Here is a 112,540-nt window from a genome sequence, read left to right on the forward strand (position 1 = left end):
CAGGCCCTGCGTGCGGCCGGCGATGCCCGGGCCCTGCGCGAGGCGCTGGACATGACCCCACCTGCGAGCGCCGCATGAATACCAGCATCACCGCCCGTGAACTGTTCGAACAGCAGCGCGAGCGGCTGGGGCTGCGCTGGGCCGCCGGCAAATCCGGTGAGAAGCGCGAGCTGGAGGCCGGCAACACGGTCTCGCGGCGTCCCTCGCTGGCCGGCTACCTCAACGCCATCTATCCCAACAAGGTGCAGATTCTGGGCACCGAGGAACTGTCCTGGCTGGATGCGCTGGAACCGCGCCAGCGCTGGGAGACCATCGAAAAGATCATGCAGTCGCACCCGCTTGCGCTGGTGCTGACCCGCAACCAGGCCTGCCCCGAAGACCTGCGCGCCGCCGCCGATGAATCCGGCACGCCGCTGTGGTTGTCGCCCAAGCGCGGCCACGAACTGCTGAACCACCTGTCCTACCACCTGGCGCGCACGCTCGCGCCGAGGGTGATCCTGCACGGCGTGTTCATGGAGATCTATTCCATTGGCGTGCTGATCACCGGTGAGGCCGGGTCGGGCAAGAGCGAGCTGGCACTGGAACTGCTCAGCCGTGGTCACCGCCTGGTCGCCGACGACGCCCCCGAGTTCACCCAGATCGCCCCGGACGTGCTCGACGGCACCTGCCCCGAACTGCTGCAGGACCTGCTGGAAGTGCGCGGCCTGGGCGTGCTGAACGTGCGCGAGATGTTCGGCGACACGGCTGTAAAGAAGAACAAGTACCTTCGGCTGATCGTCCACCTGACCAAGCCGATGACCGAACCCACCCCGCATGGCTACGAGCGCCTGACCGGCGACTCGGGCACCCGCCATGTGCTGGATCTGGACGTTCCGCTGATCACCCTGCCGGTGATGCCCGGCCGCAACCTGGCCGTGCTGACCGAAGCCGCCACCCGCCTGCACATCCTGCGCACCAAGGGCATTGACCCGGCGGCCATGTTCATCGCCCGCCACAGCAACCTGTTGGAACGGCGAACTCCCTGATCCTCCTGCCCCTCGAAGAGCCTGTCCATGAGCACCGCAATCCCCACCGCCCCGACCCTGATCATCGTCAGCGGCCTGTCCGGCTCGGGTAAATCCGTCGCCCTGAAGACCTTCGAGGACCAGGACTACTACTGCTCGGACAACCTGCCGATCCACCTGCTGCCGGATTTCGTGCGCAGCCTGCTGGCCAACCACGACGGCAGCGCACCGCGCCGCTTGGCCGTAGGCATCGATGTCCGCGGCCAGGCTGACCTGAGCCAGCTGGGCGACTGGCGGCAGCTGGCCACCGACGCCGGCGTGGAAGTGAAGGTACTGTTCTTCGAGGCCAGCGACGAAACGGTGCTCAAGCGCTACGCCGACACCCGTCGTCGCCATCCGCTGAGCCAGCTGGGCCTGTCGCTGCCCGAAGCGATCGCCCGCGAGCGCGAGCTGACCGCACCGTTGCGCCGCGAGGCCGATGCGGTGATCGATACCAGCACCCTCAACGTGCACCAGCTTCGGCGGCGGATCATCACCGAGTTCGCGATGGACCATGCCACTGGCCTGTCGCTGCTGTTCGAATCATTCGCCTACAAGCGCGGCGTACCGGCCGAGGCGGACTTCGTGTTCGATGCGCGGGTGCTGCCCAATCCACACTGGGACCCGGACCTGCGCGCGCTGAGCGGCCGCGAACCCGGCGTGCGCGACTACCTGGAAGCGCAGCCGGACGTGCAGCGCTACCTGGCCCAGCTGATGGATTTCCTCGATACGTGGCTGCCGAAACTGGGGGATGGCACCCGCAGCTACGTGACCGTGGCGTTCGGCTGCACCGGCGGCAAGCACCGCTCGGTGTTCCTGGCCGAGCGCATGGCCCGGCACGCCCGCGAGATGGGCTGGCAGGACGTGGCCACCTACCACCGCGAACAGGATTGAGGGTGGTCGGCCGGGCTGCGCCCGGCACCCACCGGTAGTGCCGGCCGCTGGCCGGCAACAGCAACAGCAACAGCAACAGCAAAAGCGGCATTCCGTGGGATGGCGGGGCGGTGTGGGTAGGCAGGACACGCCGTGAACCCGTCCATGGGGGCTCGATGGCGCCATCCATGGCGCCAACGGTCCTGCCTACCCACACCGCCCCGCCTCTGACAGATTCCGTGCGCTGTTGGTAGGTGTCGACCTTGGTCGACACGGTAGATCCACGCCATGCGTGGATGAATCGCTGCCAGGCATCGAAGAACGCATGGGGTCGGATCCCTTTTTCAATGAAAAAGGGCCCCGACCCGAGCAACACTGAATACGGGACACAGTACCCCTCATCTGCTGCTATCGCCGATTCACCTTGACCTGTTAACGTGCAGTAATGACCTGTGGCATTCTCCTCGTAACACATCCCGGGGTCGGGACCGCCCTGCTTGACGTGGCGACCCGGCTCCTGCGGCAGTTGCCGCTGAAAACCGAAGCTTTCGAAGTACCGTTCGACGCAGACCTGGACGCCCTGCTCCCGCTCGCCTCGGCCGCTTTGCGGCGGGTCGATGGAGGTGACGGCGTGCTGATCCTGACCGACCTGTACGGCGCCAGCCCCGCCAACCTTGCCGGGCAGCTGGCCCGGCTGGGGACCCCGGTTCGCCGGGTATCGGCGCTGAGCCTGCCGATGTTGCTGCGGGTGATGAATTATCCGGAACAGGGACTGGATCAACTGCCCGCCACAGCCGCGGCGGGTACCCGTAATGGAGCGATAGTCGACGATGCTTGAACGAGAACTCACCGTCAGCAACCGCCTGGGCCTGCATGCCCGGGCCACCGCCAAGCTGGTGCAGACCCTGGCGCCGTTCCGCTGCAACGTGACCATGGCCGCCAAGGGCCGTGAGATCAACGCCAAGAGCATCATGGGCGTGATGCTGCTGGCCGCCGGCCAGGGCACCCCGGTCACCGTGCGCATCAACGGCGAGGACGAAGCCGCCGCGATGGAAGCGGTGGTCGGCCTGTTCGAACGCCGCTTCGACGAGGACAGCTGAGCGTGCCGCGCGCACGCGCCAGCCAGGTCCCTTCCGGCCAACGGCCGGTACAGCTGCTGGCCGGCCACGGCGCCGCGCGCGGAACGGCGATGGGCCGGGCACGCGTGCGACTGCCGCATGCGCTGGAGGTGGCCGAGCAGCGCGTGGCCGCCCACCAGGTCGAGGCCGAACTGGCGCGCCTGCACCGGGCGCTGGATGCCGCGCGTACGGAAATGCACGAGCTGCGCCAGCGCCTGCATGGCGCCCTGAACCAGGAAGTGGGCGAGTTCCTCGACCTGCACGCGCTGCTGCTGGACGACCCCGAGCTGCTGTACGGCCTGGACGAGCTGATCCGCAGTGGCCCGTACAGCGCCGGCTATGCCTTGCGCCTGCAGCGCGACCGCCTGGCCAAGGTCTTCGATGGCATGGACGATGCCTATCTGAAGAGCCGCATGGACGATCTCGACCATGTGATCGGGCGCATCCACGCCTTCCTGCAACCCGAACGGCCGTCGGCGGTGAAAGGCCTGGCCGGCGAGATCCTGGTCTGCGACAACATCGCGCCCTCCGAGCTGGCGCAGCTGCAGGCACAGGGCGTAGTCGGCATCGTCACGGCCGCCGGCAGCGCGCTGTCGCACAGCGCGATCCTGGCGCGCAGCCTGCACCTGCCCCTGATCGTCAACGTGCCGCAGCTGCTCAGCCGCATCGCCGATGGCGATGTGCTGATCATCGATGGCGCCGACGGCAGCATCACCGTCAACCCGCAGGCCGACAACCTGCGGGACTACCGCGTCCGGCTGAAGGAACATGCGCGCGAGCAGCGCGAGCTCGGCCGCCTGCGCAGCAAGCCCAGCCGTACCCGCGACCAGGTCGACATTGCCCTGCTGGCCAATGCCGAATCGCTGGAAGACGTGACCCAGGCGCATGCACTGGGCGCGCAGGGGCTCGGCCTGTACCGCACCGAATTCCTGTTCCTGCAGCGCAATGAGCTGCCGGACGAAGAAGAGCAGTTCCAGACCTACCGCGATGCCGCGCTGGGCATGAGCGGGCGGCCGGTCACCATACGCACGCTGGACCTGGGCGCGGACAAGGCCGACCGTACCGGCCTGACCCTGAGCAACGAAGAGAACCCTGCACTCGGCCTGCGCGGGGTGCGCCTGTCGCTGGCACGGCCGAAAGTGGCCGACACCCAGCTGCGCGCGATCCTGCGCGCGTCTGCATACGGCAAGCTGCGCGTACTGGTGCCGATGGTCAGCACCCGCGAGGAGCTGCTGGCCGTGCGCCGGCGCATGCTCAAACTGACCGAACAGCTGCGCGGCGAAGGGCACATGGTGTCCGACCACGTACCGCTGGGCGCGATGATCGAAGTCCCCGCCGCTGCGCTGGCGCTGGAGAGCTTCATCGACCTGGTCGATTTCCTGTCGATCGGCACCAACGATCTGGTGCAGTACCTGCTGGCTGCCGACCGCAACAACGAGGCGCTGGGCGAGTTGTATTCACCGCTGCACCCGGCCGTGCTGCGGCTGCTGCAGATGGTGATCGAGACCGGCGCGCGTCACCGCATCCCGGTGGCGGTCTGCGGCGAGATGGCCGGTGATGCCCGGATGACCCCGCTGCTGCTGGCGCTGGGCCTGAGCGAGTTCAGCCTGCACCCGGGTACGTTGCTGGAGGTACGCCGCGCGATACGCGAAGCCGATCTGGGTGCGCTGCGCGCCCGTGCCCCAAAGTTGCTGGCCGCGCGCGACCGCCGCGCCATCGAACGCTGGCTGGCGCTGGTGGCGGATACGCCCTGATTTGCGCGCTACGCGCTCGCCTGGCATGGCCCGGCGGAACATGTGGAACCGCTGGCCGCTGGCCCGACCCAGATTCGATCCGCAGAAGCAGCCCCTTGTTGTTCAAGGGGCGCGCCGACAGGCGGGGGATAAGGTTGAATGCGTGGACCCCGGTGGCCGCAGGCCAGCGGGGTATCCGGTGAAACATCGCCTTGCGATAATGACGCGCTGAACACCCCTGTTGCCGCATCCTTGCCAGGATCGCGGCTTTTCTTATCCCGCGGGAGCTGCGATGGCTGAAGCTGTACGCCACGACAAGACTGCGCGCCAACTGCGGATGCTGTCCGATGCACTGGACAGCGGCCGGCTGGGCCCGGTACGTCGCCTGGTCAACACCCTGGCCCCGGCCGAGATCGGCAACCTGCTTGAATCACTGCCGCCGGGCAAGCGCGAGGTGGTGTGGGGCCTGGTCGATCCTGAAGACGACGGCGAGGTGCTGGTCCACGTCGGCGAGGACGTGCGCGAAAGCCTGCTCGCGGACATGGACCCGGACGAGATCATCGCCGCGGTCGAAGACCTGGACATCGACGATCTGGCCGACCTGGTCGAAGACCTGCCGGATACGGTCATCGATGAAGTCCTCAAGTCGATGGACCGCGAGAACCGCGAGCGGCTGGAACAGGTGCTGTCCTATCCCGAGGACAGCGCCGGCCGCCTGATGAACCCGGACGTGGTGACTGTGCGCGCCGACGTCAACGTCGACGTGGTGCTGCGCTACCTGCGCCTGCGCGGCGAATTGCCTGACCACACCGACCACCTGTTCGTGGTCAGCCGGCGGCACCAGTATCTCGGCCGGGTGTCGCTGGCGGCACTGGTGACCCACGAGGACACCACCCCGATCAACCGCCTGATCGACGACGAGCAGCCGGCCATCGACGTCGGCGAGAGCGACCAGGAAGTGGCACGGCAGTTCTCCGACCATGACTGGATCTCCGCACCGGTGGTGGACGAGAACAACATCCTCGTTGGCCGCATCACCATCGATGACGTGGTCGACATCATCCGCGGCCAGGCCGAGCACCAGGCGCTGGGCGCCGCCGGCCTGGACGAGGACGAGGACCTGTTCAGCCCGGTCTGGCGCGCCATGCGCCGCCGCCTGATGTGGCTGTCGGTGAACCTGTGCACCGCCTTCCTGGCCTCCAGCGTGGTCGGCCATTTCGAAGGCACCATCGACAAGCTGGTGGCGCTGGCGGTGCTGATGCCGATCGTCGCCGGCCTCGGCGGTAACGCCGGTACCCAGGTGCTGGCGCTGATGGTGCGCGGCCTGGCGTTGGGCCAGGTGGGCGCCTCCAACGCGCGCACGCTGCTGTGGAAGGAAGTGCGGGTGGCCGCACTCAACGGCCTGCTGCTCGGCTCGATCCTGGGGCTGATCGTGCTGGTCTGGTTCCACTCGCCCGGGCTGTCGGCGGTGATCGCCATCGCGCTGACCTGCAATCTGCTGTTTGCGGCGCTGGCCGGCGTGCTGGTGCCGCTGACCCTGAAACGCTTCGGCTTCGACCCGGCGCTGGCCAGTGGCATCTTCCTGACTGCCGTGACCGACTCGATGGGCTTCTTCACCTTCCTCGGCCTGGCCACGCTGGTGCTGCTGCACTGATCCCTGCCGGGCCGGATCTCCGCAACGCGGAGCTCCGACCCACGCCAAAACCCAGGGTCGGATCCCTGCGGCGCGGGGCTCTGACCCGATTCCAACTGGACCCTCATGGCCACCACGATCGAAAACTATTTCCAGCCCGGCTGGCGCGACCAGCAGCACACCTGCCCAGCCTGCGAATGGAAGGGCAGCTCGCGTGCCATGGAGATGGAGCTGGACGAGGACGCCACCGAGTACGCCTGTCCGGTCTGCGAAAACCCGTTGCTGGTGGTGCTGCATCCGGACATGGCACAGGTGCAGGCCGCGGCCGCCAGCGGCAATGCCGAAGCCCAGGAACAGCTGGACATCATCGCCAGCTTTCCGCGCCCGCAGTGATGCGGCGCATGATGCCGCGTTGACCTGCGGCGGACTAGGATGCGGCTGAACCCACCGCTCCTGGAACGTCGATGGTCCGTACGATGATGCGCTGGCTGCCGATGCTGGCGATCCTGATGATGGCCGGCTGCGCCTCGCAGCCGGACAGCGCGCGCGGCCACTTCGAATCGCGTGCGGTGAAAGTGGATGGCCGTACCGCCTATTACCAGGTGTTCATTCCGGCAACCGCGGCGCGCACGCCTGGCGCACTGCCGGTGGTGCTGTTCCTGCATGGATCCGGCGAGCGCGGCGGCGACGGCGTCAAGCAGACCCATGCCGGGCTGGGGCCGCACCTGCGCAGGCACGCGGCCGACTTCCCCGCGTTGGCCGTATTCCCGCAGGTGCCGGGCCGCCAGGAATGGAGCGGGCGCAACAACCGCGTTGCGCTGGCGGCCCTGGACGCCACCATCGCCGAGTTCGGTGCCGATCCCTCGCGGCAGTACCTGACCGGGATGTCGATGGGCGGCTATGGCAGCTGGAACATCGCGCTGGATGACCCCGGGCGCTTCGCCGCGATCGTGCCGGTATGCGGTGCGGTGCTGGCGCCGCGCGCGGTGCGTCCGACGCTGTTCGTCGAACAGGTGGCCCAGGAATCCGATCCGTATGCCGCGATCGCCAAGCGGCTTCGGCACACACCGATCTGGATCTTCCATGGTGCGCTGGATGACGTGGTGCCGCCGGACGACGACCGCAGGCTGCACGCCGCCTTCCAAAGCGCCGCTGCACGCGACGTGCGCTACACCGAGTACCCGGAGGGCAACCACAATGCCTGGGACGCCACCTACGCGGACCCGGCAATGTGGGCATGGCTGTTCGCGCAGAAGCGCTGAGCCACGACGTCCGGTGGTTGCCCACCAAGGTTGGAGCCTGGTTTGGGTAGTTACCCACTAAGGTTGGAACCTGCTTTCGGTGGGTGCCAACCTTGGTTGGCACTATCTGTCCGCCCCATGAACTCCGTCTTGGCATAGGAACCTTCGAGTTCCCACTCACACCACGCATGCGGGTACTCGCCAAGCTGCGTTGCCAGCCCCGCCCTGATCGGATTCGCCATCACATACATTGCGTGCCGGAACAGCGATTCATCAGAGCGGATCGCGTGATCGTGATAGCAGGACTGCCAGAAGCGCCCTACTCTGACCAGTACCCTGTTTGCGTACACCGCCGTACGCGACTTGAAGCGCTTCATGACAACGTCGAGCGATGCCGCGCGCAGCTGCATCAACCAGTGAATGTGATCCGGCATGACCACGTAGGCGATCGAATGGGTCAGACCTTCCAGATCCAGACGCTGGAACTCCTGCATGGCGGTAACCGCAACGGCGTCATTGGCGAACAGAGCCGCCCGGCCATGCACGTTCGTGGTGAGGATGTAGCTCTGGCCAATACTGGAATGACGGCCTAGCAGGAGACGGGTGCTGTTCATGCAGAAGAGCATGGGCGGGCGCAGGTTCCCTGAACATCGGGAAATCACCTTCGCCCGGGTAGGCCAGTGCCAACCAAGGTTGGCACCCACCACACCAGCAGTACCAACCAAGGTTGGCACCCATCACACCAGCAGTACCAACCTAGGCTGGTACCCACCACACCAGCAGTGCCAACCTAGGCTGGTACCCACCACACCAGCAGTGCCAACCTAGGCTGGTACCCACCACACCAGCAGTGCCAACCAAGGTTGGCACCCACCGGATCGGCTGAGAACAGATCAGCCGTGCCGACCAACGGTCGGCACCCACCGGGTCGGATAAGGACAGATCAGCCGTGCCGACCAACGGTCGGTACCCACCGGGTCGGATGAGGACAGATCAGCCGTGCCGACCAACGGTCGGCACCCACCAAAGTGGTCAGCCCAGCAAGGTTTCCAGCACGGCCATGCGCACGGCGACGCCGTTGGCGACCTGGCGCAGCACCCACGATTGCGGGCCGTCGGCCACGTCGTCGGTCACTTCCACGCCGCGGTTGATCGGGCCCGGGTGCAGTACCGCAGCGTCCTTGCCGGCACGCGCCAGGCGCTCGCGGGTCAGGCCGTACTGCGCGTGGTACTGCTCCAGCGACGGCACCAGGCCTTCTTCCATGCGCTCGCGCTGCAGGCGCAGCATCATCAGCGCGTCGACACCTTCCAGCATCGCGTCGAAATCATCGCCGACCACGCAGCCCTTCAGGGTCTCATCATCCGGCAGCAGCGACTGCGGGCCGCACACGCGGATCTCGCCCACGCCCAGCGTGCGCAGCGCATGCAGGTCGGTGCGGGCCACGCGCGAGTGCTTCACGTCGCCGACGATCACCACTTTGAGCTTCGAGAAATCCGGGCCCTTGGCCTGGCGCAGGGTCAACATGTCGAGCAGGCCCTGGGTCGGGTGCGAGCTGCGGCCGTCGCCGGCATTGATCAGCGCGGTGCCCTCGCCCGCAGCGTCGGCAAGCGCGGCCACGGCGCCGTCATCGGGGTGGCGCACCACGAAGCCGCGCACGCCCATCGCTTCCAGGTTGCGCAGCGTGTCGCAGGCGGTTTCGCCCTTGCGCGTGGACGAGGTCGAGGCATCGAAGTTCAGCACATCGGCCCCGAGGCGCTGCGCGGCCAGCTGGAACGAGCTGCGGGTGCGCGTGGACGGCTCGAAGAACAGCGTGCACACCGCCGAACCAGCCAGCACGTGGCGCTTGTTGCCGACACGGCCGACTGCGGCGTCGCGGATCTGCCCTGCCCGATCGAGCAACTGCAGCAGGGTTTCGCGCGGCAGGCCCTCCAGGGTCAGCAGGTGGCGCAGGCGTCCGGAGGCATCGATTTGCTGGGCAGTCATGGCGGGAGTCGTGCAGTCAGGGAATGGGGGTGGCGTCGTCGGGGGACGACAGCCAGCGGTCGATGATCACCGCCGCGGCCACGGCGTCGAGGGCGGCCGCATCACGGCGACGCTTGCGCCCTTCGGCGCGCTCGACGGCGAAACGGCGGGCAGCCTCGACCGAGCTGGAACGCTCGTCGATCATCACCACCGGCAGCTTGAAGCGCTCCCGCAGCTGGCGGGCGAAGCCCTGCGCACGCTTGCGGTTGGGCTGGTCCTGGCCGTCCAGGGTCAGCGGGTCGCCGACCACCAGGCCGTCGGGCTTCCATTCCTTGAGCAGGCGCTCGATCGCGGTCCAGTCCGGGCCGTTGCCGTGCACATCGACCACCGCCACCGCGCGCGCATGCGCGGCAAAGGCACTGCCGATGGCCACGCCGATCCGCCGCGAGCCGACATCAAAACCCAGGACCGTGCCGTCACGACGGATGGCCGGGGCAGCAGAATCCGGTGCGGGCGTGATGGGCTCAGACATGGCCGCTGTAGTCAGTCAGCCGGAACAGGTCGACACCGATACGCGAAGCCGCACCCTGCCAGCGCTGCTCCAGCGGCAGCTGGAACACCAGCTCGGCATCGGCCGGCACGGTCAGCCAGCTGTTCTCGGACAGCTCGCTTTCCAGCTGCCCTGCGCCCCAACCGGCACAGCCGAGGGTGACCACCGCATTGGCCGGGCCTTCGCCGCGCGCCATCGCTTCGAGGATGTCGCGCGAGGTGGTCAGGTACAGGCCGTGGCCCACGGTCAGGCTGGAATCCCACGCGCGCGCGTCGTCATGGATGACGAAGCCGCGCTCGGGATGCACCGGGCCGCCATTGAGCACCATGCGCGCCTGCAGGTCGCCATCACCGGTGGTGATGTCCATCTGCGCGAGCACTTCACCCAGCGTGTATTCGGAAGGCTGGTTGACCAGCACGCCCATCGCCCCGTTCTCGTCGTGCTGGCAGATCAGCGCGACGCTGCGGGCAAAGGTCGCGTCGAGCAGCGACGGCAGCGCGACGAGCAGGTGATCGGCAAGGGAGGTCGGCATTACAGGCATGGGCCCATTCTACCTGCTGGGGGCCGGATGGTCGCGCGATGGCGCCGAACCACGATGGGCTAGGATGGTGCTTTGCCACGGAAGGTCATTGATGCCGTCTTCTTCGCCCCTGACCCTGCCGGCACGCAGCGCCATCGTCCTGCTTGCCCTGCTGCAGGGCCTGATGCTGTATGCCGCGCAGGAGCTGTCCGATGCGTGGCCGTTCCGCGATATCGGCTGGCGCTATTGCTGGTACGCCTGGGTGCTGGCCATTCCCAGCGCAGTGGCGCTGAGCCTGGTGGAACTGGGCCAGCGCCGCCTGTGGCTGCAGGCCGTGCTTGGCTCGACGGTGGTGCTGGCGCTGGCCGGCTGGATCGGCTGGAACCTCAATGGCGAAACCGCACTGGAATCGGGCGCGCTGCAGTTTCCGTTGACCCTGGGCATGGCCGTGGCGGTGTTCGTGGCCCTGCCCTGGTGGCAGTTCCAGCTGCAGCATGGGCACTGGCGCGCCAGCTACCCCGAGTTGTTCGAGCGCGCCTGGCAGAACGGTTTGACCCTGGCCCTGGCGGCGCTGTTCACCGGGCTGACCTGGCTGCTGCTGTGGCTGTGGGCAGCGCTGTTCCAACTGCTGGACGTGAATGTCTTCCGCGACCTGTTCCGGCAGGACGCTTTCATCGCACTGGCCACCGGCAGCCTGGCCGGGTTCGGCGTGCTGATCGGGCGCACCCAGCACCGCGCGATCCAGATCACCCGCCAGGTGCTGTTCGCGATCTGCCGCGGGCTGCTGCCGCTGCTGTCGTTCATCGCCGTATTGTTCGTGCTGAGCCTGCCGCTTACCGGGCTGGAGCCGCTGTGGAAGACCCGTTCGGCCGCCAGCCTGCTGGTGGTGGTGTCGCTGCTGCTGGTGACGTTCACCAATGCGGTCTACCAGCAGGGGGAAGACAGTGCCCCCTACCCTCTCGTGCTGCGCAGGCTGGTCGAAGCCAGCCTGCTGACACTGCCGGTTTACGCCGCGCTGGCACTGTATGCATTGGGCCTGCGCGTGGCGCAGTACGGCTGGACCCTGGATCGCTTCTGGGCGGTGCTCGTCGCATTGGCCACGGCCGGCTATGCCGTGGGCTACGCGCTGGCGGTGCTGCGCCGGCAGCGCCGCTGGCTGCAGATGCTGGAGCCGGTCAACCGCTGGATGTGCTGGGCGGTGCTGGCACTGGCACTGCTGGGCAACTCGCCGCTGCTGGATCCGGTGCGGCTGACCCTGTCCAGCCAGCTGGCGCGCCTGCGTGCGGATCCGCCGGCGATCACCAGCAGCGACGTCAACGTGCTGCGCTTCGATCTGGGGCGCCGTGGCGTGCAGGCGCTGCGCGAACTGCAGCGCGATCCGGCCATCACCGCCGATGCCAACGCGCCACAGGTGATCGCTGCTGCACTGGCACGCACCTCACGCTGGGACGACGGCCACCGCCTCGACAAGGGGCCGCAGGACGTCGCCGCCCTGCAGCGCGCGCTGAAGCTGGCCAAGGGATCCAGTTCGCCACCGGACGACTGGTGGAAAGCTCTGGCCACCCGATCGATCAATGGCGAATCCTGCGCCCAGAGCGAGCGCGACTGCCTGATCGTGCATCGCGACCTGGACGGCGATGGTACCGGCGAGGTGCTGCTGTGCGAGCTGAACACCCACCGTGGACCGGACTGCGTTCTGTACGCACGTGGCAAGGATTCCCAGTGGCGCCGGGCCGGTGCGCTGTTCGGTACCGTCAGCGGCCAGGCCGAGACGATCAACCAGGCCCTGCGTGACGGCAGACTCACGCTCATTCCACCGCGCTGGCCGATGCTGTCCATCGGCGGGCACCCTGCGGTGGCCATCGATCCCGAATCCGAATCCGAATCCGATTCCAACGAGCCTTCCCCATGAGCGGCTACTGCCTCATCGCTCCGGGCCATCCGGTGCACGACCATTACCACGCCAACGAGTACGGCTTCCCGCAGCGTGACGAGCGCGAGCTGTTCGAGCGGCTGGTGCTGGAAATCAACCAGGCCGGCCTGAGCTGGGAAACGATCCTGAAGAAGCGCGAGGGCTTCCGCGCGGCCTACGACGGCTTCGATGTCGACCGCGTGGCGGCGTATGCCGAGCAGGACATCGAGCGCCTGCTGTCGGACGCAGGCATCATCCGCAACCGGCTGAAGGTACGGGCGGCGATCCACAACGCGCAGGTGATCCAGCAGTTGCGGGCCAGCCATGGCAGCTTCGCGGCGTGGCTGGATGCGCACCACCCGCGCAGCAAGGCCGACTGGGTGAAGCTGTTCAAGAAGACGTTCCGCTTCACCGGCGGCGAGATCACCGGCGAATTCCTGATGAGCCTGGGCTACCTGCCCGGTGCGCACGCCGAGGATTGCCCGGTGCATGCACGGCTGCTGATGCTGTCGCCGCCGTGGTTGAAGGCCGCCGCCCGCTGATGGATATCCGCCGGGCATGGCCCGGCGCTGCCATGCATGGGTTCCGGTAGTGCCGGCCGCTGGCCGGCAACACCGTTGAACGTCACACGCCCATGTAGCGGCCGGGGCGGTGGTTGAACATCAGCACCAGGCTGAGCACCACCGCGCCGATGGCCGAATACAGCACCTTCGACGGCGACAACACGAAGAACGCGGCCACCATCAGGCACGCGTCGTAGGACATCTGCACCTTGCCCGCGCTCCAGCCACGGGTGCGCTGCAGGTACACCGCCAGGATGCCGATGCCGCCAAGGCTTGCACGGTGGCGGATGAAGAACAGGATGCCCAGGCCGGACAACGCACCGCCGACAATCGCCGAGTACAGTGGGTTGATGTGCGAGAAGTCGATCCAGCGCGGCAGCAGGTCGGTCAGCACGCCACAGGCGGTGACCGCGGCGAAGGTCTTCAGGGTGAATTCCCAGCCCATGCGGCGCAGCGCCACCCAGTAGAACGGCAGGTTGACCAGCACGAACACCAGGCCGAAGTTCCAGCCCATCGCGTAGTGCAGCAGGAAGGCCATGCCCGCCATGCCGCCGATCATCAGCCCGCCCTTGGCGAAGATGGCCAGGCCCAGCGAGGCCACCATCGTGGCCAGCACCATGCCCTGCACGTCCTCGGCGATCGAGTGACGCAGCGCTTTGTCGTCGGCGGTGGTGCCGGCGCTGTCGGGCGGCGGGGTCAGCGGACCGGCGGTGACCAGGTGGCCGTCAGCGTCGTCGCACGGCGCGGGGCCATGGGAGGGAAGGGACATGCGGGTGGGGAACAGCAGGTGGGGAGCGGTATTAGACACGATCTGCATGACAGTTGCAGATGAAATCGTTCAGCTGAATGCGCCCCAGCCCGCCCTCCGCCGGCCGCCGGCCGCCGGTCACCCCTTGCCGGCGAGATGGTGCGCCACCAGCGCGTTGGCGTGCCCATGGCCCAGGCCGTGTTCGCTCTTCAGGAAGCTGACCAGTTCCATGTGCTTGAGGCCCTTCTTTTTCGACAGCAGGCCGAACCAGTGCGCCACCGGCTGCCCGTAGGTCTTCTCGATTGAGGGGAAGTACGAGGCCGGGCCTTTCGGATTGGTGTCAGTGCTCATCTGCAGCTCCCGTTGAAGTCATTCATTCGACGAACCACAGTCCCTGAAATCGACATCCCTACACGCCCGCCCCAGTGCCGACCAACGGTCGGCACCCACCAAAGCAGAATGCCGTTCCAACAGCTCGCGGGAAACTGTCGAAGGCGGGGTGGGTCCGGTTGAGGGGGCGTGAGCCGCATGGGCCCGAGGCATGCCTCGGGCGGGTTGGGCAGGACGCCCAACCCCGGTCTTGCCGCGTGCGCAGGACAGCGCACACGAGCAAGCGACGACCGCGCCACATGGACGTATTTACGGCGCCCCCCTCAACCGGGCCCACCACGCCATCCCACGGAATGCACGCATTTGACGTTGACGTTGCCTTGGCTTGAAGCAGGTGCCGGGCGCAGCCCGGCCGTATCATTCCCGCATGCCCCGCGAAAATCTCAACGATCTGCAGGCCTTTGTCCACGTTGCCCGCGAGGGCAGCTTCACCAAGGCTGCCGCCCAGCTGGGCGTGTCCCAGTCCGCGCTCAGCCATGCCATGCGCGGACTGGAGCAGCGCCTGGGCGTGCGCCTGCTGACCCGCACCACCCGCAGCGTCTCGACCACCGAAGCCGGTGCCCGCCTGCTCGATACCCTGGCCCCGCGGCTGGCCGAGATCGAGGACGGGCTGGCCGCGCTGGCCGAGTACCGTGAACGCCCGGCCGGCACCATCCGCATCAATGCCACCGGCCACGCCGCCGAGTACATCGCCTGGCCCAGGCTGGCGCCGTTGCTGCGGCAGTATCCGGATTTGAAGGTGGAACTGGCGGCCGACTACGGGTTGGCCGACATCGTGGCCGAGCGCTACGACATCGGCATCCGCCTGGGCGAGCGGCTGGCGCGCGACATGATCGGCGTACCGATCAGCCCGCCGCTGCGCATGCGCGTGGTCGGGGCGCCCAGCTACTTCCGCCAGCACGCGGTGCCGCGGCATCCGGACGACCTGGCCGGGCACAACTGCGTGACCCTGCGGCTGCCTACGCATGGTGGGCTGATGCCGTGGGATTTCGGCCAGGACGGCAATGAACTGAGCGTGCGCGTGAGCGGCCAGTGGACGTTCAACACCATGGGCATGACCCGCACCGCTGCGCTGGCCGGCAGCGGATTGGCCTGGCTGCCGCAAGACCAGGTGCAGCCGATGCTGGACGATGGACGGCTGCAATCAGTGCTGGACGACTGGTGCCCGCACTTCGATGGTTACTACGCGTATTACCCTTCGCGCCGCCACGTGACCGTGGCGATGCGGACGGTGCTTGATGCGCTGCGCGGGCCGATGGGGTGAGGGTTAAGGAGTGCGGACCAACGGTCCGCACCCACCACCAACGGTCCGCACTCACCGGCTGGTCAGCCCTTGGCCTGTGCCGCACGCTGCGGGTTGTAGCGCTCGCCAACGATCGACACTTCGTCCAGCGCCTGCGCGATGCGTTGCAGTTCTTCCGGCGCCAGCTGCAGGTCGGCCGCGCCCAGGTTTTCTTCCAGGCGATGAACCTTGGTGGTGCCCGGAATCGGCACGATCCACGGTGCCTGCGCGAGCAGCCAGGCCAGTGCGACCTGCGCAGGCGTCGCACCGCGCGCTGCCGCAATCGTGCTGATGCGATCCACCAACGCCTGGTTGGCGCGGCGCGCCTCCACTTCGAAACGCGGCACGGTATTGCGGAAGTCGTTGGCGTCGAAGGTGGTATCGGCGTTGATCGCACCGGTCAGGAAGCCGCGGCCCAGCGGGCTGAACGGCACAAAGCCGATGCCCAGCTCCTGCAGCGTCGGCAGCAGCTCACGCTCCGGCTCGCGCCACCACAGCGAATACTCACTCTGCACGGCGGCGACCGGCTGCACGGCATGCGCGCGACGCACGGTGGCAGCACTGGCCTCGGACAGGCCGAAGTGGCCGACCTTGCCCTCGGCGATCAGGTCGCGCACGGTGCCGGCCACATCCTCGATCGGCACGTTCGGGTCGACGCGGTGCTGGTAGAACAGATCGATATGGTCGGTACGCAGGCGCTTGAGGCTGGCTTCGGCCACGGCACGGATGTTCTCCGGGCGGCTGTCCAGGCCAGCATCGGTGCGCGCGTCCTTGAAACCAAACTTGGTGGCGATCACCAGCCTGTCGCGGTGGGGCGCCAAGGCCTGGCCGAGCAGGTCTTCGTTGGTGTACGGGCCGTACACTTCGGCGGTGTCGAAGAAGGTCACGCCGCGCTCGACGGCGGCGTGCAGCAGGGCGATGCCCTGACTCGGTTCGACCGGCTGGCCGTAGGCATGGGTCAGGCCCATGCAGCCCAGTCCCAGGGCGGAAACCTTCAGGCCACTGCGGCCGAGTTCACGTGTCTGCATCGTCGTACTCCAGAGGGGGAGTGCTGACGATACGCCTGCAGTGGCGATGGATTGAACCGGTTGGACGGCAGTCGGTCATGACTGGAATTCATCAATCCGGTCATGACCGATGCCGGCCGGGTCAGCGGATTTCGGAGATTTCCACTCCATCCAGCCCCTGCGACAGGGTGCGCGCGTCGCCGCCCTGGCTGAGTTTGATGCGCAGGCGCACCTCGTTCTGCGAATCGGCGTAGCGCAGCGCGTCCTCGTAGCTGATTTCGCCGGCCTGGTACAGCTCGAACAGGCTCTGGTCGAAGGTCTTCATGCCCAGCTGGACCGAGTCCTTCATCACTTCCTTCAACTTGTGGATCTCGCCGTCGCGGATGTAGTCCTGTACCAGTGGCGTGCCCAGCAGGATCTCCATCGCCACCTTGCGCGAGCGGCCATCGGGCGATGGCACCAGCTGCTGCGCGACCACGCCCTTGAGGTTCAGCGACAGGTCCATCAACAGCTGGTTGCGGCGGTCTTCCGGGAAGAAGTTGACGATGCGGTCCATCGCCTGGTTGGCATTGTTGGCATGCAGCGTGGCCAGCACCAGGTGGCCGGTTTCGGCGAACGCGATGGCGTGGTCCATGCCTTCGCGGGTACGCACCTCGCCGATCATGATCACGTCCGGCGCCTGGCGCAGGGTGTTCTTCAGCGCGGCTTCCCAGCTGTCGGTATCGATGCCGACTTCGCGCTGGGTGATGATGCAGCCCTCGTGCTTGTGCACGAATTCGATCGGGTCTTCGATGGTGATGATGTGGCCGGTCGAGTTCTGGTTGCGGTAACCGATCATCGCCGCCAGCGAAGTCGATTTACCGGTACCGGTAGCACCGACGAACAGGATGATGCCGCGCTTGGTCATCGCCAGCGTCTTGATGATCGGCGGCAGGCTCAGCTCTTCCACGGTCGGAATGCGCGTCTCGATGCGGCGCAGCACCATGCCGACCTGGTTGCGCTGGTAGAAGCAGCTCACGCGGAAACGGCCGACACCGGACAGGCCGATGGCGAAGTTGCATTCGTGGGTCTTCTCGAATTCCTCGCGCTGTGCCGGGGTCATCACGTTGAGGACCAGGTCGCGGCTCTGCTGCGGCGTCAGTGGCGTCTGCGTGATCGGCGAGATCTTGCCGTTGACCTTCATCGCCGGTGGCATGCCGGCGGTGATGAACAGGTCCGAGGCGCGCTGGTGCGCCATCAGCTTGAGGAACGAAGTGAAATCGATGGTGGTCGCGGTGGTGTTCACGGCGGGCTCCCGGAAAGCGGTTTACCAGGTAACGGTCGGTGGAGGAAACAACACGGAGCGGCCGCGCCATTGCGCGCGCCGCCCGTCGCTGTCCCGCCTTACTCGAACAGGCGCTTATCCTTGGCGTACTCGCGGGCCTGGTTGCGGGTGATCAGGCTGCGCTTGACCAGGTCCTGCAGATGCTGGTCCAGGGTCATCATGCCGTACTGCTGGCCAGTCTGGATGGCCGAGTACATCTGCGCCACCTTGTCCTCGCGGATCAGGTTGCGGATGGCCGGGGTGCCGACCATGATTTCCCACGCTGCGGTACGGCCGCCACCGACCTTCTTCAGCAGTGCCTGCGAGATCACCGCACGCAGCGACTCGGACAACATCGAACGCACCATCGGCTTTTCGCCGGCCGGGAACACGTCGATGATACGGTCGATGGTCTTGGCCGCCGAGCTGGTGTGCAGGGTGCCGAACACCAGGTGGCCGGTTTCCGCGGCGGTCAGTGCCAGGCGGATGGTTTCCAGGTCGCGGAGTTCGCCGACCAGGATGATGTCCGGGTCCTCACGCAGTGCCGAGCGCAGTGCTTCGTTGAAGCCATGCGTGTCACGGTGCACTTCGCGCTGGTTGATCAGGCACTTCTGCGAGGTGTGCACGAATTCGATCGGATCCTCGACGGTGAGGATGTGGCCGTATTCGTTCTTGTTGATGTAGTCGATCATCGCCGCCAGCGTGGTCGACTTGCCCGAGCCGGTCGGGCCGGTCACCAGGATCAGGCCCTGCGGCTGCTGGATCACTTCGCGGAACAACGGCGGGCAGGCCAGGTCCTCAAGGGTGAGCACCTCGGACGGAATGGTACGGAACACCGCACCGGCGCCGCGGTTCTGGTTGAACGCGTTCACACGGAAGCGCGCCAGCGACGGGATCTCGAAGGAGAAGTCCACTTCGAGGAATTCCTCGTAATCGCGGCGCTGCTTGTCGGACATGATGTCGTACACCAGCGCATGGACCTGCTTGTGGTCCAGGGCCGGGATGTTGATCCGGCGAACGTCGCCGTCCACGCGGATCATCGGCGGCAGGCCTGCAGACAGGTGCAGGTCGGACGCTTTGTTCTTTACGGAAAACGCCAGCAGTTCGGCGATATCCATGAGCGGCTACTCCCCAATAACGGCTTCGACTGGAAGGATCTTTCCCCGGGCGGCAGTATAGCCTCCTGATTCAACGGAACGCGTTACGTGGCCACTCCCCTGCCCCAGATCCTGAGCAACCTGCATGCCGCCGCCGAGGCGGCCGGCCGGCCCGATCCGCGCCTGCTGGCTGTTTCCAAGACCCAACCGGCCGAGGCCGTGGCTGCGCTGGCCGCACAGGGCCAGCAGGCCTTCGGCGAGAACTATGTGCAGGAAGCGCTGGCCAAGATGCAGGCGCTGCAGCACCTGGCGCTGGAGTGGCACCTGATCGGCCACCTGCAGTCGAACAAGGCCGAGGCGGTGGCCACCCATTTCGACTGGGTGCAGAGCGTGGACCGGCCCAAGCTGGTAGCGGCGCTGGCGCGCCATCGCCCGGCCGCACGCGGCCCGCTGAATGTGCTGATCCAGGTCAACATCGACGATGAATCCAGCAAGCACGGCTGTGCACCGGAGGATGTCGAGGGGCTGGCCGCTGCGATTGCCGCCGAGCCCTCGCTGTGCCTGCGTGGCCTGATGGCGATTCCCGCGCCATGGCCCGAGGCCGAGCGTCGCCGCGATGCATTCGTGCGCATGCGCACACTTTTCCAGTCGCTGGCCGCCCAGCGCGCGCAGGTCGACACGCTGTCGATGGGCATGAGCAGCGACTACGCCGAAGCCATCGCCGAGGGCGCCACCCTGGTGCGCATCGGCACCGCCCTGTTCGGCGCGCGCGCGCGACCGGCCTGATTTTCCAAGGAGACATCCATGGCAGCTGATTCCATCACCTTCATCGGCGGCGGCAACATGGCGCGCAGCCTGATCGCCGGCCTGATCCGCCAGGGCGTGCCGGCCGCGCACATCCATGTGGCCGAACCGGTTGCAGCGCTGCGCGAGTCGCTGGCTGCCGACTTCGGCGTGCAGGTGCACGACAACGCCACCGATGCCGGCGCACAGGGCGGCACCTGGCTGCTGGCGGTGAAGCCGCAGGTGCTGCGTGAGGTCTGCCAGTCGCTGCTGGCACTGGCCCAGGCAAACCGGCCGCTGGTGGTGTCGATCGCCGCCGGCATCACCAGCGCACAGCTGGAACGCTGGCTGGGTGGCAACCTGCCGGTGGTGCGTGCGATGCCCAATACCCCCGCTCTGCTCGGCGCCGGCGTGACCGGCCTGTATGCCACTGCATCGGTGGATGCGCAGCAGCACGCGCAGGCCGAACAGGTGCTGGCCAGTGCCGGGCGCACGGTGTGGATCGATAGTGAGGCGCTGATGGATTCGGTGACTGCCGTGTCCGGCAGTGGACCGGCCTATGTGTTCCTGCTGGCCGAAGCGATGGAAGCGGCGGGTATCGCCCAGGGCCTGCCGGCCGACGCCGCGCGCACGCTGGTGGTGCAGACCCTGCTGGGCGCCTCGCGCATGCTGGATGAGGCCGGTGAGAGCCCCGCAGAGCTGCGCCGACGCGTGACGTCACCCAACGGCACTACCCAGGCCGCGATCGAGAGCTTCCAGGCTGGCGGCTTCGAGGCACTGGTGGACAAGGCACTGCGCGCCGCGCAGGTGCGTGGACAGGAATTGTCTGCGGCGAATGATTGATCCCCTGGGGTCAGATCCCTTTGCCTCGGCAAAGGGATCGGACCCCATCTATCCCGATGATCATTGCCCCAATGTGGTCATGACGAAATCGACGAAGCACTGCAAACGCGGGCGCGGGCGTCGATCGGGCAGGTAGATCAGGTGCATCGGCCGCGGTTCGGGCAGGTAGTCGCGCAGCAGCGGCTTCAACCGCCCCGCTGCGATCTCCGCCGCCAGCAGTGCGGTGGGCTGCAGTACCAGCCCGGCCCCGGCCACGGCGGCTTCACGCAATGCGAAGCCATCGTTGCTGCTCAGCCGCGCCTCCCAGTCGACCTGTTCGCCGTTGGCCAACTGCCAGCCATGCCCGCCGCGCCAGGCCAGATGGCTCAGGCAGTCGTGCCCCTGCAGGTCGTCCGGTGTTCGCGGCGTGCCGCGCCTGCGCAGGTAAGACGGCGCCGCGCACAGGCTCATCGCATACGGCGGCAGCGGCCGCGCCACCACCTCCTGCGAAGGCAACGGCCCGACCCGGATCGCCGCGTCGAAGCCATCTTCGATCAGGTCCACGCGGCGGTTGCTCAGGTCCAGCTCGATGTTCAACTGCGGCTGCGCACGCAGCAGGCCAGCCAGCTGCGGCGCCAGCACGCAGCTGCCCCAGGTGGTGGGCGCGCTGACCCGCAACAGGCCACGCGGCTGTACCTGCAGGCCGGCCACATCGGCCTCGGCCTGCTGCACCTGCTCCAGCACCTGCCGGCACCCGGCCAGGTAGGCGCTGCCGGCTTCGGTCAAGCGCTGGCGGCGGGTGTTCCGTTGCAGCAACGCGGTGCCCAGATGTGCTTCCAACTGCTGGATGTACTTGCCCACCATCACCGCCGACACCTGCAGCTGTTCGGCGGCGCCGGCGAAGCTGCCGCGCTCGGCCACTGCCACAAAGGCCTGCATGCAGCGAAGGGTATCCATTGCTAATCCAGAGTTAGGAATCTGCGAATCATACGCCGCTTACCTAACCCCACTGTGACGGCGCAGACTGCGCTCACTCCCACACGCAAGGAACGGCCATGAAGATTCTCCTCGTCGGTGCCAGCGGCACCCTCGGCCAGGCAGTCGCCCGCCAGCTCGGCCAGCAGCACCAGATCATCGCCGCCGGTCGCCACAGTGGCGAACTGCGTGTGGACCTGACCGACGACGCCAGCGTTGCCGAACTGTTCGCGCGTACCGGCCCGGTCGATGCGGTGATCTCAACCGCTGGAAAGCTGTACTTCGGCCCGCTGCAGGAGATGACGCCCGAGCAGTTCAACATCGGCCTGCAGGACAAGCTGCTGGGCCAGGTGCGGCTGGCACTGGCCGCGCAGCACCAACTCAACAGCGGCGGCTCGATCACCCTGACCAGCGGCATCATCAGCGCGCAGCCGATCCGCGACGGCGTCAACGCCACCGCAGTGAATGCCGCACTGGAAGGCTTCGTGCGCGCTGCCGCACTGGAGCTGCTGCCGCGCGGCCTGCGCATCAACGTGGTCAGCCCGAACGTACTGATCGAATCGATGGCGGCCTACGGCCCCTACTTCCCGGGCTTCGAAGCGGTAAGCGCGCAACGCGCCGCACTGGCCTTCCAGCGTGCAGTGGAAGGCATCCAGAGCGGCGAGACGATCACGGTCTGGTAAGAAAAAGGGGACGGAGGGGATTAAGTCGTTTTCGTCCGCCGGGCATGGCCCGGCGCTACCGGGAGCGCGTCCCCTTTTTCATTCCCAGCGCATCGGGCCATCGCCGCGTTCGCCGAGAACGTCGCCAGGGTTGGCCAGGCGGCAATGCTGCAGTGACAGGCAGCCACAGCCGATGCAGCCGGTCAGTTCATCGCGCAGCAGCTGCAGCATGTGGATGCGCTGTTCCAGCTCGGTGCGCCAGCGCGCGGACAGCTTGGCCCAGTCAGCCTTGGTCGGTGCACGGCCTTCAGGCAGGCTCTCGAAGGCGCGGCCGACCGCTTCCAATGGCATGCCCACCCGCTGCGCAACGCGGATCACCGCCAGCCGGCGCAGCACGTCGCGGCTGTAACGGCGTTGGTTGCCCGAGGTGCGCAGGCTGCTGATCAGCCCCTTGCGCTCGTAGAAATGCAGTGCGGAAACGGCCACGCCACTGCGCTGGGAGACCTCGCCAACGCTGAGTTCCTGGGATGCCATTGCTTGACCTCAACTACAGTTGAGGTGGCATGCTGCTATCTTCGCCGCCCGTTGACAAGCGCGGCCCGCCCCCTGACCGGTATGACCCCGACCCTCTCTCCCGCCGACACCCGCCTGCCGGCTGACACATCGATCCTGTCCGCGCGCTACCGCGCCACCACCCTCGGCATGGTCGCGCTGGTCGCGCTGCACGCCTTCGAAGCATTGGCCGTCGCGGCCGCGATGCCCACCGTGGCCGAAGCACTCAGTGGCCTGCGCCTGTATGCGCTGGCCTTCGGCGGCACACTGGCCACCAGCGTGATCGGCATGACCCTGGCCGGACGCTGGGCCGACCGCCAGGGCCCGGCACGGCCGCTGTGGTACGGCCTGGCCTGCTTCGTGCTGGGCCTGCTGCTGGCCGGCTTCGCCGTGCGCATGGGCATGCTGGTGGCCGGGCGCCTGCTGCAGGGCCTGGGTGCGGGCGCGATTTCGGTCTCGCTGTACGTGATGGTCGGCCGCAGCTACCCCGAGCACCTGCGGCCGAAGGTGTTCGCGGCATTCTCGGCGGGCTGGGTGGTGCCCTCGATGGTCGGCCCGGCGCTGAGCGGCCTGATCGTCCAGCATCTCGGCTGGCGCTGGGTGTTCCTGGCGGTACCGCTGCTGGCAGTCCCTGCTGCCCTGTTGCTGCGGCCTGCGCTGGCGCGCACGCAGCCTTCCGCCGACAGCAGCAACGACGAGGGGCGCGGGAACATCGTGCGCTGGGCAAGTGGTGCATCGCTGGCGGCGCTGCTGCTGTACTTCGGCGGCCAGCAGCACGGTCCGACCGCCCTGCTCTGCATCGGCGTGGCGATGCTGGCGCTGCTGCTATGCGTGCATCGCCTGCTGCCGGCCGGAACACTGATCCTGCGCAGAGGCCTGCCCAGCGTGATCGCACTGCGCGGCGTCGCCGCTGCCGCATTCTTCGCCTGCGAAGCCTACCTGCCGCTGCTGCTGCAGCGCGAACGCGGACTCCCGCCCAGCTGGGCCGGCGCGGTGCTCAGCCTCGGCGCACTCGGTTGGTTCGCCGGCTCCTGGCTGCAGGGTCACCAGCAGCGCGGCTGGTCACGCCAGCAGCTGCTGCGCGTCGGCACGGCGATGATGACGGTGGGCATCGCCGCAACGCTTGCGGTGTTGTTCAATGCAGTGCCATTGCCGGTGGCCCTGGTGGGCTGGACGGTCACCGGTTTCGGCATGGGCATGATCTACGCCAGCCTCTCGGTACTCACGCTTTCGCTGTCAGCAGCGCATGAGCAGGGTGCCAACACGTCGGCCCTGCAGCTGAGCGAGGCCCTGTCGGTGACCACCGCGCTGGCGGTCTCCGGTGCGTTGTTCGCGCTGTTCGTGGAAAGCGCGCCGCACACCGGCTACCTGCTGTGCCTGGCGATCACTTTCGGCCTGGCGGTGCTGGCCGCGGCGATCGCACGGCGGGTGTAGGCAGCCACATTACGGTAGTGCCGGCCGCTGGCCGGCAACCTCCGCGCACACAGGAATGCCGTGATGATGCCGGCCAGCGGCCGGCACTACCTGGTAGCGGCGCCCACGTCATCTATATCCCGGTGCAGGATGCGCCGCACTTCCAGCACCGCTTGCGGGGTCTCCTGCACACTGTGGCCGGAAATGATGACCTTCTCCGACAGCGCCCCCGGCAGGTGCGCACTCCAGTACGGCACCAGTCCGTCATCGGACTTGTCCACTGGCAGCTCCGGCTTGCGCTGGGCGATGATCGAGTGGTACTTCAGTCCCGCTTCGATCGGCAGCTGCGCTGCGGCCTTGACGAACGGGTCGCTGGCCTTGAGGTTGTCGATGCTGTTGGGAATCTTCGGCTTGGCCGTGCCATCGACCTGCTGCTCGGCCTGCGCCAGCGCCATGAACACGTCCTCGAACTTGCCGAGGATGGTCAGTGGCAGGCGCACCAGCCGGCCCAGCAGGCGCCCGACCTTGTTGCCGGCAATATCGGTGCCCTGGTGCGGCGCAGCGATGAAGATCGCACGCTCCACGTTCGGCTGTGCCTTGAAATGCAGCAACGGCCCCAGCTTGTTCTGCACGCGCTTCAGACGTTCGCCCTTCAGGTCATAGTTGGCCAGCAGGTCGTTCCACAGCACGTCACCGGAATCGCTCACCAGCAGCCGCGCGAGCACGCCGCCCATGCTGTGGCCGATGTAGACCATGTCCTTCGATGCACGCGTGCTGCCATTGGGATCGAAGTGCTTCAGCGTGTCGTTGAACGCATTGGCGATCTCGTAGCGGTTCAACGCGATCGGTGCGTTGGTCGGGTAATAGACCTGCCACACCTGGAACTGCTGGCGCAGCTCGGGGTCGCCCATGATCTCATTGGCCAGGTTCACCCAGGCTTCCGGGCTGCTGGCCAGGCCGTGCAGCATGAAGATGATGCGGCGGTTCGGGTCCCACGGCTGCATCAGGTAGATGTGTGGCTCGCCGATGCCCTCGCTCATGCCGAACAGGGTGCGCAGTGACTGCCGGGCGAAACCGCTCTGGGCAAGCCACAGGCCGTAGGCCGCGGTGAAATTGCCGGCCAGCGGCACCTGTTCGCCGTGCAGGGTGATGCGCTCGGTGGCTTCCGGCGAATAGGCATCCAGTTCAACCCGGCGCGTCCGCATCACATCGTCCAGGCTGCTGCCTTCGAAGCGCAGCAACGCGGTGACGTTGATCGAGGACATCTCGCTGAACTCGGGCACCGAATCGTCATGCCGATGACGGCGGCCACGGCGTGCGCCCTCTTCGTCATCCTGCGGTGTCTCCGCCTTCGGGCCTTCAGGCGCGATCACCGGTGCGACCAGCTTCGGCGGGTCCATCACCATCACCAGCTCGGCACCGAAGCCATCACGGCGATAAGTACTGCGCAGCCCGACGAAGCTGACCGTGCCAGCCGGCACCAGCTGCGCGGGAATGCTCTTCAGGTTCAGCTGCTGGTAGTTGGAAGCCAGCGACCAGCTGCCAACCGAGATCGGCTTCGTGTAGTCCTCGCCAGCCAACGCAGCGGCGCGCGCGCGGACGAACAGCACCACCGCCGCCTTCTCGGCCGCGTAGTTGTAGTAGTCACGCACCTGCGTCTGCCGGTCTTCGAAGGCGCGATCCGATGGTGAGCGGCCGCTGTAGAACAGGTAGGCATAGGCGTAGCGCGCGGCTTCCAGCCAAGCGTCCAGCGCTGCGTCGCTCATCGGCGGATCGCCGGCTGCGGTCTTCTTCGGCGTCAGCGCCAGCGCGGCCTTCACCCACAGTTCGGACAGCGCAGACAGCCGCTGCTCGACATTGAGATCGTCGGTCATCAGCAGCGTGCTGCGGCAGACCAGGAAGTCCTTCTCGCACTGCGATTCGTCCAGGCCTGCCGCGCTTAGCGTCTCGCGCGCAGCGGGGCTGAGCTTGCCGGTATTGAGCACGTCGGCACGCTTATTGACCAGCGAATCGCTGGATTTGACCTGCTTGACGGTGACCATCGCGCAACCACTGCTGCCCAGCAGCAGGAAGGCGGCGAACAACACCGGCAGCGCACGCTGCCAGCGGATCAGGAGGAGTCGAGTCATTACTGCGGGTCCTGCTCGGTGCCAGGTACGCCCTGGCGGATCACGGTGGAGAAGTGGTCGCCGCTGCCCAGGTCCAACGCACGCTGGGTGATACGGCCCTTGTCATGCAGCTCGGCATAAGGCACGCCTGGGGTGAGTGCGCCGACCTCCTGCGCATACTCGGCCAGATACCCGGACAGCAGCAGGCGGTAGTCCAGCGGCAGGCGCGGCGCGATGTGGCGGGCCAGGTCGAAGACGATGGTGGTGCAGTTGCTGGTGAGCGTGTTGTAGAAGCCCGGCTTCGCATCCAGTTCGCGCGCCTGCGCGATGTACGCGGCAAACAGTTCCTTCAGCTGCGCGTGGTCCATGCCGTGCAGGCGGTACAGATAGACATCCTCGCCACGCGCGTTGGTGCGGGTGCGGATGATGTCGGTCTCTTCCGAGGCCACCAGGGTCATCTCGAACTTGCGGAAGAACCCGCCCAGTGCCGAAAACGATTCGCCTCGCTCCTTGCGGATCTCCAGCGAGAACACCACGTGGCGACCGTCCTCGAAACCGAACGAGATGAGGGTGTGGGCGATCGCCGGGCCCATCCAGTACGACAGCACCAGATCGGCCGAGCGCAACTGGTCCAGGTCGTATTCGCGGCGCACCCAGCGCGCGTCGTAGTCGGTTTCGCTGCGCCAGGTGAAATCACGCACGTTGTCGAACGCCACGTGGCGCCCGTCGAAGGACACCACATGCAGGCGCTGGGCCACGTCATCGGCCCACACGCGGTCCTGGCGTGGGGTCAGCAGCAGCCACCACAGGCCGGCCAGCGCCAGCGCAGCGCCATACGCCATGCCGAGGCGGCGGTTGCTGCGACCACGCGCGACCCGCCACGACGCCCACAGCGCAACCAGCAGCCACAGCGCCGCAACGCCATTGGCCAGCCAGCCCGGCCCCGGCACCTGATAGGCCAGCAGCCCGGTCACCCACAACGCCGCCAGCGCCATGGCACTTCCTGTCATCCAACGTCCTGCGGCTTTCACTGGCATCCTGTCGCGGTCCCGAAGCCGCATAGTTAGCCACAAGCGGGTCCACCGTGGCATCTACGGCCTGTTCAGGCACGCCGGCGCACCGTCTGCGGCGGTCCATGCGGCCAGGTTCACTTCACAGGAGCAACGATGGGCATCACTTCCGTGGCCGGCGTTCCGGTCCAACCCCAGCACCGCGCCACCTGCCACTGCGGCACGGTCGAGCTGCTGCTGGACCTGCCGGACGGCATCGTCGATCCACGCCGCTGCGACTGCTCGATGTGCCGGCGCCGGGGTGCCATTGCAGCCAGCGTTGCCCGCGCGGGCCTGCAGGTCGTGCGCGGGCAGAACCACCTGCAGCTGTACCAGTTCAACACCCATGTGGCCGAGCACTACTTCTGCGGGGTGTGCGGCATCTACACCCATCACCGGCGCCGCTCCAACCCGGACCAGTACGGCTACAACGTGGCGTGCCTGGAAGGCATCGACCCGTTTGCGCTGGGGGTCATTCCGGTCAGCGACGGGGTCAACCACCCGTCAGACCGCACCGGCTAGTGGCGCGTGCGCCGCGGCGGCGTGGCGATCTTCTGCCAGGGCGCCATGCCGCTGCGCCCCGCCCGCGCGGGTCGTTTCAGCCAAGGCCGGCGCGGCGGTGCCTGCGGCGCGTCCGCGACCGGGGGAGGAAGCGGTCTACGGCCGGGCCAGAGATGGTCGAGCAGCCACATGGCGGGTCTCCGTGGGGGACGGGGACGATCAACATTAGACCTGGGTGGGCATGGGCGGCGTGAGCGGAAGACGACAACGGGATGACGGCGGAGGGGGCGATGAGCCTGCTACGCCGTATGCCCGGCCAACGCGCCTTTGCGTTTCCGCAGCAACAGGTGCAACAACACAGCACACGCAGCCGTCAGCAGCGCCAGTACACGCAGCAGTGTTGCCATCGCCTTGGTGCTGACCTGCTGCAGCTGCTCAGCGCTCATCGCCGGCAGCAGCGCCACAGCCTGCGCGCGGGACCCGCTCGCCAGATAAGCGCCGGCACGCGCCAACGACGCGGGCGAAGCCCCTTGCAGCTGCCGACCGATCAGCAGCGCGAGCAGTGCAGTCACCGCAGCCAACGCGATGCCTTCGCCGGCCACCCGTACGGTTCCAAAGATGCCTGCAGCCATGCCCGCACGTTGCACCGGTACCACGCTCACCGACAGCCCATCCATCAGCCCCCACGGCAACGCCGTTCCTGCGCCGATCAGCATCAGCAACGGTACCCACTGCGAGGGCGATGGGTGCGACGCCTGCCGCGACAGCAGGTACAGACCGGAGGCACACACCAGCAGTCCCAAAGTGCAAAGCCGCGCACTTCCCACGCGCTCCGCCCAGCGCGCGGCAAGCAAGGGCAGCACAAGCATCGGTGCGGACAGGGCCAGCATCTGCAGCCCCACCTGTGTCGGGCTCTGTCCAAGTACGCCGAGCAGCTGCAGGGGCAGTACGACCAGCAGCACTACGTAGCCGAAGCAGGTCGCCACCGGCAGCAGCTGGACGCCGAGGAACGCCGGTTGCGAGAACAGTGAGAGGTCCAGCAATGGTGATGGGTGCCGTCGTTCGATAGTGACGAACACCCCGCCCAACAACAGCGTCGCCAGCAGCGCCAGTTGTACACGCACGGCGTGCAGGCCGAACTCGCCCAGCCACAGCAGGGCCAGGGTCAACGCAGCCAGCGTCAGGCTGAAACTCAGCATGCCGCCGATATCCAGCCGTCGGCGCTCGCCATGGCTTTCGGGCAACGCGCGCGCGGCCAGTGCGAACGCCGCCAACGTCAGCACACCGCCCGCAGCGAACACGCTGCGCCAGCCCAGCGCCTGCAGCAGCAGGCCCGCGAGCAGCGGCCCCAGCGCCAGGCCCGCACCGAATGTCGTGCCCAGCAGGGCGAAGACACGGGCACGCCTCGGTCCCTGCCAGCCCTGCGCCAGCGCAGCGGTGCCCGAGGCCAGCGCTGCGGCGGCGGCAACGCCCTGCAGGCCGCGCGCCAGATCCAGCCACAGCAGCGTAGGCGACAGGCATACAGCGGCCGTCGCGACGGTGAAGCCGGCCGTGCCCAGCAGGAACATCCGCCGTCGGCCATGGCGATCAGCCAGGCCACCGGCAGCGAGCAGCAGGCTGCCGAAGGTGAGCATGAAGGCGTTGGTCACCCAGGCCAGCGCAGTGGGCGATGCCACTGCGGAGCGGGCCAGCACCGGCACCGCGACGGCACCGGCGGTGAAGGACAACGGCAGCGCCAGCGCGGCCAGGCAAACCGCAAGCAGCGTCCAGCGTTGCGGCGTTTGGGCAGGTACAGGGAGCATCGAAACCGGGGCCATGCGGGCCTCCATCCATCAGGGGCATTGATGATGGGCGGGCCGTTATTCCTGAAAAACAGGCTCTATGGACGTTGATTGCGGCCATATGTTCCGCAATCATGTCGGTCATGGACTCCATCTCTGCCCTGCTCGCCTTCGTCCGAACCGCAGAGGCGGGCAGCATCGTCGGCGCCGCCCGCGTACTCGGCCTGTCCGCCTCGGCGGTAGGCAAGCGCATCGCCCGCCTTGAACAGAACCTGGGCACCCGTTTGTTCCAGCGCACCACCCGCCGCGTGCACCTCACCGACGAAGGCGAACTGCTGCTGCAGCGCTGTCGCCGCGCACTGGATGAGCTTTCCGAAGCGCAGGCGGACCTGGCGCAGCGACAGCACGCCCCCAGTGGGCTGCTGCGCATCGGCCTGCCCACCATCGGCTACCGCTTCCTGCTGCCGGTGCTGCCCGGCTTCCAGCAGCGCTACCCGCAGGTGCGGCTGGAACTGGACTTCAACGACCGCATCGTCGATGTGGTCAGCGAAGGCCTGGACGCGGTGATACGCAGCGGCGAACTGGCCGATTCCAGCCTGACCGCACGGCGGCTGGGTGGTTTTCGTTTCATCCTCTGTGCGGCGCCGGGCTACCTGCAGGCGCACGGCACACCCGGCGATGTAGGCGACCTGCGCATGCATACCGCGCTGCGCTTCCGTTACCCCACCACCGGAAAGCTGCATCCGTGGCAGCTGCCGGGTATCGAAGGCGATGCCGGGGCGCGGCTTCCCACGGCGATGACCTGCAACAACATGGAAGCCGTGCTGGCCGCTGCGATCGGTTGCATGGGCCTGGCCTGGATGCCTGACTTCCTCGCCGCTGACGCGCTGGGCGATGGCCGCCTGCAACGGGTGCTGCCTGCGCTGCCCACGCACCAGGGGCAGTTCTCGTTGCTATGGCCCGGTGGGCGCCATCCCAGTGCACGCCTGCGGGTGTTCATCGACTACGCCGTTGCCAACCTGTTCCAGGACGCCTCATAAAAAGGGGACGGAGGGGATTAAGTCGTAATCGGCCCTACTGTGCCTGTTACGACTTAATCCCCTCCGTCCCTTTTTCCTAGCGACTGAAGCGGCGGGCGCCTGCCACGCAGATCACCGCGACCGCGGTCACCAGCACCATGCTGAGGCTGACCGATTCGTGCAGCAGCAGCGCGGCCAGGGCCAAGCCGAAGAACGGCTGCAGCAACTGCAACTGGCCGACAGCGGCGATGCCGCCCTGCGCCAACCCGCGGTACCAGAACAGGAAGCCGATCAGCATGCTGAACACCGCCACGTAGCCCAGCGCCCACCACGCCGAGGCACCGACCGCAGTGAACGAGGCCGGGCGCATCAGCACCGTCAACGGCAGCATCACCGGCAGCGCCAGCAGCAGTGCCCAGCTGATCACCTGCCAGCCGCCCAGATGACGGGCCAGCCGGCCGCCTTCGGCATAGCCCAGCCCGCACACCACGATGGCCGCCAGCATCAGCAGGTCAGCCTGCAAGGACGCCTCGATGCCGTTACGCACCGCATAGCCGACCACGCAGGCGCTGCCCAACAACGAGAACAACCAGAACGCCGGGCGCGGCCGTTCGCCACCGCGCAGCACGCCGAACAGCGCAGTGCTCAGCGGCAACAGGCCGAGGAACACGATGGTATGTGCCGATGACGCGTGGCGCAGCGCAAGCGCGGTCAGCAGTGGAAAACCGACCACAACGCCGAGGCTGACCACCACCAGCCCAGGCAGGTCACCGCGCCGCGGCCACGGCTGGCGCAGCATAAGCAGCAGCGCCAGGCCAAGCACGGCGGCGATGGTGGCGCGTGCGGCGGTGACGAACCCGGCATCCAGCTGCAGCACCGCCAGGCGGGTGGCTGGCAACGAGCCCGCGAAAATCACCACCCCGATGAAGCCATTGATCCAACCGCTCGCCGACCGTTCCACGCCTGTGATCCTGAAGTGCCAGGCGACGCCTGGCGGAGCCTGTATGGAAGCATCCATGGCGGAACCGCCCCAGCTACAATCCAGTACAGTCGCAAAGAACTGTATTGCCCACACTTCCACTACAGTGCTGCCATGCCACGTCCGCTTACCCGCATCGAATCGGTCATCCAGGCGGTCCGCAACCGCATCACCGCGCGGGTCGATGGCCCCGGCTCCCGCCTGCCTTCGGTGCGCGCGCAGGCGGCAGCGATGGGGGTGTCGGTCTCCACCGTGGTCGAAGCCTACGAGCGCCTGGCGGCCGAAGGGCTGATCAGTGCGCGTGTTGGTTCCGGCTTCTACGTCAGCGGGCCGGCCGCACCGCTCGCACTGGCCGAAATGGAACCGCGGCTGGACCGCGCGGTGGATCCGTTGTGGGTGTCGCGGCAATCGCTGGAAACCCCGCCGGGCCACCTCAAGCCGGGGTGCGGCTGGATGCCCAGTAACTGGCTGTATCACGATGGCATGCGCCGCGGCCTGCGTCGGCTGGCGCGTGCCGATGCAGTGCATCTGGTCGACTACGCCGGCCCACTCGGGCTGCCCGCGTTGCGCCAGCTGCTGCAGAGGCGCAGCGCCACGCTCGGCATCGATGCACCGATGGAGCAGATCCTGCTGACCGAATCCGGGACGCACGCGGTCGACCTGATCTGCCGTTTCCTGCTCAAACCCGGCGACTGCGTGCTGGTCGATGACCCGAGCTACTTCAACTACCACGCGCTGCTGAAGGCGCACCAGGTACAGGCAGTGGGTGTGCCGTACACGCCCACCGGCCCGGACCTTGAAGCGTTCGATCGTGCATTGCAGGACCATTCGCCGCGGCTGTACATCACCAATTCCGGACTGCACAACCCGACCGGTGCGGTGCTTTCGGCCAGCACTGCGCACCGTCTGCTGGGCCGGGCCGAGCGCAGCGAACTGATCATCGTCGAGGACGACATCTTCGCCGACTTTGAACTGCACCCCGCGCCGCGGCTGGCGGCACTCGATGGGCTGTCACGGGTGATCCACGTCGGCAGTTTCTCCAAGACGCTGTCGGCAGCCTCTCGCTGCGGCTACATCGCTGCACGCCATGACTGGATCGAAGCGTTGACCGACCTGAAGCTGGCGACCAGCTTCGGCGGTGGCCATCTGGCCGCGCAGCTGATGCACATCGCGCTGACCGACAGTGGCTACCGACGCCACATGCAATTGGTGCGTTCGCGATTGGCCGATGCCCGCCGGCACACGCTGCGCAAGCTGCACACGCTGGGAATCACCCCGTGGCTGCAACCAGAAGCGGGCCTGTTCCTGTGGTGCCAGCTGCCCGATGGCCGCGATTCCGCCGCGCTGGCGCGGCAGTGCCTGCGCGAGGGCATAGTGCTGGCACCGGGCAACGCGTTCAGCCAGTCGCAGCGCGCGGCCGACTATCTGCGCTTCAACGTATCGCAATGCCAGGACGCACGGATCTGGCAAGTGCTGGCGCGGGCATTGCGCTGAGCTGGATGCAAGCCGGTCAACGCAGCTAGGAGTGTCCCGCGGCAAAGGCACTTGCATGCCACGGTACAGTGGTATGTCCCCTGCTGCAGGAATCCGCGCATGTCCACGTTCTCCGACCCGCAGGCGGTGGCCCGCTATGCCGAAGCGCCACTGCGCCAGGTGCCCGGGTTCCTCGCGTTGCAGCAGATGAGCCGCCTGCTGCTGTCCGAACGCGTTCCCGCACAGGGCCGCGTACTGGTACTCGGTGCTGGTGGCGGGCTGGAGCTGAAAGCCTTCGCCGGGGCGCAGCCGGGCTGGCAGTTGCTGGGCGTGGACCCGGCCGCGCCGATGCTCGCGCTGGCCGAGCAGACACTGGGCCCGTTGAACGCACGCGTCGAACTGCTGGAAGGCTACATCGACGATACCCCGGACGTGCGCTTCGATGGGGCCAGCTGCCTGCTCACCCTGCACTTCCTCGACGCCGCGCAGCGCCTGCACACGCTGCGCGAGCTGCACCGGCGCCTGCAGCCCGGCGCGCCGCTGGTGGTGGCGCACCACAGCGTGCCGCGGGATCCGGCCGGCAAGCTCCGCTGGTTGCAGCGCTACGCCGCGTTCGCCGAAGCCTCGGGTGTTGCCCACGCCGATGCGCAGCGCGCGATCGAGGCCATTGCCGAGCGGCTGCCGCTGCTGGCGCCCGAACAGGAGGTCGCCCTGCTGCAGGACGCCGGCTTCGACGGCGTGGAGCTGTTCTATGCAGGCTTCAGCTTCAGGGGCTGGGTGGCGTACGCCGGGTGATGCCTACGGCACCACGGTGATGCCGATGCGCTGCATCAACAGCGCCACCTGCTGCACATCCAGCGTGGCGCCGCGCAGGTTGGTGCTGCGCAGGTCCAGCTCACCCAGCTCCGAGTGGGTCAGGTCACAGCCGGTGAAGTTGGCGCTGCTCCAGTCGATGCCCTCGAACTGGCCACCGGACAGGTCCGAGCCGGCGAAGCTGGCGCCGCTGACGTTCGCACCGTCCCAGCGGTTTTCCCACAGCTCGCACTTTTCCAGCGTCACCCGCGAGAAATTGGCATAGCGCAGGTTCGACTTCTTGATGAAGGCACTGCAGAACCCGCTGCGCGGGGTGATCTGGTTCATGAAGCTGGCGTTGCTGAAATCCGCGCCCTGCGCGCGGCACTCGCTGATTTCCAGGCCCAATGCCTTGACGAAATTGAAGTGGCACATGCTGATGTCGCAGCTGCGGAAGCTGGCTTCCTTCAGCGTGGCGCCATTGAAGCGGCAGCCGGTACGGCTGTCGGCATCGTAGAAACTGCAGTTGATGAACTCGGTGCCGGTCAGGTCCACGCCGGAAAAATCGCACTCGTGGAACTGCTGATCGACCACTTTCTGGCCGGTGTACTGGCCCGCGCCGATGCGCAGCTTGCGGTGAACGGTGTGGGACATCAGGGATTCCATGCCAGGAGTCCCGCCATCATGCCGGGCCGCGAGGGCGATCCATAGACGTGGGCGCGGGCGGATTCACCGGCAGTCCAGCCCCCCCGTGCCCCCCAATACCGGATGCGCGGTGTTGCACGTTACTGCACGAATGTGCAAACTTATGGCATGAGCTCAGACCCCAGCCCCCTCCCCGCCCAGCGCACCCGGCAGATCCTTGAGGAACTGCGCCAGCAGGGCCGCGTGGTCGCCGCCGAACTGGCGCGCCGCTATGCCGTCTCCGAAGATTCGATCCGCCGCGACCTGCGCGAGCTGGCCGCACAGGGCCTGTGCCAGCGTGTCTACGGCGGCGCCGTGCTGCCACCGCCCAAGGAACGCCCGCTGCGCGAGCGCCTGACCCGCGACCGCGGCGACAAGGCCGAGCTGGCCGCACGCGTGTGCGCGTTGCTGCAACCCAATCAGGTTGTACTGCTCGATGCCGGTTCAACCAACCTGGCGATCGCCCAGCAGCTGCCGCCCGCCCTCGGCTTGACGGTGATCACCAATGCGCCACAGATCGCCACGGCCGCCAGCATGCTTGATGGCACCTCGGTGCAGCTGATCGGCGGCCGCCTGGCCAGCGGTGGCGGTGCGGTCGGCGCAGAAGCACTGGCCCAGGTGCAGCGCCTGCGCGCCGACGTGTACCTGCCCGGCCCCTGCGCGGTGGACGGCGATACTGGTGTATGGGCAATGGATGCAGAAGAGGCCACGCTGAAGCGCGCGATGGTCGCGTGCAGCAGCCGCGTCATCGTCGCCGCCACTACTGAAAAGCTCGGTGCCCGCGGCCACTGGCAGATCGCCAGCCTCGACGAGATCGACGACCTGGTGCTGACCACCACCGCGCCGCCGGCATTGGCGGCGCGCTTCCGCGCCGCCGGCATCGCGGTACACCCCACTCCCCCCTGACCGTATCGCTCATGTCCCTTGCCAACCGCGCGCGTGCCGAACAGCACGCGACCCGCGCTGCGTTCTTCATTCCCGGCTTCGCCACCGCACTGTGGGCCACGCTGGTGCCGTTCGCCAAGGCACGCACCGGGATCAACGACGCCACGCTGGGGCTGGTACTGCTCTGCCTCGGTGCCGGTTCGCTGCTGGCAATGCCGTTGTCCGGCGTGCTGGCCGCGCGCCTGGGTTGCCGGCGGGTGATGGTGGCCAGCAGCCTGCTGATCTGCCTGACCGTGCCCGGCCTGGCCCTGGCCGGCTCGGCCTGGAAACTGGGGCTGGTGCTGTTCGTGTTCGGCGCCGCCGTGGGCGCGATGGACTGCACGATGAACGTACAGGCCGTCATCGTCGAGCGCGAAGCACGGCGCGTAATGATGTCCGGCTTCCATGCCTTCTTCAGCATCGGCGGCTTCCTCGGCGCGGCCACCATGACCGTGCTGCTGTCCGCACAGCTGCCGCCCTTGGCATCGGTGCTGATCGGCGTTGGCGCCATGCTGCTGGTGATGCTGTTGTCGGCAGCGCACTGGCACAGCGAACGCATGCCGCACGACACACCGATGCTGGCCCTGCCGCACGGCATCGTGTTGTTCATCGGCGTGCTGGCGTTCGTCGCCTTCCTCGGTGAAGGCGCGATGCTCGACTGGAGCGCGGTGTTCCTCAGCGATGTGCGGCGCGTCGATGCCAGCCTGGCCGGCGTCGGCTACGTGACCTTCACCCTGACCATGACCGTGGCGCGCCTGTTCGGCGACGCACTGGCGGCGCGCGTCGGCCGCCAGCGCGCGATCGTCTTCGGTGCTCTGCTTGCCACTGCGGGCGTGCTGGTACTGACCCTGGTCACGCCGTGGCAGGCGTCGCTGCTCGGCTACGTGTTGGTCGGCCTCGGTTGCGCCAACATCGCGCCCGCGCTGTTCTCGCTGGCCGGTCACCAGACCCGCATGCCCGGCGCGCTGGCGATCACTGCCGTGTCCACGCTCGGCTTTGCCGGCATCCTTGCGGGGCCGGCGCTGATCGGCTTCGCCGCAGACCATTTCGGCCTGATCGCCGCGTTCGTCGGCGTGGCCACGGCCTTGTTGCTGGTGGCGGTGTCCACGCGCTGGCTGCGGGTGTAGCCCAGGGCATCAGCGCCGCCTGCGCCGCAGCTTCATCCGCAATCGCCGATAGCCGATCACCGTCGCCGTGGCACACAGTGCGGTGCCAGCAGCGCTCAGCAGCAGCAGCACCGCCAGCCTGGCACCTTCCTGGCGCAGCATCGCCGGCAGGTCCCAGCTGTGCAGGAAGTAGAACAACCAGCGCCCCACCCGCTCGCGATGCCCCATCGTCAGCAACGGATCGCCGGTCGCCAGATCGAGATAGACGCGCGTCGCCTCCGCATCGCCAAAGTCCACCACTGCCACCGGGAAGCGGCGTACCGCCGCACCATTCATGGCCTCGGGCGCACGCGGATAGAAGTAGGCATCCGGTACATGTCGGACCACGAAATCCTGCATCGGCGCATCGGACAGCGCCCGCACCTTCTGCTGCAGCCACACGGCCGGCAGCAACCGCGCAACCTGCAGGCGCCCATGGGGGCTGGACACGATGCGGGTGCCGCCCTTCCCATCCAGCAGCACCGCGAACAGCTCACCACCGATGCGCCGCCACTGGATCTCAACTGGCCGGAAGCACTCAGCATCGGCCACCGCCAGAAGCTTCGCCGGGTCGCCCAACGCGCCATCCACCGCCACCGCGCCGCCACGATAGCGCCCACCGTCGATCGCAGCATGCGTGCTGCTGAAGACGCCCAATGGATTCATCGACATCAGGCCACTGAAGATCCAGGTGAACACGAAGGCCGCTGCCACCAGACCGATCAGATGGTGCCAGCGCATCCACGGCTCGACGTACGGTGTCTTCGCACCGGAACGATAGTGCCCACGGAAACGCCAGCGCCACACACCCACCACGATGCCGCTGACCGCCGCCAGCGTGCACAGTGCGGACAGCACGATCACCACCCACGTCCACACCGGGTCCACCGACTGCATGCGCAGGAAATACAACCAGTGCAGCCAGGCGCCCACATAGTTCCAGCGCTGCTGCACATGCGGCGCGTCCAGCACCACTTCGCCGGTACGCGAGGACACATACAGGTCGCCCGGCTGCGCACCGCCCACCTCGACGCGATACAGCGGCCGATGCGCGTCCAGTGCACGCGAATGCGTCCAGCGGTCCTCGTCCACGCGCATCGCCCCCACGAAGGCCGGGCCGCCGGCGAACTGTGCAGCGGACGCTTCGGCACGCTGTGCCGACACCGGCAGCAGCGCCTGGCCGGTCACGGCAGACCAGGCGCCCACGTTGCTGCCACTTCGCACCACATACGCCGGCTCGCCACGCAGTGTGGTCAATGCCACAGCCTCCGGCTCGGCCTGCACGGCAGCCGGCAGTACCGACAGCCCCTGCAGGTCGCGGGCCTCACCCAGCACCGGCAACGCCGCCAGCCGCTCACCGGGTGTCAGCTTCGGGTAACCAATGAACAGCATCACCATGCCACTGACGAACCACAGCAGCATCAGCAGGCATCCGCCGATGCCCAGCCAACGATGCACCAGGTAGGTCCAGCGCTTGGCGGTGGATCGCAGCGACATCGCCGGCGTCCTCAGAAGCGGTGGTCGAGCGTGAACTCGACGCGGCGGTCCGCACCCAGCAACCATTGTGTGCTGGTGTAGTACGCCGTCGCGTAGGACGCCTTGTCGAACACGTTGAACAGGCGCGCGCTCACCCGCATGCGCGGTGCCGCCTGCCAGGTCAGTGCCAGGTCGGTGGTGCTGTAGCCGGGCAGCTCCAGTGTGTTGGCGTTGTCGGCGTAGCGCTTGCCGACGTAGCGCACGCCACCCGCCGCACTCCAGTCCGGTGCGAACTGCCAGCTGAGCCACGCACTGGCCAGGCGCTCGGCCACGTTAGGCGGCATGTTGCCATCGCGCGATACCACCATCACGGGCGAACCTGTGGTTTCCAGGAAGTCCTCGAACTCGGCCTTCAGCACCGTGGCATTGGCATCGAGCGACCAGCGTGGCGCGAACGCCCAGTTCAACGACGCCTCGATGCCGCGCGACGTCTGCGCGCCCACCTGTACCCGGCGATCCGGCACCAGCGGATCGCGGCTGAGCAGCCCGGTCTTGCGGATGCGGTACGCCGCCAGCGTCCACTCGCCGCCATCGAAGGCCTGCTTCAGGCCCACCTCGATCTGCCGCCCCTTGGCCAGATCGAACGCTCCATTGGCGGGGCTGATCATCAGCAGTCCACTGACCGGATCTGCCGCCTGCGAGTACTGCGCATACAGGCTCAGCGTCGGCCGCAGAGCGAATACCGTGCCTGCACGCCAGCCGGTGCTGCTGTAGGTCTTTGAAAACGCGTTCTGGCCGCTGATCAAATCGGTGCGATCGATGCGCGCGCGGTCGTGGCGCAGCCCACCCAGCACCGACCAGCGCTCGCTCAGCGCCAACCGGTCTTCCACGAACAGCGCGTATTGTTCGGCGGTGTTGCGGTAGCGCGGCAGGTTCGGCGCATCGCTGGCGAACTGGCCCGGCACCGGATGGAACGGATCGACCGGGCCGGAGCTGCCGGCGTAGGTGTTGTTGGTGTGCTTGAAGTGCGCGCGGTTGGCGTCCAGGCCCACCGCGAAGCTGTTCGCCCTACCGCCCACATTGCCCTGCACGCGCAGCGTCGAGGTCAGCCCGGTCTGGTCCTGGTTGTGGGTGATCTGGGTGTTGCCCGAGCGATCGATCAAACCGGTGCGCGGGTTGTAGACATAGGCCTCGGCATTGCGCCAATCACGCTGGCTGTCGATCTGGTAGACGCGGGTTCGCCATTCCACGTTCGCGTTCGGTGTCCACAGCGCGTCGAGCTGGGTCCAGCGGTCGCGGTAGCGGATCTCGCTGTCGTCCACGTTGTAGTTGCGATGGCGCAGCGCGTCCAACTGGCGTCCCTCCACCAGCGGCGTGCCGAAGTAGCGCATCGGCTTCTGATGGCCCTGCGCATGAGTCAGGGTCAGCTGCAGGTCGGTACGCGGTTGCCACAGCAGCGCGCCGGAGAAGGTGGCATCGCTGTTGCGTCCCCGATCGACCCAGCCACCGCTGTAGTTGCCGCTCACATCCAGCCGGTAGGCCAGCTCGGGCGTCAGCGCGCCACCACTGCCGAAGCCCAGGCGCGCGGTGTCCTCGCTGCCCACGGTCACGCTGATCTCGTTTTCGATGGCGCCGCGCGAGGGCTTCTTCGGCACGATGTTGATCACCCCGCCGATCGCACCGTCGCCGTGGATGACCGAGGCCGGCCCGCGCAGTACTTCGATGCGCTCGATCGACCAGGTATCGAACGGGAAGGTGATGCCCACGCCGCCGTACTGGCGCAGCCCGTCGTACAGGCGCATCACCGAGGCGCCATCGGTGAAGCCGCGGCTGGACAGCGCACTCAGGCCATTGCCCGGGTGCGGCATCGCACTGATCGCGCCCGCCCGGCTGATCGCATCGTTGAGGTTGCTGTCGCCGCGCTGCTCCAGTTGCTCGCGCGAAATCACCGTCAGGCTGGCCGGCGTCTGCAGCACGCTCAGGCCCAATGCAGAGCCTGCGCTGGCAGTGGAGGACAGCTCGCCGCTGCGGGTATCGACCACGCGCACGGTATCCAGCGTGGTCGGGGGTGCCGCGTCGGCGGCAAGCAGGGGCGCGGCATGCAGGAGCAGCGCGCACAGGACAGGCAGCGTCGCCCGGCACAGGCGCGCGGAGTTGGGGTTCGTTTTCATTTGTTCACGGCATGCAAGGCCACCCCGCAATGGCAGGGCAGCAATCAGAAAGGGACAGACACGCGCGTGCGGGCACCGGCCGTGGCCGGCAACCTCATGGAAGAACGAGCAGTGCAACGCGCGTGCGGCTTAGGCAGCCATCAGTGCCGGTGGCCCACGCGCTCCCAATGTGCCGCTGATCCGTTGCGGCAACGTCTGCACCGCACCGCGCAACGCGCGGCACACCGGTGCCATCGGCGCCAACAGCAGCACGGCCGCCACCAGCAGGGTGATCAGCCGTGCAGCGATCAGGCAGTAATCGCAGTCCACGCCCATCTCATGATCGGCATGCGGATCGGCGGGCGGCTTCTTTGCGGCCTCGCCGTGTGGCATCGCCATCGCATGATGGTCGTGGTGCCCGTCCATCGCGTGCTGCGCATGCTCTGCGTGCATTGCGTGGTCCATGGCTGCCACCGGCGCAGCGGCAGCCACGTGACCGTGCGCCAGCCAGCGGCTCACCAGCGGGGCGAGCAGCACCAGCAGCATGGCAAGCCATGCCAGGGCCTGGAACCGGCGGTGGAGGACAGAATGACGCACCCGGCCATTCTACGGGCCTGTGCCCAACCCTGGACCCCGTTCAGGGTTTGCCCCCTGCGACACGGTGACGCAGGAGCTCGCCTCGCGCGGCGACATGTGAATGCACCACACCGCGGTCCCTGCGCTTGCGGGCTCTGCCTCGCCAACGTTAGGGTTCAATTGGCCACGGCAAGGAGCCAGAGGAATCTGCATGACCGCCCGCATCACACACCGGCATCGCATCAGCCTGCTCGGCCTGACCGCGCTGCTTGCCGCCTGCGCCGACAAGGGGCCGCCCCCACCGCCAGAGCCGCTGGAACTCTCACAGCCCATCGCCGTGGACGCGCCCGGCCAGCAGGTGCAGTTCGAGTTCGAAACCACGACGCGCAATTTTGCCAGCTACCGCACTTATGCGGTGGAACTGGAACTGCAGCGGCGAAGCCCAGCCACAACGGGCACGCCCGATATAGCAAGTATCAACATCCCATTCGAAGTATCCCTGCAGCGTCGGGAAGGCACTACCTGGCAGGAGATTGCAACACAGGACAGCTATCAGGCACGCGCGCGCAACGGTGTTGAGCCGCTCCCCTCGTGGCACCACTCTGAGAGCTGGCGCTATGCCTCGCTCGCATCAGGCAGCGACGGCAGCTACCTCCTGAACGTGACAGCGCTGCCGCTGGAGCTCGACAGCAGATACCGGCTGCAGATTCAAACGATCCATGCCATATCAGGACTGCAAGACTATTCGGCAAGGCTAGTCGTGCGCGCCTCGCGTCCCGCAGGGAAGTGACACCATCCATTCGAAGGAACGAAGGAGTTTCCATGAACAAGCCCCGCTACAGCCTGGACATTGTCATTGCCGCACCCGGCACCCCACTGCTCGATCCCGATTCGGGAGAGCAGCAGCTGACGCCCGATGGCATTCCTGATACTTCCGGGCCAGGCCACATGTTCTATGTTCTGCACGCTCCAGGTAAAGCGGCGCAGAGTTTCGGCTTCGCACCCGTCGAGCATGGCAGCATGAATGGTCCCGGGCGCATCGTCAGAGACGACGTGAAAGTCTATAAGGACCCCGCCCATGTCCGTACCATCGAAATCACCGAAGCCCAGTACAACAAGCTCAAGGCGTTCGGCGACGATCCAGTGAAGTACGGCTTCAGCAAGCACTACGCCGACGTTCGCCACAATTGCGTGGACTTCACTTGGGGCGCATTGAATCACGCCGGCATCCAGCGCAAGCACAGCCTGGACGTGAACAGCATCGGCGGCCCCGTCGGCCAGTTGCTGCCCGATGTCCGCATTCCGCTGGGCGTCCAGTCACAGGGCAAGGACGGCTATCGTCCGCTGCGCAACATCCATGGCGTGGACAGCATTGAGCCCCCTTTCCCCAACAGCGAACTCAACCGCACCACCACTCATCCCCTGCCCGAGCGCAGCTTGAAGCAGCGTCTGCTCAGCGAAACCGATGGCATTGATGGCCCGTTGGGCGAGCGTCTGGCTGCGGACGCGCGCGCACCGGGGCACAGCCTTCATGCCTTGGACCAGAAAGTGCGTACCGCACTCGCCCAGGCCAGCGAACAGCAGGGACTGCCCCCCGGCCAGGAGCACGAACGACTGGCCGGCCATCTGACCCACGCGGCGGTGCAGGCCGGCTTCAGCGAAAAGGACACGCTGCAGGTGGCATTCAGTTCAAACAGCACCGCCGAGGCACCCGGCTACGTATTCCTGCATCGCAGCGGCGACACCGCCTCGCCGGACCCTGCCGCCAATCGCCAGCGCCTGTCCCTGCTCGATACGCAGCAGGGCGACGCGGATACGCTGTATCAGCAGGCCAATGTGCAGCAGCAATCCCGCGACGCAAGCCGGCTGGCGCAGGACGAGCAACAGGCACAACAGCAGGCGTCGCCGCGCATGGCCTGACCCAGCCGCATCAGGCGCTGACACCGTTCCCGCATCAACTCACGTACTGCGCCTGACCGTTCCCGAACGACCAGTTCTCCTTCTTCACTTCCACCAGATTGATGAACACATCCTCGCGGCGGATGCCCACCGCCGCATGCAGTCCATCGGCGATGCCGGCGTACAGCGCCTTTTTCTGCTCCAGCGTGCGCCCTTCGTTCCAGGTGATCTGGATGCAGATGAAGTCGTCGGTGCGATCCACGCCCAGGTAGCCGGGATCGTAGATCAGCGTGCCGGGCGCGTGTTCCTGGAAGATCTGGAAGCGATCGTTTTCCGGCACCCCCACCGCGCGCATGGCCTGGTAGATGGTTTCGCCGACGCGTTGCAGGTAGTCGGCGGATTTGCCTTTGCGAAGATCGATGCGGGCGAGCGGCATGGTGGCACTCCAGAGTGGATGGGTACGACGACAGGCTGAGACTACGCCTGCCCGGGGCGGCGGGACAGCGCAGGGATGGAACCCTCTGGCTCCATGCGTGGCATGGTCCCGCCTCCGCCGCGCGGGGTGACGCGATTGCCATGGCGGCATCCCTCCGGAGTCGTCATGTGCACGGTCGGCAGGGGCGGCGATGTGCGCCATCAGTGATGGGCCGCACTACTCGCAGGTGTCGGACGACACACATCGGGAAACGTCTGGCCTGCCTAGGGACAGTTAAGAATTTTCCTTACAGACCGATGTGATTGCCCGGCTTGAAGATCGCCGCGCCGAGGCAGATCGCCTGGGCCGGGATTGGCGTCTCGAATAAACGAATGAACACCCATCGCTGCGGTTTGTGCCGCAGCAGAGAGAATGCATCGATTGCCTTTCATGGCGGCCGGTGCGTGGGGATCGACAGATCCGCCAGGCCTTCTTCTTGATGGGAGTTCGTTTGCCTTGGCACGCCAACCCGCACCGTCCGCCACCTTCACTCCGGAAGGTGGCCCTACGCCAGTGAGGGTTTCGCCATGACCAACCGCACCGCCATCCATCCCCGCCTGCATGCCCTGATCGGCGACGTCGCAGCCGACGTGCCCGGGGACCTCGCACGCGAGATCGAGTGCGCCCTGAACGAACAGAACCTGCCGGCGCAGTCGGCCACGTTCTTCACTTGCCTCAATGCCATCAACCATGCCGACGGCGATGACGGACAGCCGTGCAACAACCTCACCCTCGGTGCCAGCAATCACGCTTCATTGCGCCGCTCGCTATCTGGGCTCGGCGCGTTGCTCGATCTGCTGCAGGCCGCCGACCGGGCGCGCAACGAAGGCGGTCCGAACGAGCAGTTGGGCGCCTTCCATATCGACGGACTGATCGTGGCCGCACGACAGTTGGTGCGCGAGGCACATCATTGCCTCTCCAGCGGCGATGCCTGACCGGCCCGGATGTGCTCCCGCTACAATCGCGCAGGGAGCGCAGGAGACCACACAGCGCTTGAAGTTCAGCAAACTTGATGAACGCCTGCTCGCAGGGGTTAGCGTCGTGTCCCGTAGTACGGCGGACAAGCACTATGAAATGTACTGCACGCGGTTCTCAGCGGACGTAATGGACGCGAATGGTCGCCCGCTGCTGGCCATCTGGCGGCATCATGGCCGAGGATCAGCCCTGACCTCTTCGAACTGAATCTGCGAAAAATCCAATCCCAGCCTGAACCTTATGGGCGCGTCTGCGTCCATTTCGGCCTCCGGGATCATTTCTAGCGCATACGGGAAGCTTGATGACAACGTCTGCATTACGAGATGTACGACCAGGATTTCAGCAATCTCCACGAGACTCTCCGCGATCACCTGCATATCCAAATGAATCGCTCCCGCAGTCTCATCATCGCTACCGACGATAAACCAGGTTGGTACACTGACACTTCCGTTGGGCAGAAGATGGAAATTCCGAACGACCGTCTTTTTCTCTGGAGCCGGGTGCTCTTGGAAGTTTCGAAGAGCGGCAATTTTGGCTATGAACTCTGAATTTTCTTCAACAAAGATGCAGAGCGGCGACTCGCCAATTATTGCTCGCAGCGCTCTTCCCAAATGATCAAAATTATTGCACTGCTTCGCAAGCTCCAGAAAATAAGATGGGACCTGCGAAATCAGCTTTACAGCCCTGTTCGCCTGCACAAGAAACGTTACACAGTCAGCATCCAGGTCTTCAACCTGCGGAAATGGGTTCAAACCGTGACCTGAAGAACCAATGGAGAGTCCTGCCGACTGGATGGCTTCAACGATCGCCTTTACCCGTCCTCCCACTCGAATTGCTACTGCGTCACAGGCCAAAAGCGCTTCTTTGCATGCATGAAGGTGAAGCATTAGGTCTTGCCTCTGCTTCCCCGGGGCGAGCGTAGCGTGGTTCAAAAGTTCGTCCGATTGGATCAATACCCGGGCAATGGCCGGGTGTGAGGATCCGACCCAAGCGACTGGAGAAGTCACCCATGGCAAATTCACATTTGTCCGGTCTGGATCTATGGAATCTGGGGTCCTCAAGCGAAAAGTCACATCACGCTTGTACACCTCCAAAAACTCACCCATAGGTAGCATCTTGGTAATAGGCCCGGTGCCCTCTACCAGCTTGACCTGCCCTGCCTGATCTCGTTGCGACATGACTCGCTGGTTCACAGAAGCACTCCCGTGGGAACTTTCGGCATCGACCGTTATGTCAAAACTAACTCAAACAACAAGACTTCAACTGTCTGCTCTAGAGAAAGAACGTCTCTACTATCAGAGATGACCAGCGGTGGTGCACCACTCACTACGATCAGCGATCAACGGGAACTGAGACACCCCGGTCCTACAACTCGTCGTCTAGCGTCAGCTCGAAAGATTCCGACGGCAGCTCTCTCCCCTCATACAGCTCGTCAAGTGCATCATCAATTGCCTTATTGAGGCGATCAATCTGGTACTGACAGACCTGCCCGAGCGACGAGAACAAGCCGCCACTGATGTAGTAGGTGTCAAGCTTCAACGCGATCCCAATGCGCGACATGGGAACGATGTCATCGGGCGCAGCCCCAGGGGGCACTATCGTCAACTTGCGGGCGTTCTGATCGTTGTGCGCGATCACCTCGTGCCGCGCCCTGATTACGTCATTATGGACGTCGGTCATCCACCGGTGCTCAAACTTCGCCCATCTACTTGGAAGGATGCCAATAGCGGAATTCACGAAGGGCTTTGCGTACGAAACAACGGAGGATGCGTACAGGTGATAGTAAAGCGGGTGATCGAACCCAGTGACATGCTTGACCATGTAGGCACAAGCCTTTCGGCTGGCGAAGAAGTCAGAGCGGGCCAGAGTGAGCTTGTAGAGCCCCATCTTCATCTGGCGGCGAGTCAACTGCTTGTTGGAGCCCATTCGACCTCCCTGCACTTACTCTGCACTTACGAAAAAGCCGGCTCAAGGCCGGCTTTGACGTTAACCCATTAAAATCAGGGTTCTATTTGGTGGGCGGTACAGGGATCGAACCTGTGACCCTTGCCGTGTGAAGGCAATGCTCTACCGCTGAGCTAACCGCCCGGTGTGTTGCTGAGCCGCTCATTATAGGGGCTTTTCAGAGGCCGTCAACAGTTTTTCACAGTCGTGTTCACGGCGTTTCGGGGCACGCAGCCGGGCATGGCCCGGCGCTACCGGAATCACATCGTATGGGTCGGCTTGTCCGAGCCGGTAAGCCCGGCCAGCAGGGTCTCGATCTTGTGGCGCACGCCCTCGCCTTCGGCACCATCGGCCAGCTGCACGCCGATGCCGGCGGTGCGGTTGCCCTGCGCGCCGGCCGGGGTCACCCAGATCACCTTGCCGGCCACCGGCAGGCGCTCACTGGAATCGGGCAGGGTCAGCAGCAGGAACACCTCGTCGCCCAGGAAGTAGCGCTTGGGCGTGGGCACGAAGATGCCGCCATTCTTCACGAACGGCATGTACGCGCTGTACAGCGCGGCTTTGTCCTTCACGGCCAGGGACAGGATGCCCTGGCGGGCGTTGCTGGCACTCATCGATTTCCCCTTGCGGCAGGCCGCTCGTTCACCTTGTTCCAGGCCAGCAGCAACTCGACCACCGCAAGGTCTGCACGCACCGTGGTGCGCAGCAGGTCGCGGGTGCGGTTGGCCGCATCGAACCAGGCTGCAAGCTTGTGCAATCGCTCCGGCGTGGTCAAGGCATCGGTGCTGGCCTGGGCCAGCGCCAGGTCGGCGGCAAAGCGCAGGCGCAGCGCCGCGTTGTCGTCACCGCACCACTTCTGCGCCAGCTCCACCGCGCCGGTCTTGCCGGCCGCCAGCTGTTCCAGCTCGCGGCCCACTTCGCGGCGCAGGCTCAGGCCGTCTTCGCGCAGCCAGTTGTCGGCCTGGCCGGGGTGGCCGCGCGCCGCGTCCAGCGCTTCGCGCGCCGATGCTTCGCTGTGGCCCTGCTGCTGCAGCCAGGCCAGTGCTTCGTGCTGCGGCGGCAACTTGAATTCCAGGCGCTGGCAGCGGCTGCGGATGGTCTGAGGCAAGCGTGCCGGGTCGCTGCTGATCAACCACAGGTAGCGGCCGGGCTGCGGCTCTTCCAGGGTTTTCAGCAGCGCGTTGGCGGCCGAGCGGTTGATCGCATCGGCCGGGTCGACGATCACCACCTGCGCCACGCCGTACTGCGGGGTCAGCGCCAGCTTGTCGGTGATCTCGCGCATCTGCTCGATGACGATCTCGGTACGCAGCTTGTCGCCGCTCTTGTTCGGAATGAAGCTGACCAGCTGCAGGTCCGGGTGCGTGCCCGCCGCGATCAGCTGGCGCGTGCGCGTGGCGTGGGCTGCATCGCCCTGCGCCAGCACGTGGTCGGCCAGCGCCAGCGCCACCTCATGCTTGCCCAGCCCGGCAGGACCGCAGATCAGCAGGCCATGACCGAGGCGACCGGCGTCGAGCGCGGCCACCGTCTGTTCGAACGCGCGCTGCTGCCAGGGCGAAAACGTGCTCATGCGCCCTCCCCGCCCTGCAGCCAGCGCTCGACACGCGCGACCACGTCGGCGGCCACGCGTTCCTGCACCTGGCCGGCGTCGATCAGCGCGAAGCGCTGCGGGTCCTGCTGTGCGCGGCTGCGGAACACTTCGCGCACGCGCTGGAAGAAATCGTCCTGCTCGCTCTCGATGCGGTCCGGCCACAGGTCACGGCCGTTGGCGCGCGCGCGACCCACCGCCACGTCCACGTCCAGCAGCAGGGTCAGCCCTGGCAGCAGGCCGACCGCGCGGCGCTCCAGGTCGGCAATCCACTGCGGATCCAAGCCGCGGCCACCGCCCTGGTAGGCGTAGCTGGAATCGGTGAAGCGATCGCTCAGCACGTAGGCACCGCGCTGCAGCGCCGGCCGGATCACCTGGCGCACATGCTGGGCGCGTGCGGCGAACACCAGCAGCAGCTCGGCTTCGGCGCTGAGCGGCTCGGCAGCGATCTCGGCATCAGGCTTCAGCACCAGGCCGCGGATGCGCTCGGCCAGTGGCGTACCGCCCGGCTCGCGGGTCAGCACCACCTCGTGGCCGTGGCTGCGCAGGCAGTCACGGATGGCATTGATGGCGGTGGTCTTGCCCGCGCCTTCGCCGCCTTCCAGGCTGACGAAACGCGGGTGGCGAAGCAGCGCGGGACTCATTGCGCCGGGGTCTCCTGGGTACGTTGCTGGCGCAGCTGCTGCAGGTAGCGGGCTACGGCCGCGTTGTGCTGGTCCAGGCTGGGCGAGAACACGTGCGCGCCGCTGCCATCGCCCACGGCGACGAAGTACAGCGCGTCGCCCGCCGCGGGTTGCGCGGCCGCCATCAGCGCATCGCGGCTGGGCATCGCGATCGGGGTCGGAGTCAGGCCGGCACGGGTGTAGGTGTTGTAGGGCGTATCGGTAGTCAGGTCGCGACGGCGGATGTTGCCGTCATACGCGGCACCGAGGCCGTAGATCACGGTCGGGTCGGTCTGCAGGCGCATGCCGATCTTCAGGCGGCGCATGAACACGCCGGCGATCTGCGGTCGTTCGCTGGCCAGCGCGGTTTCCTTTTCGATGATCGAGGCCAGCGTCAGCAGTTCGTAAGGCGTGTTGATCGGCAGGTCCGGCGCGCGGCTTTCCCAGGCTTCGTCCAGCGCCTTTTCCATTGCGGCATGGGCGCGCTTGAGCACGTCCAGGTCACTGTCGCCGCGCTGGTAGACGTAGGTCTCCGGCAGGAAGCGGCCTTCCGGATGCTGGCCACCGAATCCGAGGCGCTGCATCAACGCGGCGTCATCCAGGGTATCGGTGGTGTGCAGCAGCGGCTCGGCGCGCTTGAGCGCGGCACGCAGCTGGCGGATGTTCCAGCCCTCGACAATCGTGACCCGGTGCTGCAGCACCTTGCCGGCGCGCATGCGCAGCAGCAGCTCGCGCGGGGTCAGCTCGCCACTGAGCGCGTACTCGCCCACCTTCAGTTTGCCGGCCGCATCGAGCTGGCGCGCCAGCAACTGCCACTGGGTGTCCTGGCCCTCGTCCACGCCGGCATCGCGCAGCTTGCGCAGCACGCTGTTCATGCCATCGCCGCTGGCGATGACCACGCTCTCGGCGGACGGGGTGATCGGGGCATCGGCGAACCGGGTCTGCTGGTAGAAGAACCACGCGCCCGCGCCGGCCACGACGGCGCCCAGCACCACCACCAGCGTTACCACGAACAGACACCCGCGCTTGGCTCCCGCCATGGACTACCTCTGAACTCGATTCCGTCGTGCAGGATACCGTGCCGGTGGATTGGGGTCATGACCGGGGCCACGCCCCCGTGCCGACCAGCGGCCGGCACCTACCACAATCCATGCCTGGCGCGGCGATCAGTAGATCCACGCCATGCGTGGATGAATGGCCAAGGAGGCCTCGGTGCTGACCAAGGTCGGCACCCACCGTGGGGGAATGGCGTTGCCGGCCAGCGGCCGGCACTACCCTTGCTGGCCCAGCGCGCGCAGCAGGCCGCGGGCCTTGGCGCGGGTCTCGTCCAGTTCCTTGTCCGGGTCCGAATCGACCACGATGCCGGCGCCGGTGCGGAAGCTCACCTCGTGGCCATCCACTTCGGCGGTACGGATCAGGATGTTCAGGTCCAGGTCGCCATCGCGGTTCAGCCAGCCGAACGCGCCGGTGTAGGCACCGCGCGGCACCTGCTCCAGTTCGCTGATGATCTGCATGCATCGCACCTTGGGGCAGCCGGTGATGGTGCCACCCGGGAACGTGGCGGCGATCACCTCGCCGGGCGTGACCTCCGGGCGCAGGTGGCCGCTGACATTGCTGACGATGTGGTGCACATGGGCGTAGCTCTCCACCGTCATCAGCTCATCGACCACCACGGTGCCGGGCAGGCAGATGCGGCCCAGGTCGTTGCGTTCCAGATCGATCAGCATCACGTGCTCAGCACGCTCCTTGGGGTGGCCGACCAGCTCCTGGATGCGCGCAGCATCATCGTCGCCCTCGAAGCGCGGACGCGTGCCGGCAATCGGACGGGTCTGCGCGTGGCCGGCATGCACCGACACCAGCCGCTCCGGCGAGGAACTGACCACATGGCGGCCGTGCGCGCTGAACAGGCCGGCGAACGGTGCCGGGTTGGCACGACGCAGCTGCGCGTACAGCGCCTGCGGGTGGACCGGCGCAGCGAACTGCGCGCTCCAGCGCCGCGACAGGTTCACCTGGAACACATCGCCGGCACGCAGGTAGTCGATCACCCGGCGCACGCCGTCGGTGAAGCGCTGTGGCGCATCCTCGCCCACCGACTGCGGCGGCTGCCAGCCCTGCCCGGCCTCCGGCAGTGCCTGCGACGCCATGGTCACCAGCGCCTCCAGCAGGCCCTGCTCACCTGCTTCGGCGATGACGAAGCTGGCGTCGTTCTGGTGGTCGTGCAGCACCGCAGCCGGGCAGCGCAGCGCCAGCGCGGTCGGGCGGCCGTCCTCGCGCGCGCGCGCCGGCAGCACCGGTTCAATCTGGCTGGCCACTTCGTAATCGAGCATCAACGCCCAGCCGCCACGGAACGGCAGGTTGTGGCTGCCGTCGTGCGGCAGGCGTTCGTGCTGCCAGGCACGGTCCAGCACCTGCAGGAAGCTGCCGGCGTGTACCGCGTCGTGCTGGTCGCGCACCTGGCCATCGGCATCCAGCCGCAGGCAGTCGCCCTGCGCGGCCAGCAGCAGGCTCCAGCGGCCCTGAGCGGTGCCCGAGGCGGTGGATTCCATCAGCAGCGGGAAGCGCGCCGGGTCATGATGCTGCAGGGCCAGCAGATCGATCGGGTGCGGCAGCGGTTGGATCAGCGGTGCGTGGGTCATGATGGCCAGTTCAAGGATTCAGATGCACGGAAGCCGCCTTGCGGCGGCTTCCTCGTGCGTAACGCACGTTCAGTCGAGCATGGCTCGACTCTACACAACGGCGACGCCGAGCATGGCTCGCCGCTACAACTCGGTCAGACGCGCTTGAAGATCAGCGTGCCGTTGGTGCCGCCGAAGCCGAAGCCATTGGACATCACCACGTCGACCTTGGCCTGGCGCGCTTCGTTGGGCACGTAGTCCAGGTCGCAGCCTTCGCCCGGCTGCTGCAGGTTGATGGTCGGCGGAATGACGTTGTCCTGCAGCGCCATCACCGAGAAGATCGCTTCCACGCCACCGGCCGCGCCCAGCAGGTGGCCGGTCATCGACTTGGTGGAGCTGACCATCATCTTGTAGGCGTGGTCGCCGAAGGCGGTCTTCATCGCCATCGTCTCGCCCAGGTCGCCCAGCGGCGTGGAGGTGCCGTGCGCGTTGAGGTAGCCGACCTGTTCCGGGGTCACGCCGGCGTCCTTCATGGCCATGACCATGCAGCGGGCGGCGCCTTCGCCGTTCTCGCTCGGGGCGGTCATGTGGTACGCGTCGGAGCTGGCGCCGAAGCCGGCCAGTTCGCAGTAGATCTTCGCGCCACGCGCCTTGGCGTGCTCGTACTCTTCCAGGATCAGGATGCCGGCGCCGTCGCCCAGCACGAAGCCGTCACGGTCCTTGTCCCACGGGCGCGAGGCCTGTTCCGGAGCGTCGTTGCGGGTGCTCATGGCCTTCATCGCGCAGAAACCGCCCAGTGCGGTCGGCGACGAGCCGCGCTCGGCACCACCGACCACCATCACGTCGGCATCGCCGTACTGGATCATGCGCATCGCGGTACCGATCGAATGGTTCGAGGTCGCGCACGCCGACACCGCCGAGAACGACGGGCCCTTCAGGCCGGTGATGATGCTCAACTGGCCCGGCAGCATGTTGATGATGGTCTTGGGCACGTAGAAGGGCGAGATCTTCTTGCCCTCGTGGAACTCGATGGTCTGCTCTTCGATACCGAGCAGGCCGCCGATGCCGGCGCCGACAATGGCGCCGATGCGCTCGGCATTGGCGTCGGTGATCTCCAGGCCCGAGTCGTGCAGGGCCATGAACGAGGCACCGAGGCCGTAATGGATGAACGGGTCCATCTTCTTGGCATCCTTGCCGCTGACCCGGTACTTGCCGAACAGTTCGTTGTCGGCGGTGATGTCAAAGCCCTTGACCTCACCTGCAATCTTGGTGGTGAACCGGTCCAGGTAGGCATCGGCAACGTTGGTCAGCGGACCGATGCCCGAACGACCGTGGGTGATGCCTTCCCAGCTGCTGGCCAGATCATTGCCCAACGGCGAGACGATACCCAGGCCGGTTACGACGACGCGACGCTTCATTGCTGATTCTCCTGACCCGAAGGTTCAATCGGGTAACACGGTTTGCTTCGGTGTGATGCTCAAACACACGGGGCCGCAACTGCGGCCCCATGGGGTGCGGTGCGCGGCGAGCGGAGACCCGCGCGCGCACTGCCGTCTGACATCAGGCCTTGACGTGGGCCTTGATGTAGTCGATGGCGGCCTGCACGGTGCTGATCTTCTCGGCTTCTTCGTCCGGGATCTCGCACTCGAATTCTTCTTCCAGGGCCATCACCAGCTCGACGGTGTCCAGCGAGTCAGCGCCCAGGTCATCGACGAACGATGCGCTGTTGGTGACTTCTTCTTCCTTGACGCCAAGCTGTTCGACGACGATTTTCTTGACGCGTTCTTCGATGGTGCTCATGGGATCTCGCTCCAGATGGAGTTGTGGTTCAAAAGTGGTCGCCATCAAGGGCGATGGCCGTGGGATAGTGTAGTGGAAACCGGCGCGGCCTTGCATTGCAGCAAAAACCTCCGCAGATCAACCACTTGCGGCGCAATCCCTGCGCCCCTTGCTTACGGCATGTACATGCCGCCGTTCACATGGAGGGTTTCGCCGGTGATGTAACCGGCAGCCGGGCTGGCCAGGAACGCCACCGCATGGGCGATGTCCTCCGGCGAACCCAGGCGTTCGAGGGCGATGTCGTTGATCAGCGCGGTACGCGCTTCTTCCGGCAACGCCTTGGTCATGTCGGTGTCGATGAAGCCGGGTGCGACAACATTGACGGTGACGCCGCGCGAGCCGATTTCCTTGGCCAGCGACTTGCTGAAGCCGATGATGCCGGCCTTGGCGGCCGCGTAGTTGGCCTGGCCGGCGTTGCCGGTCACGCCCACCACCGATGCGATGTTGATGATGCGGCCCTTGCGCGCCTTCATCATGCCGCGCATCACCGCCTTGCTGGTGCGGAACACGCTGGTCAGGTTGGTGTCGATGATCGACGCCCAGTCCTCGTCCTTCATGCGCATCAGCAGGTTGTCGCGGGTGATGCCGGCATTGTTGACCAGGATCGAGATCGGGCCGAATTCCTTGGCGATGCCATCGAGCACGCTGTCCAGCGCAGCGGCGTCGGTGACGTTCAGCGCGCGGCCGTGACCGCCGTGGGCGGCCAGGCGCTCACCGATCGCGGCGGCGCCGGATTCGGTGGTGGCGGTGCCGATGACGGTGGCGCCCTGGGCGGCCAGCAGATCGGCGATGGCGGCACCAATGCCACGGCTGGCACCGGTGACCAGTGCGATTTCACCCTGCAGGGGCTTGCTCATGTTGTTTTCCTCAGACGGGAGCGGCCGCCGCACCGTGCCGCTTGCAGCGGCCACCGGTACGGTCGGCAGGAAACAGGGAAGGTCAGGCCGACCATGCCTCGCGGGCGGCTTCAAAGTCGCCCGGCGTGGCCAGAGGACGGCCGTCGATGGCCTTGTCGATGCGCTTGACCAGGCCGGTCAGCACCTTGCCTGGGCCGCACTCGGCGATCTGGGTGATGCCACGGGCGGCCAGCGCCTGCACGCAACCGGTCCACTGCACCGGCTGGTACAGCTGCTGGACCAGCGCGGTGCGGATGGCGTCCACGCCGTCGTGCACCTGGGCATCGACGTTCTGCACCACCGGCAGCTGCGGCGCCTGCCAGGACAGGCCGGCCATCACTTCGGCCAGGCGGTTGGCGGCTTCGCGCATCAACGGGGTGTGCGAGGGTACGCTGACGGCCAGCTTGACCGCCTTGCGCACGCCCTTCTCGGCCAGCAGCGCCAGCGCACGGTCGACCGCGTCGGCGTCGCCACCGATCACGATCTGGCCCGGCGAATTGAAGTTGGCCGGCACCACCACCTGGCTGCCTGCGGCTTCGGCGCAGACATCCAGCACCAGCTGGTCTTCGGCACCGAGCACGGCGGCCATGGCACCGACACCGGCCGGTGCCGCTTCCTGCATCAGCTGGCCACGCAGGCGCACCAGGTGCGCGCCGTCATGCAGGCTCAGCGCGCCGGCGGCAACCAGGGCGGTGTACTCGCCCAGACTGTGGCCGGACAGCACCGACGGGCGCGGACCGCCCACGGCGTTCCAGGCGCGCCACACACCAATGCTTGCGGCCAACAGGGCCGGCTGGGTGTATTCGGTACGGTTGAGCATTTCCTCCGGGCCACCCTGGGACAGCGCCCACAGGTCGACGCCGGCACCATCGGATGCCTCGGTGAAGGCTTCACGCACCTGCGGGTGCAGTTCGGCCAGCTCGGCCACCATGCCCACAGACTGCGAGCCCTGGCCGGGGAAGACAAAAGCGAGGGTGGATACGGTCACGCGGTCATCCGCTTGCTGCAATCGAAGCGGGCCATGATAAGGGGGAATCCGCTGTGTCGTCTGTACGTGCGCGTATGCAGGCGTATGGAGGGCGGCCGGGCAAGCGCAATGGGGTCAGATCCCTTTTCCGCAGGAAAAGGGATCTGACCCCTATCAGCCATCAGCAGAACAGCTGCAGCACGTCCAGATCGCCGTCGGCGAGGAAATCCACGCACAGGCCCACCAGCATCAGCACGCCAGCAGTGCTGGCACCGTGGGTGATGAAGATCGAATGGGCCAGCGCGCGCGCTGAGCGGCCAAGCTTCATGCAGACCCTGGCCAGGCTGCGCAGGCGGCCACTGACCGCATGCACGTGCTCGCGCACCGGCGCCTGGACCTCGCCCATCGCCTCGGCCATCATCGCCTGCAGATGTTCGGGGCGATCAGCGTAGTACTTGGCCACGCCATAACCGAACATCAGCCAGTCGCGGGCCTGCGCTTCGGACAGGTCCATCACTTCCAGCGGATCTTCCTCGAAATCGATGAAGCCGACCTGCTGCCCATCCCAGGTGAGATTGCGCGGCAACGGCTGGCCGAAATAGGCGCCGCGCGCATGCGCTTGGGCAATGGCCTGCATCGCCGCCATCACCAGCCGATCACGACCGGCCTCATCCGCTTCACGCAGGCAGGTATTGAACGAGCTGCCGTTGTCGCCGATCACCAGCGCGGCATGGCCGGTGCCCAGCACGTCCGGCACGTTCACGCCTTGCGCCTGCAGCTCTGCAAGGCGGCGGGCCTCGGTTTCGCGCGCGGCGTCACCACCACGGTGCGGCGGCGGGCGCAGGGCATCGAGATGGAAACGGCGCGCAACAAAATTGAGCAGGCCCAGGGCCAGTGCTCGGCTTCCCTTGCCGTACTGCTTCAGCCAGGCACGTTGCCCTTCGATGACGATGGGCTCAACCATGACAGGTCCTCCTTAAACGCGTTACGGCCCCGGAGGGCCGTAACGACAAGACTTCACATTGTCGTAACTTGCACTATCAATAGCGCAGCAGGGCCGAACCCCACGTGAAGCCGCCGCCGAAGGCTTCCAGCAGCAGCAGCTGGCCGCGCTCGACCCTGCCCGACCGCACGGCGGCATCGAGCGCCAGCGGCACTGAACCGGACGAGGTGTTGCCGTGCTTGTCGACGGTCACCACGACCTGGTCCATCGACATGTCCAGGCGCTTGGCGGTGGCTTCGATGATGCGCAGGTTGGCCTGGTGCGGAATCAGCCAATCCAGGTCGGACTTGTCCAGGCCGTTGGCGGCCAGGGTCTCGTCCACGACCGAGTCCAGCGCCTTGACGGCGTACTTGAACACGTCGTTGCCCTTCATGTTGATGGTGCCACCACCGTTGGCGCCGTCCTTGAAACCGCTCGAGACGCCAACCGGGTTCCACAGCAGTTCCTTCTTGCTGCCATCGGCATGCAGGTGGGTGCTGAGGATGCCGGTTTCTTCGTCGGCCTTGAGCACGACGGCGCCGGCGCCATCACCGAACAGCACGCAGGTGGTGCGATCGTTCCAGTCGACCATGCGGGTCAACGTTTCGGTGCCGATCACCAGCACGTGCTTGCAGTCGCCGGAGCGGATGAATTTGTCGGCCACGCCCAGCGCGAACACGAAGCCGGAACAGGCTGCGTTGACGTCGAAGGCGGGGCACCCGGCCACACCGAGCTTGGCCTGGATCAGGCACGCGGTGGACGGGAAAATAAGGTCAGGGGTGGTCGTGCCGACCACGATCATGTCGAGCTGCGAGGCATCGATGCCTGCGGCTTCAAGCGCGCGCAGGGCGGCGTTGTAGCCAAGGTCGCTGGTGGTTTCGCCTTCGGCCGCGATGTGCCGTTCACGAATTCCGGTGCGCGACTGGATCCACTCATCCGAGGTTTCGACCATTTTTTCCAGGTCGGCATTGGTCAGGACTTTCTCCGGCAAATAGCTACCGGTGCCCGCGATCCTCGAATAGATCCGCTTGCTCATCATGTTTCCTGTTGCGCGGGCCGCCGATCACCGGCACGCCCGGGAAAGAAGGCAAAGGCCGCTGCCCGGAGGCAGCGGCCTTCCCGGCACATCAATCTTCTTCGACGGCCGAGGTCTTGGTCTGGATGACCTTCTTGCCGCGGTAGAAACCATCGGCAGTGATGTGGTGACGCAGATGCACTTCGCCGGTGGTCGGGTCGGTCGACAGCTGCTTGGCGCTCAGGGCGTCATGCGAACGGCGCTGGCCGCGGCGGGACGGGGTAACACGGGATTTCTGGACAGCCATGGGATTGCTCCAAACTCGGTTCGTTTTGCTTCGTCGTTTCGTCGCACAGGACGCCAGCGCCCAGCACACTTTTCGCTTTCGCCGCAGCCGCCGACGACAACCGGCTGCTATTGTTTCTTCAATGCCGCCAACGCCGCAAACGGGTTGGCCTTCTTCGTTTCTTCTTCGCTCGGTGCCCAGTCCTGATCGACTGCCTCACCGTCGGGCGACAGCGGCACCACAGGCACCGCCAGCACCAACTCGTCCTCGACCAGGTCCAGCGGACGCAGCTGCCCGTCTTCCGGCACCAGCAACGCCTCGTACTCCTCCGGCAGGGACGATTCCTCGTCCTCGTCGCGGATCAGGCCAAGCCTCTGGGTCACCTTCACCGGCAACAGGAATCGCTGCATGCTGCGCTGACACGTCAGCGGCAACGCGGTGTCGATGGTCAGTTCCACATAGGATACCCGCAAGACGTCGTCGCGACCGAATTCAAGCGAGTAGACACACTCGCCGTCGGTATCTGCGACCAACCCCTGCAGGCGGGTCAATTCAGCCAGGGAGACCTGACCGTCGAAGCGCCTTCGCGCTACAACCATCCGCCAGGCATCCAGCGTTTCGGGCACGTTCGCGGACATAAGCCGCTGAATACTAAGGATCGCACCGCCCGCTGTCAAATGCCCGCCATACAGGACTTGCTGCTGGCGTTGCCGGCGGGCCAGACTGCCGCGCCCTGCCTCGGTATTCTCGCATGTCACTGGTCCTGGCCTCCACCTCCCGCTACCGTCGCGAACTGCTGCAACGGCTGGGCCTGCCCTTCGACTGCGCACGCCCGGAGGTGGATGAAACACCGTTGAACGGCGAGGGCCCGATGGCCCTGGCCACGCGCCTGGCCGCCGCCAAGGCGGCCGATGTCGCCGCGCGCCATCCGGGTGCCTGGGTGATCGGCTCGGACCAGGTGGCCGACCTGAACGGCCAGCCGCTGGGCAAGCCTGGCACGGTCGAGGCGGCCTGTGCGCAGCTGGTGGCGATGTCCGGGCAGACGGTACGCTTTCACACGGCAATCAGTCTCAGACGGGATGGAGAATCCCTCGCCGCCCTGGATCTGACCGAAGTGCACTTCCGCGCGCTGGACTCGCAGGAGATCGCCCGCTACGTCGCCACCGAGCAGCCACTGGACTGCGCCGGCAGCTTCAAGTGCGAGGGCCTGGGCATCAGCCTGTTCGAGGTGATCGACAACCGCGACCCGACCGCGCTGGTCGGCCTGCCACTGATCGCGCTGTGCGGCCTGCTGCGCAGGGCCGGATTCGCGGTGCCGTGAACGGTAGAGCCGAGCCCATGCTCGGCTGCTTTTTTCGAGGCTGCCTGCCATCTGAATCGGAAGCAGCCGGGCATCGGCTCGGCTCTACAGGACCAGAGAACCTCAACGAACCTCGAACGGTTGCTCCTGCCACGCCTCCACGCTGCCATCGCGCCCGTGCAGGCGCAGGCCGAGCCAGTGCCGGCCCGGCGCCAGCGTGGTGGTGTCCAGCGACGCGTCGAAGCCCACCGCCGGATGCTGCGGATCGGTACTGTCCGGCCAGGCGGGGCGAATGTCGAACACGCGCCCGTAACGCGCGTCACCGATCGAGCGGCCATCAACCAGCACTTCAACCCGCGCCAGCCCGACCCCATCCTTGAATGCCCAGCCCTTGATGGCGAGCGTTCCGGAGACCTTTTCACCGTTGGACGGCGCATCCAGCCAAGCCATTGAGGGCGTTACGCAGGCCCCCTGTGCACGCTTGGCCGGCAGCCGGAACAGCAGGAACCGCTGGAAGCCATGATCGCTGCTGACCACGCGTGGCGCCGGCAACGGCCCCACCTGCTCGCAGATGGTGTGATAGCGCGCCAGCAGGTCGCGGTAGCGCTGGTCACTGGGTGACAGCACCAGCAGCATCGGCACACTGCGCGGGCCTTCGTGCAGCAGGTCCCACTGCGCCAGCTGTGCGGTGCGCCCATGCTTGTCGTTGAGCGGATGTGGCAACACCTCGATATCGCCATTGCCCAGCTGGAAGCCCAGTTCGGCACCGACCTTGAAGTTGCCCGCCAGGACACGCGTACCCGGTGGCATCTGCCGCAGTTCGTCACGCACCGCCACGGCCAGTGGCTGCCAGCCGGCAAAGTTGCGCGGGTAGTACTTGCTGCCGGCCATCTGCTCGCGAAGTGCCGGCGTGGACGCCATCAGGTAGTAGCCGAACGCCAGCACGGTACCTGCAGCGGCCAGCCACCAGCCGGTACGGCGCAGCCAGCGCGGCCAACCGTTGAGGACCACCGGCACGGCCACCAGCAGCGCCAGGTAGCCTGGCAGCGGCCAGTGGAAACTGATCCGCTCGACATCGGTGAAGAAGCCCAGCAGGAAGATGCCCAGCGTCGACACCCCGCCCACCAGGCCGAAATAGCGCCACTGCACCCGCGCCCCACCGCCACTGCGGGTACCCGCGAGGGCGACCTTCCACATCGCCATGCACAGGATCGGCGTCACCAGCATCGGCTGGATCACCAGGAACCACAGCCCCTCCCACTCGAACGTCCACGGGTGGCGCTCGACCACCTGGAACTTCAGGCCGGCGTCGTGGTTGTCGGCATTCCACGCCAGCAACGGCAGCCAGGCCAGCACGCCCACCGCCAGCGCCACCCATACGCGCGGGTCGGCCAGCATGCGACGGCCCTGCGGCAACGCCAGCAACGCAATGAAGCCGACACCGATGACACCAATGAAGCGGTAGTGGCTGAGCGCACCGATCAGCAGGCCCAGCGCCAGCTTCATCGCCGAGGACGCGTCCACGCTGTGCAGCAGGCGTGCCCCTGCGTGCAGGCAGATCACCGCCGCCAGCGCCATCGGTACGTCCGGCACGGCCAGCAGGCCCAGCGTGGCCGACAACGGCATCAGCAGGGTCAGGCTGCCCGCCTGCCACCCGGCCACGTTGCCAAACCAGCGCGTGGCGATGCGCACCACCAGCATCGGCAGCAGCGCGCCGATGGCCAGGAACGGCAGGCGCAATGCGAGTACGTGATGGCCACCGATCTCCACGCCCAGGCGTGCAAGCCAGGCGGTCAGCCCCGGCAGGTCGGAATAGGCAGCGGCCAGGTGCTGGCCTTCCTGCCAATAGAACGCCTCATCGACGAACAGCGGCAGGCGCGCAGCCACCACCAGCTTGGCCGCTGTGATCAGCGTCCATAACCAGAGAAATATTGTCCGCGCGCGCTGTTCCCCTTGCATTGCTCTATGGATAATCGAGTGGATTCCAGACCTGAGACGATCATGCCAGCCTCGTCCCCCAATCCCAGCATGCTAACCGATCAACTGCGCCAGGCCCTGCGGGAGGCACAGGATCAGGTGAACGCACTGGTGCTGGGCAAGGTGCCGGAAGTCAGGCTGGCCTTTGTCGCCCTGCTTTCTGGCGGCCACCTGCTCATCGAGGATCTGCCCGGGCTGGGCAAGACCACGTTGGCGCACGCATTGGCCAGCAGCCTCGGCCTCAGCTTCCAGCGCGTGCAGTTCACCTCTGACCTGCTGCCGGCCGATGTACTTGGCGTTTCGGTGTACGAGGCCGGCAGCCGCCAGTTCCAGTTCCATCCCGGCCCGGTGTTCACCCACGTGCTGCTGGCCGATGAGATCAATCGTGCACCGCCGCGGACACAGAGTGCGCTGCTGGAAGCGATGGCCGAGCAACAGGTCACACTGGATGGACAGACACATCCACTGCCCGACCCGTTCTTCGTGATCGCCACGCAGAACCCGGTCGACCTGTCCGGTACCTTCCCGTTGCCGGATTCGCAGCTGGATCGTTTCCTGCTGCGCCTGGCGATGGGCTACCCCAGCGCGCAGGCCGAGCGCGAGCTGCTGCGCGGCACTGATCGCCGCGACCTGATCGCACGCGCGCTGCCAAAGCTGGACGACACCCAGGTGCGTGCATTGCGTGAAGCGGTTGACCAGGTGCATGCCAGCGACGCGTTGATCGACTATGTGCAGGCGCTGCTGACCCGCAGCCGCCACCATGCCGGCGTGCGCGTAGGCCTGTCACCGCGCGCGGGACTGGCCCTGCTGCGTGCCGCCAGGGCACATGCGCTGCTGCTCGGCCGCGGGCATGTGGTGCCCGAAGACGTGCAGACCCTGTTCGTGGCGGTGGCCGGCCATCGCCTGGTGGCCGAAGCCGAATCCAGCTCCGGGCCGGCGCTTGCGCGGGCGATCCTGCAGACCGTCGCGGTGGACTGAAGGTGGCCACACGCTGGGCACGCATGCAGCTGCTGGCACGCCCCCGCAGGCCCGAAGCCCTGCCGCAGCGACTGGACCGCCATCGCATCTATGTACTACCAACCCGCTTTGGCCTGTTCGTCGCCACCCTGCTGTCGGCGATGCTGCTGGGCGCATTGAACTACAACAACAACCCGGCCCTGCTGCTTGCGCTGCTGCTGGCCGCGGCAGCGATCGCCAGCGCCATCGCCGCGCACCTGCAGCTGTCCGGCATACAGATCGATGCAATCTCCGCCGAACCGGTACCGGCCGGGCATCCCCTGCGCCTGCGCGTGGACCTTTCGTTGCGTGACCCGCGCGCGCGCCACGGGCTGCACCTGCAGCTGGGCGCAAGCGAGGCCTGGGTTGCACTGCCTGCACACGGTCGCGGCGAAGTGGAGCTGGATGTTCCCAGCGAGCGGCGCGGCTGGCTGGAACTGCCCCGCATCCGCCTGTCGAGCACGCAGCCGCTGGGACTGGTGCGGGCATGGTCGTGGGTGTGGCCGGAGCAGCCGCTGCTGGTCTATCCACTTGCCGAGGCACTGGCACCGCCGCTTCCGGAACGTGGCAACGACCCACTGCACACCCGCGCCCATGCCAGTGGCGATGAGCTGCACCAGTTGCGCCCCTATCGTGCCGGCGATGCCCCGCGCAGCATTGCCTGGAAACACTCGGCGCGCCGCGACAGCCTGCTGGTACGCGAATACGAGAAGCCGATCGGCATCGAAGTGGTGCTGGACTGGCGCACGCTGGCGGCGCTGGGCCATGAAGCGCGCATCGCGCGGCTGGCACGCTGGGTCGACATGGCCGAGCGCGAAGGCCGTCGCTATACGCTGCTGCTTCCGGCCCATCCGCCGTTGGGGCCCGGCCAGGGCGCCAGCCACCACCACCTATGCCTGCGCGCACTGGCATTGATGCCCCATGACTGAGCCTGCCGTCCTGCTCGACCGCAACGCCCGCAGCTGGACCCTGGCCAGCGCAGCGCTGGCGTTGCTGCCACTGCTGCTGCAGCTGCCACCGGTACTGGCCAGCGTGATCGCGATCACTGCGGTACTGACCGCTGCGCTTTCGTGGCGGCGGGTGCTGCCGATGCCGGTTCGCCTGGTGCTGGTGCTGGCCATGCTTGCCACCATCGTCTGGCAGATGGGCATGGTGCGGCCGGGCCGCGATACCGGCTGCGCATTGCTGGCGGCGATGCTGGCGATCAAGTCCAGCGAACTGCGCAACCTGCGCGATGCGCGCAGCCTGCTGGGCTTCGCGTTGTTCTCGCCGTTCGCCGCCTTCCTGCTCGACCAGGGGCCGTTGACCACCGGGCTGGCAGCGCTGGCCGCAGTTGCCGCACTGCTGGCCCTGCAACGCCTGGCCCTGGACGAGGGCCACAGCCCTCGACTGCCGCTGCGCGGACAACTGCGTGGTGTCGGCCGCCTGCTGGGGATCGGCCTGCCACTCGCGCTGGCCTGCTTCTGGCTGTTCCCGCGCTTGTCCACGCCGCTGTGGGGCGTACCCGAGCGAGCGGTGGGCACACCGGGCCTGGCTGACAGCATGGCGCCGGACCAGTGGCTGGACCTGATGGCCGACGACACCCCGGCGTTGCGCGTGCAGTTTTTCGGCGCGGTGCCCGAGCCTGCGCAGCGCTATTGGCGCGGCCCGGTGCTGACGTCGTTCGACGGCCACCGCTGGAGCCGCGATCGCGCGACGGCCGGACGCCCCGCACCGGTGGTCGAAACCGCCGCACAGGGTTGGGACTACCAGATCGACTACGAGCCCACCGACCGTCGCCTGCTGGTGGCACTGGACCTGCCCAGCCGCGCACCGGAGGGCAGCAGCTTCGATGCCGACATGAGCCTGCGCAGCGACCGCACGCTGTCCGCGCTCAGCCGCTGGCGGTTGCATTCGGCGCCGCCGCAACGGTTCGACACCGATCTGTCGCCCTACCTGCGCCGCGCGGCGCTGCAGCTTCCGTCCGGCTTCAATCCGCGCACCGCCCAGCTCGCGCGGCAATGGCGGCAGGAGGCAGGCAGCGATGACGAGGCCATCGTCCGCCGTGCGCTGCAATGGATCACCCGCGACTTCTCCTACACGCTGGATACACCGGTGGCGGGGCGCGATCCGGTCGACGATTTCCTGTTCAACTACAAGGCCGGCTTCTGCCAGCACTTCAGCTCGGCCTTCGTAGTGCTGATGCGCAACGCCGGCATTCCGGCCCGGGTGGTGACCGGCTTCGCAGGCGGTACCCGCAACCGCATCGGCGACTACTGGGTGGTGCGTCGCATGGATGCCCACGCCTGGGCCGAAGTCTGGCTGCCGCAACGCGGCTGGGTGCGGGTCGACCCGACTGCCGCCGTGGCACCCGAACGCATCCTGGACACCCTGGACGACCGCCTGCAGGCCGGCACCGATACCCCGCTGCAACAGCGCTGGCTGCAGCTGGGGCAGATGGGTGACTGGCTGCGGCGCGGCTGGAACGACCTGGTGCTGTCCTTCGATGCACGCCGCCAGCAGCAACTGCTCAAGCCGTTCGGGCTGGATGACCTCGGGCCGGCGCAGCTGGTGACCGGCTTCGTGGTCGCCGCCCTGCTGGCACTGGCGTGGATGGCCTGGTTGCTGGCCCGCGGCGAGCGCGAGCGCGACCCGCTGCTGCGTGCCTGGCACCGGCTCGGGCGGCGTTATGCGCGCCTTGGCCTGGCCCGCGCCCCCCACGAAACCGCACGCGACTGGTCACGGCGGGTACATGCCCAGCGCCCCGATCCGGCCCTGCTCGCACTCAGCCAGCGTTTCGCCGACGCGCGCTACGCTGGAACTTGCACCGACCTCGCTTCATTATTGCGGGACCTGCGCAGGCATCGCCCGACTTCCGGAGCCTCCCCATGAACACCAAGTTCCTCCTCACCGCTGTGGCCACGCTGGCCCTGTCGGCCTGCGCCACGGCCCCCAAGCCGCTGCAGGGACAGTTCAGCCTGGTTTCCCCGCGCGACTCGGTCGCCACCCAGCAGGTCGGTACGCCGGTCCGATGGGGCGGCCGCATCATCGAGACCAAGCCCGGCCAGGGCGAGACCTGCTTCCAGATGATCTCGCGCCCGCTCAACGCCAGTGGCCGCCCGAACACCACCTCGTCCGACGCCAGCGACGGCCGCTTCATTGCCTGCCGCGCCGGTTTCTACGACCCGGCCGTGTTTGAACCCGGCCGTGACGTGACCTTCATCGGCAAGATCGACGGCTACCAGAACACCCGCATCGGGGACTACGACTACCGCCTGCCGAAGCTGTCGGCCGATGTGATCTACCTGTGGCCGGAACAGCGCCAGGTCGATGTGGTGCCCTACCCCTATGGCCCGTGGGGCCCGGGTCCGTGGGGCCCGTACTGGGGTGGCTACGGCCGTTGGGGCTGGTGGTGATCGCCACCCAGCCCGCATGATCGGAAAAGGCCGCCTTCGGGCGGCCTTTTTCATCCACGCATGCGTGGACAGGGCTTCAACGCCCCGGCGTACCGAAATGCCCCAGCGGCGCGCCGGCCAGCAGGTGCATGTGGATGTGGAACACGGTCTGCCCGGCGTGCTCGCGGCAGTTCATCACGATGCGGTAGCCGTCCTGCGCGAAACCCTCGCGGCGCGCGTATTCGGCAGCGGCCAGGGCCAGCTTGCCGACCAGGTGCGCCTGCGACGGCTGCAGGTCGTCCAGGGTCGGGATGATCTCGTTCTTCGGAATGAACAGTACGTGCACCGGCGCCTGCGGTGCGATGTCCTTGAAGCCCAGCACCTCGTCGTCCTCATAGACGATGGTGGCCGGGATCTCGCGACGGATGATCTTGCTGAAGAGGGTTTCGTTGCTCATGGTCGGCCTCGGCGGGAGTGTCTTCCGCATTGTAGGCCGGCCGCGCCGGGCGATGCCCGGGTGGTGCTCAATCACGGAATTCGCTGCGCGTCCCGAACGCGTGCGACAGCGTGCCGCGGTCAACGTATTCAAGCTCGCCGCCAAGCGGCAGGCCCTGTGCCAGCCGGCTGGGCCGCACCTTGCGCGCGCGCGCCAGCTGCGCAAGGTAATGCGCGGTGGCTTCGCCTTCGACGGTGGCACTGGTGGCGATGATCAGCTCCTGTACCTCACCTTCGGCCAGCCGCTGCTCCAGCTGCTCCAGGCCCAGCTCGCGCGGGCCGACGCCATCGAGCGGCGACAGCCGGCCCTGCAGCACGAAGTAGACACCGCGAAAACCCGTCGCGTTCTCGATCGCGAGACGATCGGCCGGCGATTCGACCACGCACAGCTGGCTGCGCTCGCGGCTGCTGTTGGCACAGGTCGGGCACAGCTCGGTTTCGCTGAAGTCGCGGCACTGCGCGCAGTGGCCGATACGCTCCACCGCCAAGGCCAGCGTTTCGGCCAGGCGCTGGCCGCCTTCGCGCTCGCGCTCGAGCAGGTGGTAGGCCATGCGCTGCGCCGTCTTCTGGCCTACGCCAGGCAGCACCCGCAGTGCGTCGATCAATTGTTCAAGCAGGGGTGCGGACACGGCGGCGTGCTTTGATGGCGCCGAGCGAGCTCGACGGCTACAGATTCTGTGGCACCCGCTTGCACGGATGCCACGCTGGCAATCAGAACGGCAGCTTCATGCCCGGCGGCAGCTGCATGCCGGCGGTGGCCGAACCCATCTTCGACTTCGACTCGGCATCGATCTTGTTCGAGGCATCGTTGAAGGCGGCGGCGATCAGGTCTTCCAGCATCTCCGGGTCGCTGGTCAGCGACGGGTCGATGCGCACCTTGCGGCATTCCTTGGCGCCGGTCAGGGTCACGCTGACCATGCCGCCGCCGGCACTGCCGGTCACTTCGATCCTGGCGATTTCTTCCTGGGCCTTCTGCAGGTTTTCCTGCATCTTCTGGGCCTGCTGCATCAGTTGGGCGATATTGCCGCGCATAGTGTCTTACTCGTCAAAAGAACGGATGGAATCGGAAACAACCCGGGCACCGTGCTGTTGGATCAGCACCTGCACTTCCGGGTCGTCCATGAAAACGGCCTCTGCCACCTGCTGCCGCTCGCCACGCTGGCGGTCGGCACGCTGATGCAGGGTCTCGGCCGGAACGTGTTCGGTTTCCACGGTCTCGACCACGATCTTCGGCGCCTGGCCCAGGGCCTTTTCCAGCATCTCGCCCAGGGCGGCCAGCGCGCGCTCCGAGCGCAGGTATTCAAATCCGGGCGAAAGGCCCAGTTTCAAGGTCCCGTGCTGGCAGCTGATGAAGGCGGCATTGGCGGCCAGCTGGCGCGACGGGCCGCTGAGGCCGCTGTTGGCGACCAGATCCAGCCAGTCTTCGGCAGTGGCCAGCTCGCTGACACCTTCCTGCGGCGTGGCGGCATGCGCCGGGGCCGGTTCGGCCGGCGCAATGGCAATACCTTCGGCGCGGAACGAACGCTCCGGCGGCGCAGGCTCGACTGGATCCGCGGCGGGAGCCGGCGGTTCATGCCAGGGCGCGACCATGGCGGCATCCGGGCCGGCCATCTCGGCCGCCAGGGCCCCATCCCGCGCCTCGGCTTCGTCGGTGGCCCACGGCGGCAGCTCATCGCTTGCCTCTGCTGCGATGGCAAACGCCGGTGCCTCGGCCTTCACCGGCGGCGGTGACACGGGCTCTTCCACCGGAACCGGCTCGGGCTCAGGCGTCGGATCCGGCTCCGGTTGCGGTGCCGGCTCAGGTTCGGGTTCAGGTTCGCGCGGTGCAGCCGCCGGAGCGGCCACCTGCGCCGCCACGGCCGGGCTGGCCGAAGCGACGGCAGCAGCCGGCGTCGCTTCAGGGTTTCCGGCATGGGCGCCACCACCGGCAGCGTTGCCACCCGGCGTGCCACCCACAGCACCGTCGACGGCCTTCGGCACCGGCGGTACCGCTGCGGCCGGGCGGAACGCCAGCATGCGCAGCACGGCCATTTCAAAGCCGGCGCGCGGGCTCGGCGCCAACGGCAGGTCGCGTCGACCATTCAGGGCCATCTGGTACCAGAGCTGCACCACTTCCGGGCGCAGGCGCTCGGCGAATGATGCGACATCCAGGCCTTCCGCCACGGCGGCACCCGGCACCAGCTGCTGCACCTGGATGCGGTGCAGGCCTTCGGCGAGCGCTTCCAGCACGCCACTCCAGTCCGGCGAGAATTCGGCCAGCGCGGCCACCACCTGCAGCAGGCGCGGGCCATCACCCTCGGCCAGCGCATCCAGCATCGCTGCCACCTGGGTGCGGTCCACGGTACCCAGCATGGTGCGCACCACGTCCTCGCGCAGCGCGCCGCCGGCATAGGCGATCGCCTGGTCCAGCAGTGACAGGCCGTCACGCAGGCTGCCATCGGCGGCCTTGGCCAGCTGCACGATGGCGCTGCCGTCGGCCTCGATCTCTTCCGCCGCCAGGATGCGGGTCATCTGGCCCTGGATCTGGTCTTCGTCCAGGCGCTTGAGATTGAACTGCAGGCAGCGGCTGAGCACGGTGACCGGCAGCTTCTGCGGGTCGGTGGTGGCCAGCAGGAACTTCACGTGCTCCGGCGGCTCTTCCAGCGTCTTCAGCAGTGCGTTGAACGCCGCCTTGGACAGCATGTGCACTTCGTCGATCAGGTAGACCTTGTACTTGCCGCGCGAGGGCATGTACTGCGCGTTCTCGATCACCTCGCGCACGTCGTCCACACCGGTGTTGGACGCGGCGTCGATTTCCAGCAGGTCGATGTAGCGACCGGCGTCGATGTCCAGGCAGGCGGCACACTGGCCGCACGGGTCGGCGCTGGTGCCCTGCTCGCAGTTCAGCGACTTGGCGAAGATGCGCGCGATGGTGGTCTTGCCCACGCCACGGGTACCGGTGAACAGGAACGCGTGGTGGACCCGGCCGCTGTCCAGCGCATTGCTGAGCGCACGGACCACATGCTCCTGGCCCACCAGCTCGGCAAAACGCTTCGGACGCCACTTGCGGGCAAGGACGAGATAGGACATCAGGCCACCGTTTTCCATCGGATGTTCCATTGTGCCATGCCTGTCCAGCCCCCTCGCCAACAATGCCCCTGGATGCGCCTCTGATCAGAGGTGCTTGTGTCCGGCCGCGCCGCCCGCTAGAATCTGCGCCCCTGCTGAGGCGTTTGCCGATGGCAGGGATCCGGAGAGGTGTCCGAGTGGTTGAAGGAGCACGCCTGGAAAGTGTGTAAGCGTCTAAACCGCGCTTCGGGGGTTCGAATCCCCCTCTCTCCGCCAAGTTGCGAACTAAGCCCCTGATTTCAGGGGCTTTTTTCTTGGGTTCGTATGTGGCCCCATACCCCGACCCATACTTCGTCAATCCGTTGATTCCTGGCCTATCAGCAGCGCGCCCTGCGCGTTGGGACGGCAATCCAGATAGTCAGCAAGAGCGCTGCACTTGGAGAAGCGAGAGTGCACGCAAGCAGTTTCAGATGACCGACCTGCGTGCATCGCGAAGCACGCCGCTCCCTCGCCACCGCCTCTGACAGCCGTAACGAAATGAGGTGCCGCATGCGCAAGGTCCTGAGCGCGCGTAGCAGCATGAGCGCCCAGGCAAGCGACCAACACCAAGAGCTGCTGCGCGCTGCGCGTCAGCGGCCCGTAGAAGCGGTTGAGAGGCAGTTGAGCAGATGGGAGGGCGCAGGCGGTCAAGCGCGGTGCGTACGTGCGCACTCGTCTCCCCGCCACGCCTGCACACTTCATAGGGTGCCTTTCCTGCACCACCTGCACAAAGGCCAGGAGTAGGCCCAGCAAGGCTATGGATGACATTGAGGGGGCATCCAACTACCTGCGAAACCCCGCACCAAAGGGGTATCTGGCAGGGGCATCAGCCACCGACGGGAGCCAAATTCGCAGAACCAGGAAGAAGCGAAAACAAGGCGTCCAACAGTGTCCAAGAAGAAAACTTCTACTACTGACAGTGTTTCAGGAAGGCTATGAATTGAGGGTCTGAAACAGAAAACGTGTGGCGAGCATCGCACTGCCAGATTTGCCAACAGCTTCCTTGAAATGCCTTGTGCCACAGTGCCTTCCAGCCATCTCTGTCGTCAGACTGACACCCGCATTCCAGTAACAGTTTCCGACATTGATGTTTTTCGGTGTTACAAGTGTGGCCGGTGTTACACCAGTATAATATACAATTTAAATCAAACAGTTACGCCACCCTCGCCGATCCCGACCACGGTGTAACACAGGTGTTATCGGTGTTACAGCAAGCTCAAAGCCCCTCCCCATGGCGGCGGCGCAATGCCCCCGACCGAGCACCCGGTGCCGCGAGCCCCGCAACCGCAGTTGGCCGGCATTCTGACCAAATAGTGGCGGGCACTGATCTTTCGCTAGCCTGTTCGCCTGCCCACCTTCCTGCCAGCAGCGGGTGCTGACCACGCCTCGCGCAACCGCTGCTCATGCCGGACCACCCACGGCTTGGCGCTGACACAGCCCAGCTCGTCGCTGCCGCAGTGGCGATATGCTCCAGCGACCATCTCCACACGTAGGAACGACGCCGAATCAGCGGTACGGCACGACCGGATCGAGCCCGGTCAACCTACGTGACCCGCTTCACGGCAGCAGTTGATCACTGTTGCCTATACTCGGCCCTCAATCGAGTAGTCTCTTGCACTGAACGGAAGCCCCCTCCCCACGAAGGACCTGCCATGCGACACGCTTCTCCGCCTCCCGTACCGCAAAAACTTCGGGACATGCTCAAAGACTATCCGGAGCATATCGAGACGCTGCAAGCTGACTTGAATCGCGTCGTCCAAAATCCGTTCAAGGGCACGCCCATGTCTGAACAGGCTATTTGGGCATTAGAGGCTGCGCTCGATGCGTTCATCGACGAAGCCCGTAAAGAACTGCAGGCGGCCGAAGCCAGTGGCGATCCGGCGGCAATTGAACAGGCGAAGGCAAAAGAACTTCTTATGTTCCGAGCCCGCTCTGGCAATGGAGGAATGCGGCTCGGATTGATGAATGATCTTTGGGGCTACTTCGAATCGAACAAGGGCGTTTAAATGAACGCGCCAGCTGGTAGTCTTGACGCAGCAACACATTCCCATGTGTTCGAAGAGAAAGTCGTTCCTGGCAGCGGATTCGCTCAAGCTTCTTCACAATCCAAGCCCAAGGCAATCATCCTCGCGGGACAACCCGGAGCAGGTAAAGGTAGTTTGGCGGGAAGGGCCGAGACTGAGCTTCAGTACGATGTCATCAAGATCGACCCTGATGAACTGCGCGGATACCATCCCGATATTGAGAAATTCCGGGAAAACCATCCCTACACGTGGTCCTCGTACACCCACTCTGATGCCAGCGCATGGGCTGACAAGCTGTTGGATGCCACCGTTGCGGGCAAGAAGAACCTGATCTTCGACACCACGTTGAGCAACGGCGAGTGGTCGTCTGAACTGATCAAGGACCTGCAATCGAAGGGCTACGCGGTGGAGGTGCGCGCCGTTGCTTCTGCGAAGCTTGAGAGCGAGCTCGGGGTTGAGCAGCGCTTTGCAGGCGGTCTAGACGGCAATGGCTACGGCCGCTACGTTCCCGTCGGTGCTCGCGATGCGATCTACGAGAAGTTGCCCAATAGCCTGGACCTGGTGCACGAACGCACCGATGTGCAAATTCGCATCTTCAATCGTGAAGGCAAGGAGTTCTACGACAGCCACACCAGCCCGAAGTTGCCTGGGGCTGCGTTGCAAGAGGCGCGCGAAGCCCGACTGAAAGATCCCGCCCTGACGCGCCAGCTGCGCGATGGCTGGCAGGAGCAACAGGCCTGGCACCGTGATTTGCCACAGACACTGCCCCACAACGACAAAGTTTCTCCTCCCACACGAGAGAACCTGCTAACAGAGCGAAGCGAAGCCCAAGTGGTCGAGGGGCTTGACCGGCAGGCGCGGGAAATGGTCGATATCGATCACACGGTTCGCGTTCGCCCCACCCGTATACGCGCAGGCAGCGCGCTGGGCATCGCAGCTCTAGCATTGGATGCCTATGACGCCGGTGAGGCTTTGCGCAACAGTAGCCGTCTGCGCGGTGAAGGCAATGACACTGCCGCAGAATCCGGGCTCATCCACTTCGGTGCACGTAGCGTTGGTGGCTTTGCCGGTGCTGGCCTGGGCATGACGGTCGGAGCGGTCGCTGGCGTCGAGTCAGGCCCGGGTTTGCTGGTCACAGGGGCCGTCGGTGGCATAGCGGGCGCGTTCGCGGGCGACAAGATCGCCGAGTGGACGGACAACCGCCGAATCTACAACCAGGCCGACAGCCTGGGGAACACTTGGACCTACAATCCTGACCATCCCGATCAGGGCTGGCAGCGATCCGCGCCTGTGGATAGCACCAACGACGGCGTAAACAACCCAGCCAGTGGCGTGCTGCGCGCGCCACCGGCCCTTGCCAACCAGCTGAACTACCAGGCAACCAGCGAGTCAGTGAAATTGGTATTGGGCAGCCCGCCCAGTCAGCGCGACCCGTTCACACAGCCCGCCAATATCAGTGACCCACAAAGCTGGTATCCGGCACAGTGGACACGGACAGCCGATGGTCTGCAGTGGCAGCGCGAGGTGACCACTGCCGTGTATGAACTTGGCCAGCGTGAGACCCGAATTGACGTGGCCAGTCCAGAACGAGCGGCCGAGCTCGATCAGGCCGCCGCCCAGGTCGTGCTGCACAATGCTGCCAACAGCCGACCGGCAATTGCGGCGCGCTACGAAGCAGCGTATGCCCAGAATGGCTGGGCATCCTATGGCTCGATACCCGAAGCTGTGCAGCAGGCGCGCACCGATCTGGATGCGGTGACCGCCTCCGACGATAACCGCTATCAGCGTCAGGCGGACGGCCGTTGGGTCAGCGAAGGAGTGATCTACGATTCCACTGCCACCGGCAATCTGCGCGCCGAATTGGATGCCACCCGCGACGTAGTGGCCGCCACGCTACCTCCACCTCAAGCGACACAGAGCCCGTCGCCGATGACGGCCGATGAGCGCATGCGCGACACGCTGCAGGGCGCCTACGCTAACGCCGGGGTTGCCCTGGGTTCAGAACAACTGGCAGCGAGCGCGGCAGCAGTCCAGGCCACACAGGCCGCTCAAGGTCTGGACCCCGACACCACTGCCCTGCAGGTGCAGCGAAACGCCGATGGCGGTTGCAACATGGCCAGCCCTATTGCCAATCTGCGTCTGGCGTCCGATGGCAAGACCTACACCATTGCGGCCGTGACCACGACTGAGGACATCCGCCGAGCCCAGGAACGGGACTCTCCTATCAGCAACGATAGCCCGCAACAGACCGTGCGGTCCTCGCTCGACCAACCAGTAGGCCCGCCCGATGCAGAGAGTGCGACGCCTTCCCTACAGTCGGCAATGCCATCAACTGCAATGGCTGCAATGCAGGCCGACCCACTGTATCGGCAGATCCGCGACGGCGTTGCAGAGTTGGACACACAGCATGGACGTGAATTCGATGCGACCAGCGAGCGCATGACGGCAAGCCTGCTCGTATTGGCAAAGAACAGTGGACTGACACGAGTGGATCATGTGGTGTTGAGCAATGCCACCTCAGTACATCCGGCCGCGCACAACGTGTTCGTGGTCCAGGGAAAGCTGGACGATCCTGCCCATCTGCGTGCGGTCATGCCCACCGAGCAGGCAGTGAAAGCCCCGATTGAGGAATCGATGCAGAAATACGAAGTGGCTAGCCGCCAGGTGGAACAGCAATCGCAGGTCACTCAACTGCAGGAACAGCATCAGCAGGATACTCAGGCCAGAGCCGCCAGCATGGGGCGATAGTCGTGGCTGATTGGCATCGAGGAATATGAGGGGGCAGTGCATTGTTCCAAACTGCATCCTGTATAGCCCGCAGGCATTTCCCCATATAACATCCTCGCCGGAATGGACACCGCCGCCAATCAATCACGTCAGCGGCGGTTGGCCATCCCTCTTTCAATGCCAAGGGGGTTCGTTATGCCCCTGTCGCCCCGTCAACTGTATCGCTTGCAGAAGGTTGCGGCCCCCACTGCCACCTTTGAGCGATTTGCAGTGCATGCAAACGAGAGAGCATGTCAGCGAAGAATACGCTCAGGCTGATTGAAGCGTAGGGATCCATTACGCCGTGTGCTCTGCATTGAGCGCTACCCGCCGCCTGATACGTGCGGCAACACTGCCCGCCAGCTGCATATCTACCTCACTCATATCCATCGGCGGCAATGCCAAGCGCTCCGCAACCTGCTCGGTCACTGTGGCATCGTCCATGCGCGAGCGCACCGCATTGCCGAGGCGGACAAAGAACCGGCTGGCCAATTCTTCGGCACTCGCCGACTGCCGATTGTCCACGCCCGCATTCTCCGCCAGAGAGAACAAGGCAAAGGCTACTGCCAGGCTATCAACCACTTGCTCCAGCAACTGCCCATAGGCCTGGCTGGCAGCTTCACTTGCAATGGCGTTCTTCGCACTCAGGCAGTCTTTCGCAACCTCGGCCAGTTCCAGCTCCAGGCGAGGCAGTTCAGCCGCAATCTCACCCTCCATTGCCTCATATTCCTCAGCCAGCGAGAGCGCCGACCGCTCGTTGGCGCGCAGCTTCTGAATGTCGCGGGTCAGCGTGCCATCGCTATCTTGATTGGATCGAAAAATTGGCCCCTCTCTCCGCCAGATAAATGAAGAAGCCGCCCAGTGGGCGGCTTTTTTGTTTGGCTGGCGGGAATCGTCGCAGGTACTACCGGACTGAACAGGGCCTGCCGTCGTGGCCGGTCCAACGGCCCGCCCGCCGACGGCGCGCGATCCGCCGCAGGTCATCTGCGCCGGAGCAGTCCCCGCACGCAGGCGCCGACGAACGCCAGCCCCAGCAGCACCCACACGACCGTCATTCCCCACAGCGCACCGAACGTGTCCAGGACCGGATCCAGCCGCGGTTGCGCCGGGTCGTACAACACGCGTACCGGCTGCCCAGGCTCATAGCCGAAGATCATGCCGCCCTGCGGGTACGAGACGCGTTGGCCGGTCGCGGTGGTGAACGCGACCTGCGGATGCGATCCGCCGGCGTTCAGGCGCTCGACCTGGCCATCAACGGCCTGCGCGACCTCCAGGAACTCAAGACGATGTGTCACCTCGAAGGTGGCCACAGCAAGGATCAACAGACCCACCACGCCAAACAGCAGACCGCGCATGAGCTGGGCAGTCCGGAAAAAAGAAGGGTCGGGCATCGCTGGGCAGCTCCGTTGCAGGCGGGAAGACGAATGGGGCCGGCGGATCCTGCCGCGCGGTCAGTCCCACGTGTGGAAAGCATAGCCCAGAAGCCACTGCGCCCCACTGCACGCCATCGCCACCGGATGCGCCTCGCCATTGCCCGCCACCGACGCACCCGCCTGGTACAGGCGCCTGCATTCCGCACGCTCATTCGAGTGGGGAGACGTCACCTGTAAAGGGATTGGCGTCGCTCCATGTACCCTTGAACGTTTCGCCCCCTCCCAACGTCTGGACGGTTGAAATGCAACCGGGCAACTCCATGGCATTTCCCATGAATCTCCGCCTCTACCGCCCCGCCGATGCCAGCGCCTGCCTGTCGATTTTCGACAGCAACGTACCCACCTACTTCGCGCCCGAAGAGCGCAGCGACTTTGAATGCTTCCTGCGCGAACAGGCCACGGACTGTGCATTCCAGGTGATCGAGCGCGATGGAAACGTCGTCGCCTGTGGTGGCCTCTCGCGCCGTAGCGACGGCAGCGCCGGCTTCTGCTGGGGCATGGTGCAGCGCGCGCTGCACCGCCAGGGACTGGGCCGCGAACTGGCACTCGCGCGCCTGCACCAGGCTGAAAGCGATCCGTCGATCGACCGCATCGCGCTCAGCACCAGCCAGCACACCCAGGGCTTCTATGCCGGCCTGGGTTTCCAGGTGACGCGCATCGTGCCCGATGGGCATGGCGCCGGGATCGACGCCGTTGAAATGGAGCGGGAGCTCTAGCGCTCCCGCCCCGGTGCCATCCACGAAGGGCGTGGATCTACCGCAGGCATCCCCTGCTCAGAACCCGACGCGCAGGTTGATCTGCCCACCCACATCGCGGCGGCCATCGCCATGCTGGCCCTGTACGAACATCGACAGCTGGCTGTTGCGGCCGAGGCCGACCGCCACGCCCACCTGGCTGACCAGGGCATTGCGTGCCATCACCGCGCTGTAGACATCGAAGGCATCACCACCGACCGCAAAGCGGTTGCGGCTGGCCACATCGGTATCCCCCGACGCATGCTGCCAACCCAGGCCGACCGTCAGCTGCGCCGGGAAGCGCTCGCCGCTGCCCACGTCCCAGCGCCCACGCACGCCCACGGTGCTGACATTGAGCGTGTCCTTGCCGCCTTCCAGCACCAGTGCCGCGCTGCCGCCCTGCTCCACCGCACGATCGCTGTCGACCCAGTGCTTGGTGAACTGCACATAGGGCTGCAGCTGGGTCCTGCCATGGGTCCATGTCCAGCTGCCTTCCACCTGGGCGATGGTCACATCGGAATCCTGGCGGCTGTACAGGGTCTGGCCCAACAACGGCACTTCACGCGTAGTGCGCGTCCGGTAGTCACCGCGCGACACGCTGCCACCCACCGCAAAGCCGTTGTTCCACTGTCCCTGTGCATACAGGCCGAACGTGTGGCCACGCAGGCGGGCCCGCGAGCTGCGATCATACAGCCGCGTATCCAGCCGCTCGTTGCCGGCCGCTGCACCCAGCACCACATGCTCGCCCAGCTGCCAGTCGACACCGGCCATCAGCGCATTGCGATTGGCGCGGATCTCATCGCCATTGCCGTCGCCATCCTGCCTGAACACCTTGCCACTGCCGGCCAGCCAGGCCGAAGCGCGCTCGCCACGCACGTTCGGCAACTCGCTGCCGAGTCGCTGGCGGATGCCTTCTTCCAGGTAGTTGTCATACAGCAGCACCGCGCGGCTGGCCGCGTGCACTTCACCGGAGAGCTGTTCGAATGCGCTGCGCGCAGTGCCGGCGTCATACATCAGCACCGTGTTGTACAGGCCCAGGGCCGCGCCACTCTGCGGCAGGCTGTCCAGCGCCGCGGCGGTGTTGTACTGGTTGCGCGTGTTGGCCACGGTGGTGAACGCTGCGGTCTGTGCCACGTCGATCTGCAGGTTGGCCGTGTTGGCGGTGTAGACCGGGGTGATGGTCAGGAAGGCCGACGGCGAGGTTGCCGAGGCGAACTGCCCACTCACGCCACCGCCCGCATTGACCACCGTGTACTGCTGGCCCTGCTGGTAGCTGGTGCTCGGCGAAATGGTATTCACCCGCACGGTGCTGCCGCCCACATTCGCGCTGCCGCCCACCTGCACCGTGTCGCTGCCGGTGGCGCCCAGGTCGATGCCCAGCGTGCTGCCCGGTGACAGGTTCAGATTGCCGCCCACCGTGATCGTGCCGGTGCCATTGCCTGCACCACTGCCATTGCCCGCGCCATTGCCCGGCGACAGCACGCCGCCGCTGGACACCGTCACGCCACCGCCGGTACCCCCGATGGTGCCGGTGCCGGACAGGGTCGTACCACTGCCGATGGTCCACTGGCCGCCGATCGTGCCGGTGACATTCAAACCGCCGCCGGTGACCTGGCCGGTGCCGCTGAAGCCACCACTGTTGCCGCCCAGATTCAGCGTGCCCGGGCCGGCCTGCACGATGCTGCCGCCGCCGGTGATGCTGCCGCCAAGCGTGGTGGTGCCACCGGTGTTGATGACCAGGCCGCCGTTGTTGGTGATGTTGCCGGTGATCGAGCCACTGGCCCCACCATTGCCGACCTGCACGGTGCCGCCGGCATTGATGGTGGTGCCGCCGGTATAGGTGTTGTTGCCGGTCAGGGTCACGGTGCCGGCACCGGCCTGGGTCAGGCCGCCACTGCCGCTGATGGTACCGCCCACCGTGGTGTTGCCGCCGACGTTGAACACCAGGCTGCCGTTGTTGCTGACATTACCGGTGATCGCACCGCTGGCGCCGCCATTGCCGACCTGCAGTGTGCCGCCGGTGTTGATGGTGGTGCCGCCGGTATAGGTGTTGTTGCCGGCAAGGATCACGGTACCGGTGCCCGCCTGGGTCAGACCACCGCTACCACTGATGGCACCGCCGACGGTGGTGGTGCCGCCTACGTTGAACACCAGGCTGCCGTTGTTGGTGACGCTGCCGCCGATGGCACCGGTCGCACCGCCATTGCCTACCTGCAGCGTGCCACCCGCGTTGATCGTGGTCGGGCCGGTATAGGTGTTGTTGCCGGTCAAGGTCAGCGTACCGCTGCCGGCCTGGGTGAGGCCGCCACTGCCGCTGATGGTGCCGCCCAGCGTGGTATTGCCCGCCACGCTGGACACCAGCGTGCCGTTGTTGGTGACATCACCGACGATTGAGCCCGTTGCCCCGCCATTGCCCAGCTGCAGCGTACTGCCGGCGTTGATGGTCGTGCCGCCGGTATAGGTGTTGGTCCCGGTCAGCAGCAGCGTACCGCTGCCGGCCTGGATCAGGCCGCCGCTGCCACTGAGGGTGCCGCCCAGCGCGGTGTTGCCGGCCACGTTGGAAATCAACGCGCCATTGTTGGTGATGTCGCCGGCGATGGCGCCGGTCGCGCCGCCGTTGCCCACCTGCAGCGTGCCGCCGGTATTGATGGTGGTCCCGCCGGTGTAGGTGTTGTTGCCCACCAGGGTCAGCACACCACTGCCCGCCTGGGTCAGGCCACCACTGCCGCTGATCGCACCGCCGACCGTGGTGTTGCCCGCAACGTCGAACACCAGGCTGCCGTTGTTGGCAACGTTGCCGGTGATCGCGCCGGTCGCACCGCCATTGCCCACCTGCAGCGTGCCACCGGCATTGATGGTGGTGCCGCCGGTATAGGTGTTGTTGCCGGTCAGGGTCAGCGTGCCGCTGCCGGCCTGGGTCAGGCCGCCACTGCCGCTGATGGTGCCACCGAGCGTGGTGTTGCCGGCCACGTTGGATACCAGCGCACCGTTGTTGGTGATGTCGCCGACGATCGCGCCGGTCGCACCGCCGTTGCCGATCTGCAATGTGCCACCGGCATTGATCGTGGTTCCACCGGTGTAGCTGTTGTTGCCGGTCAGCACCAGCGTGCCACTGCCGGCCTGGGTCAAGCCGCCGCTGCCGCTGACCACCGCGCCGACGGTGGCCATCGTACCCAGGTTGTAGACCAGGCTGCCGTTGTTGGTGATGTCGCCCAGCACCGAACCGGTGCTGCCGCCGCTGCCGATCTGCAGCGTACTGCCACCGTTGATGGTGGTGCCTCCGGTATAGGTGTTGTCGCCACTCAGGGTCAGCGTGCCGGTACCGCTCTGCACCAGGCCGCCGGTACCACTGAGCACGCCGGCGAAGGTCGTGCTGCCGTTGTTGCCGCCGGTGGTCAGGGTTGCACCGCCCAGCACCACGCTGGAACCGGTCACGCCAGCGAGGCCTCCGATGCTCTGGCTGCCACCGGCGCTGATATCCAGCGTACCGGCACCGGCCAGGTTGACCGTGCTGGCACCGGACAGGCTGCCACCGGCCGCCACCGCCAGCGTGCCACTGTTGATGGTGGTGGCACCGGTATAGGTACTCGCACCGTCGAGGGTGACCGTCGCCGCGCCATCCTTCAGCAGGCCGCCAGCGCCGCTGATCGGGCCGTTCAAGGTCAGTGCGTTGCTGCCGCCCAGAGTCAGCGTGCCGCTGGCCAGCTGCACGGTGTTGGCCAGCGTCAGCACGCTGGTGCCATCCAGGCTGGCGTTGCCGCCTACGGTCAGCGCACCGGTTCCCAGCGAACCGTCGTTGCCCAGTAGCAGGCCACCGGCATTGAGGGTCACACCGCCCGTGAAGACGTTGACGCCAGTCAAGCCCTGGATGCCTGCGCCGTTCTTTACCAGCCCCCCCGCCCCTCCGATGGTGCCGGCGAACGTGGTGTTGCCCACGCCATTGAGGGTCAGCGTGCTGCCACCCAACGCCACTGAAGAGCCTGCCACGCCTGCCAGCGAACCGATCGCCTGCGCGCCCCCCGCACTGATGTCGAAGGTGGTACCGGCGTTGGCCAGGTTCACCGCACCCGTCGCAGCGAGGCTGCCACCGGCGCCGATCGCCAGCGTGCCGGCATTGATGGTGGTGCCACCGGTGAAGGTGTTGGTGCCGGTCAACGTCTGGGTACCGGAGCCTTCCTTGATCAGCCCACCGGAGCCGGCCACCGAGCCACTGAACGTGCCATTGGTGGCGTCTCCGATCGTCAGCGTGTTGGCGCCCAGATTCACCGTGCCGTTGCCGATCAGGGTACCGAACTGCTGCGTGCCGCTTCCTGCCGACAGATCGAAGGTCGCCCCCGAGGCCAGGTTGACGATGCCACTGGCGTGCAGGCTCGCGCCCGCACCCAGTGCCAGCGTACCAGCGTTGATGTTGGTGCCGCCGGTGTAGGTGTTGGTGCCGTTCAAGGTCAGCGTCGCGGCACCCTCCTTGGTCAGGCTGCCGGTACCACTCAGGTTGCCGTTGAGGGTGAGGTTGTTGCTGCCCAGGACGGTCAACGCGTTGTTGAGGATGAAGTTGTTGCCGAGGATGACCGCAGTGTTCGAATCGAGCGTAGCAGCGCCTCCGACCGTCACCGTACCGGTGCCCAGCGCAGCATTGTTGCCGACCACCAGGCCACCGGCGTTGAGCGCCACGCCACCGCTGAAGGTGTTGGCGCCATTGAGCGTCTGCACGCCCCCACCGTTCTTGATCAGGCCGCCACTGCCGCCGATCACACCGCTGAAGGTGCTGTCCACGGTGCCGCCCAGAGTCAGCGTGCTGCCACCCAGCGCCACCGTGCTGCCCGCCACGCCGGCCAGCGAACCGATGGCCTGGTTACCCGCGGAGATGTCGAGCGTGCCCGCACCGGCCAGGTTCACCGCGCCGGTTGCGGCGAGGCTGCCACCGGCACCGATTGCCAGTGTGCCGCTGTTGATGGTGGTCCCCCCGGTGTAGGTGTTGGCACCGCTCAGGGTTACGGTGGCCGCACCGTCCTTGATCAGCCCGCCCGTGCCGGAAATCACGCCCCCCAGTGTCAGCGCCTGGCTGCCGAGCAGATCGAGGCTGGCACCCGCTGCCAGCCCGATGTTGTTGGCAAGGCTGACGCCGGTCGTTGCATCCAGCGTCGCGTTGCTTCCGACCGTCAACGCACCGCTGCCGAGCGCAGCGTTGTTGCCGACCACCAGGCCACCGCCGTTCAGTGCAACGCCACCACTGAACAGGTTGGCGCCACCCAGCGTGAGGATGCCGGCGCCATTCTTGACCAGGCCACCGGTGCCGGAAATCGCGCCATCGAAGAGGCTGTTGCCGACACCACCAAGTGTCAGCGTCTGTGCGCCCAGGCTCACCGTCGAGCCGGCCACGCCGTTCAACGATCCGATGGTCTGGTTGGCCCCTGCGGTGGAGATGTCAAAGCCGGTGCCCGCAGCGCTCAGCGTCACCGCGCCGGTCGCGGCCAGGCTGCCGCCCGGACCAATCGCCAGCGTGCCAGCGTTGATGAAGGTGCCGCCGGTGTAGGTATTGGCACCGGTCAGCGTTTCGATGCCCGCGCCCACCTTGGTCAGGCCACCGGTGCCTGCGATCGAGCCACTGAAGGTGCCATCGGTGGCGCCGCCCACTTCGATCGAGTTGGCGCCGAGGTTCACCGTACCATTGCCGACCAGGGTGCCGAACTGCTGCGTGCCGCTGCCGGCAGACAGGTCCAGCGTGGCACCGGTGGCGAGGTTCACGGTACCGCTCGCCGCCAGGCTGGCACCGGCGCCCAGCGCCAGCGTGCCGGCGTTGATGTTGGTGCCACCGGTATAGGTGTTGGCGCCGTTCAAGGTCAGCGTCGCGCTGCCATTCTTGGTGAGGCTGCCGGCCCCGGACAGGACGCCGTTGAGCGTCAGTGCATTGGTCCCGAGCACGGTCAGCCCGGCGTTGAGCGCGATGTTGTTGACCAACGTTGCCAGGCCGGTGGTATCCAGCGTGGCGGCACCACCTACAGTCAATGCGCCGGTGCCCAACGCCGCATCATTGCCAAGCACCAGTCCGCCCGCGTTGAGCGTTACGCCGCCGCCAAACGTGTTGGCTCCGGACAGCATCTGTACGCCCGCGCCTGCCTTGATCAGACCGCCGCCGCCACTGATCACGCCATCGAACGCGGCGTTGCCGGCCGTACCGAAGGTGAGCGAATTGCCGCCCAGCGCCAAGGTGCTGCCACCCGCACCGTCGAGCGCGCCGATGGTCTGGCTGCTGCCGGCGCCGGAAATATCAAAGCCAGCGCCTGCACCCAACGTGACATCACCGGCTGCAGCAAGGCTGCCGCCCGTGCCCAGCGCCAGCGTGCCGGCATTGATGGTGGTACCGCCGGTGTAGGTGTTGGCACCGGACAGCGTCAGCGTGGTGGCACCATTCTTGACCAGGCTGCCATTGCCGCCGACCACGCCCGACAGCGTCAGCGCATTGCTGCCCGGCAACGTCAGTACGACGCCCGAGCCCAGCGTGACCGCATTGCCGAGTGTCACTGCCGCGCCCGCGTCCAGCGTGGTACTGGCATTCACCGCCAGCGCGCCGGTACCGAGCGCACCATTCGCACCGACCACCAGGCCACCGCCGTTCAAGGTCAGGCCGCCACCGAAGGTATTGGTGTTGTTGAGGGTCAGCAGGCCCGCACCGTTCTTGATCAGGCTGCCATTGCCGGCCACCACGCCACCGAGGGTGAGATCGTTGCTGCCACCCAGGGTCAGCTGCGTACCGGCACCGAAGTTCACTGCGTTGGCCAGGTTCAGCGCCACGGTGCTGTCCAGCGTGGTCGTGCCACCAATGCCCAGTGCACCGGTACCGAGTGCGCTGGCGTTGCCGAGAACCAGGCCACCGTCGTTGAGTGCAAGGCCACCACTGAAAGTATTGGCACCGGACAGCGTCTGCACGCCGGCACCGGTCTTGATCAGGCCGCCGGCACCATCGATCACGCCGGCAAAGCTGCCATTGCTGGCGCCGCCAAAGGTCAGCGACTGCGCGCCCAGCACCATATGGCTGCCTGCCACGCCATTCAGCGCGCCGATGGTCTGCGCCGCACCGGCTGCGGAGATGTCCAGCGTTGCACCGGCACCGGCAAGATCCACCGCTCCGGCCGCGGCAAGACTGCCGCCCGCCCCCAGCGCCAGCGTGCCGGCATTGATGGTGGTGCCACCGGTATAGACGTTGGCGCCGGACAGGGTGAGGCGGGCCGTGCCGTCCTTGATCAGCCCACCGGCCCCGAATACCGGACCGGAGAGCGTCAGGTCATTGCCGCCCAGCACGGAGAGATTCGCACCGGCGGCCAGGCCGATGAGGTTGCCTACGGTGAGTGCAGACGTTGCATCCAGCGAAGCGTTGCCGCCCACGTCCAGCTGGCCGGTACCCAGTGCCTGCGCATTGCCCAGCTGCAGCAGGCCCGCGTTGAGGCCGACACCGCCGCTGAAGGTGTTGGGTCCATTCAACGCCAGCGTCGCCGTACCATTCTTGACCAGGCTGCCAGTGCCACTGATGAGACCGCCCAGTGACACGTCCTGGCTGCCCAGCAGATCCAGCGCCGCGCCTGCCCCGAGGTTGACGTTGTTGGCGAGGTTCAGCGCTGCCGAACTGTCCAGCGTGGCAGTGGCGCCCACCGACAGTGCACCGGTGCCCAGTGCGCCGGCGTTCCCCAGGAACACGCTGCCGCCGTTGACGGTGAGCCCACCACCGAAGCTGTTGGCGCCGTTGAGGGTCAACGTGCTGGCACCGTTCTTCACCAGCCTGCCGGTACCGGACACCACGCCACCCAGCGTGACCGCCTGCGAGCCCGGCAACGACAGTGCCGCACCGGCGCCCAGATCAACGTTGTTGGTCAGGCTCAACGGGGCGCTGCCATCGAGCGTGACGTTGCCGCCGATGCCCAGTACTCCGGTACCAAGCGCGCCGCTGTTACCCAGCAGCAGGCTGCCGGCGTTTGCATTCAGTCCACCGCTGAAGGTGTTGGTGCCGTTCAAGGTCAGTGTCGACGCGCCATTCTTGACCAGGCTGCCGGTGCCGGTGATGTTGCCGCCCAGGGTCAGGTTCTGGCTGCCCGGCAGGGTCAGGGCCGCGCCGAGGTTGATCGCATTGCCCAGGGTGAGCGCTGCAGTGGTGTCCAGCGAACCGTTGCCACTGACGGTCATCGCACCGCTTCCCAGCGCACCGGCATTGCCCAGCACCAGGCCACCGGCCGCAAGATTCACCCCACCGCTGAAGGTATTGGCGCCGGTCAGCGTCTGCACGCCACTGCCCTGCTTGACCAGGCCACCGGTGCCGCCGATCACGCCAGCGAAGGTCTGGTTGGTGGCATCACCGAAGGTGAGCGTACTGCTGCCCAGTGCCAGGGTGCTGCCCGCCACACCGGACAATGCACCGATGGTCTGGTTGCCACCCAGCGCGATATCCAGTGCGCTGCCAGCGCCGGCCAGGCTGACCGCGCCGGTCGCCGCCAGGCGCCCACCACTGCCCAATGCCACCGTTCCGGCATTCACCGCCAGCCCACCGGTGAACGTGTTCGCGCCGCCCAACGTCAGCGTGGCAGCGCCGTTCTTGACCAGGCTGCCGCTGCCGCCAATGACACCCCCCAGCGTCAACGCGTTCGAGCCCAGCACATTGAGCGAACCACCGGCGCCCAGTGTGATGCCATTGCCCACGGTGAGCCCGGTGCTGGCGTCGAGCGATACCGCGCCGCCGACGTTCAGTGCGCCGGTTCCCAGTGCACCGCCGTTGCCCAGCACCAGGCTGCCGGCGTTGAGCGCCAGACCGCCGCCGAATGTATTGGCGCCGTTGAGGGTCAGTGACGATGCACCATCCTTGATCAGGCCACCCGCGCCGCTGATCACCCCGTTGAACGTCAGCGCCTGCCCGCCAAGCAGATTCAGGCTGGCACCCGATGCGAGGCTGACAGCATTGGTCAGCGCCAGCGCCGTGGTGCCGTCGAAGGTGGTGTTGCCGCCGACAGAGAGTGTACCGCTGCCCAGCGCGGCGGCATTGCCCAGCAACAAGCCACCGGCGTTGAGCGCAACACCGCCCGTGAGGCTGTTGACGCCCGACAGGGTCTGCACACCGGTGCCGACCTTGATCAGGCCGCCGGTGCCTGCGGCGAACGCGCCGCTGTAGCTGGTATTGCCCAGCCCGCCCAGGGTCAGGGTGTGGCTGCCGAGGTTGACCGAACCGCCGAGGCCGGCCAGCGAGCCGATGGTCTGGTTGGCCGCCGCCGAAAGATCCAGGCTGGTGCCAATGTCCAGCGAGATCGCACCGGTGGGCGACAGGCTGCCGCCCGCGCCCAGCGCCAACGCGCCCCCGGCCAGGTTGAAGCTGCCGCTCAGCGAATTGGCACCGTTCAAGGTCAGCGTGCCGGCACCGTTCTTGGTCACGTTGCCGGCACCGGATATCGAGCCACTCAATGTCAGCGCATTGCTGCCCAGCAGGTTCAGCGAGCCCCCGCCATTGATCACCAGGTTGTTGCCCAGGTTGAAGCCCGCCGTCGTATCCAGCGAGGCGCTGCCACCGACGGTCAGGTTGCCGCTGCCGAGTGCACCGGCATTGCCCAGCAGCAGGCCGCCGGCATCGAGGTTGACGCCACCGGAGAACAGGTTTGCGCCGCCGAGAGTAACAATGCCGGTGTTGTTGACCGTCAGCCCACCAGCGCCAGAAAGCACGCCATTCAAGCCGAACGCATTGGTCCCTGCCAGGGACAGATTGCCACCAAGGCTGAACGCATTGGCCAGGTTCAGACCGGCCGTGGAGGAGGCGATGGCACCGCCGTTGGCGGTGAACAGCCCGGTGCCGAAGGAACCGGCATTGTTGAAATTGACCAGGCCATCATTGAGCGTGGTCGTACCCGCACCCGCCCACGCACCCTGCAGGTTCCAGGTACCGCTGTTGACGGTGAGCTTCTGGAAGTTGAGGTACTGATTCCAGCCCAGTGTGGTCACCGCTCCGCCGGTGCCGGACCCCGGACCGCTGACGACGTTCTGCAACACCAGCGTGTTGTTGGCCGCACCACTGCCGGTACCGGCGTCGACCGATCCCGCAGCCGCAACCCTCACCCCGGTAACACCGGTAATCACGCCGGCAACAGCGCTGCCGCCACCGGTCACAACGCTGGAACCCGACACTGCGGTGAAGGTATTGCCGCCGGTCGAATCACCCAGGTGAACGCTGCCACTGACCGCCCCCGCATTGAGGAACGTATTACCGCCAGAAGCGCCCAGGCCGACACGCCCTTCGATGGTGCCGGTGTTGGTCACATTGGCTGCCGCACCACCGTAGGCCACCACCGTGGTCGCGTCGGAAACGCTGCCTGTGCCGATCAACGACGTGCTGATCAGGCCGGCGTTGTTGATGGTGGTGGTGCCGTTGACATTCTGCGCCACCAGCGCCTGCCCACCGAAGCCCAGCAGCGTTGCGATGTTGACGACACCCTTGATCTGTCCGCTGGCGTTGTTGTTGACGACGATCGCGCTGTTGTTGGCAGAACCATTGCCGATGACCAGGCCGGGCGAGGCAAGGACGATCGAGCTCGGATCGATCGTGCCATCGTTGTTGACCGTCACGTTGTCGCCGGTCAGCGTTGCTGCGTTGCCTCCACCTACGAACGGCGGCGTACGCAGCAACGCACCTGCGGCAATGTTCAGCGTGAGGCCGCTGGTCGCGTTGGAGTAGTTGTTGATGTTGGTGGTGCTGTCGCAGTTTACGGTCGTGGTGCCCGTACACGCCGCGAATGCCGATCCGCTGGCCAGTGTGGCGGCCAGTGCCGCCGCCAGCTGGTGCGCCCGCAATCGCGGCACCCGCCCTGCGCCGACCGCGCTTCCGCCGGGATTCCGGGTGACCTCCGAAGCAACCTGCATTACCCCAAGGGCGCGATTGAAAACCAGACGGTAAATGCGGTTCATCGGCAAATCTCCATGAAAAGACCGGATGGCACAGCTGGCAGGTTTTTCGAAACAATGCGGTCCACCCCTGCTCCCGATACGGGAACAAGGCCTGAAGGCATTAACTCCTGAAAATCTTCACATCTTCACGTGATCGCACCCCGGGACAGGTACGTCAGCGTGTCCACCAGGACGAAAACTCCCCGATTTCGCCCGACGAATGGCGGCACTGTGCGACCGGCCGTGCCAGCGGCATGTGAATCGCGCGCGTTATTTTCATGACGCACGTCAAATAAAATAGGCAGACAGAATGGTTTTGCCGAAAATGCATATCGCTGCATGTGGCGGAGAATCCATTCCCCGCCATGAGTAAATAAATTCAGCTGCTGGAGAGTTTCATCAGCACCAGGCCGGAAACAATCAGCACCGCTGCACCGATCCGCATCGGGCTGACCTGCTCCCCCAGGAACACGATGCCGACCACGAACGCGCCGACCGCGCCGATGCCGGTCCAGATCGTATAGGCGGTGCCCAGCGGCAGGCTGCGCATGGCCACCGCCAACAGCCAGAAGCTGGCGATCATGCCGATGATGGTGACCACGGTGGGGGTGAGACGGGTGAAGCCTTCGGACTGCTTCATGGACACGGCCCAGACGATTTCCAGCAGGCCGGCAAACAATAGATAGATCCAGGCCATGACGGCCCTCCTCTTGGTAGGGCCAGGCCGTCCTGGTCTTTGATTCCCGATATGGGGGAGGTCGTTCCTCCTGGCCGGCATTCTAGCAACGGGAGCCACGCCCGGCCGCCGTGGCCGGGAACGGGTTACAGCCGATTCAGTGCGTGAAGCTGGCATCGACGCACCCGCCTGCGCTAGAATGAGCGCCTGCCATCGGCTAGCCGATGTGCAGTCCGGCTGTGGTCTCCGGCGCATCGCGCGCTGCTTCCCCTGATCCGTGAACTGGCCGCCCTCGGGGCGGCCAACGTCTCTATGGTGGCCCCGTCGGCCCCTCGCGACGCTAGGTCGAAAACCCCGCCAGGGCCGGAAGGCAGCAACGGTATCGATCGACGCGGGCGCCGAGGTCAGCCGGCGGGGCCATCGCCTTTTCTGGCGACACCCGGCCCTGGCAGCTGCCAACCCTGGTTGGCGCCCCTCGCCGGGCATGGCCCAGCGCTACTGCAGCGCTCGCTCCAGCGCCTCCAGTTCGGCAGCCCGCGCCGTAACAGCGGGCTGGCCGGTCCTGCTCACGGCGGATCCTGCACCAGTACGTGCGGCGCGGTCGGGTCGGCCAGCGGCACGCACTGCCCCGGCTGCGCCACGCGGTGCCCGCGCACGGCCAGCGCTTGGCCATCGGCCACGCTGGCGTAGTGGTAGAGCATCATCCGCGCCTGCAGTTCGATGCTGTACTCACGCTCCAGGTCGTCCACGCCCGTGTGTGACGGGTTGCCATGCAGGCCGCAGTCGTGGGCGATCAGTTCGTTGTCGTTGGCGTAGCGCGCCAGCACCTCCGGAATCGGCCGGGTATCGCCGCTCCAGGTCAGCGCGCCCTGCAGGCGCAGGCCATAGGCCGTCTCCGGCCAGTGATGGCGCACCGGAAACACCTCCAGGCGCATCCCCTCATGCCAGAACGCCTCGCCCACCACGATCAGGTGGAAGGCATCCCAGAAGTTCGCACCGCCCTCGGCCAGCACGTTCGGATAGTCAGCAATGCGCTTGTGCAGCAGCGGCACCACCGTGGCAGGCACGTACAGGCGCACCTTGCCGCGCCGGTGCGCATTGAAGAAAGTGTCCACGAACAGGCGCTCGAAGCCGGCCACATGGTCCAGGTGCACATGGGTGACGAACAGCGCCTGCGGCATGTGCCCGTAGTGCGCCTTGAACGCGGTGAGGCCTTCACCGCCGCAATCGATGGTCAGCCACGGGCGACCACCGCGCTCGATCACCGACATCGGCGATCCCAGCTCGACCGCCGACGCATTGCCGACGCCGAGGAAACGCAACGACCAGTCCATCAGGTGCCCCGGTTCCACGCCATGTCATAGGCACGGCGCAGCCGTGCGTAGTCCTTCTGCACATCTTCCACGCTGCGCTCGCCACGCAGCTTGACCAGCGAGCGCAGCAACCGCTTGAGGTTGCGTTCGCGCCAGCCGGTGGCCGGGATGCGGATCACCCCACGGTCGAAATCGATCAGCCAGCCATGGCCACTGCCATCGAACAGGATGTTGTGCGCGTTGAGGTCGGCATGGTCCAGGCCGGCACGGTGGAAACGGGCGATCAGCCGCCCGGTCTCTTCCCAGGGCGCGCCCCGGCCCGCAACCAGTGCGCGGTCGGCCAGCGAGCGCACGCCCTCGATCCGCTCCATCAGGATCGCCGCCCGGTAGCGCAGGCCTTCACGCATGTAGAACGCGGCGATCGGCCGTGGCACCGGCAGCTTCTTCTCGCGCAGCGCGCGCATCAGGCGGAATTCGGCGAAGCTGCGGGTCCGGTCCGAGCCGCGCCAGAGGTACTGGTCGTGGCTGATCCGGGCCGCCATGCCGCCGCGCAGGTAGTGGCGCAGCACGCTGGCACCGAACGGCGCATCGACGAACCAGGCGCTGCCGCGGCCGCCCTCGCCCACCGGGCGGGCCTTGCTGCCCCAGTGCTGGGGCGAGAACAGGCCAATATCGGCTTGCCGCAGCCGCTCGCGGTCGAACAGAATGGCCCCGATGCCGCGACCCTCGCGGCATGGCGTCAGCGCTTCATTGGCGTCGAATGCGACCATTTCATTGAGTCTAACAACACATGGCATCAGCGTCCTCCTCCTTGTGCCTCCTGCGCTTGTCCGCACTTGGCGATGTCACCCACGTGGTGCCCCTGGTGCGCACCCTGCAGGCCGCACGCCCGGACACGCCGATCCACTGGATCATCGACAAAGCCGGCCACAAGCTGCTCGACGGGCTGCCCGGCGTCACCTTCCATGCCTACGACAAGAAGAGCGGCATGGCCGGGGTCAAGGAACTGCGCAGGCACCTGCCACCGGGGCGCTTTGAAGCGTTGTTGCAGATGCAGGTCGCGTTCCGCGCCAACCTGCTGTCGGCCTTCATTCCGGCCGAGCGCCGCATCGGATACGACCGCAGCCGCTCCAAGGACCTGCACGGGCTCTTCATCAACGAGCGTATTCCCGATCGCCCCGGCATCCACGTGCTGGATGCCATCGGCAGCTTCTGCGAGCCGCTGGGCCTGCGCCAGACCGAAGTCAGCTGGGATCTGGCCGTGCCGCCGTCCGCCTTCGAGTGGGCCGCCGCGCAGTGGCAGGACGATGGCCGCCCGGTGCTGATGATCTCGCCCTGTTCCAGCCACGTGCGCCGCAACTGGTACGCCGACCGCTACGCCGCGGTGGCCAACCATGCCGTCCAGCGCGGCTGGCGGGTGGTGCTGTGCGGTGGCCGCAGCGAACTGGAGCGCCACATGGCCGATGCGATCCAGGCGCAGCTGCAGACGCCTGCATTGGACCTGGTCGGCAAGGACACGTTGAAGCAGCTGCCTGCCCTGCTGGCCCGCGCCAATCTGGTGATGACCCCGGACTCGGGCCCGATGCACATCGCCAACGCAATGGGCACCAAAGTACTGGGGCTGCATGCGGCCAGCAATCCGGACCGCAGCGGCCCGTACTCGGACCGCCGCTATTGCGTGGACCGCTACGACGACGCAGCGCGCAAGTACCTGGCCAAGCAGGCCACCGATCTGAAGTGGGGCACCAAGATCGAGTTCGACGATGTAATGGAACTGATTACCGTCGAAGACGGTATCGCCGCCTTCGAACGCTACGTCGCCGACCACCTGGGGTGAGCGGCGGACTGCCCGGGATCACGTGCGCTGCGCGTAATCCTGATAGGACTTCTCTTCCACGTACGCCGAACCCAGCGCCAGGTTGATCGCCTTCTTGATGCGCGCGCGCTCGTCGTTGCGCAGGTAGACACTGCGCGCCAGGTCGATGAAGCCCTGGTCGAACGCCTGCGCCTTCTCCTTCAGGCGGATGTCGTCCTCGATGTCCCACAGCTGCTCGTTGACCGCCTTCAGCTCGGCACGCAGCTTGGCGATGTCCTTCACCGCAGCCGGGTGTGCCATCCAGGTCTGTTCCAGCGCCGACAGCTCCCTGCGCACATTGGCCAGCTTGCCCTCGTCGCTGATGCGCTCGGACTTGATCTGCAGGATCGAGATCTTGTCCAGCAGCTCGCCGAAGGACACGGGGACGAGGATTTCAGCGGTCATGGGGAAAAGCTCCAGCAGGTGATGCGTACATGTTAACCCGCAGCGTCCGCACGGATATCCCGGGTAGATCCACGCCATGCGTGGATGAGCCTGCCAGCAGGAACAGCATCCACGCACCGCGCGGATCTCCCGTGATCCATCTGGAGGACCAAGCCCCTCTGTTGAGTGGCTGCCCCGACAGGGGCGGGGAGAGGCCGGCAAAGGGAGGGGCCCACGCGTTGCGCAGCAACGTGTGGGGCGACGCGCGCAAAGCGCGTCGTGTCCCGCGCCAGATCAGGACATGGTCACTACGCCGCAAATCCCGATGTGCATCCACGGATGGCGTGGATTCACGGAGGCAATCTGGTGGAACAAGCCCCTCTGTTGAGGGGCTGCCCCGACAGGGGCGGGGAGAGGCCGGCGAAGGGAGGGGCCCACGCGTTGCACAGCAACGTGTGGGGCGACGCGCGCAAAGCGCGTCGTGTCCCGCGCCAGATAAAGAAAAAGGGCTGCCGTTCGGCAGCCCTTTTTCTTTATCTGGCGGAGAGGGGGGGATTCGAACCCCCGAGGCGCTATAAACGCCTGCCTGATTTCGAGTCAGGTACATTCAACCACTCTGCCACCTCTCCGGGTGGTCCCCGGCGGACCGGGGACGCGCATCATACGAGGAAGTGAGGCCGGCGACAAGTCATTCCGGTCAACGAAGTGAAAATTTCCTGAGCGCATGCCTTGCCGGATGCCTGCAGCCCCCCGATGATGCCTGTCTCCCCAGCAATACCCCGCACCCGCACCCCATGATCGAATTCGGACACCTCACTCACCCCGGCCTGCGCCGCGAGCTCAACGAAGACACCTACTACGGTGACAGCGAGCTGGCCCTGTGGCTGGTGGCCGATGGCATGGGTGGTCACGCCTGCGGCGAGGTGGCCAGCGCGCTGGCGCGCGAAACCATCGTGCGCGAGATCCGCCGTGGCGCGCCGCTGGCCCAGGCCATCCGCACCGCTGACGAAGAGATCATCCGCGCCTCGCGCCGGCGCAACGACACCCTGCCGATGGGCACCACCGTGGTCGCCGCACGCGTGCAGGGCAATCGCTATGAAGTGGCATGGGTCGGTGACAGCCGCGCCTATCTGTGGCGTGACGGCCAGCTGGCCCAGCTCAGCCAGGACCACAGCGTGGTGCAGGAACTGGTCGCGCAGGGCAACCTGACGGCCGAACAGGCGCGTGCGCATCCACATCGCAACGTGGTCACCCAGGCGCTGGGCGTGACCGACCCGGCGCATCTGAACGTGGCCACCACCAGCGGTGAGCTGCGCCCGGGCATGCAGCTGCTGCTGTGCAGTGACGGCCTGACCGAGGAAGTGGACGACCGAAGCATCGCCCGCACCCTCGCCTTCGACGATGCCAGCGCGCAGGAATGCGTGGACACGCTGGTCGCGGCCGCGCTCGACGGCGGTGGCCGCGACAACATCAGCGTGATCCTGGTGCGCTGCCATTAAGCGGCAGATCCACGCCATGCGTGGATACGGCACTGCCGGCCAGCGTCCGGCAGTACCCCATGCCAGGCATTACGCGCTGGCGGGCTCTTCCACCTTCGGGCCATCCCACAAGGCGTAGCCGGCCTTCTTGCGCAGTCGTTCCAGACGCGCGCTGTGCGCTTCCAGTTCAGACGGGGTGGCCACCACGCGTGGGCGCGGCAGCAGTTTGCTGGTATCGAAGGCCTGCAGCGCGGCACCGGCGCCACCACCGTCATCGTCGCCCATGCCGAAGCCGATCTCTTCCTGGCCCGAGGTCAGCGCGATATAGACGTCGCCCAGGATCTGTGCGTCGAGCAGGCCGCCATGCAGCGCACGGTGCGAATTGTCCACGCCCAGGCGCTTGCACAGCGCATCCAGCGAATTACGCTGGCCCGGGAAGCGCTCGCGCGCCATCACCAGGGTATCGATCACCGTGCAGCGATCGGTGATCTTTCCATACTGCGGGCCCAGCAACGACAGCTCGTTGTCGAGGAAGCCCAGGTCGAACGCCGCGTTGTGGATGATCAGCTCGGCGCCATCGATGAAAGCCAGGAACTCATCGGCGATCTGCGCGAAGTCCGGCTTGTCAGCCAGGAACTCCAGGGTCAGGCCGGTGACTTCCTGCGCGCCCTGTTCGAATTCGCAGTCCGGCTTGATGTACTGGTGGTAGTTGTTGCCGGTCGGGCGGCGCTTGAACAGCTCCACGCAGCCGATTTCAACGATGCGGTTGCCCTTCTTCCATTCCAGGCCGGTGGTTTCGGTATCGAGGATGATCTGGCGCATGGACTCAGTTTACCGGGCTGGCGTCACGGATCTGGATGGCCGCGTTGCGCGCCAGGGTATCCACCCGCTCGTTGTCCGGGTCACCGGAGTGGCCCTTCACCCAGCGCCAATCGATCTGGTGCCGCAGCGTCGCCGCATGCAGGCGCTCCCACAGCTCGCGGTTCTTCACCGGGTCGCCGCCGGCGGTCTTCCAGTTCTTGCGGATCCAGCCGGGCATCCATTGGGTCAGGCCCTGCCGCACGTACTGCGAATCGGTATAGAGCACGATGTTGCACGGCTCGGTCAGCGTTTCCAGGCCGGAAATGGCCGCCATCAGCTCCATCCGGTTGTTGGTGGTGTGCGCTTCGCCGCCGCTCAGTTCACGCTCGTGGCCCTTGTAGCGCAGCAGTGCAGCCCAGCCGCCGGGGCCAGGATTGCCAAGGCAGGAGCCGTCGGTGTGGATTTCAATGGTTTTCAATACAACTCCAGATCAGGTAGCAACGGTACCGTGCCAACGCACCGGCAACGGTTTCGGCCCGGGCAGGGCCAGCGTTCGCTTTTCAGCATGGAACAGGCAGGCCGCGCGCAGTGGCGACCAACCGCCCGGGCGACGGCTGCCGGCGCCGCGCCAGAGCGGGCCGAGGAAACGCATATCGTCGCACTCCAGCCCGTGGCGGCCGAGCAGCAGGCGGATCCGCTGCGGCGTGCGCACCACCAGCCCGTGCTGGCGCCAGTGCGTGCGGTAAGGGCTGAACGGGTTGAGGCTGCTCAGCCACAGATGACCGCCCGGCATCAGCACGCGCTCGCACTCATCGAGCAACCGATCAGCGTCAGCTGCGGTGACATGCTGCAACACGACCGCATTGACGCTTTCATTGGCCAGCGGCAGCGGCAACGCACAGCGGGTGTCGCCGGCATAGCCGTGCCCCTGCCGGTACAGGCGCAGGCCGCGCCCGCCAAGCTGCGCATCGTCCAGCCATGCGGCACTCGGCGCGATCCACAGCCAGGGCTGCACCGGCAGCAACGACAGCTGCGGCAGCAGCAGTTGCCGCTCCAGAACGCGCAGGGCTTCCGCCGGTTCGCTGTCGAACCACGGGGTCTGGCTCGCTTGACGGGTGCTCTGCAGCGCGGGCATGGTCCAATTCTATGCGACTGACTGCCCTGCCCGCATTTGCGGACAACTACATCTGGACCTTGATCGACGACGACGGTAACGCCGTGGTCGTCGATCCCGGCGATGCCGCGCCGGTGCTTGCGCTCGCCGATCAGGGCCTGCGCGTGGACACGATCCTGCTCACCCATCATCACGATGACCACATCGGTGGCGTGCCGGTGCTGCAGGCACGTTTTCCTGGAGTCCGGGTGATCGCACCCGTCGAGGAGCGCATCCCCACGGCAACCGAACGGGTCGGCGAAGGTGAACGCGTTCAGGCACTGGGCCGGGCGTTCCACGTACTATCCGTGCCCGGGCATACCCGCAGCCACATCGCGTTTCACACTGCTGAACATCTTTTCAGCGGAGATTCGTTGTTCAGCCTGGGCTGTGGACGCCTGTTCGAAGGTACGCCGTCCCAGCTGCTGGCATCGATGCGCAAGCTGGGTGCCTTGCCCGCGCAACTGCTGCTTTGTTGCGCCCATGAGTACACCGTGTCAAATGCCGTCTTCGCGCGGCATGTCGACCCCGCCAACGCTGCCTTGCGGCAGCGCCAAGAGGAGGCTTTGGCCATGCGCCGCGATGACCGTTCCACCCTGCCGGTAACCCTGGCCAGCGAATTCGACTGCAATCCGTTCCTGCGTGTGCACACTGCGCCGATCCGCGCGTCGGTGTCGGCACACCTGGGCCGTGACATCGTTGACGACGTCGACGTGATGGCCGGTCTCCGGCACTGGAAAGACGGCTTCCGCGCATGATGCGCCGAAGTCTGCCGCTGGCCCTGGGCCTGGTCCTGGGGCTGGCCGGAACCGCCGGCGCCCAGTCGCTGGGCGCTGGCATCGGCCAGAACCTGACCGCCGCCGCGGCCCTGCCGCTGGATCCGGCCGCGTTGCCGGCCGCGTCGGTCCGCAACGGCCAGGAGATCTTCTCCAGCTTCCGCGACGGCCTGGCCGAGCCCACCTGCAATGCCGAGGCCACCAGCCCGCGCTGGCAGAAGCAGTTCGCCCACGCCCCGTCGCGCCTGGCCAACCAGGATGACGATGCACTGGTGCTGTTCGGCTATGTGGTCGAAGAGCTGCGCAAGGCCAACCTGCCTACCGAGTTCGCGCTGATTCCGTTCGTGGAAAGCGGTTACCGGCCCAATGCACGCAATGGCAGCGGCCCGACCGGCCTGTGGCAGTTCATCGCCACCACTGCGCGCAATCACCGCGTGCCCATGGCCAACGGCTACGACGGGCGCCTGTCGGCGGTCGATTCCACCCAGGCCGCAGTGCGCTACCTGAAGACCCTGCACGGCATGTTCGGCGGCGACTGGCGCCTGGCCACCATGGCCTACAACGCCGGCGAGTACCGCGTGCTGCAATCGATGCGCAAGGCCGGCATGAACGCGCAGAACGCCAAGCCCTCGGCGCTGCCCGGCCTGTCGCCGGTCACCCATGCCTACGTCGAGAAGCTGCATGCCCTGGCCTGCGTGCTGGAAGACGTGGAAGACCAGCCAGGGGTCATGGCCTCGCTGGACCGCACCGTGCCCGTACTGAAGGACCACACCCTGCCCGCCGGCACCAGCGTCCAGCAGTGGGCCGCACAGCGCGCCCTGGACCCGGCCAGGATCGTCCGCCTCAACCCCGCCCTGGCCGGCGGTGGGCGCGTCTCGTCCGGCACCACCCGCGTGCTGGCGCCGGTCTCGGCCGCCAGCGCGACCGTGGCGGACACCGCCACCGCGCTGGTGGCCAGTAGCGTATCTGTTGCCGCCGCCTCGCCAACGCCGCAGGTCGCCAAGACCGTCGCCGCGATTGCCGATCGTCCGCGCAGCCGCCGCCACACCGTGCGTGATGGCGAGTCGGCCTGGACCATTGCCCGCCGCTACGGCATGCCGGTCAAGGCGCTACTGTCGCTGAACGGCCTGAGCGGCAGCAGCGTGCTGAAGCCGGGCGCCGTGCTGCGCGTGGAGGACTGAGTCCGGCGCGGCACCGCCGCGCCCTGCCCGCCCCTTTTTTCTGGAGAGCCGAGCCCATGCTCGGCTTTTTTCATGCCTGCGCCCAGCAGGCGCAGTCGAGCATGGCTCGACGCTACGCATCGGCAGGCACAAAAAAAGGCCCGGCATTGCCGGGCCTCTCTCATGGGTGCCGCCGCGAGGCTTACAGGTTCGCTTCGGTGGTCTGGATCATGAACTTCTTGCGCATCGCTTCGATGTAGGCCTTGGCTGCGGCCATGCCGTCGATCTGGCTCAGCTGTTCCTTCAGCTGCTTCTGCTGCTCTGCAGTCACTTCCTTGATGTCGCCCGGATTGACCTTGTTCACCGCGAACAGCAGCGCGTGGCCATTGACGTCGACCTTGCCATAGCTCGGCTTGCCTTCAGCCGGCACCGGCGCACTGAAGATCGCGCGGTTGATTTCCGGGGTCGGCACCGGCTGGCTGCGCGGCAGGCCCGGCATCGGGCTCAGCTGCAGCTTCTCGCTGGCGGCCAGCGACTGCAGGGTGGCGCCCGCCTTCAGCTTGGCCAGGATGGCATCGGCCGCCTTGTCGCTGGCCTGGCGCTGGCGATCAGCACGGATCGCAGCGATCACCTGGTCACGGGCCTTGTCCAGCGGCAGGGCCTGTTCCGGGGTGTGTGCAGCCACACGGATGACCACGCTGTGGTTGGTCGCGCCGCCCAGGGCGATCGGGTCACTGGCGGTACCGTCCTGCACCAGCACGTCGGAGAAGGCGGCACGCAGCACGGCCGGGTCAGCGGCGATGCCGCTGGCGGTCGCGCGGGTGATCGGGCCCAGGGTCTGCAGCGGCAGGTTCACTTCCTTGGCGGCGGCCGCCAGGTCGCTCGGGCTCTTGTTGATGGCATCGACCAGGCGGCCGGCCAGTTCGTTGAAGCCGCGCTCGCCGTCGGCCTTCAGCTGCTCGGCAGCCAGGGTGTCACGCACTTCCTCGAACGACTTGCCCTGGCCACCGCGCACAGCGGCCACCTTGATGATGTGGTAACCGAACTCGGTCTTGACCGGGCCGATCACGTCACCGGCCTTGGCCGCAAACAGCGCGTCCTCGAACGGCTTGACCATCGCACCGCGCTCGACCCAGCCCAGGTCACCGCCCTGGTCCTTGGAGCCCGGATCTTCCGAATTGGCCTTGGCCAGCGCAGCGAAGTCGGCACCGGCCGTCTTGGCTTCGGCAGCGATCCTGTTCGCCTTGGCTTCGGCGCCGTCACCGGTGATCAGGATGTGCGAGGCCTGGCGCTGCTCCGGCGAGGTGAACTTTGCCTTTTCCTCTTCATAGCGCTTGCGCAGGGTCGCTTCATCGGCCGGGACCGGTGCCGGCAGGTTCGCACCGTTGATCTCGACGTACTCCAGCGACACGCTCTCGGCCTGGCGGAAATCCTTGCCGTGGCTGTCGTACCACTGCTTGATCTGATCATCGGTGACCGGCGCGGTATCGGCCGGTACGGGCGGCAACGCGGCCAGCTCGACGTCGCGGGTTTCGCCCAGCAGCTTCAACAGGCGCTCGGTCTCGGCCTGGGTGACGAAGCCGGAGCTCTGCAGGCCCGATGGGATCACCGACTGCTGCAGGCTCTCACGCACCAGTTCCTGGAACTGGGTCGGGGTACGCGGCGGATTGCCACCGGCCAATGCCAGCCGGTAGTTGTTCTCGTTGAACTTGCCGTTCGAATCGAGGAACGCCGGCATGGTCGCGATGTATTCGCGCACAGCGCCGTCGCCGATCACCACGCCCGCCTGTTCACCGACCAGGCGCACGACTTGTTCGTCGATCAGCTGATCGAGCACGGCCATCTTGTTCTCGGTGCTCTCGAACGCGCGCGGGTCGAAGTTGTCGCCCTGCTGCTGGCGCTCACGCATGCGCTCCTGCTCGAAACGCGTGCGGAAATCCTGCGAGCTGATCTCATGGTGCTGCCACAGCATGCGCACCGGCCACCACGACGGCGCCGAACGCCACCAGGTGGGCGGCGCGGAAACCTTGGCCACGTTCTGTGCGCCAACGCCACCGAGGTAGCTGTTGTCGATCACGAACAGGAACGGAATCATCAGCAGCCCCAGGATCACGGTGACGATCCAGCCTGAGGTCTTGTCGCGGAGTTTCTGCAGCATGGTGAGGAATCACAAGGCCTGATTGGCGAGCCCGGCAGTGTAACCCGCTTCGCGGCCCGCACCAAAAACGGCCCGGAGGCAGGCAGGACAAGGATCTGCGCCGCATGCGCGGCATCCAGGCCGTGCCCGCGCTGGGCGCAGATGCGGCAGCCGGCGCATACTGGCCGGTCAGACGGGCGGCATGCCCTGGCTGCGGCGCGTCACAGGCACAAGGAGGACCCCGTCCATGCGCATCCTGGTTACCGGCGCCTCCGGCTTCGTGGGGGGCGCCCTGCTGCGCCGCCTTGCCGAGGTGCCCGGCGTGCAGGCCTTCGGTGTCGCCCGCCGCCCGCTGCCCCTGCCCAACTACGCCGCGCGCGACCTGTCGCAGCCGTTCGAGCTGCCGTTCCGGCCCAACGTGGTGGTGCATGCCGCCGCCCGCGTTGCCCCGTGGGGCAGCCCGGCGCAGTTCCGCCAGCAGAACGTGGACACCACCGCCCAGGTGATCGAGTTCTGCCGACGCAATGGCCATCCGCGCCTGCTGCTGGTCTCCAGCACCGCCGTCTTCTACCGCGAGGCACACCAGCATGATCTTGACGAGGACAGCCCGATCGGCCCGGTCTTCCTGAATGAATATGCGCGCAGCAAGGCCGAGGCGGAGCGCCTGCTGGCCTGCTACGGCGGCCCGTCCTCCATCCTGCGCCCGCGCGCGGTGTTCGGCCCCGGTGACACCGTGCTGCTGCCGCGCCTGCTGGCGACCGCGCGCCGCGGCGGCGTGCCGCTGCTGGTCAGTCCCGGTGGCCCGCCACGGATCGACCTGATCCACATCGACACGCTGGTGGAGTACCTGCTGCGCGCCGCCCAGGCGCCGCAGCTGGGCCCGGCCTACAACCTGACCAATGCCGCCCCGGTGGACCTGCACGCGCTGCTGCAGCGTTTGCTGGCCGCCCTGCAGCTGCCAGCCCCACGCCGCCGCGTGCCGACCGCGCTGGCCCTGCGCACGGCCAGCGTGATCGAAGCCGCTTGGCGCGCCCTGCGCCTGCGCAGCGAACCACCAATCACCCGCTTCGGCGTTGCCGCCTTCGCCTATTCAAAAACCTTCAATCCGCAGCGCATGCTGGCCGACCTGGGGCGACCACGGGTGTCGCTCGAGGACGGTATCGAACGCTTCATCACCGAGCAGCGTGCGCAATGGGCAGCCTGAGCGTGAACGGGATTGCCCTGGCCAGCCTGCTGCTGGCGGCCCTGTACCTGCTGCTGATGGGCCTCAAGGCCGCCGGCGCCCTGCGCATCCTCGGCCAGCGTCCGCCCCGACCGCAGGCGCCCGCCGGCCATGACGGCCGCGGCGTGGCCGTCCTGCAGCCCATCCTCGGCGGCGACCCGCTGCTGGCGCAGGTGCTTCGGCACAACCTGCAGGCGCTGCCCGGCGCGCATTTCCACTGGCTGCTGGATGAGGCCGACGCCATCGGACGCGCCACTGCGGACGCGCTGTACGCGGCACACCCCGGCCACCAGATCACCTGCCTGGTTTATCCGGCTGCACCGGAAGGGTCCAACCCGAAGACTTTCAAGCTGGACGCGGTGCTGCCCCAGGTGCGCGAGCCGGTGCTGCTGGTGCTGGACGACGATGCGCGCCTGTCGGCGGCGGCGCTGGCGCAGCTGGTCGATGAACTGGGCGTGGCCGGCGTCGACCTGGTCACCGCCCTGCCCTGCTACCGCGATGACGCCGCGCACGGCGCACGACTGATGGCGCAGTTCGTCAACAACAATGCGGTGCTGACCTACCTCGGCCTGCTGCCGTGGCTGCCGCCGCTGTCGATCAACGGCATGTGCTACGCGCTTCGCAGCGAACGCCTGCGTGACCTGGGCGGGTTCAGCCCGCTGCTGCGGATGCTGGCCGACGACTTGGCCCTGGCCCGCGCGCTGCGCCGGCAGGGGGCGCGCCTGTTCCAGTCCACCGCGCCCGTGGAAGTGCAGACCCATGTCCCGACGCTGCAGCGCTACCGCCAGCAGATGCACCGCTGGATGTTGTTTGCGGTGCTGCTGCTGCGCGATGAATCGCCGCGCCTGCGCCTGTTGATCGGCGTGCTGCATGGACTGCCACCGATGCTGCTGTGGGCGTTGCTGGTGCTGGCCGTACTACCGCCCATCGGGCTGCCAACATTCGTTGCCGCACTGGTGCTGATGCTGCGTGCAGGCCTGCTGATGCACCTGCAGCGCCGCGCCGGCGGCCGCGCCCGACATCGTCCGCTGGCCTCGCTGCTGGCCGAACTGCTGCAGCCCCTGCATCTGCTGCATGCGGCCTGCGTACGGCGCATCCGCTGGCGCACCCGGCTTTACCTGGTGCGGGCCAATGATGATTTCCAGGGTGGCTGAGCCGATGCCCACGCCCGCACCGCAACTGCAACTGGCCTTCCTCACCGGCCAGAGCGATCCGGCGCGCTGTGCGCTGAGCCCGCTGCAACGCGCATTCGGCGATGCCCTGCTGGCACCGGGCCGGGTGCTGCATCCCTGCAATTTCCCTTACGACGCCGCTACGCCCGAACACCGGCCCGCCGCATTGCTGGCAGCCAGCTGGCACAACAGCCGCCATTACCTGCGCTCGCGCCGGCCCGGTTTCGCCGCAGCGCACGCACCGGCACTGGTCCAGCTGCTGCACGCCGCACCGCACACCCTGCTACTGGTTGGCAGCTGCGGGCTGGAGCTGCTGGCCAACCTCACCCTGCCTGCCGCCCTGGCGCAGCGCTGCAGCGTGCTGGCCTACGGGCCGGTCGCACGCCGCGCACCTGCGGTCGCCCACCTGCAGATCCTGGTGGGCCGCCAGGACTGGATCTCGCGCCTGGGCTGGCGGGGTGCACGGCAGTGGGTCGACAGCGGCCACATGGACTATCTGCAGCAGCCGGACGTGCTGGCCATCGCCCGCGACCTGGCCGCGCGCCTGCAGCAGGAACACGCATGAAGATCGAACTGCTCGCCCCGCCGTACAGCGGCCATCTGCACCCGGTCCTCGCCATCGCCCGCCAACTGCAACAGCAGCATGAGGTGACCGTGCTGAGCACGCCCGGCGTACAGGCGGCGATCTCGGCCAGCGGACTCAACGGTGGCGTGCTGCTGTCGGCGGACCAGGAAGCAGCGCTGTGGCAGATCGCCAACCCGCCCAAGCCGGTCAAGGCCAACCCGCTGCGACTGCACGCGCAATTGACCCAGGCCCTGCGGCTGATGGAGCAGATGCGGCAGGCGCTGCAGCAGCGCTGGCAACACGCGCGCCCGGATCTGGCCATCGTCGATTTCACCCTGCCGCCGGCGGGCCTGCTGGCGGCCGAGCTCGGCATCCGCTGGTGGACCAGCCTGCCTTCGCCCTGCGTGCTGGACTGCGTAGACGGCCCGCCGCCCTATCTGGGCGGCCAGGGCCCGGCGCGCACGGGCTGGCAGGCGCTGCAGCATGCCGGCGGTCGGCAGCTGACCCGGCTGTTCAAGCGCGGGGTGCACGCCTGGCAGCGCTCGGCGATGCAGCGGCTGGGCGTGCCATCGATCTATCGCGCCGATGGCAGCGAACGCGTGTATTCCGATGAGTGCATCCTCGCCCTGGGCGTACCGGAGCTGGAATTCCCGCGCACCTGGCCACGCGCGCTGCAGTTCATCGGGCCGATGCTGCACACCCCGCACAGCGTGCATGCGGCGCCGCCGTTCGTGGATGGTGCGCAACACCTGCTGGTCACCGCCGGCACCCACCAGGACTGGATCAAGCCGCGCCTGGCCGAGGCGGCGGCGGCGCTGGCGGTGATGCACCCACAGTGGGAGATCCACGTCAGCGACGGCCACCAGCATGAAACAAGCGATGCATTGCAGCCGCTGCCGAACCTGCACCGGCTGCCGTTCGTCGACTACGCGCGGCACCTGCACCGCTATGACCGAGTGCTGCACCACGGTGGCGCTGGCGTGATGTACCACGCACTGCGCGCCGGCGTGCCATCGCTGGTCCATCCGCTGGATTACGACCAATTCGACCACGCCGCACGATTGCAGGAAGCAGGCGCAGGGCTGTGGCTGCGCGATCTGGATCAGCTGCCGGCGCTGTTCGCGCGTGCGCTGCAGTCCGATGCGTTCCCGGGGCTGGCCGCGCTGCAGGCGTCGGTGCAGCGGCATCTGGCGGTGGAAGCGGTGCTCGACCGCGTCGCGTCGCTGCGGTAGCGCCGGGCCAAGCCCGGCGTAGATCGACCCCGAAAAAGCAAAATGCCCGCAGGTCCAGGACCGACGGGCATCTTCGTTGACACTTCAAACTCTGCTGGCGGAGCGGACGGGACTCGAACCCGCGACCTCCGGCGTGACAGGCCAGCATTCTAACCAGCTGAACTACCGCTCCACATGGGCAGAACTTGTTGGGATCCGGGATGGCGGAGCGGACGGGACTCGAACCCGCGACCTCCGGCGTGACAGGCCAGCATTCTAACCAGCTGAACTACCGCTCCACAGCACTTCCAGATACCCCTGCTTGCAACTTGGCGGAGCGGACGGGACTCGAACCCGCGACCTCCGGCGTGACAGGCCAGCATTCTAACCAGCTGAACTACCGCTCCACGTTTGCTGCAAACCTTTCTGTCTCCCCCGGCCGAGGCCGGTTGAAACAAGGCGCCCGGTTGCCCGGAAGCCCTTGAAACTGGCGGAGCGGACGGGACTCGAACCCGCGACCTCCGGCGTGACAGGCCAGCATTCTAACCAGCTGAACTACCGCTCCGCGTTGTTACCTTTTTGCTTTCAGCCGGCCTGGACCGGGGAGAAAACAAAGCCTCCAGCTTTTTGGCCGGAGGCCTCGTTGAATGGCGGAGCGGACGGGACTCGAACCCGCGACCTCCGGCGTGACAGGCCAGCATTCTAACCAGCTGAACTACCGCTCCACACTCAAACTTTTACCGCGGTGCTGTGGTGGGTGCTGAGGGTTTCGAACCCCCGACCCTCTCCGTGTAAAGGAGACGCTCTACCGCTGAGCTAAGCACCCCAGCGAGCCGCTTAGTTTACAGCATCCTTCAGGGCCTTGCCAGCCTTGAACGACGGATTCTTCGAAGCAGCGATCTTGATGGTGTCGCCGGTCTTCGGGTTGCGGCCGGTGCGGGCAGCACGGTCGCGGACCTGGAAGGTACCGAAGCCAACCAGGGTGACCGCATCGCCGTCCTTCAGCGCCTTGGTGATGGCAGCAACGACGGCATCGACAGCGCGGCTGGACTCTGCCTTGGTCAGGTCGGCAGCTTCAGCAACGGCATCGATCAATTCGGTCTTGTTCATTCTCTACAACTCCTTTGGCGGTGGGTTCCGCTTATTCGACAGGGAAGCAACCGCACGCGCTCTGCATGCGGCCGCCATGTGGAAACGGTTCGCCGAATTCCAGCGATCACCAGACTGCGATCACTCATTCGCGAGTGCTGCTTTTATACCAGTGGCCCTACCCCCACGCAAGCTGGAAAGCCAGCAACGACGCGGGTTTCGGGCCATTGGACAGCGCGCGTCAATGCTTGACGCGCGCGTTTCCACTCGGTTTGGCCTTGCTGCGCACCGTGACACGCTGCGCACTCTTGCGCGCCTTCTTCGGTGCCAACGGACGCTCCAGCGCCAGGTCCAGGACTTCTTCGATGTACTTCACCGGCACGATCTTCAGATCGCGGGTGACGTTGGCCGGGATGTCGGCCAGGTCCTTGCGGTTCTCTTCCGGGATGATGACCGTGCGGATGCCGCCACGCAGTGCGGCCAGCAGCTTCTCCTTCAGGCCACCGATGGCAGTGACGCGACCACGCAGGGTGATCTCGCCGGTCATCGCCACGTCGGCGCGCACCGGCACCCTGGTCAGCATCGACACCAGCGAGGTGACCATCGCCGCGCCGGCACTCGGGCCATCCTTCGGCGTGGCGCCATCGGGCACGTGCAGGTGTACGTCGTGCTTCTGCAGGAAGTCGCTGTCGATGCCAAAGCCCACGGCGCGCGAACGCACCACCGACAGTGCCGCCGAAGCCGACTCCTTCATCACGTTGCCGAGCTGGCCGGTCAGGATCAGCTGGCCCTTGCCCGGCACCAGGGTCGATTCGATCTGCAGCAGGTCGCCGCCGACCTCGGTCCAGGCCAGGCCGGTGACCAGGCCGATCTCGTTCTCTTCCTCGGCACGTCCGAAGTCGAAGCGACGCACGCCCAGGTACTTGTCCAGGTTCTTGCTGGACACGCTCACCAGCGCCTTCTTCTTCGCGCCCTTCTTCGCCTTCGCTGCCGGCTGCGGGCCAGCCAGCGCGATCTCCTTCACCACCTTGCGGCAGATCTTGGCGATCTCGCGTTCCAGGTTGCGCACGCCCGATTCACGCGTGTAGTAGCGCACGATGTCCTGGATGGCATCACTGCCGATCTCCAGCTCTTCCGGCTGCAGGCCGTTGGCCTTGACCTGCTTCGGCACCAGGTAGCGGGTCGCGATGTTGAGCTTCTCGTCCTCGGTGTAGCCGGGGATGCGGATCACTTCCATGCGGTCCAGCAGCGGGCCGGGAATGTTGAGCGAGTTCGAGGTCGCCACGAACATCACTTCGGACAGGTCCAGGTCCACTTCCAGGTAGTGGTCGTTGAATGCGTTGTTCTGCTCCGGATCGAGCACTTCCAGCAGCGCCGAAGACGGATCGCCACGGAAGTCCATCGACATCTTGTCGATCTCGTCGAGCACGAACAGCGGGTTCTTGCTGCCGACCTTGTTGAGGTTCTGCACGATGCGGCCCGGCATCGAACCGACGTAGGTACGGCGGTGGCCACGGATTTCGGCCTCGTCGCGAACGCCGCCCAGCGACATGCGCACGAACTTGCGGTTGGTGGCCTTGGCAATGGACTGGCCCAGCGAGGTCTTGCCCACGCCCGGCGGCCCGACCAGGCACAGGATCGGGCCCTTCATCTGCTTCACGCGCGACTGCACCGCCAGGTATTCAAGGATGCGCTCCTTGACCTTCTCCAGGCCGTAGTGGTCGGCATCGAGCGTATCCTGCGCGACCTTCAGGTCCTTGCGCACCTTGCTGCGCTTCTTCCACGGCACGCCCAGCAGCCACTCCAGGTAGTTGCGCACGACGGCGGCTTCGGCCGACATCGGCGACATCTGCTTGAGCTTGTTCAGTTCGTTGCGCGCCTTGGCTTCAACCGCCTTCGGCATGCCGGCCTCGGCAATCTTGCGGGCCAGTTCTTCCAGCTCGCCCGGCGCGTCGTCCAGGTCACCCAGTTCCTTCTGGATGGCCTTCATCTGTTCGTTGAGGTAGTACTCGCGCTGGCTCTTCTCCATCTGCGACTTCACGCGGCCGCGGATGCGCTTCTCCATCTGCTGCACGTCGATCTCGCCGTCGACCAGGCCGACCAGCATCTCCAGGCGGTCACCGACGGCCAGCGTTTCCAGCAGGCGCTGCTTGTCCGCCAGGCGCACGCTGATGTGCGCAGCGATGGTGTCGGCCAGGCGCGCCGGCTCATCGATGCCCGACAGCGTCTGCAGCAGCTCCGGCGGCAGCTTGCGGTTGGTCTTCACGTACTGCTCGAACAGCGACATCAGCGAGCGGGCAATCGCCTCGACCTCGCGCGCCTCGCGCTCGTCGGTGGCGTCGATCTCCACGGCCTGGCCATGCAGCGAGCCGTCGCGCTCGTCGACGTGGGTGACCTGCACGCGCGACAGGCCTTCAACCAGTACCTTGATGGTGCCGTCGGGCAGCTTCAGCAGCTGCAGCACCTGCGCCAGCGTGCCGACCTGGTAGAGGTCGGCCGCATGCGGGTCGTCGGTCTCGGCCGACTTCTGCGCCAGCAGCAGGATGCGCTTGTCCGCCTCCATTGCCTGTTCGAGCGCGTGCATGGACTTGTCACGGCCGACGAACAGCGGGATGACCATGTGCGGGAACACCACTACGTCGCGCAGCGGCAGGACCGGCAGGTCGAGGGTTTCACTTGGGGAACGGGCCATGGGGGCTCCAGGGAAGGGGGAAAACCGCCTCCGGGAGGGCATCTTCCGGAGACAAAAAAAGCCGATGGCCCCGTTATGGGGCCATCGGCTTTCAGATGCAAGGCATTCCTTTAAAATCCTTTCCAATCAACAACCTGGAAGGATCACTCGGCGCCTGCGGCCTTCTGTTCAGGGGCCGCCGGGGTCTGGTAGATCAGGTACGGCTCGGACTTGTGCTCGATCACCGATTCGTCCACGACCACCTTGCTGACGTTCTCCTGCGACGGCAGGTCATACATGGTGTCCAGCAGGACCGATTCGACGATGGTGCGCAGGCCACGGGCGCCGGTCTTGCGCTTGAGCGCCTTCCTGGCGATGGCCGACAAAGCGTCCGGACGGAACTCCAGCTCGACGTTCTCCATCTCGAACAGCTTCTTGAACTGCTTGGTGATGGCGTTCTTCGGCTCGGTCAGGATCTTGATCAGGGCCGGCTCGTCCAGCTCCTCCAGGGTCGCGACCACCGGCAGGCGGCCGACGAACTCGGGAATCAGGCCGAACTTGATCAGGTCTTCCGGCTCGACGTCCGCCAGCACCTTGCCCACTTCCTGCTTGCGCTCGCTGCTCTTCACCTTGGCGCCGAAGCCGATGCTGCCGACGTCGGTGGAACGTGCCTGGATCACCTTGTCCAGCCCAGCGAACGCGCCGCCGCAGATGAACAGGATGTTCTTGGTGTCCACCTGCAGGAATTCCTGCTGCGGGTGCTTGCGGCCGCCCTGCGGCGGAACGCTGGCCACGGTGCCTTCGATCAGCTTCAGCAGGGCCTGCTGCACGCCTTCGCCGGACACGTCGCGGGTGATCGACGGGTTCTCGCTCTTGCGCGAGATCTTGTCGATTTCATCGATGTAGACGATGCCCTGCTGCGCCTTCTCGACGTCGTAGTCGCACTTCTGCAGCAGCTTCTGGATGATGTTCTCCACGTCCTCGCCCACGTAACCGGCTTCGGTCAGCGTGGTGGCGTCGGCCATGGTGAACGGCACGTTGAGCAGGCGGGCCAGGGTCTCGGCCAGCAGCGTCTTGCCCGAACCGGTCGGGCCAACCAGCAGGATGTTCGACTTCGCCAGTTCGACGTCGTCGTTCTTCTGCCGGCTCTCGATGCGCTTGTAGTGGTTGTACACGGCCACGGCCAGCGTGCGCTTGGCACGGTTCTGGCCGATCACGTACTGGTCGAGGACCTCGAGGATCTCGCGCGGCTTGGGCAGCGAACTGCGCGCCGACTGCGCCTTTTCCTCAAGTTCCTCACGGATGATGTCGTTGCACAGCTCCACGCACTCATCGCAGATGAACACGCTCGGACCCGCAATCAGCTTGCGCACTTCATGCTGGCTCTTGCCGCAGAAAGAGCAGTAGAGGATCTTGCCGGTGTCCGTGGAACGACCTTGGCGGTCTTCGCTCATGCTTCGCTTACCCAGTTACCCCACCCGCTGAACGGGGGTTCGATTCGAGAATAGCACAGGGCCGAGGGGACACCAGTCCCACCCGACCCTGCAGGAACGAGGCCTCCCTGGCCCCGTGAAGGCCGGTCAGCCGGCCTGGATCGACTCATCCGGACGACGCTCCAGGACCTGATCGACCAGACCGTAGGCCTGCGCCTCGAAGGCGCTCTTGAAGTTGTCGCGCTCGGTATCACGGGCGATCGTCTCCAGCGACTGGCCGGTGTGCTTGGCCAGCACCTCGTTCAGGCGCGAACGCAGGGTCAGGATCTCGCGCGCGTGGATGTCGATGTCGGTGGCCTGGCCCTGGTAGCCACCCAGCGGCTGATGGATCATCACGCGCGAGTTCGGCAGCGCATAGCGCTTGCCGGCTTCGCCCGCGGCCAGCAGCAGGGCGCCCATCGAGGCGGCCTGGCCGATGCAGGTGGTGCTCACATTCGGCTTGATGTACTGCATGGTGTCGTAGATCGCCATGCCGGCGGTGACCACGCCACCCGGCGAGTTGATGTAGATGTTGATGTCCTTTTCCGGGTTTTCCGATTCCAGGAACAGCAACTGCGCCACCACCACGTTGGCCATGTGATCGTCGATCGGGCCCACGAGGAAGATCAGGCGCTCCTTCAACAGGCGCGAATAGATGTCGTAGGCACGCTCGCCGCGGCTGGTCTGCTCGACCACCATCGGAACCAGGTTCAGGGCTTTGGTTCGGTTGTCCATTACGTGAGGTACCTATCTTGGGGGGCAACAACCCCGCGCCGGCAAAGGCGCGGGGCATCCGGTGATCCGCCCGGGCTTACTGGCGGATCGCGTCCTGGAACGACAGCTTCTCTTCGGTGTGCTGGGCACGCTCGGCGATCCAGTCGATCACCTGCTCTTCCATCACACGGTTCTGCAGGCCAGACATCAACTGGGGGTCGTTGCGGTACATCTCAATGACCTGCTCCGGCTCTTCGTAGGTCGAAGCGATCAGACGCATCGTTTCATTCAGGCGCTTGGCTTCCAGACGCAGGTCGTTGATGCGGGCCACTTCACCGACCAGCAGGCCGACCAGCACGCGCTTGGCGGCAGCGTCCTTGAAGCCCTCGTGGGCATCGGCCGGGATCTCGCCGACGTTCTGGCCGTTACGGCGCAGCTGCTCGACCTGCTGGGCCAGCATGGCGCGGGCTTCGTTTTCGACCAGGCGCGGCGGCATTTCGACCGAGGAGTAGGCCGCGATCAGCTGCTCGCCCACTTCGCGGCGCAGGCGGTTCATCAACGCACCCTTCAGCTCGCGCTCCAGGTTGGCGCGGATGTCGCTGCGGAACTGCTCCACATCGCCGCCCTTCACGCCGAAGCTCTTGATGAAGGCTTCGTCGACCGCCGGCACGATCGGCTCGGAGACCTCGGTGACCTTGACGGTGACCTGCACGGTCTTGCCGGCCAGCACCGGCACGCGCCAGTCAGCCGGGAACTCGACGTCCAGGGTCTTCTCTTCGCCCTTGGCCAGGCCGACCAGGCCCTTCTCGATGGTGTCGAACATCATGCCCTGGCCGAGCACGATCGAACCCTTCTCGGTGCCCTCGGCCGGCAGGCGCTCTTCGCCGGCCTGCGACCAGGTTTCCACCGCGACCAGGTCACCGTCCTGCGCGCCACGGCTGACCGGGGCCCAGGTACGACGCTGGTTCTGCAGGTTCTCGATCATCTGGTCGATGTCGGCGTCGGTGATCTCGGCGGTGTGGCGCACGACGGTCAGCTTGCTGACGTCGATGTCGCCGAAGTCCGGCACCACTTCCACGGTGGCGACGAAGGAGAACTCACCCTCGTCGCCCTTGTCGATGCGCGGGCTGCCGACGATGCGCAGGTCGTGCTCGCGCACGGCCGCATCGAAGGTTTCGCGCAGCAGGCCGTCCAGCGCCTCGCCACGGACCTGCGCGCCGAAGCGCTGCTCGATCACCTTGGCCGGCACCTTGCCCGGGCGGAAACCCTTGATGCGGGTGGTACGGGCGATTTCGCCGAGGCGGCCGACGATGTGGCTCTGCAGACGCTCTTCCGGCAGCGAGAAGCTCAGGCGGCGTTCCAGGTTGCCGGTGGATTCGATCGAAGCTTGCATGTTGACTCCTGCCACCGGTGGCCCAGGCCCCCGGCTCGATGATTGGGATGAAACGGTTGTAAGGACGCGACGTCTGGGACGCGCCTGCTTGCCGCAGCCCTTTAGTTTCGCCCAATTCGGCTTGCACTGCCAGCGCGTGCCGGTCAAGGGGGCGCAGATGGCCCGATCAGGGCGGGGACAGGCCGGCACTGGTGCGAAAGGGGGGACTCGAACCCCCACGCCTTGCGGCACTGGAACCTAAATCCAGGGCGTCTACCAATTCCGCCACTTTCGCGTGGCCGGCGCAGGTGTTCATTGTCGCAGGCGATGACGGGAAGCGGAAGGCCTGCACAAAACTGAACATGGCAATTGTGCGCAGCCCGCGCGTTGAACCACCCCGGCGAGCGCAAGCTCATCCGGGGTGGCGGGGGTCACTGCTGCGGCCTGGCCTTGGCCGACGCCGTATCGGCACCCTGCCCGGCTGCAGGATCCACCTCGCGAATCTCCGCGCCCCCGTCGCCGGTGCGCCGCAGGGCCGCCGACTCCGGTGTGGCCTTGCGCACATCCACCGAACCATCCGCATTGCGCTGCACGTCCACCGCATCGGGCAGGGCCTCCCGCTCTGCCGGCTGAGCCGGCTGCATCTGCATGGCCTCACCGACCGGGCGTGCAGGAGCGCTCTCCGTGCCAGCATCGCGTTCGACGGTCTGCGCGGGATCGTCGGCGGGCGCGCAGGCCGCCAGTGCCAGCAACGCGAAGGAAACCCACAGCGTGCGGTGCAATCGATTGATATGAGCCATCAACATCGTCCTTCGTGCATGCGCCGTCGGCGCGGAAGATCCATTGGGTGCGATGCAGGACACGATGCGGTGAGATGCAGCGCACAGCATTGAAAACACTGATGACGTGTATGCCGCTGATTTCAGCATTGCTTCAGTCGATCCACGCCAGGCGTGGATGAAATCCCCCAGCGAACAGGCAAGAAAAAAGCCACTTGGCGAACCAAGTGGGAAGCTGCCGCGCATTCGCGCCGCAGCCCCACGCTTTGCGCGGCAAAGCGCGGGCCCCACTTCATCAGCCGCCACTTCCCCGCGGCTTCGCCGCGCCCCCTTGACTCAAGGGGGCTCCACTCCAGCCAGCACCGCTGGCATCTGCAGATGCCCCCCAGCGAACAGGCAAGAAAAAAGCCACTTGGCGAACCAAGTGGCTTTCGTCTGGTGGGCTGTCAAGGATTCGAACCTTGGACCTATTGATTAAGAGTCAACTGCTCTACCAACTGAGCTAACAGCCCGAAATCGGGGCGCGAATTATGACCCGATCCGCTCGGTGGGTGCAAGCACTTTTTTCAACGTGGTTGAAACCAGCACTGCGGGGCCCGCTCCTGCTGCAGATCCACGCCAAACGGGTTCTGCAACGCGTGATCCATCGGAACGATGGGAGTCACACCTATAAGAAAAAAGCCACCTGGCGTACCAGGTGGCTTCTGTCTTGGTGGGCCGTCAAGGATTCGAACCTTGGACCTATTGATTAAGAGTCAACTGCTCTACCAACTGAGCTAACGGCCCGTGAAACTCAGACGCACATTGTAGCGTGCTTTCTGTTTATTGCAATACCGTTTCGGCTGCGCCGATGCGGTTGAATCAGTGGGGTGGCTGAGGGGATTCGAACCCCCGACCACCGGAATCACAATCCGGTACTCTAACCAACTGAGCTACAGCCACCACTGAAACTTTCGCTCCATCGCCGATACCACTGACGCCGGAACCTTGAACATTGCCTGGGGACTGTCACCGAAGTTGCGGTCCGCCGAAGCGAGTCCGATATTCTGGTGGAGTCCTTGCGCTTTTGCAAGCACTTCTTCACATCCGTCGATGCGATCCCGGTGCTCGCCAATGGCGCGCCCGACAGGAATCGAACCTGTAACCGCCGGCTTAGAAGGCCGGTGCTCTATCCAGTTGAGCTACGGGCGCCCGAACCGGAACGGTGTCCAATCCGACGTGGCGTGGGATTGGTCGGGGTAGAGGGATTCGAACCCCCGACATCCTGCTCCCAAAGCAGGCGCGCTACCAGACTGCGCTATACCCCGGTCTTGCAATCCCCTCGGGTTGGGCCCGGGGAGCTGGTCATTGTCGCCAAGCGCGTTGGGAACTGTCAACGAAGGATGCACAGATCCCCGGCCTGCCACAACGCCGAAAGCAGTCATCGGCTATGCTGACGCCCATCGGCCGGATGGCCGTCCCGACCTTCATTCGCACGGAGAACACGCATGCGCAGCGGCAACCCGGCTCTTTCCGAGTCGACCTTCCTCGACCTCGCCAGTGGCTCGGTAGTGACCAGCCCCGACCAGGCCATGACCCTCAACGGCACCGCCAACAAGACCGGCATCCTGCTGCTGTTGACCGTTCTGACCGCGGCGTTCGCCTGGAGCCAGGCGGTCGACGAGTACGGCCAGATTTCCGGCAGCGCGAGCCTGTACGCCATCGGTGGCGCGATCGGCGGCCTGGTGCTGGCACTGATCACCATCTTCAAGAAGGAATGGTCGCCGGTCACCGCGCCGATGTACGCACTGGTCGAAGGCCTGTTCCTGGGCGCCGTGTCGGCCCTGTTCAACATGAAGTACCCGGGCATTGTGTTCCAGGCGGTGCTGCTGACCTTCGGCACCCTGGCCGCCCTGCTGTTCGCATACCGCAGCGGCCTGATCAAGGCCACCGAGAACTTCAAGATGGGCGTGGTGGCCGCCACCGGCGGCATCGCCCTGCTCTACCTGGCCTCGTTCGTGCTGGGCTTCTTCAACATCAACGTGCCGGTGATCCACGACTCCAGCTGGCTGGGCATTGCCTTCAGCCTCTTCGTGGTGGTCGTGGCCGCGCTGAACCTGGTGCTGGACTTCGATTTCATCGAGACCGGCGTGGCCCAGAGCGCGCCGAAGTATATGGAGTGGTATGGCGCATTCGGCCTGATGGTGACCCTGGTCTGGCTGTATGTGGAGTTCCTGCGCCTGCTGTCGAAGATCCAGCAGCGCTGAACCAGGCAGAGCCATGAACGACAAAGGGCGCCTTCGGGGCGCCCTTTTCTCTTTGTAACGCGTGGCTGCATTTCCCGGCTAGCCAGCCACGCCAGCCTGTGCAGCGTAGTGCGCCGCAAGGTGTTCGACCAGCGCTCGCACCTTGGGCGCGAGCGCACGTGCATGCGGGTACAACGCGAAGTAGCGCCGCTGGCCGGCATGCCAGGCCGGCAGCACGCGGA

General features: G+C 66.3%; 99 protein-coding genes, 15 tRNA genes, 1 other RNA gene and 1 pseudogene (2 of these 116 cut by a window edge). 44 read left to right on the forward strand and 72 right to left on the reverse strand.

Annotation, left to right across the window (positions count from 1 at the left end; genetic code table 11):
* From AC5P7X_RS08215 to AC5P7X_RS08255, 9 genes are all read left to right on the forward strand, one after another.
* On the forward strand, positions 1-78 hold the 3' end of the coding sequence (locus AC5P7X_RS08215) for a PTS sugar transporter subunit IIA (RefSeq protein ID WP_053500223.1). The gene continues 375 nt to the left of window position 1, outside the view; 78 of the gene's 453 nt are visible here — the last part of the coding sequence; its start codon lies beyond the left edge, outside the window; its stop codon occupies positions 76-78.
* Positions 75-1,025, forward strand: coding sequence for an HPr(Ser) kinase/phosphatase (gene hprK / locus AC5P7X_RS08220; RefSeq protein WP_005408388.1), 951 nt, complete (start codon positions 75-77; stop codon positions 1,023-1,025). The genes AC5P7X_RS08215 and hprK overlap by 4 nt, the downstream gene beginning before the upstream one ends.
* Positions 1,026-1,052: 27 nt before the next feature.
* Positions 1,053-1,937 carry an RNase adapter RapZ gene (gene rapZ, locus AC5P7X_RS08225; RefSeq protein ID WP_005415554.1) on the forward strand — a complete coding sequence of 295 codons (885 nt, stop codon included), beginning with the start codon at positions 1,053-1,055 and terminating at the stop codon, positions 1,935-1,937.
* A gap of 424 nt (positions 1,938-2,361) precedes the next feature.
* Complete coding sequence (locus tag AC5P7X_RS08230) at positions 2,362-2,754, forward strand: PTS sugar transporter subunit IIA (protein WP_005408386.1); 393 nt, start codon at positions 2,362-2,364, stop codon at positions 2,752-2,754.
* On the forward strand, positions 2,747-3,016 hold the full coding sequence (locus AC5P7X_RS08235) for an HPr family phosphocarrier protein (RefSeq protein ID WP_005408385.1): 270 nt from the start codon (positions 2,747-2,749) through the stop codon (positions 3,014-3,016). The genes AC5P7X_RS08230 and AC5P7X_RS08235 overlap by 8 nt, the downstream gene beginning before the upstream one ends.
* A gap of 2 nt (positions 3,017-3,018) precedes the next feature.
* Positions 3,019-4,788 carry a phosphoenolpyruvate--protein phosphotransferase gene (ptsP, locus tag AC5P7X_RS08240; RefSeq protein WP_197598432.1) on the forward strand — a complete coding sequence of 590 codons (1,770 nt, stop codon included), beginning with the start codon at positions 3,019-3,021 and terminating at the stop codon, positions 4,786-4,788.
* Between the two features lie 271 nt (positions 4,789-5,059).
* Entirely contained in the window at positions 5,060-6,421 is a 1,362-nt protein-coding gene (gene mgtE, locus AC5P7X_RS08245; RefSeq protein ID WP_053500770.1) for a magnesium transporter, read from the forward strand.
* A gap of 105 nt (positions 6,422-6,526) precedes the next feature.
* The gene (locus tag AC5P7X_RS08250) at positions 6,527-6,793 is read left to right on the forward strand and encodes a hypothetical protein (protein ID WP_005415551.1); all 267 of its coding nucleotides are present in this window, start codon (positions 6,527-6,529) and stop codon (positions 6,791-6,793) included.
* 71 nt (positions 6,794-6,864) lie between these two features.
* Positions 6,865-7,662, forward strand: coding sequence for a carboxylesterase family protein (locus tag AC5P7X_RS08255; protein WP_070490158.1), 798 nt, complete (start codon positions 6,865-6,867; stop codon positions 7,660-7,662).
* A 50-nt stretch (positions 7,663-7,712) separates the two neighbouring features.
* On the opposite strand, the gene AC5P7X_RS08260 is transcribed toward AC5P7X_RS08255, so the two are convergent.
* From AC5P7X_RS08260 to AC5P7X_RS08275, 4 genes are all read right to left on the reverse strand, one after another.
* The gene (locus AC5P7X_RS08260; protein WP_495214719.1) at positions 7,713-8,255 is read right to left on the reverse strand and encodes an REP-associated tyrosine transposase; all 543 of its coding nucleotides are present in this window, start codon (positions 8,253-8,255) and stop codon (positions 7,713-7,715) included.
* Between the two features lie 418 nt (positions 8,256-8,673).
* The gene (locus AC5P7X_RS08265) at positions 8,674-9,624 is read right to left on the reverse strand and encodes an aspartate carbamoyltransferase catalytic subunit (RefSeq protein WP_049410639.1); all 951 of its coding nucleotides are present in this window, start codon (positions 9,622-9,624) and stop codon (positions 8,674-8,676) included.
* Positions 9,625-9,640: 16 nt separating this feature from the next.
* On the reverse strand, positions 9,641-10,135 hold the full coding sequence (gene ruvX, locus AC5P7X_RS08270) for a Holliday junction resolvase RuvX (protein WP_005408378.1): 495 nt from the start codon (positions 10,133-10,135) through the stop codon (positions 9,641-9,643).
* Positions 10,128-10,694, reverse strand: a complete 567-nt coding sequence (locus AC5P7X_RS08275) for a YqgE/AlgH family protein (protein ID WP_049410646.1) — start codon at positions 10,692-10,694, stop codon at positions 10,128-10,130. Before AC5P7X_RS08275 ends, ruvX begins: the two co-directional genes overlap by 8 nt.
* Before the next feature lie 91 nt (positions 10,695-10,785).
* Between AC5P7X_RS08275 and AC5P7X_RS08280 the strand changes: the two genes are divergently transcribed.
* Complete coding sequence (locus AC5P7X_RS08280; RefSeq protein WP_495214720.1) at positions 10,786-12,585, forward strand: DUF4153 domain-containing protein; 1,800 nt, start codon at positions 10,786-10,788, stop codon at positions 12,583-12,585.
* The gene (locus tag AC5P7X_RS08285) at positions 12,582-13,127 is read left to right on the forward strand and encodes a DNA-3-methyladenine glycosylase I (protein ID WP_053500765.1); all 546 of its coding nucleotides are present in this window, start codon (positions 12,582-12,584) and stop codon (positions 13,125-13,127) included. Before AC5P7X_RS08280 ends, AC5P7X_RS08285 begins: the two co-directional genes overlap by 4 nt.
* 82 nt (positions 13,128-13,209) lie before the next feature.
* Here the strand turns inward: AC5P7X_RS08285 and AC5P7X_RS08290 are convergent, their stop codons facing one another.
* The gene (locus AC5P7X_RS08290; RefSeq protein WP_005415543.1) at positions 13,210-13,917 is read right to left on the reverse strand and encodes a YitT family protein; all 708 of its coding nucleotides are present in this window, start codon (positions 13,915-13,917) and stop codon (positions 13,210-13,212) included.
* Between the two features lie 117 nt (positions 13,918-14,034).
* On the reverse strand, positions 14,035-14,247 hold the full coding sequence (locus tag AC5P7X_RS08295; RefSeq protein ID WP_053500763.1) for a DUF4287 domain-containing protein: 213 nt from the start codon (positions 14,245-14,247) through the stop codon (positions 14,035-14,037).
* Positions 14,248-14,653: 406 nt separating this feature from the next.
* Here AC5P7X_RS08295 and AC5P7X_RS08300 point away from each other — a divergent pair, with 406 nt between their 5' ends.
* Positions 14,654-15,550 (forward strand): LysR family transcriptional regulator, encoded by an 897-nt coding sequence (locus tag AC5P7X_RS08300; protein WP_329841413.1) that lies wholly within the window; start codon positions 14,654-14,656, stop codon positions 15,548-15,550.
* Between the two features lie 62 nt (positions 15,551-15,612).
* Here AC5P7X_RS08300 and AC5P7X_RS08305 read toward each other — a convergent pair whose 3' ends face one another.
* From AC5P7X_RS08305 to AC5P7X_RS08315, 3 genes are all read right to left on the reverse strand, one after another.
* Positions 15,613-16,596: an aldo/keto reductase gene (locus AC5P7X_RS08305; RefSeq protein ID WP_065197106.1), complete on the reverse strand. Its 984-nt coding sequence runs from the start codon at positions 16,594-16,596 to the stop codon at positions 15,613-15,615.
* A gap of 121 nt (positions 16,597-16,717) precedes the next feature.
* Positions 16,718-17,860 carry a PilT/PilU family type 4a pilus ATPase gene (locus tag AC5P7X_RS08310; protein WP_005415539.1) on the reverse strand — a complete coding sequence of 381 codons (1,143 nt, stop codon included), beginning with the start codon at positions 17,858-17,860 and terminating at the stop codon, positions 16,718-16,720.
* A 98-nt stretch (positions 17,861-17,958) separates the two neighbouring features.
* Positions 17,959-18,996: a type IV pilus twitching motility protein PilT gene (locus tag AC5P7X_RS08315; protein ID WP_004147099.1), complete on the reverse strand. Its 1,038-nt coding sequence runs from the start codon at positions 18,994-18,996 to the stop codon at positions 17,959-17,961.
* Positions 18,997-19,083: 87 nt separating this feature from the next.
* Between AC5P7X_RS08315 and AC5P7X_RS08320 the strand changes: the two genes are divergently transcribed.
* Positions 19,084-19,761 carry a YggS family pyridoxal phosphate-dependent enzyme gene (locus AC5P7X_RS08320; RefSeq protein ID WP_053499787.1) on the forward strand — a complete coding sequence of 226 codons (678 nt, stop codon included), beginning with the start codon at positions 19,084-19,086 and terminating at the stop codon, positions 19,759-19,761.
* 18 nt (positions 19,762-19,779) lie between these two features.
* Positions 19,780-20,601, forward strand: coding sequence for a pyrroline-5-carboxylate reductase (proC, locus tag AC5P7X_RS08325; protein ID WP_065197108.1), 822 nt, complete (start codon positions 19,780-19,782; stop codon positions 20,599-20,601).
* A gap of 60 nt (positions 20,602-20,661) precedes the next feature.
* Here the strand turns inward: proC and AC5P7X_RS08330 are convergent, their stop codons facing one another.
* Positions 20,662-21,537 carry a LysR family transcriptional regulator gene (locus tag AC5P7X_RS08330; RefSeq protein WP_065197109.1) on the reverse strand — a complete coding sequence of 292 codons (876 nt, stop codon included), beginning with the start codon at positions 21,535-21,537 and terminating at the stop codon, positions 20,662-20,664.
* Between the two features lie 98 nt (positions 21,538-21,635).
* On the opposite strand from AC5P7X_RS08330, the gene AC5P7X_RS08335 reads away from it, so the two are divergent.
* Complete coding sequence (locus tag AC5P7X_RS08335; protein WP_495214722.1) at positions 21,636-22,238, forward strand: short chain dehydrogenase; 603 nt, start codon at positions 21,636-21,638, stop codon at positions 22,236-22,238.
* Between the two features lie 78 nt (positions 22,239-22,316).
* Here AC5P7X_RS08335 and soxR read toward each other — a convergent pair whose 3' ends face one another.
* Complete coding sequence (soxR, locus tag AC5P7X_RS08340; RefSeq protein ID WP_111175615.1) at positions 22,317-22,751, reverse strand: redox-sensitive transcriptional activator SoxR; 435 nt, start codon at positions 22,749-22,751, stop codon at positions 22,317-22,319.
* Between the two features lie 81 nt (positions 22,752-22,832).
* Here soxR and AC5P7X_RS08345 point away from each other — a divergent pair, with 81 nt between their 5' ends.
* Entirely contained in the window at positions 22,833-24,203 is a 1,371-nt protein-coding gene (locus AC5P7X_RS08345; protein ID WP_495214723.1) for an MFS transporter, read from the forward strand.
* An 86-nt stretch (positions 24,204-24,289) separates the two neighbouring features.
* On the opposite strand, the gene AC5P7X_RS08350 is transcribed toward AC5P7X_RS08345, so the two are convergent.
* Together AC5P7X_RS08350 and AC5P7X_RS08355 are read right to left on the reverse strand one after the other, a co-directional pair.
* Complete coding sequence (locus tag AC5P7X_RS08350; protein ID WP_329841410.1) at positions 24,290-26,311, reverse strand: esterase/lipase family protein; 2,022 nt, start codon at positions 26,309-26,311, stop codon at positions 24,290-24,292.
* Positions 26,311-27,285 (reverse strand): Lnb N-terminal periplasmic domain-containing protein, encoded by a 975-nt coding sequence (locus AC5P7X_RS08355; RefSeq protein ID WP_053499777.1) that lies wholly within the window; start codon positions 27,283-27,285, stop codon positions 26,311-26,313. Before AC5P7X_RS08355 ends, AC5P7X_RS08350 begins: the two co-directional genes overlap by 1 nt.
* Before the next feature lie 171 nt (positions 27,286-27,456).
* Here AC5P7X_RS08355 and AC5P7X_RS08360 point away from each other — a divergent pair, with 171 nt between their 5' ends.
* On the forward strand, positions 27,457-27,861 hold the full coding sequence (locus AC5P7X_RS08360; RefSeq protein WP_329841409.1) for a GFA family protein: 405 nt from the start codon (positions 27,457-27,459) through the stop codon (positions 27,859-27,861).
* Between the two features lie 278 nt (positions 27,862-28,139).
* Here AC5P7X_RS08360 and AC5P7X_RS08365 read toward each other — a convergent pair whose 3' ends face one another.
* Complete coding sequence (locus tag AC5P7X_RS08365; protein ID WP_329841407.1) at positions 28,140-29,657, reverse strand: MFS transporter; 1,518 nt, start codon at positions 29,655-29,657, stop codon at positions 28,140-28,142.
* A 107-nt stretch (positions 29,658-29,764) separates the two neighbouring features.
* Between AC5P7X_RS08365 and AC5P7X_RS08370 the strand changes: the two are divergent.
* Positions 29,765-30,689: pseudogene (locus tag AC5P7X_RS08370) on the forward strand (LysR family transcriptional regulator).
* A gap of 48 nt (positions 30,690-30,737) precedes the next feature.
* Here AC5P7X_RS08370 and AC5P7X_RS08375 read toward each other — a convergent pair.
* On the reverse strand, positions 30,738-31,601 hold the full coding sequence (locus AC5P7X_RS08375) for a DMT family transporter (protein WP_065177960.1): 864 nt from the start codon (positions 31,599-31,601) through the stop codon (positions 30,738-30,740).
* Positions 31,602-31,733: 132 nt separating this feature from the next.
* Here AC5P7X_RS08375 and AC5P7X_RS08380 point away from each other — a divergent pair, with 132 nt between their 5' ends.
* Positions 31,734-33,113, forward strand: coding sequence for an aminotransferase-like domain-containing protein (locus tag AC5P7X_RS08380; protein ID WP_329841406.1), 1,380 nt, complete (start codon positions 31,734-31,736; stop codon positions 33,111-33,113).
* Between the two features lie 99 nt (positions 33,114-33,212).
* Entirely contained in the window at positions 33,213-33,887 is a 675-nt protein-coding gene (locus AC5P7X_RS08385; RefSeq protein ID WP_495214725.1) for a class I SAM-dependent methyltransferase, read from the forward strand.
* 3 nt (positions 33,888-33,890) lie between these two features.
* On the opposite strand, the gene smqnr is transcribed toward AC5P7X_RS08385, so the two are convergent.
* Positions 33,891-34,541, reverse strand: a complete 651-nt coding sequence (gene smqnr, locus AC5P7X_RS08390) for a SmQnr family pentapeptide repeat protein (protein ID WP_425520234.1) — start codon at positions 34,539-34,541, stop codon at positions 33,891-33,893.
* Between the two features lie 156 nt (positions 34,542-34,697).
* Between smqnr and AC5P7X_RS08395 the strand changes: the two genes are divergently transcribed.
* Positions 34,698-35,474 carry a DeoR/GlpR family DNA-binding transcription regulator gene (locus tag AC5P7X_RS08395; RefSeq protein WP_053499766.1) on the forward strand — a complete coding sequence of 259 codons (777 nt, stop codon included), beginning with the start codon at positions 34,698-34,700 and terminating at the stop codon, positions 35,472-35,474.
* Positions 35,475-35,485: 11 nt separating this feature from the next.
* Entirely contained in the window at positions 35,486-36,619 is a 1,134-nt protein-coding gene (locus AC5P7X_RS08400; RefSeq protein ID WP_495214726.1) for an MFS transporter, read from the forward strand.
* A 9-nt stretch (positions 36,620-36,628) separates the two neighbouring features.
* Here AC5P7X_RS08400 and AC5P7X_RS08405 read toward each other — a convergent pair whose 3' ends face one another.
* From AC5P7X_RS08405 to AC5P7X_RS08415, 3 genes are all read right to left on the reverse strand, one after another.
* Positions 36,629-38,134, reverse strand: a complete 1,506-nt coding sequence (locus AC5P7X_RS08405) for a PepSY domain-containing protein (RefSeq protein WP_053499762.1) — start codon at positions 38,132-38,134, stop codon at positions 36,629-36,631.
* Positions 38,135-38,145: 11 nt separating this feature from the next.
* Positions 38,146-40,284 carry a TonB-dependent receptor gene (locus AC5P7X_RS08410; protein WP_329841401.1) on the reverse strand — a complete coding sequence of 713 codons (2,139 nt, stop codon included), beginning with the start codon at positions 40,282-40,284 and terminating at the stop codon, positions 38,146-38,148.
* Positions 40,285-40,413: 129 nt separating this feature from the next.
* Positions 40,414-40,809 (reverse strand): DUF2946 family protein, encoded by a 396-nt coding sequence (locus AC5P7X_RS08415; protein WP_329841399.1) that lies wholly within the window; start codon positions 40,807-40,809, stop codon positions 40,414-40,416.
* A 241-nt stretch (positions 40,810-41,050) separates the two neighbouring features.
* Here AC5P7X_RS08415 and AC5P7X_RS08420 point away from each other — a divergent pair, with 241 nt between their 5' ends.
* Together AC5P7X_RS08420 and AC5P7X_RS08425 are read left to right on the forward strand one after the other, a co-directional pair.
* Positions 41,051-41,629 (forward strand): hypothetical protein, encoded by a 579-nt coding sequence (locus AC5P7X_RS08420; protein WP_329841397.1) that lies wholly within the window; start codon positions 41,051-41,053, stop codon positions 41,627-41,629.
* Positions 41,630-41,661: 32 nt separating this feature from the next.
* Positions 41,662-42,759 (forward strand): XVIPCD domain-containing protein, encoded by a 1,098-nt coding sequence (locus AC5P7X_RS08425; protein ID WP_329841396.1) that lies wholly within the window; start codon positions 41,662-41,664, stop codon positions 42,757-42,759.
* Positions 42,760-42,793: 34 nt separating this feature from the next.
* Here the strand turns inward: AC5P7X_RS08425 and AC5P7X_RS08430 are convergent, their stop codons facing one another.
* Positions 42,794-43,174, reverse strand: coding sequence for a tautomerase family protein (locus AC5P7X_RS08430; RefSeq protein ID WP_005415517.1), 381 nt, complete (start codon positions 43,172-43,174; stop codon positions 42,794-42,796).
* A gap of 566 nt (positions 43,175-43,740) precedes the next feature.
* Between AC5P7X_RS08430 and AC5P7X_RS08435 the strand changes: the two genes are divergently transcribed.
* Positions 43,741-44,148, forward strand: a complete 408-nt coding sequence (locus AC5P7X_RS08435) for a hypothetical protein (RefSeq protein ID WP_049417077.1) — start codon at positions 43,741-43,743, stop codon at positions 44,146-44,148.
* A 210-nt stretch (positions 44,149-44,358) separates the two neighbouring features.
* Here the strand turns inward: AC5P7X_RS08435 and AC5P7X_RS08440 are convergent, their stop codons facing one another.
* The 16 genes from AC5P7X_RS08440 to AC5P7X_RS08515 all read right to left on the reverse strand — a co-directional run bounded on the left by AC5P7X_RS08440 (position 44,359) and on the right by AC5P7X_RS08515 (position 57,617).
* On the reverse strand, positions 44,359-45,381 hold the full coding sequence (locus AC5P7X_RS08440) for a hypothetical protein (RefSeq protein ID WP_495214727.1): 1,023 nt from the start codon (positions 45,379-45,381) through the stop codon (positions 44,359-44,361).
* Positions 45,382-45,553: 172 nt separating this feature from the next.
* Entirely contained in the window at positions 45,554-46,114 is a 561-nt protein-coding gene (locus tag AC5P7X_RS08445; protein WP_329841392.1) for a hypothetical protein, read from the reverse strand.
* Positions 46,115-46,201: 87 nt separating this feature from the next.
* Positions 46,202-46,276: transfer RNA gene (locus AC5P7X_RS08450), tRNA-Val, on the reverse strand.
* A gap of 116 nt (positions 46,277-46,392) precedes the next feature.
* On the reverse strand, positions 46,393-46,746 hold the full coding sequence (locus tag AC5P7X_RS08455; protein WP_005412452.1) for a PilZ domain-containing protein: 354 nt from the start codon (positions 46,744-46,746) through the stop codon (positions 46,393-46,395).
* On the reverse strand, positions 46,743-47,699 hold the full coding sequence (locus AC5P7X_RS08460) for a DNA polymerase III subunit delta' (RefSeq protein ID WP_070490130.1): 957 nt from the start codon (positions 47,697-47,699) through the stop codon (positions 46,743-46,745). The genes AC5P7X_RS08455 and AC5P7X_RS08460 overlap by 4 nt, the downstream gene beginning before the upstream one ends.
* Entirely contained in the window at positions 47,696-48,361 is a 666-nt protein-coding gene (gene tmk / locus AC5P7X_RS08465; RefSeq protein WP_171957833.1) for a dTMP kinase, read from the reverse strand. The genes AC5P7X_RS08460 and tmk overlap by 4 nt, the downstream gene beginning before the upstream one ends.
* On the reverse strand, positions 48,358-49,419 hold the full coding sequence (gene mltG / locus AC5P7X_RS08470; RefSeq protein WP_070490127.1) for an endolytic transglycosylase MltG: 1,062 nt from the start codon (positions 49,417-49,419) through the stop codon (positions 48,358-48,360). Before mltG ends, tmk begins: the two co-directional genes overlap by 4 nt.
* 231 nt (positions 49,420-49,650) lie before the next feature.
* Positions 49,651-51,015 carry an aminodeoxychorismate synthase component I gene (locus tag AC5P7X_RS08475; protein WP_495204983.1) on the reverse strand — a complete coding sequence of 455 codons (1,365 nt, stop codon included), beginning with the start codon at positions 51,013-51,015 and terminating at the stop codon, positions 49,651-49,653.
* Positions 51,016-51,149: 134 nt separating this feature from the next.
* The gene (fabF, locus tag AC5P7X_RS08480) at positions 51,150-52,412 is read right to left on the reverse strand and encodes a beta-ketoacyl-ACP synthase II (protein ID WP_005415510.1); all 1,263 of its coding nucleotides are present in this window, start codon (positions 52,410-52,412) and stop codon (positions 51,150-51,152) included.
* 142 nt (positions 52,413-52,554) lie between these two features.
* Positions 52,555-52,794: an acyl carrier protein gene (acpP, locus tag AC5P7X_RS08485; protein ID WP_005415509.1), complete on the reverse strand. Its 240-nt coding sequence runs from the start codon at positions 52,792-52,794 to the stop codon at positions 52,555-52,557.
* Positions 52,795-52,946: 152 nt separating this feature from the next.
* A complete protein-coding gene (fabG, locus tag AC5P7X_RS08490; RefSeq protein WP_005408312.1) occupies positions 52,947-53,690 on the reverse strand; it encodes a 3-oxoacyl-ACP reductase FabG in 744 nt (247 codons plus the stop codon).
* A gap of 82 nt (positions 53,691-53,772) precedes the next feature.
* Entirely contained in the window at positions 53,773-54,717 is a 945-nt protein-coding gene (fabD, locus tag AC5P7X_RS08495; protein ID WP_005415507.1) for an ACP S-malonyltransferase, read from the reverse strand.
* 160 nt (positions 54,718-54,877) lie between these two features.
* Positions 54,878-55,660 (reverse strand): BUD32 family EKC/KEOPS complex subunit, encoded by a 783-nt coding sequence (locus AC5P7X_RS08500; RefSeq protein WP_053499577.1) that lies wholly within the window; start codon positions 55,658-55,660, stop codon positions 54,878-54,880.
* A 76-nt stretch (positions 55,661-55,736) separates the two neighbouring features.
* The gene (locus tag AC5P7X_RS08505; protein ID WP_014036188.1) at positions 55,737-56,714 is read right to left on the reverse strand and encodes a beta-ketoacyl-ACP synthase III; all 978 of its coding nucleotides are present in this window, start codon (positions 56,712-56,714) and stop codon (positions 55,737-55,739) included.
* Between the two features lie 91 nt (positions 56,715-56,805).
* Entirely contained in the window at positions 56,806-57,000 is a 195-nt protein-coding gene (gene rpmF / locus AC5P7X_RS08510; RefSeq protein ID WP_005408308.1) for a 50S ribosomal protein L32, read from the reverse strand.
* 107 nt (positions 57,001-57,107) lie between these two features.
* A complete protein-coding gene (locus tag AC5P7X_RS08515) occupies positions 57,108-57,617 on the reverse strand; it encodes a YceD family protein (protein WP_005415504.1) in 510 nt (169 codons plus the stop codon).
* A 113-nt stretch (positions 57,618-57,730) separates the two neighbouring features.
* Between AC5P7X_RS08515 and AC5P7X_RS08520 the strand changes: the two genes are divergently transcribed.
* Complete coding sequence (locus AC5P7X_RS08520; protein ID WP_495214728.1) at positions 57,731-58,300, forward strand: Maf family protein; 570 nt, start codon at positions 57,731-57,733, stop codon at positions 58,298-58,300.
* Between the two features lie 102 nt (positions 58,301-58,402).
* Here the strand turns inward: AC5P7X_RS08520 and AC5P7X_RS08525 are convergent, their stop codons facing one another.
* The gene (locus tag AC5P7X_RS08525) at positions 58,403-60,238 is read right to left on the reverse strand and encodes a glycosyltransferase family 39 protein (protein WP_495214730.1); all 1,836 of its coding nucleotides are present in this window, start codon (positions 60,236-60,238) and stop codon (positions 58,403-58,405) included.
* A gap of 42 nt (positions 60,239-60,280) precedes the next feature.
* On the opposite strand from AC5P7X_RS08525, the gene AC5P7X_RS08530 reads away from it, so the two are divergent.
* Genes AC5P7X_RS08530 through AC5P7X_RS08545 form a run of 4 tightly spaced genes read left to right on the forward strand, consistent with a single transcriptional unit; the run spans position 60,281 to position 64,647 of the window.
* Positions 60,281-61,234 (forward strand): AAA family ATPase, encoded by a 954-nt coding sequence (locus AC5P7X_RS08530; RefSeq protein ID WP_005415501.1) that lies wholly within the window; start codon positions 60,281-60,283, stop codon positions 61,232-61,234.
* Positions 61,235-61,257: 23 nt separating this feature from the next.
* Positions 61,258-62,181, forward strand: coding sequence for a DUF58 domain-containing protein (locus AC5P7X_RS08535; RefSeq protein ID WP_053499582.1), 924 nt, complete (start codon positions 61,258-61,260; stop codon positions 62,179-62,181).
* On the forward strand, positions 62,174-64,123 hold the full coding sequence (locus tag AC5P7X_RS08540; RefSeq protein WP_372485560.1) for a transglutaminase TgpA family protein: 1,950 nt from the start codon (positions 62,174-62,176) through the stop codon (positions 64,121-64,123). Before AC5P7X_RS08535 ends, AC5P7X_RS08540 begins: the two co-directional genes overlap by 8 nt.
* Positions 64,120-64,647 (forward strand): Slp family lipoprotein, encoded by a 528-nt coding sequence (locus tag AC5P7X_RS08545; protein WP_049417063.1) that lies wholly within the window; start codon positions 64,120-64,122, stop codon positions 64,645-64,647. Before AC5P7X_RS08540 ends, AC5P7X_RS08545 begins: the two co-directional genes overlap by 4 nt.
* A gap of 76 nt (positions 64,648-64,723) precedes the next feature.
* On the opposite strand, the gene AC5P7X_RS08550 is transcribed toward AC5P7X_RS08545, so the two are convergent.
* The 4 genes from AC5P7X_RS08550 to dnaX all read right to left on the reverse strand — a co-directional run bounded on the left by AC5P7X_RS08550 (position 64,724) and on the right by dnaX (position 68,208).
* Positions 64,724-65,083, reverse strand: a complete 360-nt coding sequence (locus AC5P7X_RS08550; protein ID WP_005415497.1) for a histidine triad nucleotide-binding protein — start codon at positions 65,081-65,083, stop codon at positions 64,724-64,726.
* A gap of 67 nt (positions 65,084-65,150) precedes the next feature.
* Entirely contained in the window at positions 65,151-65,750 is a 600-nt protein-coding gene (gene recR / locus AC5P7X_RS08555; protein ID WP_053499586.1) for a recombination mediator RecR, read from the reverse strand.
* An 82-nt stretch (positions 65,751-65,832) separates the two neighbouring features.
* Positions 65,833-66,153: a YbaB/EbfC family nucleoid-associated protein gene (locus AC5P7X_RS08560; protein WP_019659509.1), complete on the reverse strand. Its 321-nt coding sequence runs from the start codon at positions 66,151-66,153 to the stop codon at positions 65,833-65,835.
* Between the two features lie 6 nt (positions 66,154-66,159).
* The gene (dnaX, locus tag AC5P7X_RS08565; RefSeq protein ID WP_070490119.1) at positions 66,160-68,208 is read right to left on the reverse strand and encodes a DNA polymerase III subunit gamma/tau; all 2,049 of its coding nucleotides are present in this window, start codon (positions 68,206-68,208) and stop codon (positions 66,160-66,162) included.
* A 144-nt stretch (positions 68,209-68,352) separates the two neighbouring features.
* On the opposite strand from dnaX, the gene AC5P7X_RS08570 reads away from it, so the two are divergent.
* The 3 genes from AC5P7X_RS08570 (at position 68,353) to AC5P7X_RS08580 (ending at position 72,980) form a co-directional block, all read left to right on the forward strand.
* A tRNA-Ser gene (locus AC5P7X_RS08570) sits at positions 68,353-68,445 on the forward strand.
* Between the two features lie 1,460 nt (positions 68,446-69,905).
* Positions 69,906-70,214 carry a hypothetical protein gene (locus tag AC5P7X_RS08575; RefSeq protein WP_005415493.1) on the forward strand — a complete coding sequence of 103 codons (309 nt, stop codon included), beginning with the start codon at positions 69,906-69,908 and terminating at the stop codon, positions 70,212-70,214.
* A complete protein-coding gene (locus AC5P7X_RS08580) occupies positions 70,215-72,980 on the forward strand; it encodes a zeta toxin family protein (RefSeq protein WP_495214731.1) in 2,766 nt (921 codons plus the stop codon).
* A 315-nt stretch (positions 72,981-73,295) separates the two neighbouring features.
* Here AC5P7X_RS08580 and AC5P7X_RS08585 read toward each other — a convergent pair whose 3' ends face one another.
* Complete coding sequence (locus AC5P7X_RS08585; protein WP_495204985.1) at positions 73,296-73,982, reverse strand: hypothetical protein; 687 nt, start codon at positions 73,980-73,982, stop codon at positions 73,296-73,298.
* A complete protein-coding gene (locus tag AC5P7X_RS08590; protein ID WP_053500316.1) occupies positions 73,979-74,353 on the reverse strand; it encodes a DUF3592 domain-containing protein in 375 nt (124 codons plus the stop codon). Before AC5P7X_RS08590 ends, AC5P7X_RS08585 begins: the two co-directional genes overlap by 4 nt.
* A gap of 350 nt (positions 74,354-74,703) precedes the next feature.
* Between AC5P7X_RS08590 and AC5P7X_RS08595 the strand changes: the two genes are divergently transcribed.
* Complete coding sequence (locus AC5P7X_RS08595; protein ID WP_005415487.1) at positions 74,704-75,147, forward strand: GNAT family N-acetyltransferase; 444 nt, start codon at positions 74,704-74,706, stop codon at positions 75,145-75,147.
* A 57-nt stretch (positions 75,148-75,204) separates the two neighbouring features.
* Here AC5P7X_RS08595 and AC5P7X_RS08600 read toward each other — a convergent pair whose 3' ends face one another.
* Positions 75,205-86,094 carry an autotransporter-associated beta strand repeat-containing protein gene (locus AC5P7X_RS08600; RefSeq protein ID WP_495214732.1) on the reverse strand — a complete coding sequence of 3,630 codons (10,890 nt, stop codon included), beginning with the start codon at positions 86,092-86,094 and terminating at the stop codon, positions 75,205-75,207.
* 358 nt (positions 86,095-86,452) lie between these two features.
* Positions 86,453-86,770, reverse strand: coding sequence for a DMT family transporter (locus AC5P7X_RS08605; RefSeq protein ID WP_005415486.1), 318 nt, complete (start codon positions 86,768-86,770; stop codon positions 86,453-86,455).
* A 300-nt stretch (positions 86,771-87,070) separates the two neighbouring features.
* Here AC5P7X_RS08605 and ffs point away from each other — a divergent pair.
* Positions 87,071-87,167, forward strand: an RNA gene (gene ffs, locus AC5P7X_RS08610) — signal recognition particle sRNA small type.
* A 148-nt stretch (positions 87,168-87,315) separates the two neighbouring features.
* Here ffs and AC5P7X_RS08615 read toward each other — a convergent pair.
* Both AC5P7X_RS08615 and AC5P7X_RS08620 read right to left on the reverse strand, forming a co-directional pair.
* On the reverse strand, positions 87,316-88,083 hold the full coding sequence (locus AC5P7X_RS08615; protein WP_329841374.1) for an MBL fold metallo-hydrolase: 768 nt from the start codon (positions 88,081-88,083) through the stop codon (positions 87,316-87,318).
* A complete protein-coding gene (locus AC5P7X_RS08620; protein ID WP_053500321.1) occupies positions 88,083-88,832 on the reverse strand; it encodes a 3-deoxy-D-manno-octulosonic acid kinase in 750 nt (249 codons plus the stop codon). The genes AC5P7X_RS08615 and AC5P7X_RS08620 overlap by 1 nt, the downstream gene beginning before the upstream one ends.
* Positions 88,833-88,852: 20 nt before the next feature.
* Between AC5P7X_RS08620 and AC5P7X_RS08625 the strand changes: the two genes are divergently transcribed.
* The gene (locus AC5P7X_RS08625; protein ID WP_005415483.1) at positions 88,853-89,899 is read left to right on the forward strand and encodes a glycosyltransferase family 9 protein; all 1,047 of its coding nucleotides are present in this window, start codon (positions 88,853-88,855) and stop codon (positions 89,897-89,899) included.
* A gap of 18 nt (positions 89,900-89,917) precedes the next feature.
* Here the strand turns inward: AC5P7X_RS08625 and AC5P7X_RS08630 are convergent, their stop codons facing one another.
* Positions 89,918-90,322, reverse strand: a complete 405-nt coding sequence (locus tag AC5P7X_RS08630; protein ID WP_005415482.1) for a DUF6165 family protein — start codon at positions 90,320-90,322, stop codon at positions 89,918-89,920.
* 517 nt (positions 90,323-90,839) lie between these two features.
* Positions 90,840-90,930, reverse strand: a tRNA-Ser gene (locus AC5P7X_RS08635).
* Positions 90,931-91,095: 165 nt separating this feature from the next.
* Here AC5P7X_RS08635 and AC5P7X_RS08640 point away from each other — a divergent pair.
* Positions 91,096-91,800: a PP2C family protein-serine/threonine phosphatase gene (locus AC5P7X_RS08640; RefSeq protein ID WP_005415481.1), complete on the forward strand. Its 705-nt coding sequence runs from the start codon at positions 91,096-91,098 to the stop codon at positions 91,798-91,800.
* A gap of 69 nt (positions 91,801-91,869) precedes the next feature.
* Here the strand turns inward: AC5P7X_RS08640 and dnaQ are convergent, their stop codons facing one another.
* Genes dnaQ through AC5P7X_RS08655 form a run of 3 tightly spaced genes read right to left on the reverse strand, consistent with a single transcriptional unit; the run spans position 91,870 to position 93,715 of the window.
* On the reverse strand, positions 91,870-92,601 hold the full coding sequence (gene dnaQ / locus AC5P7X_RS08645; protein WP_005415480.1) for a DNA polymerase III subunit epsilon: 732 nt from the start codon (positions 92,599-92,601) through the stop codon (positions 91,870-91,872).
* 4 nt (positions 92,602-92,605) lie between these two features.
* Entirely contained in the window at positions 92,606-93,058 is a 453-nt protein-coding gene (gene rnhA / locus AC5P7X_RS08650; RefSeq protein WP_005408275.1) for a ribonuclease HI, read from the reverse strand.
* Between the two features lie 12 nt (positions 93,059-93,070).
* On the reverse strand, positions 93,071-93,715 hold the full coding sequence (locus AC5P7X_RS08655) for a methyltransferase domain-containing protein (protein WP_065185797.1): 645 nt from the start codon (positions 93,713-93,715) through the stop codon (positions 93,071-93,073).
* Positions 93,716-93,726: 11 nt separating this feature from the next.
* Here AC5P7X_RS08655 and gloB point away from each other — a divergent pair, with 11 nt between their 5' ends.
* Positions 93,727-94,491: a hydroxyacylglutathione hydrolase gene (gene gloB, locus AC5P7X_RS08660; protein ID WP_495214735.1), complete on the forward strand. Its 765-nt coding sequence runs from the start codon at positions 93,727-93,729 to the stop codon at positions 94,489-94,491.
* Positions 94,488-95,690, forward strand: a complete 1,203-nt coding sequence (locus tag AC5P7X_RS08665) for a lytic transglycosylase domain-containing protein (protein ID WP_495214736.1) — start codon at positions 94,488-94,490, stop codon at positions 95,688-95,690. The genes gloB and AC5P7X_RS08665 overlap by 4 nt, the downstream gene beginning before the upstream one ends.
* Before the next feature lie 181 nt (positions 95,691-95,871).
* Here the strand turns inward: AC5P7X_RS08665 and AC5P7X_RS08670 are convergent, their stop codons facing one another.
* A complete protein-coding gene (locus tag AC5P7X_RS08670; RefSeq protein ID WP_053500849.1) occupies positions 95,872-97,827 on the reverse strand; it encodes a peptidyl-prolyl cis-trans isomerase in 1,956 nt (651 codons plus the stop codon).
* A 226-nt stretch (positions 97,828-98,053) separates the two neighbouring features.
* Between AC5P7X_RS08670 and AC5P7X_RS08675 the strand changes: the two genes are divergently transcribed.
* From AC5P7X_RS08675 to AC5P7X_RS08690, 4 genes are read left to right on the forward strand one after another with little or no spacing between them, the layout of a single operon-like run.
* The gene (locus AC5P7X_RS08675; RefSeq protein ID WP_346607564.1) at positions 98,054-99,010 is read left to right on the forward strand and encodes an NAD-dependent epimerase/dehydratase family protein; all 957 of its coding nucleotides are present in this window, start codon (positions 98,054-98,056) and stop codon (positions 99,008-99,010) included.
* 11 nt (positions 99,011-99,021) lie between these two features.
* Positions 99,022-100,182, forward strand: coding sequence for a glycosyltransferase (locus AC5P7X_RS08680; protein WP_428986916.1), 1,161 nt, complete (start codon positions 99,022-99,024; stop codon positions 100,180-100,182).
* Positions 100,160-100,765, forward strand: coding sequence for a hypothetical protein (locus tag AC5P7X_RS08685; protein ID WP_141750772.1), 606 nt, complete (start codon positions 100,160-100,162; stop codon positions 100,763-100,765). Before AC5P7X_RS08680 ends, AC5P7X_RS08685 begins: the two co-directional genes overlap by 23 nt.
* Entirely contained in the window at positions 100,762-101,997 is a 1,236-nt protein-coding gene (locus AC5P7X_RS08690) for a glycosyltransferase (protein WP_005415471.1), read from the forward strand. The genes AC5P7X_RS08685 and AC5P7X_RS08690 overlap by 4 nt, the downstream gene beginning before the upstream one ends.
* Before the next feature lie 95 nt (positions 101,998-102,092).
* Here the strand turns inward: AC5P7X_RS08690 and AC5P7X_RS08695 are convergent.
* The 18 genes from AC5P7X_RS08695 to AC5P7X_RS08780 form a co-directional block, all read right to left on the reverse strand.
* Positions 102,093-102,169 (reverse strand) — tRNA-Asp (locus tag AC5P7X_RS08695).
* 29 nt (positions 102,170-102,198) lie between these two features.
* A tRNA-Asp gene (locus AC5P7X_RS08700) sits at positions 102,199-102,275 on the reverse strand.
* A gap of 31 nt (positions 102,276-102,306) precedes the next feature.
* A tRNA-Asp gene (locus AC5P7X_RS08705) sits at positions 102,307-102,383 on the reverse strand.
* Between the two features lie 81 nt (positions 102,384-102,464).
* Positions 102,465-102,541: transfer RNA gene (locus AC5P7X_RS08710), tRNA-Asp, on the reverse strand.
* Positions 102,542-102,624: 83 nt separating this feature from the next.
* Positions 102,625-102,701: transfer RNA gene (locus tag AC5P7X_RS08715), tRNA-Asp, on the reverse strand.
* 26 nt (positions 102,702-102,727) lie between these two features.
* Positions 102,728-102,802 (reverse strand) — tRNA-Val (locus AC5P7X_RS08720).
* An 11-nt stretch (positions 102,803-102,813) separates the two neighbouring features.
* Positions 102,814-103,086, reverse strand: a complete 273-nt coding sequence (locus AC5P7X_RS08725) for an HU family DNA-binding protein (RefSeq protein WP_005408270.1) — start codon at positions 103,084-103,086, stop codon at positions 102,814-102,816.
* A gap of 220 nt (positions 103,087-103,306) precedes the next feature.
* Complete coding sequence (lon, locus tag AC5P7X_RS08730; protein ID WP_005415470.1) at positions 103,307-105,757, reverse strand: endopeptidase La; 2,451 nt, start codon at positions 105,755-105,757, stop codon at positions 103,307-103,309.
* 143 nt (positions 105,758-105,900) lie between these two features.
* Positions 105,901-107,190: an ATP-dependent Clp protease ATP-binding subunit ClpX gene (clpX, locus tag AC5P7X_RS08735; protein WP_053500971.1), complete on the reverse strand. Its 1,290-nt coding sequence runs from the start codon at positions 107,188-107,190 to the stop codon at positions 105,901-105,903.
* 126 nt (positions 107,191-107,316) lie between these two features.
* Positions 107,317-107,943, reverse strand: coding sequence for an ATP-dependent Clp endopeptidase proteolytic subunit ClpP (clpP, locus tag AC5P7X_RS08740; protein ID WP_004146318.1), 627 nt, complete (start codon positions 107,941-107,943; stop codon positions 107,317-107,319).
* Between the two features lie 76 nt (positions 107,944-108,019).
* Positions 108,020-109,315 (reverse strand): trigger factor, encoded by a 1,296-nt coding sequence (tig, locus tag AC5P7X_RS08745; RefSeq protein WP_206620841.1) that lies wholly within the window; start codon positions 109,313-109,315, stop codon positions 108,020-108,022.
* 189 nt (positions 109,316-109,504) lie between these two features.
* A tRNA-Leu gene (locus AC5P7X_RS08750) sits at positions 109,505-109,589 on the reverse strand.
* Between the two features lie 136 nt (positions 109,590-109,725).
* Positions 109,726-110,319: a hypothetical protein gene (locus AC5P7X_RS08755; RefSeq protein WP_495214737.1), complete on the reverse strand. Its 594-nt coding sequence runs from the start codon at positions 110,317-110,319 to the stop codon at positions 109,726-109,728.
* A gap of 190 nt (positions 110,320-110,509) precedes the next feature.
* Positions 110,510-110,585: transfer RNA gene (locus AC5P7X_RS08760), tRNA-Lys, on the reverse strand.
* A 198-nt stretch (positions 110,586-110,783) separates the two neighbouring features.
* Positions 110,784-110,859: transfer RNA gene (locus AC5P7X_RS08765), tRNA-Lys, on the reverse strand.
* Positions 110,860-110,938: 79 nt separating this feature from the next.
* Positions 110,939-111,015, reverse strand: a tRNA-His gene (locus tag AC5P7X_RS08770).
* 172 nt (positions 111,016-111,187) lie between these two features.
* Positions 111,188-111,264: transfer RNA gene (locus AC5P7X_RS08775), tRNA-Arg, on the reverse strand.
* Positions 111,265-111,303: 39 nt separating this feature from the next.
* A tRNA-Pro gene (locus AC5P7X_RS08780) sits at positions 111,304-111,380 on the reverse strand.
* A gap of 180 nt (positions 111,381-111,560) precedes the next feature.
* Here AC5P7X_RS08780 and AC5P7X_RS08785 point away from each other — a divergent pair.
* Positions 111,561-112,319: a Bax inhibitor-1/YccA family protein gene (locus AC5P7X_RS08785; RefSeq protein WP_206620839.1), complete on the forward strand. Its 759-nt coding sequence runs from the start codon at positions 111,561-111,563 to the stop codon at positions 112,317-112,319.
* Positions 112,320-112,397: 78 nt separating this feature from the next.
* On the opposite strand, the gene AC5P7X_RS08790 is transcribed toward AC5P7X_RS08785, so the two are convergent.
* Positions 112,398-112,540 carry the 3' portion of a LysR family transcriptional regulator gene (locus tag AC5P7X_RS08790; protein ID WP_005415465.1) on the reverse strand. The gene runs 766 nt beyond the window's last position, so only the last 143 of its 909 coding nucleotides appear in the window; its start codon lies beyond the right edge, outside the window; its stop codon occupies positions 112,398-112,400.

The sequence above is a fragment of the Stenotrophomonas sp. YJH_SMC_53 genome (assembly GCF_059369995.1).

Excerpts from the sequence above, each read along its gene's own strand:
- hprK (WP_005408388.1), top strand. The coding sequence starts at position 75 with ATGAATACCAGCATCACCGCCCGTGAACTGTTCGAACAGCAGCGCGAG.
- rapZ (WP_005415554.1), top strand. The coding sequence starts at position 1,053 with ATGAGCACCGCAATCCCCACCGCCCCGACCCTGATCATCGTCAGCGGC.
- AC5P7X_RS08230 (WP_005408386.1), top strand. The coding sequence starts at position 2,362 with ATGACCTGTGGCATTCTCCTCGTAACACATCCCGGGGTCGGGACCGCC.
- AC5P7X_RS08235 (WP_005408385.1), top strand. The coding sequence starts at position 2,747 with ATGCTTGAACGAGAACTCACCGTCAGCAACCGCCTGGGCCTGCATGCC.
- mgtE (WP_053500770.1), top strand. The coding sequence starts at position 5,060 with ATGGCTGAAGCTGTACGCCACGACAAGACTGCGCGCCAACTGCGGATG.
- AC5P7X_RS08250 (WP_005415551.1), top strand. The coding sequence starts at position 6,527 with ATGGCCACCACGATCGAAAACTATTTCCAGCCCGGCTGGCGCGACCAG.
- AC5P7X_RS08255 (WP_070490158.1), top strand. The coding sequence starts at position 6,865 with ATGGTCCGTACGATGATGCGCTGGCTGCCGATGCTGGCGATCCTGATG.
- AC5P7X_RS08260 (WP_495214719.1), bottom strand. The coding sequence starts at position 8,255 with ATGAACAGCACCCGTCTCCTGCTAGGCCGTCATTCCAGTATTGGCCAG.
- AC5P7X_RS08265 (WP_049410639.1), bottom strand. The coding sequence starts at position 9,624 with ATGACTGCCCAGCAAATCGATGCCTCCGGACGCCTGCGCCACCTGCTG.
- ruvX (WP_005408378.1), bottom strand. The coding sequence starts at position 10,135 with ATGTCTGAGCCCATCACGCCCGCACCGGATTCTGCTGCCCCGGCCATC.
- AC5P7X_RS08275 (WP_049410646.1), bottom strand. The coding sequence starts at position 10,694 with ATGCCTGTAATGCCGACCTCCCTTGCCGATCACCTGCTCGTCGCGCTG.
- AC5P7X_RS08280 (WP_495214720.1), top strand. The coding sequence starts at position 10,786 with ATGCCGTCTTCTTCGCCCCTGACCCTGCCGGCACGCAGCGCCATCGTC.
- AC5P7X_RS08285 (WP_053500765.1), top strand. The coding sequence starts at position 12,582 with ATGAGCGGCTACTGCCTCATCGCTCCGGGCCATCCGGTGCACGACCAT.
- AC5P7X_RS08290 (WP_005415543.1), bottom strand. The coding sequence starts at position 13,917 with ATGTCCCTTCCCTCCCATGGCCCCGCGCCGTGCGACGACGCTGACGGC.
- AC5P7X_RS08295 (WP_053500763.1), bottom strand. The coding sequence starts at position 14,247 with ATGAGCACTGACACCAATCCGAAAGGCCCGGCCTCGTACTTCCCCTCA.
- AC5P7X_RS08300 (WP_329841413.1), top strand. The coding sequence starts at position 14,654 with ATGCCCCGCGAAAATCTCAACGATCTGCAGGCCTTTGTCCACGTTGCC.
- AC5P7X_RS08305 (WP_065197106.1), bottom strand. The coding sequence starts at position 16,596 with ATGCAGACACGTGAACTCGGCCGCAGTGGCCTGAAGGTTTCCGCCCTG.
- AC5P7X_RS08315 (WP_004147099.1), bottom strand. The coding sequence starts at position 18,996 with ATGGATATCGCCGAACTGCTGGCGTTTTCCGTAAAGAACAAAGCGTCC.
- proC (WP_065197108.1), top strand. The coding sequence starts at position 19,780 with ATGGCAGCTGATTCCATCACCTTCATCGGCGGCGGCAACATGGCGCGC.
- AC5P7X_RS08330 (WP_065197109.1), bottom strand. The coding sequence starts at position 21,537 with ATGGATACCCTTCGCTGCATGCAGGCCTTTGTGGCAGTGGCCGAGCGC.
- AC5P7X_RS08335 (WP_495214722.1), top strand. The coding sequence starts at position 21,636 with ATGAAGATTCTCCTCGTCGGTGCCAGCGGCACCCTCGGCCAGGCAGTC.
- soxR (WP_111175615.1), bottom strand. The coding sequence starts at position 22,751 with ATGGCATCCCAGGAACTCAGCGTTGGCGAGGTCTCCCAGCGCAGTGGC.
- AC5P7X_RS08345 (WP_495214723.1), top strand. The coding sequence starts at position 22,833 with ATGACCCCGACCCTCTCTCCCGCCGACACCCGCCTGCCGGCTGACACA.
- AC5P7X_RS08350 (WP_329841410.1), bottom strand. The coding sequence starts at position 26,311 with ATGACTCGACTCCTCCTGATCCGCTGGCAGCGTGCGCTGCCGGTGTTG.
- AC5P7X_RS08355 (WP_053499777.1), bottom strand. The coding sequence starts at position 27,285 with ATGGCGCTGGCGGCGTTGTGGGTGACCGGGCTGCTGGCCTATCAGGTG.
- AC5P7X_RS08360 (WP_329841409.1), top strand. The coding sequence starts at position 27,457 with ATGGGCATCACTTCCGTGGCCGGCGTTCCGGTCCAACCCCAGCACCGC.
- AC5P7X_RS08365 (WP_329841407.1), bottom strand. The coding sequence starts at position 29,657 with ATGGCCCCGGTTTCGATGCTCCCTGTACCTGCCCAAACGCCGCAACGC.
- AC5P7X_RS08380 (WP_329841406.1), top strand. The coding sequence starts at position 31,734 with ATGCCACGTCCGCTTACCCGCATCGAATCGGTCATCCAGGCGGTCCGC.
- AC5P7X_RS08385 (WP_495214725.1), top strand. The coding sequence starts at position 33,213 with ATGTCCACGTTCTCCGACCCGCAGGCGGTGGCCCGCTATGCCGAAGCG.
- AC5P7X_RS08395 (WP_053499766.1), top strand. The coding sequence starts at position 34,698 with ATGAGCTCAGACCCCAGCCCCCTCCCCGCCCAGCGCACCCGGCAGATC.
- AC5P7X_RS08400 (WP_495214726.1), top strand. The coding sequence starts at position 35,486 with ATGTCCCTTGCCAACCGCGCGCGTGCCGAACAGCACGCGACCCGCGCT.
- AC5P7X_RS08405 (WP_053499762.1), bottom strand. The coding sequence starts at position 38,134 with ATGTCGCTGCGATCCACCGCCAAGCGCTGGACCTACCTGGTGCATCGT.
- AC5P7X_RS08410 (WP_329841401.1), bottom strand. The coding sequence starts at position 40,284 with ATGAAAACGAACCCCAACTCCGCGCGCCTGTGCCGGGCGACGCTGCCT.
- AC5P7X_RS08415 (WP_329841399.1), bottom strand. The coding sequence starts at position 40,809 with ATGCTGCTGGTGCTGCTCGCCCCGCTGGTGAGCCGCTGGCTGGCGCAC.
- AC5P7X_RS08420 (WP_329841397.1), top strand. The coding sequence starts at position 41,051 with ATGACCGCCCGCATCACACACCGGCATCGCATCAGCCTGCTCGGCCTG.
- AC5P7X_RS08425 (WP_329841396.1), top strand. The coding sequence starts at position 41,662 with ATGAACAAGCCCCGCTACAGCCTGGACATTGTCATTGCCGCACCCGGC.
- AC5P7X_RS08430 (WP_005415517.1), bottom strand. The coding sequence starts at position 43,174 with ATGCCGCTCGCCCGCATCGATCTTCGCAAAGGCAAATCCGCCGACTAC.
- AC5P7X_RS08435 (WP_049417077.1), top strand. The coding sequence starts at position 43,741 with ATGACCAACCGCACCGCCATCCATCCCCGCCTGCATGCCCTGATCGGC.
- AC5P7X_RS08445 (WP_329841392.1), bottom strand. The coding sequence starts at position 46,114 with ATGGGCTCCAACAAGCAGTTGACTCGCCGCCAGATGAAGATGGGGCTC.
- AC5P7X_RS08455 (WP_005412452.1), bottom strand. The coding sequence starts at position 46,746 with ATGAGTGCCAGCAACGCCCGCCAGGGCATCCTGTCCCTGGCCGTGAAG.
- AC5P7X_RS08460 (WP_070490130.1), bottom strand. The coding sequence starts at position 47,699 with ATGAGCACGTTTTCGCCCTGGCAGCAGCGCGCGTTCGAACAGACGGTG.
- tmk (WP_171957833.1), bottom strand. The coding sequence starts at position 48,361 with ATGAGTCCCGCGCTGCTTCGCCACCCGCGTTTCGTCAGCCTGGAAGGC.
- mltG (WP_070490127.1), bottom strand. The coding sequence starts at position 49,419 with ATGGCGGGAGCCAAGCGCGGGTGTCTGTTCGTGGTAACGCTGGTGGTG.
- AC5P7X_RS08475 (WP_495204983.1), bottom strand. The coding sequence starts at position 51,015 with ATGACCCACGCACCGCTGATCCAACCGCTGCCGCACCCGATCGATCTG.
- fabF (WP_005415510.1), bottom strand. The coding sequence starts at position 52,412 with ATGAAGCGTCGCGTCGTCGTAACCGGCCTGGGTATCGTCTCGCCGTTG.
- acpP (WP_005415509.1), bottom strand. The coding sequence starts at position 52,794 with ATGAGCACCATCGAAGAACGCGTCAAGAAAATCGTCGTCGAACAGCTT.
- fabG (WP_005408312.1), bottom strand. The coding sequence starts at position 53,690 with ATGAGCAAGCCCCTGCAGGGTGAAATCGCACTGGTCACCGGTGCCAGC.
- AC5P7X_RS08500 (WP_053499577.1), bottom strand. The coding sequence starts at position 55,660 with ATGGTTGAGCCCATCGTCATCGAAGGGCAACGTGCCTGGCTGAAGCAG.
- AC5P7X_RS08505 (WP_014036188.1), bottom strand. The coding sequence starts at position 56,714 with ATGAGCAAGCGGATCTATTCGAGGATCGCGGGCACCGGTAGCTATTTG.
- rpmF (WP_005408308.1), bottom strand. The coding sequence starts at position 57,000 with ATGGCTGTCCAGAAATCCCGTGTTACCCCGTCCCGCCGCGGCCAGCGC.
- AC5P7X_RS08515 (WP_005415504.1), bottom strand. The coding sequence starts at position 57,617 with ATGTCCGCGAACGTGCCCGAAACGCTGGATGCCTGGCGGATGGTTGTA.
- AC5P7X_RS08520 (WP_495214728.1), top strand. The coding sequence starts at position 57,731 with ATGTCACTGGTCCTGGCCTCCACCTCCCGCTACCGTCGCGAACTGCTG.
- AC5P7X_RS08525 (WP_495214730.1), bottom strand. The coding sequence starts at position 60,238 with ATGCAAGGGGAACAGCGCGCGCGGACAATATTTCTCTGGTTATGGACG.
- AC5P7X_RS08530 (WP_005415501.1), top strand. The coding sequence starts at position 60,281 with ATGCCAGCCTCGTCCCCCAATCCCAGCATGCTAACCGATCAACTGCGC.
- AC5P7X_RS08535 (WP_053499582.1), top strand. The coding sequence starts at position 61,258 with ATGCAGCTGCTGGCACGCCCCCGCAGGCCCGAAGCCCTGCCGCAGCGA.
- AC5P7X_RS08540 (WP_372485560.1), top strand. The coding sequence starts at position 62,174 with ATGACTGAGCCTGCCGTCCTGCTCGACCGCAACGCCCGCAGCTGGACC.
- AC5P7X_RS08545 (WP_049417063.1), top strand. The coding sequence starts at position 64,120 with ATGAACACCAAGTTCCTCCTCACCGCTGTGGCCACGCTGGCCCTGTCG.
- AC5P7X_RS08550 (WP_005415497.1), bottom strand. The coding sequence starts at position 65,083 with ATGAGCAACGAAACCCTCTTCAGCAAGATCATCCGTCGCGAGATCCCG.
- AC5P7X_RS08560 (WP_019659509.1), bottom strand. The coding sequence starts at position 66,153 with ATGCGCGGCAATATCGCCCAACTGATGCAGCAGGCCCAGAAGATGCAG.
- dnaX (WP_070490119.1), bottom strand. The coding sequence starts at position 68,208 with ATGGAAAACGGTGGCCTGATGTCCTATCTCGTCCTTGCCCGCAAGTGG.
- AC5P7X_RS08575 (WP_005415493.1), top strand. The coding sequence starts at position 69,906 with ATGCTCAAAGACTATCCGGAGCATATCGAGACGCTGCAAGCTGACTTG.
- AC5P7X_RS08580 (WP_495214731.1), top strand. The coding sequence starts at position 70,215 with ATGAACGCGCCAGCTGGTAGTCTTGACGCAGCAACACATTCCCATGTG.
- AC5P7X_RS08585 (WP_495204985.1), bottom strand. The coding sequence starts at position 73,982 with ATGACCTGCGGCGGATCGCGCGCCGTCGGCGGGCGGGCCGTTGGACCG.
- AC5P7X_RS08590 (WP_053500316.1), bottom strand. The coding sequence starts at position 74,353 with ATGCGCGGTCTGCTGTTTGGCGTGGTGGGTCTGTTGATCCTTGCTGTG.
- AC5P7X_RS08595 (WP_005415487.1), top strand. The coding sequence starts at position 74,704 with ATGAATCTCCGCCTCTACCGCCCCGCCGATGCCAGCGCCTGCCTGTCG.
- AC5P7X_RS08600 (WP_495214732.1), bottom strand. The coding sequence starts at position 86,094 with ATGAACCGCATTTACCGTCTGGTTTTCAATCGCGCCCTTGGGGTAATG.
- AC5P7X_RS08605 (WP_005415486.1), bottom strand. The coding sequence starts at position 86,770 with ATGGCCTGGATCTATCTATTGTTTGCCGGCCTGCTGGAAATCGTCTGG.
- AC5P7X_RS08615 (WP_329841374.1), bottom strand. The coding sequence starts at position 88,083 with ATGGACTGGTCGTTGCGTTTCCTCGGCGTCGGCAATGCGTCGGCGGTC.
- AC5P7X_RS08620 (WP_053500321.1), bottom strand. The coding sequence starts at position 88,832 with ATGGTCGCATTCGACGCCAATGAAGCGCTGACGCCATGCCGCGAGGGT.
- AC5P7X_RS08625 (WP_005415483.1), top strand. The coding sequence starts at position 88,853 with ATGGCATCAGCGTCCTCCTCCTTGTGCCTCCTGCGCTTGTCCGCACTT.
- AC5P7X_RS08630 (WP_005415482.1), bottom strand. The coding sequence starts at position 90,322 with ATGACCGCTGAAATCCTCGTCCCCGTGTCCTTCGGCGAGCTGCTGGAC.
- AC5P7X_RS08640 (WP_005415481.1), top strand. The coding sequence starts at position 91,096 with ATGATCGAATTCGGACACCTCACTCACCCCGGCCTGCGCCGCGAGCTC.
- dnaQ (WP_005415480.1), bottom strand. The coding sequence starts at position 92,601 with ATGCGCCAGATCATCCTCGATACCGAAACCACCGGCCTGGAATGGAAG.
- AC5P7X_RS08655 (WP_065185797.1), bottom strand. The coding sequence starts at position 93,715 with ATGCCCGCGCTGCAGAGCACCCGTCAAGCGAGCCAGACCCCGTGGTTC.
- gloB (WP_495214735.1), top strand. The coding sequence starts at position 93,727 with ATGCGACTGACTGCCCTGCCCGCATTTGCGGACAACTACATCTGGACC.
- AC5P7X_RS08665 (WP_495214736.1), top strand. The coding sequence starts at position 94,488 with ATGATGCGCCGAAGTCTGCCGCTGGCCCTGGGCCTGGTCCTGGGGCTG.
- AC5P7X_RS08670 (WP_053500849.1), bottom strand. The coding sequence starts at position 97,827 with ATGCTGCAGAAACTCCGCGACAAGACCTCAGGCTGGATCGTCACCGTG.
- AC5P7X_RS08675 (WP_346607564.1), top strand. The coding sequence starts at position 98,054 with ATGCGCATCCTGGTTACCGGCGCCTCCGGCTTCGTGGGGGGCGCCCTG.
- AC5P7X_RS08685 (WP_141750772.1), top strand. The coding sequence starts at position 100,160 with ATGATGATTTCCAGGGTGGCTGAGCCGATGCCCACGCCCGCACCGCAA.
- AC5P7X_RS08690 (WP_005415471.1), top strand. The coding sequence starts at position 100,762 with ATGAAGATCGAACTGCTCGCCCCGCCGTACAGCGGCCATCTGCACCCG.
- AC5P7X_RS08725 (WP_005408270.1), bottom strand. The coding sequence starts at position 103,086 with ATGAACAAGACCGAATTGATCGATGCCGTTGCTGAAGCTGCCGACCTG.
- lon (WP_005415470.1), bottom strand. The coding sequence starts at position 105,757 with ATGGCCCGTTCCCCAAGTGAAACCCTCGACCTGCCGGTCCTGCCGCTG.
- clpX (WP_053500971.1), bottom strand. The coding sequence starts at position 107,190 with ATGAGCGAAGACCGCCAAGGTCGTTCCACGGACACCGGCAAGATCCTC.
- clpP (WP_004146318.1), bottom strand. The coding sequence starts at position 107,943 with ATGGACAACCGAACCAAAGCCCTGAACCTGGTTCCGATGGTGGTCGAG.
- tig (WP_206620841.1), bottom strand. The coding sequence starts at position 109,315 with ATGCAAGCTTCGATCGAATCCACCGGCAACCTGGAACGCCGCCTGAGC.
- AC5P7X_RS08755 (WP_495214737.1), bottom strand. The coding sequence starts at position 110,319 with ATGCGCGGCAGCTTCCCACTTGGTTCGCCAAGTGGCTTTTTTCTTGCC.
- AC5P7X_RS08785 (WP_206620839.1), top strand. The coding sequence starts at position 111,561 with ATGCGCAGCGGCAACCCGGCTCTTTCCGAGTCGACCTTCCTCGACCTC.